At 70.7% G+C, this 109571-nt stretch carries 111 protein-coding genes (1 of these 111 running past the window's edge); 59 read left to right on the top strand and 52 right to left on the bottom strand.

From position 1 onward, the window contains the following. Positions 1–151: 151 nt before the first annotated feature. Both CQ044_RS08250 and CQ044_RS08255 read right to left on the bottom strand, forming a co-directional pair. Complete coding sequence (locus CQ044_RS08250) at positions 152–1297, bottom strand: chaplin family protein (protein ID WP_105688033.1); 1146 nt, start codon at positions 1295–1297, stop codon at positions 152–154. 83 nt (positions 1298–1380) lie between these two features. Further along, positions 1381–2445 carry a hypothetical protein gene (locus tag CQ044_RS08255; protein WP_105688034.1) on the bottom strand — a complete coding sequence of 355 codons (1065 nt, stop codon included), beginning with the start codon at positions 2443–2445 and terminating at the stop codon, positions 1381–1383. Between the two features lie 153 nt (positions 2446–2598). Here CQ044_RS08255 and CQ044_RS08265 point away from each other — a divergent pair, with 153 nt between their 5' ends. The 4 genes from CQ044_RS08265 (at position 2599) to CQ044_RS19410 (ending at position 6752) form a co-directional block, all read left to right on the top strand. After that, a complete protein-coding gene (locus tag CQ044_RS08265) occupies positions 2599–3345 on the top strand; it encodes a hypothetical protein (RefSeq protein WP_146116762.1) in 747 nt (248 codons plus the stop codon). Positions 3346–3813: 468 nt separating this feature from the next. After that, positions 3814–5205: a replicative DNA helicase gene (gene dnaB / locus CQ044_RS08270; RefSeq protein ID WP_105688159.1), complete on the top strand. Its 1392-nt coding sequence runs from the start codon at positions 3814–3816 to the stop codon at positions 5203–5205. 190 nt (positions 5206–5395) lie between these two features. Continuing rightward, entirely contained in the window at positions 5396–5974 is a 579-nt protein-coding gene (locus CQ044_RS19405; protein ID WP_146116763.1) for a hypothetical protein, read from the top strand. A gap of 454 nt (positions 5975–6428) precedes the next feature. Continuing rightward, positions 6429–6752, top strand: a complete 324-nt coding sequence (locus CQ044_RS19410) for a hypothetical protein (RefSeq protein WP_146116764.1) — start codon at positions 6429–6431, stop codon at positions 6750–6752. A gap of 137 nt (positions 6753–6889) precedes the next feature. Here the strand turns inward: CQ044_RS19410 and CQ044_RS08275 are convergent, their stop codons facing one another. Together CQ044_RS08275 and CQ044_RS08280 are read right to left on the bottom strand one after the other, a co-directional pair. Further along, the gene (locus CQ044_RS08275; RefSeq protein WP_105688037.1) at positions 6890–7249 is read right to left on the bottom strand and encodes a nuclear transport factor 2 family protein; all 360 of its coding nucleotides are present in this window, start codon (positions 7247–7249) and stop codon (positions 6890–6892) included. 66 nt (positions 7250–7315) lie between these two features. After that, complete coding sequence (locus CQ044_RS08280) at positions 7316–8050, bottom strand: SDR family oxidoreductase (protein ID WP_105688038.1); 735 nt, start codon at positions 8048–8050, stop codon at positions 7316–7318. On the opposite strand from CQ044_RS08280, the gene CQ044_RS19810 reads away from it, so the two are divergent. Beyond that, the gene (locus CQ044_RS19810; RefSeq protein ID WP_105688039.1) at positions 7970–8479 is read left to right on the top strand and encodes a DUF1801 domain-containing protein; all 510 of its coding nucleotides are present in this window, start codon (positions 7970–7972) and stop codon (positions 8477–8479) included. The two genes, CQ044_RS08280 and CQ044_RS19810, sit on opposite strands and share 81 nt — an antisense overlap. Positions 8480–8529: 50 nt before the next feature. On the opposite strand, the gene CQ044_RS08290 is transcribed toward CQ044_RS19810, so the two are convergent. The 6 genes from CQ044_RS08290 to CQ044_RS08315 form a co-directional block, all read right to left on the bottom strand. Then, complete coding sequence (locus CQ044_RS08290) at positions 8530–9000, bottom strand: hypothetical protein (protein WP_105688040.1); 471 nt, start codon at positions 8998–9000, stop codon at positions 8530–8532. Further along, a complete protein-coding gene (locus CQ044_RS19815; RefSeq protein ID WP_258133211.1) occupies positions 8997–9488 on the bottom strand; it encodes a hypothetical protein in 492 nt (163 codons plus the stop codon). The genes CQ044_RS08290 and CQ044_RS19815 overlap by 4 nt, the downstream gene beginning before the upstream one ends. Next, on the bottom strand, positions 9466–11778 hold the full coding sequence (locus CQ044_RS08300; protein ID WP_105688041.1) for a hypothetical protein: 2313 nt from the start codon (positions 11776–11778) through the stop codon (positions 9466–9468). The genes CQ044_RS19815 and CQ044_RS08300 overlap by 23 nt, the downstream gene beginning before the upstream one ends. 210 nt (positions 11779–11988) lie before the next feature. Continuing rightward, entirely contained in the window at positions 11989–12507 is a 519-nt protein-coding gene (locus CQ044_RS08305) for a LuxR C-terminal-related transcriptional regulator (protein WP_105688042.1), read from the bottom strand. A gap of 103 nt (positions 12508–12610) precedes the next feature. After that, positions 12611–13261, bottom strand: coding sequence for a DUF2461 domain-containing protein (locus CQ044_RS08310; RefSeq protein WP_105688043.1), 651 nt, complete (start codon positions 13259–13261; stop codon positions 12611–12613). Between the two features lies 1 nt (position 13262). Continuing rightward, positions 13263–13637: a TfoX/Sxy family protein gene (locus tag CQ044_RS08315; RefSeq protein ID WP_105688044.1), complete on the bottom strand. Its 375-nt coding sequence runs from the start codon at positions 13635–13637 to the stop codon at positions 13263–13265. Between the two features lie 140 nt (positions 13638–13777). Between CQ044_RS08315 and CQ044_RS08320 the strand changes: the two genes are divergently transcribed. The 6 genes from CQ044_RS08320 to CQ044_RS08345 all read left to right on the top strand — a co-directional run bounded on the left by CQ044_RS08320 (position 13778) and on the right by CQ044_RS08345 (position 17142). Continuing rightward, entirely contained in the window at positions 13778–14344 is a 567-nt protein-coding gene (locus tag CQ044_RS08320; RefSeq protein ID WP_105688045.1) for a dihydrofolate reductase family protein, read from the top strand. A gap of 83 nt (positions 14345–14427) precedes the next feature. Beyond that, a complete protein-coding gene (locus tag CQ044_RS19535) occupies positions 14428–14583 on the top strand; it encodes a hypothetical protein (RefSeq protein WP_160299665.1) in 156 nt (51 codons plus the stop codon). Positions 14584–14697: 114 nt separating this feature from the next. Further along, complete coding sequence (locus CQ044_RS08330) at positions 14698–15222, top strand: RNA polymerase sigma factor (RefSeq protein ID WP_105688047.1); 525 nt, start codon at positions 14698–14700, stop codon at positions 15220–15222. Between the two features lie 79 nt (positions 15223–15301). After that, positions 15302–15676, top strand: a complete 375-nt coding sequence (locus CQ044_RS08335; RefSeq protein WP_045270686.1) for a nuclear transport factor 2 family protein — start codon at positions 15302–15304, stop codon at positions 15674–15676. A gap of 133 nt (positions 15677–15809) precedes the next feature. Next, complete coding sequence (locus tag CQ044_RS08340; RefSeq protein WP_105688048.1) at positions 15810–16754, top strand: Dyp-type peroxidase; 945 nt, start codon at positions 15810–15812, stop codon at positions 16752–16754. Positions 16755–16767: 13 nt separating this feature from the next. Further along, complete coding sequence (locus CQ044_RS08345; protein ID WP_181158233.1) at positions 16768–17142, top strand: DUF488 domain-containing protein; 375 nt, start codon at positions 16768–16770, stop codon at positions 17140–17142. A 20-nt stretch (positions 17143–17162) separates the two neighbouring features. Here CQ044_RS08345 and CQ044_RS19540 read toward each other — a convergent pair whose 3' ends face one another. The 3 genes from CQ044_RS19540 to CQ044_RS08355 form a co-directional block, all read right to left on the bottom strand. Further along, positions 17163–17333 (bottom strand): hypothetical protein, encoded by a 171-nt coding sequence (locus CQ044_RS19540; RefSeq protein ID WP_181158234.1) that lies wholly within the window; start codon positions 17331–17333, stop codon positions 17163–17165. Positions 17334–17409: 76 nt separating this feature from the next. After that, entirely contained in the window at positions 17410–17949 is a 540-nt protein-coding gene (locus tag CQ044_RS08350) for a putative immunity protein (protein WP_105688049.1), read from the bottom strand. Next, the gene (locus tag CQ044_RS08355; protein WP_105688050.1) at positions 17946–18392 is read right to left on the bottom strand and encodes a DUF6194 family protein; all 447 of its coding nucleotides are present in this window, start codon (positions 18390–18392) and stop codon (positions 17946–17948) included. The genes CQ044_RS08350 and CQ044_RS08355 overlap by 4 nt, the downstream gene beginning before the upstream one ends. Positions 18393–18443: 51 nt before the next feature. Here CQ044_RS08355 and CQ044_RS08360 point away from each other — a divergent pair, with 51 nt between their 5' ends. From CQ044_RS08360 to CQ044_RS08370, 3 genes are all read left to right on the top strand, one after another. Beyond that, positions 18444–19196, top strand: a complete 753-nt coding sequence (locus tag CQ044_RS08360; protein WP_258133213.1) for a MerR family transcriptional regulator — start codon at positions 18444–18446, stop codon at positions 19194–19196. 97 nt (positions 19197–19293) lie between these two features. After that, positions 19294–19680: a YciI family protein gene (locus CQ044_RS08365; RefSeq protein WP_105688052.1), complete on the top strand. Its 387-nt coding sequence runs from the start codon at positions 19294–19296 to the stop codon at positions 19678–19680. 73 nt (positions 19681–19753) lie between these two features. Further along, a complete protein-coding gene (locus CQ044_RS08370) occupies positions 19754–20809 on the top strand; it encodes an RNA polymerase sigma factor (protein ID WP_105688053.1) in 1056 nt (351 codons plus the stop codon). A 42-nt stretch (positions 20810–20851) separates the two neighbouring features. On the opposite strand, the gene CQ044_RS08375 is transcribed toward CQ044_RS08370, so the two are convergent. Genes CQ044_RS08375 through CQ044_RS08385 form a run of 3 tightly spaced genes read right to left on the bottom strand, consistent with a single transcriptional unit; the run spans position 20852 to position 23040 of the window. Beyond that, positions 20852–21487: a response regulator transcription factor gene (locus CQ044_RS08375; protein ID WP_219844941.1), complete on the bottom strand. Its 636-nt coding sequence runs from the start codon at positions 21485–21487 to the stop codon at positions 20852–20854. Next, on the bottom strand, positions 21484–22593 hold the full coding sequence (locus CQ044_RS08380; protein ID WP_105688054.1) for a sensor histidine kinase: 1110 nt from the start codon (positions 22591–22593) through the stop codon (positions 21484–21486). Before CQ044_RS08380 ends, CQ044_RS08375 begins: the two co-directional genes overlap by 4 nt. A 12-nt stretch (positions 22594–22605) precedes the next feature. Continuing rightward, entirely contained in the window at positions 22606–23040 is a 435-nt protein-coding gene (locus CQ044_RS08385; RefSeq protein ID WP_146116766.1) for a hypothetical protein, read from the bottom strand. Positions 23041–23269: 229 nt separating this feature from the next. Here CQ044_RS08385 and CQ044_RS08390 point away from each other — a divergent pair, with 229 nt between their 5' ends. The 3 genes from CQ044_RS08390 (at position 23270) to CQ044_RS08400 (ending at position 25232) form a co-directional block, all read left to right on the top strand. Further along, positions 23270–23485, top strand: coding sequence for an antitoxin MazE family protein (locus tag CQ044_RS08390; protein ID WP_258133214.1), 216 nt, complete (start codon positions 23270–23272; stop codon positions 23483–23485). Further along, positions 23482–23808 carry a type II toxin-antitoxin system PemK/MazF family toxin gene (locus tag CQ044_RS08395; RefSeq protein WP_105688057.1) on the top strand — a complete coding sequence of 109 codons (327 nt, stop codon included), beginning with the start codon at positions 23482–23484 and terminating at the stop codon, positions 23806–23808. The genes CQ044_RS08390 and CQ044_RS08395 overlap by 4 nt, the downstream gene beginning before the upstream one ends. Before the next feature lie 116 nt (positions 23809–23924). Then, a complete protein-coding gene (locus tag CQ044_RS08400; protein WP_105688058.1) occupies positions 23925–25232 on the top strand; it encodes a hypothetical protein in 1308 nt (435 codons plus the stop codon). Between the two features lie 16 nt (positions 25233–25248). On the opposite strand, the gene CQ044_RS08405 is transcribed toward CQ044_RS08400, so the two are convergent. From CQ044_RS08405 to CQ044_RS08415, 3 genes are all read right to left on the bottom strand, one after another. Next, the gene (locus tag CQ044_RS08405) at positions 25249–25461 is read right to left on the bottom strand and encodes an RNA-binding S4 domain-containing protein (protein WP_045270727.1); all 213 of its coding nucleotides are present in this window, start codon (positions 25459–25461) and stop codon (positions 25249–25251) included. Continuing rightward, positions 25458–25865, bottom strand: a complete 408-nt coding sequence (locus CQ044_RS08410; RefSeq protein WP_105688059.1) for a cupin domain-containing protein — start codon at positions 25863–25865, stop codon at positions 25458–25460. Before CQ044_RS08410 ends, CQ044_RS08405 begins: the two co-directional genes overlap by 4 nt. A gap of 174 nt (positions 25866–26039) precedes the next feature. Further along, the gene (locus CQ044_RS08415) at positions 26040–27353 is read right to left on the bottom strand and encodes a serine hydrolase (RefSeq protein WP_105688060.1); all 1314 of its coding nucleotides are present in this window, start codon (positions 27351–27353) and stop codon (positions 26040–26042) included. A 255-nt stretch (positions 27354–27608) separates the two neighbouring features. On the opposite strand from CQ044_RS08415, the gene CQ044_RS08420 reads away from it, so the two are divergent. Next, positions 27609–28946, top strand: coding sequence for a serine hydrolase (locus CQ044_RS08420; protein ID WP_258133215.1), 1338 nt, complete (start codon positions 27609–27611; stop codon positions 28944–28946). A gap of 79 nt (positions 28947–29025) precedes the next feature. Here CQ044_RS08420 and CQ044_RS08425 read toward each other — a convergent pair whose 3' ends face one another. The 3 genes from CQ044_RS08425 to CQ044_RS08435 all read right to left on the bottom strand — a co-directional run bounded on the left by CQ044_RS08425 (position 29026) and on the right by CQ044_RS08435 (position 32751). Then, positions 29026–29691, bottom strand: coding sequence for a response regulator transcription factor (locus CQ044_RS08425; protein ID WP_105688061.1), 666 nt, complete (start codon positions 29689–29691; stop codon positions 29026–29028). Further along, the gene (locus tag CQ044_RS08430; RefSeq protein ID WP_105688062.1) at positions 29682–31427 is read right to left on the bottom strand and encodes a sensor histidine kinase; all 1746 of its coding nucleotides are present in this window, start codon (positions 31425–31427) and stop codon (positions 29682–29684) included. The genes CQ044_RS08425 and CQ044_RS08430 overlap by 10 nt, the downstream gene beginning before the upstream one ends. 364 nt (positions 31428–31791) lie before the next feature. After that, on the bottom strand, positions 31792–32751 hold the full coding sequence (locus CQ044_RS08435; RefSeq protein WP_105688063.1) for a J domain-containing protein: 960 nt from the start codon (positions 32749–32751) through the stop codon (positions 31792–31794). A gap of 104 nt (positions 32752–32855) precedes the next feature. On the opposite strand from CQ044_RS08435, the gene CQ044_RS19415 reads away from it, so the two are divergent. Next, complete coding sequence (locus tag CQ044_RS19415) at positions 32856–33395, top strand: VOC family protein (protein ID WP_146116767.1); 540 nt, start codon at positions 32856–32858, stop codon at positions 33393–33395. A 167-nt stretch (positions 33396–33562) separates the two neighbouring features. Here the strand turns inward: CQ044_RS19415 and CQ044_RS08445 are convergent, their stop codons facing one another. Beyond that, the gene (locus CQ044_RS08445; RefSeq protein ID WP_105688064.1) at positions 33563–34198 is read right to left on the bottom strand and encodes a TetR/AcrR family transcriptional regulator; all 636 of its coding nucleotides are present in this window, start codon (positions 34196–34198) and stop codon (positions 33563–33565) included. Positions 34199–34278: 80 nt separating this feature from the next. On the opposite strand from CQ044_RS08445, the gene CQ044_RS08450 reads away from it, so the two are divergent. Both CQ044_RS08450 and CQ044_RS08455 read left to right on the top strand, forming a co-directional pair. After that, positions 34279–35673 carry an MFS transporter gene (locus tag CQ044_RS08450; protein WP_105688065.1) on the top strand — a complete coding sequence of 465 codons (1395 nt, stop codon included), beginning with the start codon at positions 34279–34281 and terminating at the stop codon, positions 35671–35673. Continuing rightward, positions 35670–36476, top strand: coding sequence for a 2-phosphosulfolactate phosphatase (locus tag CQ044_RS08455; RefSeq protein ID WP_105688066.1), 807 nt, complete (start codon positions 35670–35672; stop codon positions 36474–36476). The genes CQ044_RS08450 and CQ044_RS08455 overlap by 4 nt, the downstream gene beginning before the upstream one ends. A 22-nt stretch (positions 36477–36498) precedes the next feature. On the opposite strand, the gene CQ044_RS08460 is transcribed toward CQ044_RS08455, so the two are convergent. Further along, positions 36499–37149, bottom strand: coding sequence for a GntR family transcriptional regulator (locus tag CQ044_RS08460; RefSeq protein ID WP_181158235.1), 651 nt, complete (start codon positions 37147–37149; stop codon positions 36499–36501). A gap of 78 nt (positions 37150–37227) precedes the next feature. Here CQ044_RS08460 and CQ044_RS08465 point away from each other — a divergent pair, with 78 nt between their 5' ends. Next, a complete protein-coding gene (locus CQ044_RS08465) occupies positions 37228–40092 on the top strand; it encodes an FAD-binding and (Fe-S)-binding domain-containing protein (RefSeq protein ID WP_105688067.1) in 2865 nt (954 codons plus the stop codon). A 130-nt stretch (positions 40093–40222) separates the two neighbouring features. On the opposite strand, the gene CQ044_RS08470 is transcribed toward CQ044_RS08465, so the two are convergent. Continuing rightward, positions 40223–42541, bottom strand: a complete 2319-nt coding sequence (locus CQ044_RS08470; RefSeq protein ID WP_105688164.1) for a hypothetical protein — start codon at positions 42539–42541, stop codon at positions 40223–40225. Positions 42542–42706: 165 nt separating this feature from the next. Between CQ044_RS08470 and CQ044_RS08475 the strand changes: the two genes are divergently transcribed. From CQ044_RS08475 to CQ044_RS08495, 5 genes are all read left to right on the top strand, one after another. Then, positions 42707–43756, top strand: a complete 1050-nt coding sequence (locus tag CQ044_RS08475; RefSeq protein WP_105688068.1) for a LacI family DNA-binding transcriptional regulator — start codon at positions 42707–42709, stop codon at positions 43754–43756. Further along, positions 43753–45357, top strand: a complete 1605-nt coding sequence (locus CQ044_RS08480; RefSeq protein WP_105688069.1) for an FAD-dependent oxidoreductase — start codon at positions 43753–43755, stop codon at positions 45355–45357. The genes CQ044_RS08475 and CQ044_RS08480 overlap by 4 nt, the downstream gene beginning before the upstream one ends. 28 nt (positions 45358–45385) lie before the next feature. Beyond that, positions 45386–46672, top strand: coding sequence for an ABC transporter substrate-binding protein (locus tag CQ044_RS08485; protein ID WP_105688070.1), 1287 nt, complete (start codon positions 45386–45388; stop codon positions 46670–46672). A 98-nt stretch (positions 46673–46770) separates the two neighbouring features. Continuing rightward, positions 46771–47643 (top strand): carbohydrate ABC transporter permease, encoded by an 873-nt coding sequence (locus CQ044_RS08490; protein WP_219844942.1) that lies wholly within the window; start codon positions 46771–46773, stop codon positions 47641–47643. Continuing rightward, entirely contained in the window at positions 47633–48544 is a 912-nt protein-coding gene (locus tag CQ044_RS08495) for a carbohydrate ABC transporter permease (protein WP_082076524.1), read from the top strand. The genes CQ044_RS08490 and CQ044_RS08495 overlap by 11 nt, the downstream gene beginning before the upstream one ends. 122 nt (positions 48545–48666) lie before the next feature. Here CQ044_RS08495 and CQ044_RS08500 read toward each other — a convergent pair whose 3' ends face one another. The 11 genes from CQ044_RS08500 to CQ044_RS08550 form a co-directional block, all read right to left on the bottom strand. After that, positions 48667–49008, bottom strand: coding sequence for a CHY zinc finger protein (locus tag CQ044_RS08500; protein WP_105688072.1), 342 nt, complete (start codon positions 49006–49008; stop codon positions 48667–48669). 26 nt (positions 49009–49034) lie between these two features. Then, positions 49035–49829 carry an ABC transporter ATP-binding protein gene (locus CQ044_RS08505; protein ID WP_105688073.1) on the bottom strand — a complete coding sequence of 265 codons (795 nt, stop codon included), beginning with the start codon at positions 49827–49829 and terminating at the stop codon, positions 49035–49037. After that, on the bottom strand, positions 49826–50878 hold the full coding sequence (locus CQ044_RS08510; RefSeq protein WP_105688074.1) for an iron chelate uptake ABC transporter family permease subunit: 1053 nt from the start codon (positions 50876–50878) through the stop codon (positions 49826–49828). The genes CQ044_RS08505 and CQ044_RS08510 overlap by 4 nt, the downstream gene beginning before the upstream one ends. Then, positions 50875–51924 (bottom strand): iron ABC transporter permease, encoded by a 1050-nt coding sequence (locus CQ044_RS08515; RefSeq protein WP_105688075.1) that lies wholly within the window; start codon positions 51922–51924, stop codon positions 50875–50877. Before CQ044_RS08515 ends, CQ044_RS08510 begins: the two co-directional genes overlap by 4 nt. Beyond that, complete coding sequence (locus CQ044_RS08520) at positions 51924–52955, bottom strand: iron-siderophore ABC transporter substrate-binding protein (RefSeq protein WP_105688076.1); 1032 nt, start codon at positions 52953–52955, stop codon at positions 51924–51926. Before CQ044_RS08520 ends, CQ044_RS08515 begins: the two co-directional genes overlap by 1 nt. Before the next feature lie 100 nt (positions 52956–53055). After that, positions 53056–53313 carry a hypothetical protein gene (locus CQ044_RS08525; protein WP_045270715.1) on the bottom strand — a complete coding sequence of 86 codons (258 nt, stop codon included), beginning with the start codon at positions 53311–53313 and terminating at the stop codon, positions 53056–53058. A gap of 274 nt (positions 53314–53587) precedes the next feature. Beyond that, positions 53588–54394 (bottom strand): prolipoprotein diacylglyceryl transferase, encoded by an 807-nt coding sequence (locus CQ044_RS08530; protein ID WP_105688077.1) that lies wholly within the window; start codon positions 54392–54394, stop codon positions 53588–53590. After that, on the bottom strand, positions 54394–54843 hold the full coding sequence (locus CQ044_RS08535) for a hypothetical protein (RefSeq protein ID WP_258133217.1): 450 nt from the start codon (positions 54841–54843) through the stop codon (positions 54394–54396). Before CQ044_RS08535 ends, CQ044_RS08530 begins: the two co-directional genes overlap by 1 nt. A 3-nt stretch (positions 54844–54846) precedes the next feature. Next, positions 54847–56544, bottom strand: coding sequence for a radical SAM protein (locus CQ044_RS08540; RefSeq protein ID WP_105688078.1), 1698 nt, complete (start codon positions 56542–56544; stop codon positions 54847–54849). A 143-nt stretch (positions 56545–56687) separates the two neighbouring features. Further along, on the bottom strand, positions 56688–59729 hold the full coding sequence (locus CQ044_RS08545; protein WP_105688079.1) for a hypothetical protein: 3042 nt from the start codon (positions 59727–59729) through the stop codon (positions 56688–56690). Positions 59730–59806: 77 nt separating this feature from the next. Further along, on the bottom strand, positions 59807–60865 hold the full coding sequence (locus CQ044_RS08550) for a hypothetical protein (RefSeq protein WP_146116768.1): 1059 nt from the start codon (positions 60863–60865) through the stop codon (positions 59807–59809). A 176-nt stretch (positions 60866–61041) separates the two neighbouring features. On the opposite strand from CQ044_RS08550, the gene CQ044_RS08555 reads away from it, so the two are divergent. From CQ044_RS08555 to CQ044_RS08580, 6 genes are all read left to right on the top strand, one after another. Beyond that, entirely contained in the window at positions 61042–61620 is a 579-nt protein-coding gene (locus CQ044_RS08555; RefSeq protein WP_105688081.1) for a hypothetical protein, read from the top strand. Between the two features lie 14 nt (positions 61621–61634). After that, positions 61635–62939, top strand: a complete 1305-nt coding sequence (locus CQ044_RS08560; RefSeq protein WP_105688082.1) for an aminotransferase class V-fold PLP-dependent enzyme — start codon at positions 61635–61637, stop codon at positions 62937–62939. Further along, on the top strand, positions 62936–63385 hold the full coding sequence (sufU, locus tag CQ044_RS08565; protein ID WP_105688083.1) for a Fe-S cluster assembly sulfur transfer protein SufU: 450 nt from the start codon (positions 62936–62938) through the stop codon (positions 63383–63385). The genes CQ044_RS08560 and sufU overlap by 4 nt, the downstream gene beginning before the upstream one ends. A gap of 107 nt (positions 63386–63492) precedes the next feature. After that, the gene (locus tag CQ044_RS08570) at positions 63493–63618 is read left to right on the top strand and encodes a hypothetical protein (RefSeq protein ID WP_258133218.1); all 126 of its coding nucleotides are present in this window, start codon (positions 63493–63495) and stop codon (positions 63616–63618) included. 197 nt (positions 63619–63815) lie between these two features. Then, on the top strand, positions 63816–64847 hold the full coding sequence (locus CQ044_RS08575) for a pyridoxal-phosphate dependent enzyme (RefSeq protein ID WP_105688084.1): 1032 nt from the start codon (positions 63816–63818) through the stop codon (positions 64845–64847). Positions 64848–64863: 16 nt separating this feature from the next. After that, a complete protein-coding gene (locus CQ044_RS08580) occupies positions 64864–66015 on the top strand; it encodes a cystathionine gamma-synthase (protein WP_105688085.1) in 1152 nt (383 codons plus the stop codon). A gap of 106 nt (positions 66016–66121) precedes the next feature. On the opposite strand, the gene CQ044_RS19420 is transcribed toward CQ044_RS08580, so the two are convergent. From CQ044_RS19420 to CQ044_RS08600, 3 genes are all read right to left on the bottom strand, one after another. Beyond that, positions 66122–66823 (bottom strand): hypothetical protein, encoded by a 702-nt coding sequence (locus CQ044_RS19420; RefSeq protein WP_146116769.1) that lies wholly within the window; start codon positions 66821–66823, stop codon positions 66122–66124. Positions 66824–67012: 189 nt separating this feature from the next. Continuing rightward, complete coding sequence (locus CQ044_RS08595) at positions 67013–67534, bottom strand: AAA family ATPase (RefSeq protein ID WP_105688087.1); 522 nt, start codon at positions 67532–67534, stop codon at positions 67013–67015. A 39-nt stretch (positions 67535–67573) separates the two neighbouring features. After that, positions 67574–68845: a hypothetical protein gene (locus CQ044_RS08600; RefSeq protein WP_105688088.1), complete on the bottom strand. Its 1272-nt coding sequence runs from the start codon at positions 68843–68845 to the stop codon at positions 67574–67576. Positions 68846–68910: 65 nt separating this feature from the next. Here CQ044_RS08600 and CQ044_RS08605 point away from each other — a divergent pair, with 65 nt between their 5' ends. From CQ044_RS08605 to CQ044_RS08620, 4 genes are all read left to right on the top strand, one after another. Continuing rightward, positions 68911–69489 (top strand): DUF1349 domain-containing protein, encoded by a 579-nt coding sequence (locus CQ044_RS08605; protein WP_105688089.1) that lies wholly within the window; start codon positions 68911–68913, stop codon positions 69487–69489. Between the two features lie 150 nt (positions 69490–69639). Next, on the top strand, positions 69640–69849 hold the full coding sequence (locus tag CQ044_RS08610; RefSeq protein ID WP_105688090.1) for a heavy-metal-associated domain-containing protein: 210 nt from the start codon (positions 69640–69642) through the stop codon (positions 69847–69849). After that, the gene (locus tag CQ044_RS08615; RefSeq protein WP_105688091.1) at positions 69849–70814 is read left to right on the top strand and encodes a heavy metal-binding domain-containing protein; all 966 of its coding nucleotides are present in this window, start codon (positions 69849–69851) and stop codon (positions 70812–70814) included. Before CQ044_RS08610 ends, CQ044_RS08615 begins: the two co-directional genes overlap by 1 nt. Positions 70815–70851: 37 nt before the next feature. Next, complete coding sequence (locus CQ044_RS08620) at positions 70852–73167, top strand: cation-translocating P-type ATPase (RefSeq protein WP_105688092.1); 2316 nt, start codon at positions 70852–70854, stop codon at positions 73165–73167. A gap of 117 nt (positions 73168–73284) precedes the next feature. On the opposite strand, the gene CQ044_RS08625 is transcribed toward CQ044_RS08620, so the two are convergent. The 3 genes from CQ044_RS08625 to CQ044_RS08635 all read right to left on the bottom strand — a co-directional run bounded on the left by CQ044_RS08625 (position 73285) and on the right by CQ044_RS08635 (position 75205). Beyond that, complete coding sequence (locus CQ044_RS08625; RefSeq protein WP_052680114.1) at positions 73285–73650, bottom strand: hypothetical protein; 366 nt, start codon at positions 73648–73650, stop codon at positions 73285–73287. Between the two features lie 122 nt (positions 73651–73772). After that, a complete protein-coding gene (locus tag CQ044_RS08630; protein WP_181158236.1) occupies positions 73773–74498 on the bottom strand; it encodes an SDR family NAD(P)-dependent oxidoreductase in 726 nt (241 codons plus the stop codon). Next, positions 74495–75205, bottom strand: a complete 711-nt coding sequence (locus tag CQ044_RS08635; RefSeq protein ID WP_105688094.1) for a hypothetical protein — start codon at positions 75203–75205, stop codon at positions 74495–74497. Before CQ044_RS08635 ends, CQ044_RS08630 begins: the two co-directional genes overlap by 4 nt. A gap of 53 nt (positions 75206–75258) precedes the next feature. On the opposite strand from CQ044_RS08635, the gene CQ044_RS08640 reads away from it, so the two are divergent. Then, a complete protein-coding gene (locus tag CQ044_RS08640) occupies positions 75259–75735 on the top strand; it encodes a MarR family winged helix-turn-helix transcriptional regulator (RefSeq protein ID WP_105688095.1) in 477 nt (158 codons plus the stop codon). 159 nt (positions 75736–75894) lie between these two features. Here the strand turns inward: CQ044_RS08640 and CQ044_RS08645 are convergent, their stop codons facing one another. Beyond that, a complete protein-coding gene (locus CQ044_RS08645) occupies positions 75895–76782 on the bottom strand; it encodes a helix-turn-helix domain-containing protein (protein ID WP_105688096.1) in 888 nt (295 codons plus the stop codon). 176 nt (positions 76783–76958) lie between these two features. Here CQ044_RS08645 and CQ044_RS08650 point away from each other — a divergent pair, with 176 nt between their 5' ends. Continuing rightward, complete coding sequence (locus CQ044_RS08650) at positions 76959–77963, top strand: aldo/keto reductase (RefSeq protein WP_105688097.1); 1005 nt, start codon at positions 76959–76961, stop codon at positions 77961–77963. A gap of 13 nt (positions 77964–77976) precedes the next feature. Here CQ044_RS08650 and CQ044_RS08655 read toward each other — a convergent pair whose 3' ends face one another. From CQ044_RS08655 to CQ044_RS19545, 3 genes are read right to left on the bottom strand one after another with little or no spacing between them, the layout of a single operon-like run. Next, on the bottom strand, positions 77977–79476 hold the full coding sequence (locus tag CQ044_RS08655; RefSeq protein ID WP_105688098.1) for a helix-turn-helix domain-containing protein: 1500 nt from the start codon (positions 79474–79476) through the stop codon (positions 77977–77979). Continuing rightward, the gene (locus tag CQ044_RS08660) at positions 79473–80555 is read right to left on the bottom strand and encodes a DUF917 domain-containing protein (protein ID WP_181158237.1); all 1083 of its coding nucleotides are present in this window, start codon (positions 80553–80555) and stop codon (positions 79473–79475) included. The genes CQ044_RS08655 and CQ044_RS08660 overlap by 4 nt, the downstream gene beginning before the upstream one ends. Continuing rightward, positions 80539–81813, bottom strand: coding sequence for a hypothetical protein (locus CQ044_RS19545; protein WP_181158238.1), 1275 nt, complete (start codon positions 81811–81813; stop codon positions 80539–80541). The genes CQ044_RS08660 and CQ044_RS19545 overlap by 17 nt, the downstream gene beginning before the upstream one ends. 181 nt (positions 81814–81994) lie before the next feature. On the opposite strand from CQ044_RS19545, the gene CQ044_RS08665 reads away from it, so the two are divergent. From CQ044_RS08665 to CQ044_RS08700, 8 genes are all read left to right on the top strand, one after another. Then, on the top strand, positions 81995–82312 hold the full coding sequence (locus CQ044_RS08665) for an antibiotic biosynthesis monooxygenase (RefSeq protein WP_105688100.1): 318 nt from the start codon (positions 81995–81997) through the stop codon (positions 82310–82312). A gap of 28 nt (positions 82313–82340) precedes the next feature. Then, entirely contained in the window at positions 82341–83375 is a 1035-nt protein-coding gene (locus tag CQ044_RS08670; protein ID WP_105688101.1) for a sugar ABC transporter substrate-binding protein, read from the top strand. Between the two features lie 4 nt (positions 83376–83379). Then, a complete protein-coding gene (locus tag CQ044_RS08675) occupies positions 83380–84906 on the top strand; it encodes a sugar ABC transporter ATP-binding protein (RefSeq protein WP_181158239.1) in 1527 nt (508 codons plus the stop codon). After that, positions 84903–85886, top strand: coding sequence for an ABC transporter permease (locus CQ044_RS08680; RefSeq protein WP_105688103.1), 984 nt, complete (start codon positions 84903–84905; stop codon positions 85884–85886). The genes CQ044_RS08675 and CQ044_RS08680 overlap by 4 nt, the downstream gene beginning before the upstream one ends. A gap of 103 nt (positions 85887–85989) precedes the next feature. Continuing rightward, complete coding sequence (locus CQ044_RS08685; protein ID WP_105688104.1) at positions 85990–88038, top strand: hydantoinase/oxoprolinase family protein; 2049 nt, start codon at positions 85990–85992, stop codon at positions 88036–88038. Position 88039: 1 nt separating this feature from the next. Beyond that, positions 88040–89746, top strand: a complete 1707-nt coding sequence (locus CQ044_RS08690; RefSeq protein ID WP_105688105.1) for a hydantoinase B/oxoprolinase family protein — start codon at positions 88040–88042, stop codon at positions 89744–89746. A 149-nt stretch (positions 89747–89895) separates the two neighbouring features. Further along, complete coding sequence (locus CQ044_RS08695) at positions 89896–91368, top strand: MATE family efflux transporter (RefSeq protein ID WP_105688106.1); 1473 nt, start codon at positions 89896–89898, stop codon at positions 91366–91368. A gap of 132 nt (positions 91369–91500) precedes the next feature. After that, entirely contained in the window at positions 91501–92406 is a 906-nt protein-coding gene (locus tag CQ044_RS08700) for a VOC family protein (protein ID WP_105688107.1), read from the top strand. A 90-nt stretch (positions 92407–92496) separates the two neighbouring features. Here CQ044_RS08700 and CQ044_RS08705 read toward each other — a convergent pair whose 3' ends face one another. Then, a complete protein-coding gene (locus tag CQ044_RS08705; RefSeq protein WP_105688108.1) occupies positions 92497–92862 on the bottom strand; it encodes a DoxX family protein in 366 nt (121 codons plus the stop codon). A gap of 116 nt (positions 92863–92978) precedes the next feature. On the opposite strand from CQ044_RS08705, the gene CQ044_RS08710 reads away from it, so the two are divergent. Beyond that, positions 92979–93404 carry a helix-turn-helix domain-containing protein gene (locus CQ044_RS08710; RefSeq protein ID WP_308736925.1) on the top strand — a complete coding sequence of 142 codons (426 nt, stop codon included), beginning with the start codon at positions 92979–92981 and terminating at the stop codon, positions 93402–93404. Positions 93405–93509: 105 nt separating this feature from the next. Here the strand turns inward: CQ044_RS08710 and CQ044_RS08715 are convergent, their stop codons facing one another. After that, complete coding sequence (locus CQ044_RS08715; RefSeq protein WP_105688109.1) at positions 93510–95255, bottom strand: AMP-binding protein; 1746 nt, start codon at positions 95253–95255, stop codon at positions 93510–93512. 150 nt (positions 95256–95405) lie between these two features. Between CQ044_RS08715 and manA the strand changes: the two genes are divergently transcribed. The 5 genes from manA (at position 95406) to CQ044_RS08740 (ending at position 100405) form a co-directional block, all read left to right on the top strand. Then, positions 95406–96566, top strand: a complete 1161-nt coding sequence (gene manA, locus CQ044_RS08720) for a mannose-6-phosphate isomerase, class I (protein WP_105688110.1) — start codon at positions 95406–95408, stop codon at positions 96564–96566. 16 nt (positions 96567–96582) lie between these two features. Continuing rightward, complete coding sequence (locus CQ044_RS08725; RefSeq protein WP_258133219.1) at positions 96583–97554, top strand: DMT family transporter; 972 nt, start codon at positions 96583–96585, stop codon at positions 97552–97554. Between the two features lie 130 nt (positions 97555–97684). Continuing rightward, positions 97685–98353, top strand: a complete 669-nt coding sequence (locus CQ044_RS08730; RefSeq protein WP_105688112.1) for an acyl-CoA synthetase — start codon at positions 97685–97687, stop codon at positions 98351–98353. Then, positions 98350–98823, top strand: a complete 474-nt coding sequence (locus CQ044_RS08735; protein WP_181158240.1) for a hypothetical protein — start codon at positions 98350–98352, stop codon at positions 98821–98823. The genes CQ044_RS08730 and CQ044_RS08735 overlap by 4 nt, the downstream gene beginning before the upstream one ends. A gap of 169 nt (positions 98824–98992) precedes the next feature. Further along, the gene (locus CQ044_RS08740) at positions 98993–100405 is read left to right on the top strand and encodes an MFS transporter (RefSeq protein WP_105688113.1); all 1413 of its coding nucleotides are present in this window, start codon (positions 98993–98995) and stop codon (positions 100403–100405) included. Between the two features lie 65 nt (positions 100406–100470). Here the strand turns inward: CQ044_RS08740 and CQ044_RS08745 are convergent, their stop codons facing one another. The 3 genes from CQ044_RS08745 to CQ044_RS08755 are packed head-to-tail and all read right to left on the bottom strand — an operon-like array spanning position 100471 to position 102798. Beyond that, a complete protein-coding gene (locus CQ044_RS08745; RefSeq protein WP_105688114.1) occupies positions 100471–100872 on the bottom strand; it encodes a DivIVA domain-containing protein in 402 nt (133 codons plus the stop codon). 4 nt (positions 100873–100876) lie between these two features. Next, entirely contained in the window at positions 100877–102253 is a 1377-nt protein-coding gene (purB, locus tag CQ044_RS08750; RefSeq protein ID WP_181158241.1) for an adenylosuccinate lyase, read from the bottom strand. A gap of 41 nt (positions 102254–102294) precedes the next feature. Further along, complete coding sequence (locus tag CQ044_RS08755) at positions 102295–102798, bottom strand: low molecular weight protein-tyrosine-phosphatase (protein ID WP_045271445.1); 504 nt, start codon at positions 102796–102798, stop codon at positions 102295–102297. Between the two features lie 173 nt (positions 102799–102971). Here CQ044_RS08755 and CQ044_RS08760 point away from each other — a divergent pair, with 173 nt between their 5' ends. Together CQ044_RS08760 and CQ044_RS08765 are read left to right on the top strand one after the other, a co-directional pair. Further along, entirely contained in the window at positions 102972–103217 is a 246-nt protein-coding gene (locus tag CQ044_RS08760) for a hypothetical protein (protein WP_105688116.1), read from the top strand. A 6-nt stretch (positions 103218–103223) separates the two neighbouring features. After that, positions 103224–104627: a hypothetical protein gene (locus CQ044_RS08765; protein WP_105688117.1), complete on the top strand. Its 1404-nt coding sequence runs from the start codon at positions 103224–103226 to the stop codon at positions 104625–104627. Positions 104628–104650: 23 nt separating this feature from the next. Here the strand turns inward: CQ044_RS08765 and CQ044_RS08770 are convergent, their stop codons facing one another. Further along, positions 104651–105055 (bottom strand): phage holin family protein, encoded by a 405-nt coding sequence (locus CQ044_RS08770; RefSeq protein WP_045271448.1) that lies wholly within the window; start codon positions 105053–105055, stop codon positions 104651–104653. Positions 105056–105181: 126 nt separating this feature from the next. Here CQ044_RS08770 and CQ044_RS08775 point away from each other — a divergent pair, with 126 nt between their 5' ends. The 4 genes from CQ044_RS08775 to CQ044_RS08790 form a co-directional block, all read left to right on the top strand. Continuing rightward, a complete protein-coding gene (locus tag CQ044_RS08775; protein ID WP_105688118.1) occupies positions 105182–106252 on the top strand; it encodes a histidinol-phosphate transaminase in 1071 nt (356 codons plus the stop codon). Positions 106253–106561: 309 nt separating this feature from the next. After that, positions 106562–107686: a thiamine pyrophosphate-dependent dehydrogenase E1 component subunit alpha gene (locus tag CQ044_RS08780; RefSeq protein WP_258133220.1), complete on the top strand. Its 1125-nt coding sequence runs from the start codon at positions 106562–106564 to the stop codon at positions 107684–107686. A gap of 106 nt (positions 107687–107792) precedes the next feature. Beyond that, on the top strand, positions 107793–108797 hold the full coding sequence (locus CQ044_RS08785; RefSeq protein ID WP_105688120.1) for an alpha-ketoacid dehydrogenase subunit beta: 1005 nt from the start codon (positions 107793–107795) through the stop codon (positions 108795–108797). Positions 108798–108927: 130 nt separating this feature from the next. Beyond that, positions 108928–109571, top strand: partial view of a dihydrolipoamide acetyltransferase family protein gene (locus CQ044_RS08790; protein ID WP_105688121.1) — the 5' end (the start) only. It continues 760 nt past the right edge of the window; 644 of the gene's 1404 nt are visible here — the first part of the coding sequence; its start codon is at positions 108928–108930; its stop codon lies beyond the right edge, outside the window.

Here is a 109571-nt window from a genome sequence, read left to right on the forward strand (position 1 = left end):
TGCGACCGTTCCGGCGCGCCCCATCGGGGGCCGTCTCCTCGGGAGACGGCCCCCTTCTTCTGCCGGCCGGCCGATGCTGGGGACGACTTTCGGCCGGCAGGGCCCGACGGTGCGGCAGCCACCCTCCTGGGGCGCGGCACCGCCGGACCGGTCAATGGACGAGTGTGCGCCGGGTGAGGATGCCGGCTCCGATCATCATGAGCAGCAGCGCCGCCAGGATCAGCGGCATCGGGGACGCCCCGCCCGTCTGGGCGAGACCGGGGCCGCTCTGCGCGGACACGAGGTTCGACACCGGGACGAACGCAGCGCCGTGGCCTCCGGGGGTGCCGGGAGTTCCGGGGGTGCCGGGGGTTCCCGGAGTGCCTGGGGTTCCTGGGGTTCCGGGCGTTCCCGGGCTGCCGGGCGTTCCCGGGGTGCCGGGGGTTGTCGTGGTGCTGGTGCCGCCCACCGCGATCGCGTTGCCGCCGATCGTGATCGGGGCCGTCACCGGAAGCACGAGCTGCGTGCCGCCGAGGAGCGACCCGATTCCCGACGTCGTCGGGCCGGAGCCACCGCCCGAGTCGCCCGTCATAGGAGCGGATCCCGTGGTGGTGGCGGTGCTGCGACCGAGGACCGCGATGGCGTTGCCGACCGCGGTGACGGGCGCGGTGACCGGTGCGGCGATCTGGGTGCCGCCCAGGATCGCGTCGTCGCCGCTGGTGCGCGGCCCGGTGCCCGCCGGAGCACTGCCACCGGATGCGGGAGCAGAGCCGCCGGCTGGTGCCGTGGTGGCGGTGCTGTCGCCGAGCACGCTGACGGCGTTGCCCGTGACCGTGATCGGCACGTTCACGGAGACCAGCGCCTGGGTGCCGGAGAGGATCCCGTCGTCGCCGCTCGTGGTCGCGGCCGGTGCCGGAGGCGTCGCGGCAGCGGGAGCAGCGGCGGGTGCCGAGGCCGTGCTGTCGGATTCCCCGAGCACGCTGATGGCGTTGTCCGCCACGGTGATCGGGATGTCCACGGGAACGACCGCCTGCGTGCCCGATCCGACGCTGTCGTCACCGGATGTCGTGGCCGATGCGGGCGCGGGAGCGGGGGCGGCGGGTGCTGCCGGGCCGCTCGCCGTCGAGACCCCGAGGACCGAGATCGCATTGCCGATCACGGTGATGGGAGCCGTGATCGGCGCGACGACTTGTGTGCCGGATCCGATCGCGTCGTCTCCTGAGGTGTTGTCGGCCGCGTTCGCGGCCGTTGCGCCGAGCAGGGTGATCCCGCCGGCGATGAGCGTGCCCCAGAGGGCATGCTTCACGAAACTGCGCATGATGCTTCTCCTGACGTCGAATCGATGGGGGAACGCGCGGGATCGCGCGTCTGCTGCTGCCGCGGAGGGCAGCCCGGATCGACTCAGTCGGGGGAGACGTCGGTGGCGAACACCGGAGATGCCGGCAAGGCGTCGTCGGCAGCGCCGCCCGCCGGCACGGAGAGCTCAGATGTGGAGGCCGGGACGGCCGAGAACGTGGCGAACCACCCCGTCGAGCCCCCGCCGGCTCCGACGGAGGATGACGAGGTTCCCGTTCCCACGGGCGTCGCCCACGGATCGGGCGCGCTCGGAGACGTCGGCGCGGACGGGGGCAATGGCGCGGAGTCCGGAGGGCCGGCCGCGCGCAGGATGTCGCGGAGCGCGCCGGAGGATCCATCGATGGTCCGCACCGGTGGCCCGGCCGCAGACTCCGCGATCGCGACCGCAGTCGGCAGCGGCGCGGTCGACGTCGGCGCGAGCGGATCCGTTCCTGACACGACGGGAGCCGACGCGCCGCCGGTCTCCGTCGGCGGAACACCGGGCGGGATCGTCGGTCTCGGGCCGCCCAGCACAGGAGCGAGGGATCCGGTGACGCGGTCGACGACACCGCTGATCTGGTCGACCAGAGCGGGGACGCCGAGCTCCGTGGTCACGTCGCTCAAGACGGGAACGGACGTGAGGGTCGCGACGACCGGGGCGGTGAGCGATGAGACGGGCGACGATGCGAGAACCGACGATACGGGGGCGAGCGCGTCCGGAACGGCGGTCGAGACCGCGCTTCTGGGATCCGTCACGACGGCCGCGACCTGAACCGGGACAGCCGGCGCGGAGGCGACGGCATCCACGAGGGACGAGCCCGCATCCTGTACGACTCCAGGTACGGCCGAGACACCATCGGACGCCGCGGGGGCGGCAGCCTGGACAGCGCTCTGCACGGGTGCGACAACCGCGTCCACCGTGGCGGCGACGGCGCTCATGGTGCCGTTGACGGTGGACGACACCGCGGAGGACGCGGTGCCCAGCAGCCCGCCGGCGCCATCGAGCGGCCCGCCCGTGTCGTCCGCGTGGGCCGGTGAGGATCCGAGGAGCACGGAGAGCGCGGCCCAGCCCAGTGCGAGGCAGGCACCGGAGAGCAGACCGACACGGAGCCGGTGAGCGGTCACGTCCACGGTCACCTCCTCCAGAACCGCAGAAACGCTGCGAACACGATGTCGCTGGCGCTGACTGTACGCCCGACCGCGGCGCACGTCCAGAGGTCTGCGGACCTCTCTCGAGACCGCGCGTCCCAGGGATCTCCCGCGTGCCGGGTTAGGCTCCGGAGCATGAGCCGCTCGATCCGCTCCTGCGTCCTCGTGGTCGCCGTCCTCCTGCTCGCGTCGGGCTGCACCGCCTTCCCCTTCGTCGCGCCGTCGTTGTCGGACGAGGTCGTCCTGAGGGTTCCGAGCGGTGAAGCGGGTGCGGTCGCCGAGCAGCTGGGGCATCGCCTCGATGTCGCCGACATCACCGAGCGCAGCATCAGCACCGCCGGCGACACGGTGACGGTCCGGTACAACCCTCCGCTGAAGGGCGGGAAGCCGTCTGCAGTGAGGCCCGAGCTCTTCCAGGCCGCGGGGGTGCTCGGCATGAGACCTGTCGTCGCGGTGGCCGCCGGCTCCTCCGCGTCGGAGTGCACGGTCGATGCCCCGAGCTGCACTGTCGAGACCGCTGAGAAGGAGACGCTCGCGCTGGGGCGGTCGTTCGTCACGAACAAGCATCTGCGCGCTGCGCAGCCCGTCGATGCGCAGGGGCAGTGGGCCGTGCAGCTCGACTTCACGAAGGACGGCGCGGCTGCGCTGAAGACGCTGACGGATGCCGTCGCCTGCCAGGACGATGCGGCGCAGGGACGGTTCGCGATCCTCGTCGACGGGAGGATCCTCACGGCTCCCGTGCTCTCGCTCGAGTGCGGGGGGTCTCTCGGGGACTCGGCGCAGATCGCCGGCGGTCTCGACCGCGATGAAGCCACCCAGTTCGCGGCGCTGCTCAGCACGCCGTTGCCGGAAGGTGTGACCGTGGTGTCCTCGAAGCCGTGAGCAGCACCGCCACCTGAGCACGTCCCTGCGCTCGTGTGCTCGGATGCGCGACGCCACACCCGCCGAATGGCCGACTTGACAAACAGGTGCGCGCGTGGATGTTGTCCCCAAGTTGTGCACATCCGACGATCTGCGACGTGAACCTTAAACACGGAGTTGAAGCAGGATTCCATCCACAGGGTGGGGAACAAGAAAAGCCCAGGTCCTAGTCGAATAAATAGTCAGAGATCGAGACCTTCCCCACAGTTATCCCCAGGTGTTCTGCACAGACACTCCAGAGTTTCCCGCAGACTCTCCACAGAGTTATCCACAGGCACTCTTGCGTGGGGAGAGGGGTGCTTCTAGCGTTATCGAGCATCCCGATGTCGGACCTTGGTGATGTGCTTTGTGTGGCGGGGGATCATCCCGCCCGGAGCGCGGATCTGACCGGGATGTGCTCGGCAGTCGGTGGAGAAGAAGGGGGCGCGCGTGTCGATCGCGGACATCGCGGAGGAGCGGCTCGGTTCAGGCCGCGGCCCCGAGCGGACCCCGCCGCACGACCTCATGGCCGAGCAGAGCACCCTCGGCGGCATGCTGCTGTCGAAGGATGCCGTCGCCGATGTGATCGAGTCGCTGCGCGGGGCCGATTTCTACATCCCCAAGCACGAGCTGATCTTCGATGCGGTGCTCTCCCTGTACTCGCACGGCGAGCCCACAGACGTCATCGCCGTCACCGACGAGCTCATCAAGACCGGCAACCTGTCGCGGGCCGGCGGGGCCGACTACCTGCACTCGCTGACCTCGATCGTGCCGACCGCCGCGAACGCCGGCTTCTACGCCGGGATCGTGTCGGAGCGCGCGATCCTGCGCAAGCTCGTCGACGCCGGCACCCGCATCGTGCAGATGGGGTACGACGGTCAGGGCGACGCCACCGACCTCGTCAACACCGCCCAGGCCGAGATCTACTCCGTCACCGGCACCGAGACCGCCGAGGACTACGTGCCGCTCACCGTGGCGGTCGATGCCGCCGTCGAGGAGATGGAGGCCGCGAGCGGTCGCGACGGATCCATGACGGGCGTGCCGACCGGATTCCGTGAGCTCGACGAGCTTACGAACGGCCTGCACGGCGGCCAGATGATCGTCGTCGCCGCCCGACCCGCGATGGGTAAGTCGACGCTCGCGCTCGACTTCGCCCGGGCGGCCTCGATCGGGCACAACCAGCCGTCCATCTTCTTCTCGCTCGAGATGGGCAAGGCGGAGATCGCCATGCGTCTGCTCAGCGCCGAGGGCGCCGTGCCCCTGCAGAACATCCGCAAGGGCACACTCGACCAGCGCGACTGGACGACCGTCGCCTCGACCCGCGGGCGCATCAACGACGCTCCGCTCTACATCGACGACAGCCCGAACATGACGCTCGTCGAGATCCGCGCGAAATGCCGCCGGCTCAAGCAGCGCGTCGGGCTGAGGATGGTCGTCATCGACTATCTGCAGCTGATGACGAGCGGCAAGAAGGTCGAGTCGCGTCAGCAGGAGGTCTCCGAGTTCTCCCGCGCCCTGAAGCTCCTCGCGAAGGAGCTGCAGGTGCCCGTGATCGCGCTCTCGCAGCTGAACCGTGGTTCCGAGCAGCGGCAGGACAAGAAGCCCGCGATCAGCGACCTCCGCGAGTCGGGCTCGATCGAGCAGGACGCCGACATGGTGATCCTGCTGCACCGCGACTCCGTCTACGACAAGGACGTGCGCCCCGGCGAGGCCGACCTCATCGTCGCCAAGCACCGTAACGGCCCCACGGCGACGATCCAGGTTGCCTTCCAGGGCCACTTCTCCCGCTTCGCCGACATGGCCAGCGACTTCCAGGGTGGTGGTGGCGGCGACTTCCACTGATCGGCGAACCTGACGGGCCCGTTCTGACAGGCATTGGCTGGACCGTAGGTTCATTTGAGCGCCTTGTGGCCACTGAATCTATCCAAGAAGTGGGTATTCCCTTTGAGTTGCCTGATGCGCTAGCTTGATCCCCGGCCGGCCTTTTGGCGGTCGTTTTCGTGGTTTCGATCCGTCGAAATAGGGGGGGCGCGTGCGCGCAACACCGACGTTTGTCGTGTCTACTCTTGTTTGCATTTTGGTAGTTGGTTCGGTCTCTGCGGCCCAAGCGGAGCCGCGGGCGAATGCTAACCAGTCGGGAACCTTGGCAACCTCCTTGGCGCCGTTGAGCGGCGTGACGACGGCGTCGGCGCTTTCACGAGCGGCTTCCAAGGGAGCCCCGGTTGTCGTCGATGATCTGACCACCCCGACATCAGTGACTCGGGCGATGCCGGATGGCTCGATGCAACTGGAGCAGTCAACCGTTCCTGTGCGGGTGCCTCGTGATGGCGGGTGGGTTGACGTGGACACCGAGCTGGAACGGGACGGTGATTGGTTCTCGCCGACCGCTTCAGTTGCGGGCGTTCGCTTCTCTTCAGGTGGCTCCGATGTCATTGCGCAGACGCAGACGACTTCCGGTGAGTGGGTGTCGGAGCGGTGGACACAAGGCACGCTGCCCACGCCGACGGTGGAGGGTGATACGGCTACGTATGCCGAGGTCCTGCCGGATGTGGATCTGAAGCTCACCGCGACTTCCAACAGTGAGGAACTTCGCTCGGCAGCGTCTTCCTAACTCGACGAGGTGACAGTCCGGAAGAATTTCTTGATAATAGTAGGTCATCGAATGCGTTGCTTTCGTACGAAAATTGGCACGCCGCGCAATGGAGCGCTATGGGCAACCTGCACTTCGCGATCTCATACTTTCAGGAGGCGGTCAAATCGAAAAACCTGACGGGAAACTATGGACTCGCAAACTGGTACGAGTTCGATGCGGGTCCGGTTGAGGGGAATTACGCGATCCAATGAACGCCTCAACCAAGATCACCCGGGGTCGATTGGTGACAAACTCGCCTCGTCTTGGAGCACTGGGAGTGCTCCTTCTCCTCACATCTATGCTCAGTGGTTGTTTTCCGATCTTTCCGACCAGGCCAGATCTTCGAGCGAACATCTCTCTGACGGTTGAGGGTCAGCACTTTGCTTTCGCGCAATGTGTCGATTCGGCATATGCTGTCGACTATGCTTCGATAATGGCCGGCCCGACGGTAGATGGAGAAAAGGAGCGCCTCCTTCTTGCAGAGTTGGAGTTGGGAAAGAGTGTGCCGCTGCCGTACGGAGAATCCGTAACAATGTCCCAATTGGGCAAGCTCATGCGACCGAGTGTTATCGACGATGTTGAAATCGCCAAGTTTGGGGAGCGAGTGTCCCTCACGCTTGCTCTAGATGGTCCTGCCGGGCGGGTGGAGATGTCGTATCTGGATGTCGATGTCGCGTCGTTGAGGCCAGGCAGGTACGTGCATGGTGACGGATCGGTGAATGACCAGGCCTGCGACGCGGGGTCGTCAACTCGCTGACAAAGGTAAGCCCGACCACCCGCAGCGGGACGTCGGATGCACGTACTCCAGCGATAGTCCGGTCATGCGGTCTGACCCGACTGGACGTGAGCCCCTGGTGCCAGAGCCGACTGCGGATCGAACGCCGCGCCGCCGTCTCAGTTTTCATGCGGTCGCGCCATATACCACTCGGTGAACTCCTCGGCTCGCCTGTCCTCATCGAGCTGGACGATCCAGAGGTTCAGATAGTCGCGTTCCGCGGGGTATTCGGTGCGGCCCTGCACGAGAAACCAGCCCGCGTCCTCCCGGAGGATGCTCCACTCGAAGGTCCATGAGCCCGGTTCATCGAGGTCTTCCAGCCACCCCGCCACGATCGCTTCTCGCCCGACGCGGGGTGCGGAGTCCGGGCTGGTGAAGTACCGGCCGTCCGCGCTGAAGAGCGCTCCGATCTGCTCCGGATCGTTGGAGCGCCATGCCGCCACATAGTCCGCTGTCCACTTCTCGCCCGCTGTCGTCATGCACCCTGCCTACCGCCGGCACGCAGGGCGGTCAAGGCGCGTGGATCCCTGCGGGACGAGCGGGCCTCACCAGCTCACGGGCCCGTGGGCGTCGATGAAGGTCCCCGTCGCGTCGGCGTCGCCGAGAGTCGCAACCCTCACGATGATCTCCGCAGCTTCTTCGGGGGTGTCGGGCGCCTGCTCTTTGTTGCCGGGGGCGAGATCGGTCTGGACCCATCCAGGGCACACCGAGGTCACCTTGATCGGGGTGTCGGCGAGTGACTTGGCCAGCACGATCGTGATCGCATTGAGCGCCGCCTTGGACGACTGATACGCGGGCACGACCATGGCGTGCCAGGGTGAATCCGGATCCGTTTGATGGGCCAAGGACCCCACGGTGCTGGAGACGTTCACGATCCGTCCGGCTGGGCTCTTGCGGATCAACGGCAGAAAGGCCTCCACGACGGCGACCGGTCCGAGGACGTTCGTGGCGTAGGTCTGCTCGAACATCGCGAGGTCGAGCACCTCCTTGGGATCCGTGTTGGTCGCCTCGGGAAGGATCCCCGCGTTGTTGACCAGCACGTCGAGATGCCCGAAGCGATCGGAGATCTCATCGGCGGCCGCTCGCACCGACGCCGGATCCGCGACATCCATCGTGAGGCTGCTCGCGGAATACCCCTCGCGGACGAGCCGATCCGCGGCCTCGGCGCCCGCGTCAGCGTTCCGGGCGGCCACGATCACATGGTCGTGGTGGCGGGCGAGCCGTCGAGCGGCAGCAAAACCGATCCCCCTGTTGGCACCGGTCACGAGCGCGATCTTCACAGTCGACGTCCTCTCCTCTGGGCTTCGCGACCGTCACGTGAGCGACCGCATCACCAACCCAATCAAGCCGTCGCAGCGAACGCTGGCGGGAATCGGACGCGGCGTCGGACCCCACAGTGTGCGGCGCGCGGCGCGCACGATCGCCGCACCGCCGTCGTCCTGGACGCGGATCCCTCCGTGTCCGAAGCGATCAAGTGGCAGGCTCCGACCTTCATCTATCGCGGCAACATCGCCTCGTTCTTCCCGAAGTCGAAGAAGACCGTGACGCTGATGTTCCACCTGGGCGCGACGATCGCGGATCCCGAAGGCCTGCTCGAAGGGGAGGGGGCGGTCTCTCGCGTAGCCCGCTTCGCGGATGCCGCGGATCTGGAGGCGAAGCGCAGCGCGCTGCAGGCGATCATCCGGGCGTGGGTCGACGACCGACGCTAGTGCGCTTCGGAGCCGGGCACGGCACGTCGCGAACCCATCCGCCGCACCGCTCAGGGCGCGACGGTCACCGTCACCGTGGACGCGAGGGCCCCGCTGGCGACGCGGAGCACGATCTCGCCCGGTCCGGTCGGCGTGAGCATGAGCGCGGCGGTCACGCCGGTCTCGTCGGTCGTCGAGACCTCGAACCGGCCGGGGAACGCGGCCGGTCCCGAGACCACGGTGAAGGTGACGTCGGCGCCGGAGATCGGCCCGCCGGCTCCGGTGACCTCGACCACGACGGATACGGCCTCGCCGTCGAACGGCACCGGTTCGTCCGGGCCGAGCAGACGGATCCCGGTCGGGGCGGGCGCCGTCGCGGTGCCCGCCCCCGAGCTCTCCGCACCCGTGGAGGGAGCCGCGCCGGCACGTGCTGAGGGCGGTGCTCCGCTCGCGCCTCCGCCCGCGGCAGAGGCTGTGCACGCGGTCGTTCCCGCCAACAGGAGCAGCGCCAGCACGCCGCCGAGCACGCGCCGCGCGATCATGCCGCCTGGAAAGTCACGTTGAGGACGATGCTCGTGCCCCCGACGCTGACGATCACCCAGAACGTGCCGTACCCGAGGATGTCCACGGGGAGGTCGGCGGACCCGCCCGCGGCGCTCGCGATGGTGATGTCGCTCCCGGAGCCGCTCCACGCCGCGACTCCCGATGCGCCGCTGAGCGTGGCCGTGACGTCCCCCGTGTAGGGGGCGCCGTTCTTGGTGAGCGCGAGTGCGAGCGCGATGCTCTGGTCGCCGGCGTCGACGCCGAACGTCACCGAATGACCGTCCTGGCTGACGTCCCCGTTGGCGACGGTCGCCGTGTAGACATCCTGTGTGGACGCGGTGGCGGCGGGTACCGCCGCCGCAAGTGCGACGACGGGGACGGACCACGCCGCGGCGGCGATGAGCCGACGTCGCGACAGCGGCGCAGCGCCCTCTCCCGCCCGGTGGACGTCGGTGCGGGCGGGGTTACTGGGCTGCGTAAGCGTCATAGGTGTACCCAAACGTGTTGGTTCCGGTCGCCGACGTGAACACCGCGGAGACGGCGCCTGTCGGGATGCTGGTCGTGTAGGACTTGAACGTCACGCTGACGCCCTTGTCGGTGGTGATGCCGCCGTACGTCTTCAGGCCGTACTTCGTCTTGAGCTGGATCGTGACGGGATCGGCGCCCGTGTTGTACGCGCGCACGTCGAGCGCCACCTTGCCGGTCACGGTTTTGGGCGTCGCATCCGTCCAGCCCGCGATCGACGCGCTCGCCTGGACGACGGAGACGGTCGGCAGCGTGGTGGACCCGGCGGAGTGGCTCGCCGTGATGACGAGCTGGCCGGCGGCCGTCGTGGTCAGCGGCGGGACGACGGCGATGCCGTCCGCGTTGGTCTTGACGGTCGCCGTCGTCGCCCCGCTGCCCGCGACGGCCGCGATCGTGCCGTTCCAGGCGAAGACGACGTTCTGACCGACGACCGGTCCGCCGCTCGCGTCGGTGAGGCGCACGCCGGAGCCCGATGCGGTCTGGCCGACGTTGAGCGTCACCGCCTGGCCGAGAGCCTGCGCGGCCGCGACTGCGGCCCCCGTCGCCGCGACGGTCACCGTTCCGGCGGTCGTGCTCGATCCGGTCAGACGGTACTCGAGCGTGCGGGCGTCCGAGCCCGGCACCGTGACGGGACCGGCGTAGGACTGCCACGTTCCGGCGCCGATGCGGTACTCCATGCCCGGGGTCGAGGGGGCGCCCTCCGTCGTCGCGGAGACCGTCACCACCCGCCCGGTGGCCGTCGCGCTGAGCAGAGGGGTGACCATGGACGCCGAGATCGTGTACTGGCCGATCGAACCGTACTCAGGCATGCCGGAGCTCGTGTCGGTCTGGGTGTAGCCGGCGGTGGTGCCGTAGCCGACGCCCTCGACCGTCAGGTAGTAGGTGCCGGGGGTGACATCGACCCGACCGGACGCGCTCATACCGCTGACGTACGACCGGCGGTTGCCGTCGTTCACGACGGGCGCCGGGTCGAAGGGCTGTCCGACGAGGGTGCCCGCAGCGTCGTAGACGCTGAGCTTCACGTCGAGCATCGGACCGTATTCCGCGACGGCGGCGCTCACGTCGAGCTTTCCGGACGTGGGCACGTCGACCCGGAAGACGTCCTTGTCCTTCACCCCGTTCGGGCCGAAGTTGCGCTCGATCACGCCCGGGACCTTGGATCCGAGCGGGAGCGCGGTGGCCGTGGCGTCGAGAGCGTTGCCGTGGTCGTCCTGCCGGAAGTCGAGCGCACCGGAGTAGTAGGTGTAGACGTCGACGTGCGCCCCGGTGCCGTCGCAGGCGCCGGCGGCGTTCGGGAGGTAGGCGTTCGGGTTGTCGCCGCACCAGCCGTCGTTCGCCTCCTGGCCGGTCGAGGTGACGGCCCAGGGCTGGGACCTGGCCCACGAGGGGCTGGTCATGGCCGCGAGGTCGTTCTGCCCGCCGTTGGTCGCATTCGGGTACTGTCCGTCCGTCCACCGGTCCATGCCGATGTTGTCGGCGTTGCCCATGATGGGCGCCCAGAAGCCGGTGTTCGGCGAGTAGTAGATGTTCGTGTTCGGGCCTTCGACGTACCCGCCTTCCGGGGCGGGCTGCACGCTGCTCCAGCCCTGGTGGCCGAGGCTGAGGGTGTGACCGACCTCGTGTGCGGCGGTCGCGGCGAGCTGACGGGCGTTGCGGGGCTCCTGGCCGACGGAGGTGGTCCAGGCGAAGTTGTCGCTGAAGTCGCCGAAGCTCTTGGAGTGGGCGACGCCGAGCGCGCCTTCGACGATGGAGAGCCCGTTGCCGCCATCCTCGCCGAGGGAGTTCGCGGTGAAGACCGCGACATCGCCGTACTCGGCGTCGGTCTCGCTCGTCTTCGCCAGCTGGTCGTCGCTCGGGCGGACGGTGGTGACGTTCACGTCGAACGGCGAGTAGTACTCGGCCATGCGCAGATACACCTCGCGGCGGAGCTCCTTCGAGTCGCCGTCGACGGCGCCGAACGCGACGGGCGTGTCGTTGCGCGCGGCGTTCTCACGGTTCTTGTTCCACGGCGAGCCGGTGAGGGTTCCGCCATCGAAGACGAGCCAGATCGTCTTCGGTGCGCCCGGCTTGCTGGAAAGGGCCTCGAAGTTCCCGTCTTCGGCGGAGGCCTGGGTGGTGGTGAACTTCGGGCCGTACGTCCCGTACAGACCGGGGCCGGTCTCGGCGAAGGCCATCGGTGCGGCGGCCGTCGCAAGCACGCTCGCCGCTGTGACCGCGACGCCGAGCCTGTAGCCAACTCGTCGAATCGACATCTGGTTCCTTTCTAGGACGTGTGTGCCCGTGCGTGGGCGGAGAGGCGCGCGAACGCGGTCGAGGGTGGTCTGCGGGTTCCGATCAGCGGCCAGCACGAGCAGCTGCGCCCCCCAGTCGGCACAGCATTGCCCAGACTACGAATCGATCGAGATCGCGCACATCACGCGGATTGGGTGAACCTGGGATGCCAGGCGGCCACTGTGACGCCGTCATGCTGTCTCGGCGTCGGGTGTCGAGAGGCGGTCCTGCCGGCGCGACCGCGCTGCACCGCGCGGCGGCGGTCCGGCCGGCGGATCCGGCGTTCTGCCGGCGAGCAGACCGCGCCGGATCGCCTCGTCGACGGCTGCTGCGCGGGAGCCGACGCTGAGCTTGCGGTAGACGGCCTTCGCCTGCGAGCTGACGGTGTTCCGAGAGACGAAGAGGTGCTCGCCGATCTGGGCCAGGGTGAGATGTGTCCGCAGGAGGGGGAGCAGCCGCAACTCCGCGGGCGTCATGCTGCCGTGGCGGGCGACGCCGGCGGGTTCCGCTCGCGTGGCGCGTCCGGCGACGACCGATGTCTCCGCGGCGGGCGCATCCCGGCCGAGACTCTCGTCGATCTCCGCGAGCAGCGAGCACGCTTCTTCGAGCTCTCCTCGTTCGATCCGTGCATGCACGACGCGGATCCGGTCTCGGACGTGGAGGAGAAGTTCCTGCAGCGCCGGTGGCGTCGCGTTCGTCTCCTTCGTCATGACACGCAGAGTAGGGGCCCAGAGATTCACACAGAGCGGGTGAGGTGTGAAGGGCGGGCCTCGGCGACGAGATTCTCTCCTCAGGCCGCGTGGCGGCGGACTCCTAGCGGCGCCCTTCCATCGCGGTCGGGCCGACGTTCTCGTCGAGCCACTGCACGAGCGGGCGGGCGGCGCGGAGCACGGCGACCACGTGGTCCACGGTCTCGGGGGAGCGCAGCCAGGGCGTCGACGGATCCCAGTGCTTCCTTGCGACCAGGTCCTTGTTCCGGAGCAGCTCGATGCGCGGATGATCCTTCGCGTATCCGCGGGGAGCGGTGGCGAGGCGATCGTGGGAGGTGACGTCGATGCCCGAAGCCTCGAGGTCGCCGATGATGGCCTCGAGCCGAGGACCCGTCGTATCGTCGGCGACCGCGGCGCGCAGGCGCGTCAGCTGGTCCGAGGCCAGCATGTGGCACCCCGCGCCCGTGCCGAATCCGCGGGCGGAGAACTCGACGTAGCCCTGGCCGAGCATGGCCCCGATCGACGTCTTGTAGGGCGACTTGTCGGCGCTGAAGCGGATGTCGCGGTTCGGTCGGAAGATCCTTCCCTCGCCGAACTCGGCGGACAGGTCGTCCAGCAGCGCCTGCATCGGCGCGAGGACCTCGGCGTCGTAGACCGCGCGGTTCCGGGTCCAGTAGTCCTTGCTGTTGTCGGCTTCGAGGCCGACGTAGAACGCACTCGCGCGCTCCGACCACCCCGGGAACGTCGCGCTCATGTCAGGCCTTCTTCCGCGGAGCAGGTGTCTTGGGCTGCTTGGCCGGGAGCCGCCCGATCTGCTCGAGCGCGGCGGAGACCCATTCCGTGGCGCGTTCCGGGTCGCTCCGCCATTCCGGCGGCAGCGCGAGATAGCCGCCCATCGGCCTCTCCGCAGGGCCGAACGGGCCTACGCCGGGAACGGCCCGCAGGGCGCCGAGCGAGTCCTCATCGACGAGGCGCACGCCGAGATCGTCGCCGAAGAGTCCGGCGAACATGTTGCCGTTCACGAAGGCGCCCAGGTTGCCGAACATCGGCTTGACCTCGACGCCGGGCGCCTCAGGGATGACGGCGCGGAAGAACTCCTTGGAGTCCTCAGACGGTCGCGGGATCTGCATGGCTCTGTTATCTCACGTTCGGCGGGAGAGCGGAACCTGCCGATCCCTTCCGCGGGTTCCGTCCCCGGCCTAGACTCCTGCGCGAAGCCTCCGCATCGCACCGGAGATCCTCGGCGCCCGGCGGAGCTGAAGGAGAAGACATGCAGAACCTGACGATCGACTTCATCTGCTCGCTCGACGGCTACGGCGCCGCGGAGGGCTGGCCGGGCCTGTGGGGGATGGGCGGTCCCGAGTACTTCGAGTGGCTCGGTTCCGCGCCGGACAAGGACTATCCGATCCTGATGGGGGCGACGACCTACCGGCTCATGTCGGCGTTCGCCGCGGGAGGGGAGGAGGGTGTCGGTGTGCTGGACGCGATTCCCAAGTACGTGTTCTCCTCGACCCTCGACGAACCGCTGGCCTGGGCGAACTCGACCCTCGTCCGCGACGACGCCGTCGACTACGTGCGCCGGCTGAAGGAGGAGTCGGACAGCCCGCTGCGCACCCTCGGCAGCATCGCCCTCTGCCGCGCCCTGCTGAACGCAGGGCTCGTCGACCGGTACCGCGTCGTGCTCTTCCCGGTGATCACCGGCGCCACGGGACAGGACCGGATCTTCGACGGCTATCCCGACGTGCGCCTCGACCTCGTCGAGTCGCGCACATTCGACGGGCGGCTGCAGCTGCTCGAGTACGTCCCGACGGTGCTCGACGGCCCGCCCGGAGTCTGAGCCCACCCGTGCGCCGGGGGACGGGGAGGAGCATCCTGGACTCAGGAGCGCACGGGACCGCGCGCGAAGGCGAGGAGGACCGCATGGGCCACGACAAGAACGACGAGCTGCGCGAGGGCCGGCAGGAGCAGGAGGAGCGCCGGCAGCATCACCGCGACGAGACCTTCGAGGAGACCGGCGGCGTCGACGACGAGGGATCGCAGGACGAGCGCCGCGAGGAGGGCCTCGACCGGCTGTGAGTCCCGGCTCTGATCGTTGAAGGGCTCGCAGACTTCCTCGCGCCCGGATCGGATCATATTCTCGTACACGGTGGCGGGAACCGGCCCGTCCGTAGACGCTCGGAGCGCAGGACGATGGTTCGTGAAGAGGGCGCGGGCAGGGCGCTGCTGGAGAGCATGATCCAAGGGGATCCTCACCGCCTCCGGCGACGGAGCCTCGCACGAGGCGTCCCACGGGACGACGCCGACGACGTCGCTCAGACCGCGCTTCTGCGTGCCTGGCGTTCGATCGAGCATCTCGAGGAGCCGACGCCGGGACGACTGTGCTCATGGCTCGACACGATCGCCCGCAACGAGGCCATCGATCTCGCCCGGCGGAGGAGGCGGCGCCCGACCGTCACGCTCGACGATTCGGTCGCGGACGAGCATGACGCACAGGACGAGACGGAGATGCGGATCATCCTGGACGGAGCGCTGGAGGCCATCCGGAGCCTGCCCCCGGCACTGCGGGACACCCTGGTGATGAGCGTCGCGGACGGACTTTCGACCCAGGAGATCGGCGATCGTCTCGGACTCACCCCGGAAGCGGTCCGCCAGCGGATACGGCGGGCGCGCAAGGCGCTCGCCGCATGCAGGAAAGCAGGCATGTCCAGCGAGTAGAAAGCCGTCTGTCACGCAGACGGACTCCCGACGTCCTTCTTCTCGAGCCCGACATCGCGGCTCAGAAGAAAGGAACACCATGATCGTCTCTTCCCTCGACCAGCTGAACACCGCGTTCGCCGACCTCTTCAACGCCCGGGACCTCGACGGCCTGATGGCACTCAACAGTGATGACGTGATCTTCGCGCCGGCGCCGGGCATGGCGCTGAGCGGCTCGGACAACGTGCGAGCGGCGCTCGAGCAGTTCCTCGCGCTGAACCTTCCGATCACGATGGCGGTGCGACATGTCTTCCAGAGCGGGAACATCGGCCTTGCGGTGGCGGACTGGGCCATCTCCGGCATCGGACCCGACGGCTCCTCCGTCGAGCTCGCAGGTACCACCGCCGATGTCGCGGTGTTCGACCCCGATCTCGGCTGGCGCTACGTCATCGACAACCCCTTCGGCACGGCCTGACCAGGCTGCGCTCAGCCGGCGGCCGACCATTCCGGGCGGCCGCCGGTGGCAGCGGCGGACATGCGCTTGATGCAGACGCATGGCCGTGACAGGCTGACCGTGCGCCGCGAACGCGCGTGGAGGGACGGATCCAGTGGTCACACAGCAGGTCGTCGCCCCGCCCGCCCGCGCCGCGCTCTTCCTCGTGCTCACGGTGCGAGAAGGGAGCGAGGAGGTCGTCCGCGACCTGCTCGCCGACCTGTCGGGGATCACCCGATCGGTGTCGTTCCGCACCCCGTCGGACCACCTGAACGCCGTACTCGGCATCGGCGCGCTGCTGTGGGACCGGATGTTCGGCGCACCCCGGCCGAAGGGGCTGCACCCGTTCGAGGCACTGCACGGCCCGCACCACGTGGCTCCCGCGACGCCGGGCGACCTGCTCCTGCATGTGCGCGCGCATCACATGGACGTGTGCTTCGAGCTGTGCCGCCAGGTCGTGGATCGCTTCCGCGGTCACGCCGACGTCGTCGACGAGACGCACGGCTTCAAGTACTTCGACGAGCGCGACCTGCTGGGCTTCGTCGACGGCACGGAGAACCCGGAGGGGGCGGCGGCCACAGCGGCGGTGCTCATCGGCGACGAGGATCCGGAGTTCGCCGGCGGCAGCTACGTCATCGTGCAGAAGTACACGCACGACCTCTCCGCGTGGGGCGAGCTGCCCGTGCACGAGCAGGAGGGGGTCATCGGGCGCAGCAAGCTCGAGGACATCGAGATGCCCGACGCGGTGAAGCCGCGGAACTCGCACGTGCATCTCAACACGATCGAGGATCCGGATGGCACACAGCGGCAGATCCTGCGCAGCAACATGCCGTTCGGAGAGCTCGGCAGCGCCCAGTTCGGCACCTACTTCATCGGCTACGCGGCGCATCCGGAGGTGATCGAGCGGATGCTGAGGAACATGTTCCTCGGCGATCCCCCCGGCAACACCGACCGGATTCTGGAGTTCTCCACCGCCCGCACCGGATCGCTCTTCTTCGTGCCCACGGTGGACTTCCTCGACGACGTGCCGCCGGCGCCGGCCGCGTCGGCCGCCCCGTGACGGGAGTCCGCCGATGACGATGGGCGACGGACCCCGCGTCCGAGTGCGCCGGATCTACGACCCGGCCGAGCCGGACGAGGGCGCCCGCGTGCTCGTGGACAGGCTGTGGCCGCGCGGGGTGAGCAAGGAGCGCGCCGATCTGCGCGAGTGGTGCAAGGACGTGGCTCCATCGACGGAGCTGCGCCGGTGGTACGGGCACGACCCCGAGAAGTTCGCCGAGTTCGCGCGCCGCTATCGCGCGGAGCTCGCGGATCCGACGCGGGCCGACGCGCTCGCCGGGCTGCGGGCGCTCCTGCGGCAGGAGCCCGTGACGCTGCTGACCGCGGCCAAGCGCTCGGACATCAGCGAGGCGACCGTGCTGCAGGAGCTGCTGCGCGGATCCGGGTGACGGGATCCGGCCGGCCTGCTCTACTTCCGGATGTCCCCGCTGTCCGGCTCCTCCTGCTGTTCGAGCGCCTCGTCGGGCTCGAACGAGGCGTCATCCGTTTCGCTGTCCTCGACCGCGGCGGCGGCCTGCGCCTTCGCCTCCGCGAGCGCCTCCGCCTCGCGCTTCTCCTCGCGTCGCTTCTCTCCGAACATCGCATCTCCTCTGCGTCCGGTGGATCCGCTGCCACCCTACGCCCGAGGCGGCCACGGAGCCGAGGACGCCTCGGGGTCAGGCCAGCGCTGCCTGGAGTGCCCGGATGATCGACCCGAGCTCTCCGGAGGCGAGCAGCCCGTGCCCGAGCGGGCCCGAGTCGTCCGTCCCTACGGGAGGGAGCCGGCACAGGGCTGTCGCCACCTCGTCGGACATCTGGCCGCGCTGCCAGGCGAGCTCGGCCGCGACCGCTGCCGACCGATCCTCGGCGGCGGCGCCGGCCGCGCGTGCGGCGTAGGCGGCGGCGCCCAGCGCGTGCGCTCCCATGTGCGCGACGCCGGCGGCCTGCGCGGCGGCGCGGGCTGCGGACACGGCACCAGCGGAGGACGCGGCGTGCGCAGCCCTGCCCGCGACGAACCGGCGACGGATCTCTCCCGCAGCATCGAGCTCGCCGCGGGAGAACGCGCGCGCCCGGGCGATCGCGTCGTGGGGGCGATCATCGTCCGGCGCCTCCGCCTCGAAGAGCGGCAGCACATGCTCGGCGCAGGTCGCGGCCCACTCCGCGACGAGCCGCCGGTCCTCCTCGGACAACGTCTGCGCGGAGAGGGCCCGGGTCATCGCCCACCCCGATCCCGGCGCTTCGTGCGGGCGCGTGCGGCCTCGTGCGCCTCGCGCAGCAGCGCGAGAACCAGCTCCGCGGTCCCGGGCCCGGGGTTGACCGCGCTCACCCATCCGGCGTCGCCGTACTGCGGGTGCCGGGCGAGGGCATCGCTCGCGGCCGGATCCTCCCCGAGTGGAAGCTCCGCGGCGCGCTCCCGGCCGACATGGATGTTGACCCGGAAGCGATCCGGTGCGTCCAGCGCGGAGGACCGGTCGTCGGGGTAGTCCTTCGTCACGATCGTGCCGTAGGGCTGGGTGCGCTCCGGCACGGCGCCGTCGGGGGCGAAGTAGAAGAACGCGTCACCCCACGCGATGTCGGGAAAAGGTCCTCCAGGCTCAGGGGTGAGGATCAGGACGCCATCGAACGTCCTGACGTGATCCACGATCTGCTGCATCTCCATCCCTCCATCGTGGGCTTGACGTGCTTATGTGGACTCATGCACCAGGAAGGCGTGGATTCATCCGAGTTGTGCGCCATCAACCCTCCAGAGGACTTTTCCACGGCGGACATCGGACGGCTGGTCGGATACTCCACGCAGCAGGTGCGCGACCTCGAGCGTCTCGGGGTGCTCCCGCCCGCGCCGCGTGCCGCCAACGGCTACCGCCGCTACGACGCCCGCCACGTGATCGCGGCCCGTGCGTATCGCGCCCTTGCCACTGCGATCGGTCCGGTCGTGGCGAGGACGGTCCTTCCGGCGCTCGCAGCCGGGCCGGTCGACGACGCGGCCGCCCGCATCGACGAGCTGCACGCCGACCTGGCCCTCGAGCGCCGCAGGGTGCACGAAGCGCTTCGCGGCCTTGACGCCGTGCTGGCGGAGGCAGGGGAGGAGTTCGACGATGGCGACGCGATGACGATCGGCGAGCTCGCCCAGGCCCTCGGCGTGCGAGCCTCCGCGCTCCGGCACTGGGAACGCGAGGAGCTCGTCCGCACGACCCGATCCGAGGGCTCCGGCCCCCGGATCTACGGCGCACTCGCGGTGACCGAGGCGCGGATCGTCGCAGCTCTCCGTGCCGGCGGGTACGGGATCCCGGCGATCCGAAGCATCCTCCAGGAGGTGCGCGCGCACGGGGACCCCGGCGACGCGCAGCGGATCCTGCAGCAGCGGCTCGCGGACCTCACTCGCCGCAGTCTCGCGCTGCTCGCCGCTTCGGGCCTGCTGCACGATCTTCTGGCGTCGACACCGGCCGACACGGGCCGGGAGTGATCCCCACCCTCCCGATCTGCGCCGTCGCGGAGGAGGATGTCGATCGGCGGATCCTTCGATCGTCACCATGATGTCGATACCTACGAAAGGACGGATCATGCGTTACACGCTTCTGCTGCAGTACCCCGAGATGAGCGCCGAGGACCTCGGGCCGGAGGTGCTCGCCGAGGGCATGCGCGCCTTCGACGTCTATGCCAAGGCCCTGGACGAGGCGGGCGTGCTGCGCAGCGCCGAGGTGCTGCACCCGTCGGCCGCCACCACGACCGTGCGCGTGCGCGACGGGCAGCCCGTCGTCCAGGACGGACCGTTCGCCGACACGAAAGAGCAGCTCGGCGGCAGCTTCGTGATCGAGGTGGACGACCTCGACGCCGCGATCGCCTGGGCCGCCAAGGCGCCGTCCGTCGAGTGGGGCGCGGTCGAGGTGCGCCCTGTCGCGACGCGCTTCGCGGACGGCGCGTGGCAGGGCGCTTCGCCGGTCCGGTAGACACGACCGGCGCGGGCGCCGATCGCCGCGACCCCCGGAGGATCCATCGGATCCGAGAACGCCAGGAGGCGACATGAGCACGGCCGAGGAGGTTCGGACCGCCGCCGAGCGCGCGGTCCGTGCCTCTTACGGTCGGCTCGTCGCGCTCCTGGCGGCCGGGACCGGAGACCTCGCGCTCGCCGAGGACTGCCTCGCCGACGCCCTCGAACGCGCCCTGCGCACCTGGCCCGATGTCGGCGTGCCGGACAACCCGGAAGGATGGCTGCTCACCGTGGCCCGCAACAGACTGCGCGACGTGTGGGGCTCCGCGGCACGCCGCACGAACGCCCCGCTCGACGACGCTCTGGGTGACGTCGATGCCGGAATGGACGTCACCGCCCTGGTGGAGCGCGCCGACGCGATCCCTGATCGGCGACTGGAACTGCTGTTCGCGTGCGCGCACCCCGCGATCGATCAGAGCATCCGCACGCCGCTCATGCTGCAGGCCGTGCTCGGCTTCGACGCCGCCGAGGTGGCGCAGGCCTTCGACGTCGAGCTCGCGGCCATGGCGCAGCGCCTCGTGCGGGCCAAGCGCAAGATCCGCGACGCGGGGATCCCCTTCACCCTTCCCGTGCGCGCCGACATGCCCGCCCGCACGACCGCGGTGCTCGAGGCGATCTACGGCGCCTATGCGCTGGACTGGCTGGACCGGCACGACGACGTGCGGACCTCGCTCGCCGATGAGGCGCGCTGGCTCGCCGTGCTCACCGCGACCCTGCTCGACACGGATCCGGAGGCGTGGGGACTTGCGGCGCTGCTCACGCTCGCGCAGTCCCGGGCGCCCGCGCGCATCGGCGATCCCTGGCCCGCACTGGACGAGCAGGATCCGGCGCTGTGGGACCGCGAGCTCATCGCGGAGGGCGAGGCGCTGCTGCACCGCGCCGCGAAGCTCAGCGGCGTCGCCGGGGGAGGAGAGCCGGGGCGGTTCCAGCTCGAGGCGGCGATCCAGTCGGTGCACTGCGACCGGGCCCGCACCGGCGCGACGGATCGCGAGGCGCTGCTGCGCCTCTACCGCGGCCTCGTGCGGATCGCCCCGACGCGCGGGGCGCGGGACGCGCTCGCGGCGGTCGAAGGACGCGCTGTGGACTAGGCGCGGCTGGTCGGAACGTCGGCGGTCGTTCCGGGGACGTCATCAGCGCGTCGTGTCCAGGAACCCCCGCCGGAACCCCTCGGCGACGGCCGAGGCCCGATCGCCGACGCCGAGCTTGGCGTAGATGCTGAGCAGGTGCGTCTTGACCGTGCCCTCGCTCACGTGCAGGCGATCTCCGGCGGCGCGGTTGGTCGCACCATCGGCGATGAGGCCCAGGATCTCGAGCTCGCGCGGCGTGAGCAGGCTCGCCTCCGGGGTGCGCACGCGCCCGACCAGGCGCGACGCCACCTCGGGCGAGAGCACCGTCCTGCCGGCCGCCGCCCCGCGGATCGCCGTCAGGAGCTCATCGCGGGAGGCGTCCTTGAGCAGGTATCCGGTGGCGCCGGCCGCGATCGCGGGGAGCACATCGGCGTCCGCGTCGAACGTCGTCAGCACCACCACCCGGCTGGGGATGCCGCGGCGGGCGAACTCCCGCAGGGCCGCGACGCCGTCCATCCGGGGCATCCGCAGATCCATGAGCACCACATCGGGCACGAGCACCTCGGCCAGCGCGATCGCCTCGGCGCCATCCGAGGCCTCGCCGACGACCTCGATGCCTTCTGCGGATCCGACCATGCCGACGATTCCGTCCCGCACGACCGGGTGATCGTCGACGACGAGCAGGGTGAGCGCGCTCACGCCGACACCTCCGCCCGCACCACGGTGCCGCGTCCGGGGCGGGCCTCGACGATGAGGCTGCCGGCGGAGGACTCCAGCCGCTCGCGCATCGCGATGAGCCCGTAGCCCCCGGATCCCGCGGCGGCGTTCTGCAGGCGCTCGACGGCGTCGAAGCCGCGGCCGTCGTCCCGCACTTCGAGGCGCACCCCGGCCAGATCCGTCCGCAGCGCGATCGTCACGCGGTGCGCCGCGGCATGCTTCTCGACGTTCGCGAGCGCCTCCTGCGCCATGCGCAGCAGCGCGACCTCGGTCTCGGTCGGCAGCGGGCGGGCCGTGCCGGTCACCGTGACCGCGGAGGGGACGCCGGTGCGCGCCGACCACGAGCGCGCGACACCGGAGAGGGCGTCGGCGAGCGAGGTCTGCTCGAGCGCGGCGGGACGCAGGGCCTGCACCGAGCGCCGCGCCTCGGCGAGCCCGTCTCGGGCCAGGGCGAGCGCGGACTCGGTGTGGCGGCGGCGGATCGCCTCGTCGGAAGCCTGCTCGGCCGCCTGCAGCTGCGTGATGATGCCGGTGAAGCCCTGGGCGAGCGTGTCGTGGATCTCGCGGGCGAGGCGCGCGCGCTCGTCCTGTACGGCGGTGCGGTGCTGGGTCTGCTCGGCCCGACGCAGGCCGAAGGACAGCCCGCACATCACGACGACGTTCAGCATGATCACCGCGATGGTCCCTGCGACGCCGGCCGGATCCGCACGGAATCCGGAGCTCTGCGCGAGGCCCGCGACGACGGCGGTCCCCGCGACCGGGAGCAGCTCCCACGGCCAGTCGACGAGCGAGTACGCGAACGAGAAGGTCGCGATCGCGAGGAACCCGAACGTGCCCTCGCGCAGCACGAGCAGGAGGTTGAGCGCGATCGCCCCGGTCAGGAACACCGCGATCGCGGCTGGTCGATCGCGCCAGCGGAACGGCAGGGTGCGCATCACGAGGACCCACAGCCCGTAGGCCGCGCAGAGCGCCAGTGTCGGGCCCAGCTGGGACCAGCGGCCCCACTGCACGGGCACCACGAACGCGACCAGCAGCCCCAGCACAACGTAAGGGGCGATCGCGAGCACGCTCCGCCAGCGCGAGTCCATCACGGCCCGACCCTACGCCGACTTCGGGAAATGAGCGCCCATGCGGGGCAGGTTCACCAGGATCGCGACCGGAAGCAGGAGCAGCCCGCAGACCGCCTGCTCGACGCGCACCCAGTCGGGGAGGAAGCCGGGGATCGAGACGATCACGACGACCGCGGCGACGATGATCGGACTCACGATCCGCAGGCGCACCCAGGCGCCGCGGGATCCGCGGGCCGCGGAGAGCGCGATCGCCAGCACGACGATCGCGCTCGCGAGCACGAGGGAGCAGCGGATCCAGATCGCGGTGTCGAAGCCGAGCCCGGTGGCGCTCGCGACGCCGAGGTAGGCGATCATGGCGGCGCTGACGGCGACGAAGGCCGCGCTGAAGAGGAGGACCGGACGGAACGCCGCGCGGCGGGCCGTCGCGAGGGTGCGGTCGGCGGTGAGGGGGAGTGTCTTGTTCATGTATCCAGCGTCCTCAGGCGCGGCGCCGCGGGGATCCACCGATCGGTCAGGGTCGAACACCGATCGGTCGGGCGAGGACGGTTCGGTCCGCACGGATCGCGTCGTCCGCTCATTGCACACCGATTGCGTGAAGCGCGGCCTCAGGGGAGCTTCGCTCGCCGACCATGGGGTCATGTCAGAGCGCACGCAGTCGAAGTCACCATTGCCCGGCACCCCGTTACATGTAACGATGAGCGACATGGGCGTCAATGAGCGGGTGGGGGAGTATCGGCGGCGAATGCGCGAGCGCGGTTTCCGTCCGATGCAGGTCTGGGTGCCCGATGTGCGCAGCGCCTCGTTCGCGGGGGAGGCGCATCGCCAGGCCGCGTTGAGCGCCGGCGCGGCATCGGCGACCGAGGATCAGGCGTTCATCGAGGCCGTGTCGGTGGAGTGGGAAGACGAATGATCCGCGGCGAGCTCTGGACGGTCGCCGGCGGTGCGTACGCGTCGAAGCCTCGGCCGGCGTTGATCATCCAGGACGACCTGTTCGCCGCCACGGCGTCCGTGACCGTGCTGCCGTTGACCGGTGCCGTGATCGATGCCCCGTTGTTGAGGGTTCGCATCCGCCCCGGCGAGCTCTCGGGCCTGACGAAGGAGAGCGACGTGATGATCGACAAGGCCACGTCCGTCCGACGGCAGAACGTCGATGCGCGGATCGGGCGGCTGTCTGCCGATCAGCTCACGGAGGTCGAGCGGCTGCTGATGGTGTACCTCGGAATGGCGCGCTGAAGTCCTGCGCCCGCGAGGCTGAGATCGTGCGCGCGCGATGTACGGCGCAATAGTCTGCTCTCAGCTCATCCGCGCGGCGCCGCCCCGACCGAGCATCTCGACGAAAGGGACGCGTCATGACGAGCGATGAGGATCCGGCGGCGCGCATCGCGCGGCTCGAAACCGAGAACGAGGCGTTGCGCAACAGTGCGGAACGGCGCTCCGCGGCATGGTGGCGCAGCGCCGGATCGGCGATCCTGATCGTGCTCGGACTCGTCCTCGGATCCGTCAGTGCCGTCACCGGCTATGTCAACGCGCTGCTCACCGACACGGATCAGTTCGTCGCGACCTTCGCGCCGCTCGCCGCGGATCCCGCCGTGCAGACGGTCCTGGTGAATGCGACGAACCAGGTGATCGACCGGCAGGTCGACATCCCCGCGCTCACGAGCGATGTGTTCGACGGCCTGCGCGCCCTGGACATGCCGCCCAAGGCCTCGGTGGCGCTGGGTCTGCTGGAGGCTCCGGTCGCCCAAGGGGCGCAGAACCTCGTGCACGGCATGGTCCAGAACGTGATCACCTCGCCCACGTTCGCGGACGTGTGGAAGCAGGCGCTGAGCGTCTCGCACACGCAGGCCCTCGCTGTGCTGCAAGGCGCCCCCGATGCCGCGCTCGCCGCGGGCTCGGACGGCGGGCTGCGGCTGCAGCTGGGCCCGATCCTCGACGGGGTCCGCACCCGCCTGCTGGCCGAGGGCGTGACGTTCGCCCAGGCCATCCCCACGACGGATCAGACGATCGTGCTCGTCCACAACGCGTCGCTGGGCAAGGCCGTCACCGTCTATGGGCTCGTGGTGACCGTCTCCACCTGGCTGCCGTGGATCGCACTGGCCCTGCTGCTCGCCGGCGTACTGGTGGCACGGCAGCGCCGACGCACGGTCCTGGCCGCCGGAATCGCCGCGACCGTGATCATGGTGCTGATGCTGGCGGCGATCGCCGTCGGGCGTGCGGTCGGGGTCGGCGCGCTCGCATCCGGCGGATCCGTCATCACGCCGGCAGCGGCCGGATCCGTGTTCGACCAGATCACGGCGCCGCTCACACAGCGCATCCTCGCCCTCGGCCTGCTCGCCCTCGTGGTGGCCCTCGTCGCATGGGTCATCGGCACCTCTCGCTCCGCGCGGGCCGTCCGCCGCGCCGGAGACAGGGTCGCCGATGCCGTGCGCCCCGGTGCTCCTCGCACGTCGGCCGAGGTCGAGCCGACCGGGCCCGCCCGTCTCGGCGACTGGATCGACCGCTCGCACCGGTGGATCCTCGTCGTGGTCGCGCTCGTCGCCGCAGCCGTCGTGCTGCTCGTGCACCCGCTCACGGCGTGGCTCGTGCTGTGGGTGCTGCTGGGCGCGCTGCTCGTCCTCGTCGCCGTGGAGCTGCTGCGCCGGCCCGCGCGGGACTGAGCCGACTGCCGGCGGATCAGGGGCGGACGCGGACCGTACGTCCGTCGTACGTCACGAGGTCGCCGTCGACGAGCTGCCGTCCGCGGCGGCGGTCCACCTCGCCGTTCACGCGCACGTACCCGTCGATGATCGCCTCCTTGGCGTCGCCGCCGGAGTCGAGCAGTCCGGCGAACTTCAGGAACTGTCCGAGCCGGATGCTCTCGCCCCCGATGGAGATGTCATCGCTCATGCGGTCCACGGGAACGTCCGCTCCTTGTCGAGTTCGCCATCGCGTCCGATCGCGGACAGACTGTCGCCGCCCCCGCGCAGGCACAGCCACTTCAGCGGGCGATCGGCATCGGCGGCGCTGTGCACGGCCCGCCAGGTCTCGGGCGCGACGCGCACCACGGTGCCCGCCTGCACGTCGACCACGTCGTCGTCGAGCGCCATCTGCCCGCGCCCCTCGAGGAACACGTAGAGCTCCTCGAAGCGGTCGTGCCGGTGCCAGAACGGCGAGCTCGCACCGGGATCCGTCGCGTTCGCCGACATCCCGAGGTACCTCGCCGCCTCCCCGTCGACGAACCTCTTCCCGGTCCCCTCCGCGACACCCCAGGTGTCGATTCCGCCGATCTCGCTCACGTCGTAGCCACTCATGCCGCCACGCTATCCCAGCGGACGGTGGGTGCGATCGACGCGCCAGGCGAGCCGACGCCTCCTCGCAGCATCCGCGCCCCCCTGTGGTGGCGTTGCTGCGAGGGGGCGCCGACGCTCAGAGGGGGCGTCGACACCAGGAGTGGGCGGCCGAGCCCGGCGATCCCGCGAACGGGCCTACTTCTTCTGCGGCGCGAACGGGGTGCCGAGCTCCTGCGCGAGGGACTGGAAGATCCGGGTCGCGGGGGAACTGCAGGGCAGATCCGTCGGGTTGTCGGTCAACGTCCTGGCATCGCTCGGGCAGTCGCCGGAGGGGATGTCGCTGTTGACCATCGTGATGATCGTGGTGTCGTCCTTGGTGCTGTAGAACATCGAGGTGTTGTAGCCGGGCAGCTCCCCGGCGTGGCCGACCCAGCCGTTCTGGCAGCCCCAGCCGATGCCGTACCCGCCGTTGCCGGGCCCGTTGAACTCGCGGAACGACGTGAGCCGCTCGATCTGGTCCTTCGCCGGCACGAGCCCCGCACCGGTCGCCTCCGCCCGTCCGAACTTCAGCAGGTCCTGCGCGCTCGAGATCAGCTCACCGGCGGTCCAGCCCCAGGAGGGGTTCCAGTTCGTCGTGTTCGCCGGGTTCTCCGGGGTGCCATGCCCGCCCTGCAGGGTGAATCCCTGCGCGTGCGGATCCGGGAACGCGGCGGATCCGGCCGGGAAGATCGTGTGCGTGAGGCCGAGCGGGGTGAGGATCTTCTCCGCCAGCACGTCCTGGAAGCTCTTGCCCGTCACCTTCTCGATCACGAAGCCCAGCAGGATCGTGTTGGTGTTCGAGTAGTCGAACGCGGTCCCGGGCGTGAAGTCCTGCGGCTTCAGGCCCAGGCCGGCCTTGAGCAGCTCCTCGGGCTTCCACACCCGGTCGGGCTCGGAGAAGAAGATCTTCTGCCAGGCGGGGTCCTTCGTGTAGCTCGTCACCGAGCTGCTCATGTCCGCGAGCATGCGGATCGTGACCTCGTCGCCGCGCGGCACGCCGTCGACGTACTTCGAGATCTTGTCGTCGAGGCTCAGCTTGCCCTCGGCCGCGAGCTGCAGGGTCAGGGTTCCGGTGAAGGGCTTCGTGATGGATCCGACGCGCTGGTAGACATCGGTCGTCATCGGGGCGCCGGTGGACGGATCCGCCACGCCGTAGGCCTTGAAGAACAGCCCCTTCGGCGACTGCACGGCCACGATGGCGCCCTTCGCGGACGTCTGGGCGAAGGCGGCCTGCGCGGTCTTGTCGATGGTCGCGGTCAGGTCTTCGGGAAGTGCCGAGGTCGGCAGATCCGCGGTTCGCGTCACGACGGCCGAGGGGTCGGCGACGCATGTCGAGACCGCGGGCACCGCGGATGACGGGGTTCCGGTGCCCGTCGAGGTGGGGCCGGTCGAGGGTTGCGCCGAGCAGCCGGCGAGGACGAGCAGGGCGGCCGCGAGCGCGATCGGCCTCGCGAGACGAGCGGTGACCATGGCGGAGCTCCTTCAGGCGGATCAGTCCTTCCCCACAGGAGACTCTGGCACCGGCGGAGTCTGCGAGGAATAGACGTAGGCCCATTCCGCCCGCCGCCGCGTCCCGGGAGACTGGTGAGCGCATGGGGATGCTCGAGGGGGGATCGGGGGTCGGATCCGCACATGCGGTGTTCCGGTGTGTGCGACGAGGAGGCTCACGATGATGGCGGAGACCGATCGCCACCTCGCTCATGAAGAGCGTCTACGGAGGTTGAGATGATGCCGTCCCCCCGCCGCACTCCGCGCGACTCCCACCGCACAGGGCGCGACCTGCGCCGCGCCCTGGCGCTCGCCGCCGTCGCCGGAGCGCTCGTCCTGGCCGGCTGCTCCGGTCCCTCCGCCGCGTCGTCGCGCACGCCCTCGCCGTCAGCGACCCCGACGGCCGCGGCGGCGGCCGCGTGCGTCGCGGATCCGGCCAAGACCGTCGCCGCGAAGCCCGGGGCGAAGACGATGTCCGCGCTGTCCGCGGAGACGGTCGCCACGCTCGACGCCGCCGCGGCCAAGGCCTTCGCCCTGGGCGCTTCCCCTGGCGCGGTCGTCGGCGTGCGCACGCCCGAGGGCACCTGGACGAAGGCCTACGGATCCGCGGATCCGGCGGCGGGCACGCCGATGCAGGTGGGCATGCACACCCGCGTCGCGTCGCTCACCAAGATGTACACCGCGACGATCGTGCTGCAGCTGGCCCATGAGGGCAAGCTCGCCCTCGCCGACACCATTGCGAAGTACGTGGACGGGATCCCGAACGGCGACAAGATCACGCTCACCCAGCTGGCCGACATGACCAGCGGCGTCGCGAGCTACACGATGAACGAGAAGCTCCTGCAGAAGTACTTCGCGGATCCGACCGCGGTCTACACGCCGGAGGAGATCATCGAGGCGGGCGTCGCCGTGTCGCCCCTGTTCCCGCCGGGGGAGAGCTTCGCGTACTCGAACACGAACACGGTGCTGCTCGGGAAGGTGATCGAGAAGGTGACGGGCCAGGACATCGGCCAGGTCATGCAGGAGCGGATCTTCGACCCGCTGCACCTGACGAACACGTCGTGGCCTGGCACTTCTGCCGCGCTCCCCGAGCCGTACGCGCACGGCTACACGCTGAACGGCAACACCGCGACCCCCGACGCGCCGACCGATTCCACGGACTGGAACCCGTCGTGGAGCTTCACCGCCGGCGAGATCATCTCCGACATCGACGACCTGCTGACGATGGGCCGCGCCCTCGGCACCGGGCAGGGGCTGGTCGACGCGAAGACGCAGACCCTGCGGCTGACGTCGTTCTCGCCGATCGGCTACGGCTTCGGGCTGAGCTGCTCGCAGGGGTGGGTCGGGCACACCGGCGACCTCTCCGGCTACAACACCTCGCTCTTCTACGACACGGCGACCGACACCACGGTCGCGGTGCAGACCAACAGCGACATCGCATCGGGCGGGTGCACGACATCGCCCACGCTCACCGACGATCCGGGCGACGCGATCTGTCAGACGCCCGCGGTGCGCCTCCTCGTCGCCCTCACCGCCGAGCTGGGGACGGCGTACACGCCGCCGCCGCGGAAGTAGGCGTCGGCCGCCCGCGAAGGGGGCTACGTTTCGTCTCGGTCGCTTCGCGTCCTCGCTCAACGGCCGGGGATGGATCCCGCTAGCGGTACTCCTCCGCCACGGACGCCAGGAAGCGCAGGACCGCGAGCACCCTGCGGTGGTCTTCCCCGTCGACGGCGAGTCCCAGGGCGGTGTAGATGTGCGAGGTGTGCTGCACGACCGCCTTCTCGGAGAGGAACAGCTCCGTCGCGATCCGCGCATTGCTGCGCCCCTCCGCCATGAGCGAGAGCACCTCGAGCTGGCGCGGGGTGAGCGATCCGACCGCCCCGCTCGCGCGGCTCGCGCGCGTGACCAGCACGGCGACGACCTCGGGATCCAGGGCCGTGCCGCCGGCGGCGACGCGGCGCAGGTCCGCGGTGAAGGTGGTGACGTCGGCGATGCGCTGCTTGAGCAGATAGCCGAAGCCGCCGCCGTTCTGATCGAGCAGCTCGGTCGCGTAACGGCGCTGCACGTACTGCGAGAGCACGACGACCGGGATCCCGGGATGCGTCTCACGGATCCGGAGAGCGGCGATCAGCCCCTCGTCGGTGTGGGTCGGAGGCATCCTGATGTCGGTGATGACCAGCTCCGGCTCGAGCAGATCCACCTGCTCGAGCAGCGCCGCGGCGTCGCCGACGGCCGCCACGACCTCGAAACCGTCCTGTGCGAGCAGATGCCGCAGGCCCTCGCGCAGCAGCACCTCGTCCTCGCCGATGATCACGCGCATGGCAGCTCCACCCTCACCTCGGTGCCGTGTCCTGGATCCGATCGCATCCGCAGGCTGCCGCCCAGGGCGTCGACGCGGTCGAGCAGGCCGTGCAGGCCCGCACCGCGGTCGACGCTCGCCCCGCCCACCCCGTTGTCACGGACGACGATGTGCAGCCGTCCCGCGTCGGCGTGCAGGGTGACGCGCACCCAGGACGCCTTCGAGTGCTTGACGGTGTTCGTCAGGGCCTCGGCGATGATGAAGTACGCGGTGTGGGCCGTGGTGGACGAGATCGCCGCATCCTCGACGTCGGTCTCGAGGGACGCCGGGATCGCCAGCCGATCGACGAGGTCCTCCGCGGCGGCCGTGAGCCCGCGTTCCGTGAGCGTGACCGGCAGCACATTGTGCACGAGGCGGCGGAGGTCGGCCGCGGCCTCGTCGATCCCGTGTCGCAGTCGCGCCGAGGCCTCGCTGGTGTCCGCGCTCGCGTCGGGGGCGTTGGCGATGGTCTGCGCGGCGAGGGCCAGCAGCACGAGCTGCACCTGGATGCCGTCGTGCAGGTCCTGCGCGATGCGCGAGCGCTCCCGGTCGGCGGTCTCGACGAGGCGGATCCGTGACTGCGTGAGCGCGTCGTTGCTCGCGAGCAGCTCTGCGGTGAGGCGCTCGCGGTCGATCGCGATCGCGAGGACGTCGCCCGCGCGTCGCACCGGCGCCGGATCCGCAGTCATCCGGGTGTCGTAGACGATCGCACCCACGAGCCGTGAGTCGACCCGGATCTCGCACCAGCCGCGGTCGGGTCCGCGCTGGGCGGGGTCGACCGGGCCGCCGCTCTCGTCGACGTACTCGTCGCGCTCCGGCGACCAGTAGACGACCCGCAGCGAGTCGTCGCCCAGCGTGCCGGCCAGCGCGCGGGCGACGGCAGGACCGCCGGCGCCGGTGATGCCGAGCCAGGCGCTCAGCGGCTCCAGTGCTCCGGTGCGGCGGAATCCGCCGAGCAGCACTCCGAGCAGGAACGCGACGGGCATGGCCGCGGAGACGATGAGCTGGATCACCCCGCCGAGCGACGGATCCCACCCGAGTGCGCCGACGATCGTGGGCGCGAAGGCGAGCAGCAGCACGGCGACGATGCCGTAGCCGAAAAGGGGCAGCAGCACGCGCCGGTGGCCGGGATCGGCGACGATGAGACGGCGGACCAGCACGATCGCGGTGAGCACCATGACGGTGATCCCGAGGGTCTTCTGCACCGCGGCGACCACCGGGATGGCGCCCTGCGCCGTCCCGGAGAGCACGACGAGGACGAGCTGGGACACGGGACAGGCCACCCAGCCCAGCACGACGGTGGTGATCGACAGCCGGCCGCGCAGGCGCCCGGACGGGAACGCGTGCAGCAGATGCATGGTCATCGCGAGCGGGCTCGTCGCGAAGATCGCGCTCAGCACTGAGAGCGCGTCGACTCCGAGGTTCACGAGCCCGGCGAGGAACAGGGCGATCCCGCCGACCACGAGCAGCAGGCCCGTGTTGTTGTGCGGGCGACGCCACCACGCGAGCAGGCCCGCGGCGACCCAGATCCAGAAGACGCCGGTGAACAGCGCGACCACCCAGAGCGTGTCGGGCGTGCGCAGCCCGATCCCGAGCTCGACCACGCCCAGCAGGAGCGCGAACGCCGCGATCATGACGAGTGCGGTGGGCAGCGGGCGCTCCGAGCCGCGGCGCGGACGCACGGCGGAAGACAGGTCGACGGTTCCCGGATCCGCCATCGCCTCTCCTCTTCGCCCCTCGCGACGCTTCGCTCTTCGCGATGTTTCGCTCTTCGCGATGCGCACACCCCATGATGTCGCGCCGCAGGGGCGGTGACCATGGGCTTGAGTCCCGTGCTGGGGCGGTGCGCCGGCTTCGACCGCGTGGTTGCGGTGTGGGCTCTGCCGTGTGGGCTCTGCCGTGTGGGCTCTGCCGTGTGGGGCTCCGGCAACGTCGAGGCCCCCTCGCAGGGTCGGCGCCCCCTCGCATGGCCGTTCGTCAGAGGGGGCGTGGATCCCCAGAGGGGGCGTCGACGGAACCCCCAGCCCCAACGCTCAGCTCACCTCGATGCCAAGCCCGCCCCGCAACCAGGCCAGCACGCGCTCAGGCGAAGCGGACGGTCTGCTGGATCCGGGTTCGCACGTCGAACAGCTCGGTGCCGCCGATCGTCCGGGATCCGGGCACACCGGACCGAAGCAGAGTGCGGAGGGCGCTGCGGCGCGCGACCACCACGGTCGTGCCGCGGATCGCGCCGAGGGGCGTGGTCGCCTGCGCCAGGTCGTCGTCGGGGAGCACCAGGATCGCCCCGCCGAAGCGCACCCGCGCCGAGCGTGCGACCGTGCGCACCTGCGTCACCAGCGCCGTGATCGGGGCGCGGGGCCCGGCCCCGGAGCTGATGACCTCACCGCCGCGGAAGCGCGCGATCTCGCCGAAGTCGGCCGACATCACGCCGTACAGCCCGGATGGTCCGAGCACGATGTGGTCGAGCGTGTCGGGGGGTGCCGGGACCGAAGCGCCCGCGCCGCCGGCACCGCCGAAGCCGGTCGGAGTGCCAGGCACCGCCACGTCGTGCCAGGCGGTGAAGCCCATGCCCAGATCGGCGACGGAGCGGGCGGTGTGCTCCTCGGCGAGGGCGTGCGCGAGGACTCGGCGCAGCTCGCGGGGAATCGTGCGCACGAACGCGGGGTCGTACGGATCCGGCACGTCCGACCCGGCCCACGCGTGCACCTGCGCGACGTAGTGACGCCGCCGGCTCGCGCCGGCCTCGCCGTAGGCCTTCGCACGCGGGCGGGTGTCGGTGCGTGCGGCCGGCGCTCGCCAGCCGTCCCACGCGACTTCGTCGTCGGAGAACCCGTGCCCGCGGTCGTAGACGGCGCGGAGCTCTGGTGTGCCGACGAGCTCCCAGGCGCGCTGCACCTGGATGAACACGGTCGCATCGCCGCCCGTATCGGGGTGCGTGCGGCGCAGCTGCAGCCGGTAGGCGCGACGAAGCTCCTCGTCGTCGATGGTCGCGACGACGCCGAGCACCTCGTACGCGGACGCGGAGAGCGGGCTGTCGAACATCGCCCTCCTCGGGTGGTCTGCGGCGGTGGAACAGCGCAGTACAGGCTATCCGGTCGATGTCGGAGGCCGCTCGTAGGCTCGGGATGACGACGAGAGGATCCCTCATGGCGATGATCGACCCCGCCACTCCGACCGGCTACACGACCGTTGCGCCCTGGGTCGTGACCGACGACACCGGCGCTCTGCTCGACTTCATCGCGGGTGCCTTCGAGGGCGAGGAGCTCGCCCGGGTGCAGACCGCGGACGGCTCGATCGGCCACGGTGAGATCCGTGTCGGTGACACCGTGGTGCTGGCCTTCGACCGGCGCCAGGACTGGCCGGTGATGCCGAGCCTGCTGCGCGTCTGGGTGGCCGACGCCGATGCCGCCTTCGCGCGGGCGCTGGACCGCGGCGCGACGATCGTGACCGAGCTCGGCGACAACGCCTTCGGGCAGCGCGGCGGGCGCGTGAAGGATCCGTTCGGCAACATCTGGTGGGTGACGGCCCAGGTCGAGGACGTGCCGGAGGAAGTCATGTGGCAACGCCTGCAGGAGCCGCGCTACGCCGAGAACATGCGGTACGCGCAGGAATCGCTCGACGCGGCGCTGACAGGGGCCGCATCGAACTGGAGCAGCGCGCCACTGCGTTCCGACGACGCCCGCTGAGCACGGCACCGCGTGGGCGGGCTGAGCGCGGCGCCCGCTGAACAGCACCGCGCGGGCGGGCTGGCTGAGCACGGCACCGCGCGCGACGGCCGCGGCACCGCGCGCAACGGCACGGCACCGCACGGGCGGAGCGCGTCCGAGCCAGGCCGGGCCGGCACGACCTCCGGTCAGGTCGTGCTGTTGAACGTCACCCACTCGTCCCAGGTGAGCGGGGTGCCGCGCTGGGCGGCGCGACCGGCGGCGATCTCACCGAGCCCGGCGAGATAGAGGTCGAGCTGGCGGAGATTGAGCTCCACGGCGCGCTCCCGTCCGACCGCCAGGTGCGGCCGGAGGTGGCTCAAGGTGATCATGATCTCTCCGGACGAGTAGTCCTCCGGCACCAGACCACGTGCCAGGTCGAGGGCGATGAGAGCCTCGAGGGCATCGCGCAGGCGGTCCGCCGCGGCGTCGATCTCCGCGGAGGTGGGCAGCAGCAGGCCGAAGGTCGTGGCGAGCGGGCTCGCCGCCTCCTCGAGGTGCCGGGTCATGAACCGCCCCACGGCGAAGGGCGGGCGCTCCCGCGCCACCTCGGTCGCGATCGTCGTCACGTCGTCCAGCGCCAGCAGGCGCAGAGCGTGAACAAGCTCGTCCTTCGAGCGATACCGACGGTAGATCGTGCCGACGCCCACCCCGGCGCGCTGCGCGATCGCCGAGGTCGGCGCGTCGAACCCTCGGGCGGCGAACACGTCGCGCGCGGCTTCCAGCACGGTGCGGTCGTTCGCACGCGCTTCGCGGGCACGGCCGCGGTCGGGGAGTCCGTCCATCCTCCTCAGGCTAGCGATCCTCGTGGCGATCGGATATCTTGATCGGAACGGAGCGCTCCGTTCCGATAGAAAGGAAGCCGATGACCGCCTCGATCCCCCTCGTCGATCTCGACGACCGTTCCCTCGCACGACGGGGCATCCTGCCCGCTCTGCTCTGCGCGGTGCTGGCGTACTCGCTCATGCAGACGCTGCTCGTCCCCGCCCTGCCGCAGCTCGCCGCGAGCCTCCGGCTGGATGCCGCGGGGAGCGGTTGGATCCTCACCTCGTATCTGCTCAGCGGCGCCGTCGCGGCACCGGTCCTCGGTGCCCTGGGTGATCGCCACGGTCATCGGCGGGTGCTGCTCGTCTCGCTCGCGACGTTCATCCTCGGCGGGATCCTGTGCGCCCTCGGCGGCGGTTTCGGCGTCTTCCTGATCGGGCGGGTGCTGCAGGGCGCTGCGACCGCGGCCTTCCCGCTCGCGCTCGCGATCGTGCGGCACCACCTTCCTGTCGAGCGCCAGCCCGCGGCGATCGGGTGGCTGAGCGGCGCTCTGGGCCTGGGGGCCGGGATCGCTCTCGTCATCGGCGGCGTGATCGCCGAAGTCTCCAGCTGGCAGTGGCTGTTCGCCGTCGGCGCGCTGCTCGGCGCCGTGGCCCTCGTCCTCGTCGCCGTGCTCGTTCCGCGGCGCTCGGCGCGCACGGCGAGTGGGTCCCGCATCGACGTCGCGGGCACCGCCCTGCTGAGCGGCGGCCTGCTCGCCCTGCTGCTCGCCGTCGCGCAGGGGGCCGCCTGGGGAGCCGTCGCCGCGGCCGCCCTGCTCGTGCTCGCGGCGGTGCTGCTCGCGACGCTCTGGGTCGTCGAGCGGCGGGTGCGCGAACCGCTCATCGATGTGCGCGTCCTGGCGCGCCCGGCGATGGTGCTGGTGAACCTGCTCACTCTGATGCTGGGCTTCATCCCGTACGCCTTCTACGTCGGGTTGCCGGCGCTGTTCCAGGCCCCGCCCGGGACGGGATTCGGGATGACGGTGGCTGCGACAGGACTGGCCATGCTGCCGGGTGCCGTGCTGGTCGTCATCGGCGGGCGGCTTGCCCCGGTGCTGCTCGGCCGGATGCCGGCGGCGGTCGTGGCGGTGATCGCCCTCGGCGCGATGGCGGGCGGCAGCATCGGCTCCGCGCTGATGGCCGGATCCCTGCCCGCGATCGTCGTGTTCTTCTCCCTGGTGGGACTCGGCAACGGTCTGGGGTTCGCGCTCGCCGCCGATCTCGTCTCGCGCATGGTCCCGCGCGACGAGATCGCGGCCGCGGTCGGCGTCAACGGCGTGCTGCGCACGATCGGCTCTGCGCTCGGTGCGCCGGTGACCATGCTCGTCATCGGGGGCGCGCGCGGAGCATCGTCGTTCACGCTGCTCTTCGCGATCGCCGCGGGCGTGTCGGTGATGGGCGCGATCGTCGGAGGAGCGATCCGGGCGCCCCGGCCGGGTACCATTCCCGGGTGAGATCCCCGATGAGCCCCGACCATCCGCTGCAGCAGGACTACGAGGTGCGCTTCGACTGGGCGCGCGAGGGCCTGCGCTCGATCGCGCAGGGGGCGGGGGTCATCGTGGTGATCGACGCGATCTCGTTCACGACGACCGTGGAGCGGGCCGTGACCGAGGGCCTCGAGGTGCAGCCGTTCCCCGGCACGCGGGTCGAGGCCGAGCGGATCTCCGCCGAGCACGGCTTCGGCGAGGCCCGTCTCGCGGGACCGCGCGGGGGACCGGGGGTGACCTTGTCGCCATCGAGCCTGACCGGCGAGAACGTCGCGGCCTTCGGTGCGACCAGGGCCGTGGTGCCGTCGTTCAACGGATCCCGGCTGTCCGCCGCCGCCGCGCGTTTCGGCGTGCCGGTCCTCGCCGCGTCGTTGCGGAACCGCTCCGCCGTCGCGCAGTGGATCCTCGACCACCAGCACGCCCTCGGGCACCGCGTGAAGGTCGCCGTGGTCGCGGGCGGCGAGGTGCGCGACGACGAGACCGTGCGGTTCTCCGTCGAGGACCTGCTCACCGCCGGCGCTGTCATCGACGCCCTCGGTGCCCTCGGCATCGACGCCTGCTCGCCCGAAGCCGCCGCGGCCTGCGCCGCCTACACGGGCCTTGCCCGGGCGACCCGCCACCTGTTCACGGCATCGTCGAGCGGCGTCGAACTGCGTGAAGAAGGGCAGGGTGCGGACGTCGAGCTGGCCGCCCATACCGACGTGTCCTCGACCGTGCCGGTGCTCGTGGACGGCGTGTACCGGGTGGCGGATCCGGGCATCCGCACCTGAACGAACCGGCGGGCCCGGCCCGTCAGGCGCCCAGCGCGTCCACCAGCCGCTCCTCGGCGGAGCCGAGGTGCTCGTGCAGGAGCCGAGAGGCGAGATCCCCGTCATGGTTGCGCACGGCGTCCAGGATCGCGCGGTGCTGGGCCGCGATGTCATGGGCGTCGAGCAGGCGTCGGCCCTGCACCTGGGCCATGCAGAGGCGCGTCTCGTCCAGCAGGGTGCGGTACATGCGGGAGGTGCGTTCGCTCTCGATCCCATCGATGAGCGCGGTGTGGAAGCGGATGTCCGGATCGACGGTCGCGGCATCCGGTCCCGGGGGCAACGCGCTGATCTCGTCGTTCGCGGCGACGGCCGCCGCGGGGATGCGCGCGTCGACCGCGAGCTCTCGCAGCGCCATGCTCTCCATGCGCGCGCGGGTGCGATAGACGTCGCGCACCATGCCCGCGTCGATCGCGGCCACACGGGCGCTGCGGTGCGCGGTCCGCACGAGCAGTCCGCTCGCGACGAGCTGCTCGATGGCCGCTTTGGCGCTCGGGCGGGCGATGCCGAACTCTGCGGACACCCAGGCCTCGGTGACCGGGGCGTCGCCGGCGAGCGTCCCGTTCAGGATCCGTGCGCGCAGCACCCGACTCGTCGCCTCGACGACGCCGACGACGTCCAGGGTGCTGTTGATCATGGCAACAGCGTAGAAGACGTGAACGCGATCGGTATGCTTGTCAGACAATCTTGATCGCGCTGTCGCGAGGAGTTCCGCATGTCCGCCACCCTGACCTCGCCACTGGACGAGGCCGCCCTCGGCCCCGGTGTCCGGGTCGCCTCGCGCACGATCGACCGTTTCGCCCGGGCGCACGACGCCTCGCACTACCTGCTCGTGCCGGACGCGGTGCTCGTCCCTCAGGACGCGGCGTCCGTCGCGCGAGTGTTCGACGCCGTGCGCGCGGCAGGGCGCACCCTGACCTTCCGCTCCGGCGGCACGAGCCTCAGCGGACAGGGCGTGACCGGCGACGTCATGGTCGACACGCGCTCGGCGTTCCGCGGCATCAGCGTGAGCGCCGACGGGAGTTCCGTCGCGGCTCAGCCCGGCGCGACCGTGCGTCAGGTGAATACACGACTGGCGCGGTTCGGGCGCAAGCTCGGTCCGGATCCGGCGAGCGAGATCGCCTGCACCATCGGCGGCGTGGTCGCGGACAACTCGAGCGGCATGGCCTGCGGCATCGTGGAGAACTCCTACCGCACGATCGAGTCGATGGTGCTGGTGCTGCCGAGCGGCACGATCCTCGATACCGCGGCACCCGATGCCCTCGCTCAGCTGCGGGACCGGGAGCCCGAGATCGCCCAGGGGCTGCAGCACTTGCGCGATCGCCTCCGCGGCGACCCCGCGCTGAGCGCCGAGGTCGCGCGACAGTTCTCGATGAAGAACACGATGGGGTACGGCCTCAACTCCCTTCTCGACTTCGATGATCCGGTGCGGATCCTGGAGCACCTCGTGATCGGATCCGAGGGGACGCTCGCGTTCGTCGCGGAGGCGCGATTCCGCACGATCCCGATCCAGCCCGCGATCTCGACCGGGCTGCTCGTCTTCGACACCCTCTCCGATGCGATGGCCGCGCTGCCAGATCTGACCGCGCTCGGGCTCGCCACGATCGAGCTCATGGATGCGGCCTCGCTGCGGGTCGCGCAGGGACTCAGCACGGTGCCGGAGGCGATCGCCGGGATCGACGTGCAGGGGCACGCGGCGCTGCTCGTCGAGGTGCACGCCGCGGATGCCGACGCGCTCGCCGAGGGCACGGCGGCGACGCTCGCGCACGTCGCCTCCCTACCGCTCACTGCACCGGCGCGGATGACCGAGGATCCTGCCGAGCGCGGCGAACTCTGGACCGTCCGCAAGGGGCTGTACACCGCGGTCGCGGGAGCCCGCCCGTCGGGCACGACGGCGCTGCTCGAGGACATCGCGGTGCCGGTCGAGCGCCTGCTCGGCGTGTGCGAGGGGCTCACTGCCCTGTTCGAGAAGCATCGCTACGAGGGCTGTGTGATCTTCGGGCATGCCAAGGACGGCAACGTGCACTTCCTCGTCAACGAGCGCTTCGACGATCCCGAGGCGCTGCGCCGCTACGAGGCCTTCACCGAGGACCTCGTCGAGCTCGTGCTCGCCCACGGAGGCACCCTCAAGGCCGAGCACGGCACGGGTCGCATCATGGCGCCGTTCGTGCGGCGGCAGTACGGCGACGTGCTGACCGACATGATGTGGGAGATCAAAGGTCACATCGACCCGGACGGGATCCTCAATCCCGGCGTCGTGCTGTCGGACGATCCGAGCTCGTACCTCGCCGACCTCAAGCTCGTGCCCAGGGTCGAGGGCGAGGTCGACCGCTGCGTCGAGTGCGGGTACTGCGAGCCGACCTGCCCCAGCAAGGACGTCACCCTCACCCCGCGGCAGCGCATCGTGCTGCGCCGCGACATGACGGCCGCCTTGCATCGCGGCGATGTCGAGGTGGCCGCCGAGATCGCGCGGGACTACGACTACGACGCCGTGCAGACCTGCGCCGTCGACGGCATGTGCGGGGTCGCGTGCCCCGTCGACATCAACACGGGAGATCTCGTGCGCCGACTGCGCGCCGAGGAGGCCGGCCGGCTCGAGCAGGGCGTGTGGAACGTCGCGGCGAAGGGCTGGGGCGTGATCACCCGTGGTGGCGGTCTGGCGCTGAACGTCGCCCAAGCGCTGCCGGCGCCCCTCGTGACCGGCGTGACCAAGGTCGCCCGCGCCGTGCTCGGCGCCGACACGGTGCCGCTGTACGACGCGCGCCTCCCCGGAGGAGGCACGCGCGCGCCGCAGGCCCAGAGCCCCGTCGATGCGCAGGCCGTGCTGTTCGGATCCTGCATCGGGACGATGTTCGGGCCCGAACCCCGGTCCCTGAGCGAGCGGAGCGAGACGAAGGGCGGCGAGGGCTCCCGGGAGGCCGTGCGGCTGCTGCTGGAGCGGGCCGGGATCTCGTACAGCGTGCCGCCGGACGCCGGCGGGCTCTGCTGCGGCACCCCGTGGAAGTCCAAGGGGCAGCTCGACGGTTACACCACGATGACCGAACGCGTCCTGCCCGCGCTGTGGCGGGCGAGCCACGAGGGCGCGCTGCCCGTGGTCTGCGACGCCGCGTCATGCACCGAGGGACTGCACGTCATGCTCGCGAAGGCCGTTGCGGAGCGCCCGGAGTACGCCGCACTGCGGATCGAGGATGCGACGACCTTCCTCGCGCGGGAGGTGCTGCCGAAGCTGACCGTGCGGGAGCGCATCGGGTCGGTCGCGGTGCACCCGACGTGCTCGACGACTCAGCTCGGCGCGAACGACGCCCTGCGTGCGCTCGCCGCGGCCGTCGCGGACGAGGTGTACGTGCCGGAGGGCTGGGGCTGCTGCGCGTTCGCGGGCGACCGCGGCATGCTGCACCCCGAGCTGACCGCGAGCGCCACCGCGGTCGAGGCGGCAGAGGTCGCCGCGGCCGCCGTCGACCACGGCGGCTTCGACGCCTACGTCTCGGCGAACCGCACCTGCGAGCTCGGCATGAGCCGCGCGACCGGTCAGCCATACCGGCACGTGGTCGAGGTGCTCGAGGAGCTGACCCGGCTCTGATCCGGGCCGGTCACGGTCGTGGTCCCGTGCCTCGCTTCCACAGGACTTCTGCAACTCCGCAGGATGATTCCGCGCGGATCATCCTGCGGAGTTGGATCCGTCCTTCAGGCGTTCGGCGCAGACGAGGCGGTCAGACCCCCAGCTGCGTGCCGCTGCAGTCGAGCCCACGATAGATGCGGGGGGCGCCGTCGAGCGTGAGGGCCACGGTTCCCGCGCCGGAGGCGAGGGCCGTCTCCTGTCCGATGCAGTCGATCCGGGTCACGCTCGTGCCCGTGGCCGGAACGACGAGCGTCGTCTTGGTCGGCCACGGATCCAGCCAGAGCTCCGGTGCGGGGAAGGTGCTCCCTGCAGGGTCGTGATCGGCGTTCAGGATGTAGCCGTCCGCGCGGTTCCACAGCACCGCGAACCCGCCGTCCGGCGCGTCGAAGAGCAGGCCCTTGTTGTGGTCGTCGGCGAAGTCGAGCCAGCGGACGAAGGTGGCGCGGTCGAGCAGCCGTGCCGCGTTCGCGTAGGCGAGCAGGGACGGCTTCGCGCTGGTGTCGCGGTTCATGAGGCCGTAGTGGTACTCGGCGTCCGCGGGGTTCGCGACCTGCGGATTGCCGAGGACGCTGTCGTGGAACTGGTACCAGCACACGCAGCGGACGCCTTCCGCCTTGGCGAGGGCGAGGCTCAGGAACACGTTCTCCGCGGCGTGCCGGTAGGTGTCGTACCACCACGCGTTGGGTTTGGTGCAGGCGTACGCCTCCGTCATCCAGATCTCCTTCGGCCCGTACTGCGCGACGAGCGCCTTGAGCCGGCGGAGGCCGCCGAGGAAGTTCCAGTACGTGCCGTTCGCGCCCGCGTCCACGGGATCCTGCGGAACGAAGTCGGGCGTGAAGTTGCCCCGGCCGGGGTGGAACGCGATCCCGTCGATGAGGTCCCAGCCGCCGGCCGCGTGGAAGTTCTGCACCCACGGCTCGTCCATGCCCGCGAGCCCGTTGTTCAGGAGCTTGAGCGACGCTCCGGTGGCGACCACGCGATCGTGGACCGGGCGCAGCGCCTTGTCGACGTACGCCTGCGCGGCGGTCCCCGTGTTGAAGGGGCGGTTCAGCTCGTTGCCGACCTCGAAGTACTCGGCACCGGCCGCCACTGCGGTCGCGGTGTTGGCGGATGCCCAGGCCGTGGCCTCCGCAGCCGTCGCGGTCAGTGATGGCTGCAGCTCGATGTTGTGCGTCATGCCGCGAGTGTCGAACGCGGACGGCGGCAGGCCGGGGCCGCCGTCGTACGCGATCCGGACCCGGTCGACCCCGATGCTCTGCCAGAGGTCGAGCACGGCGGTCGCGGAGGGGACCTGCAGCCAGGGGTAGTTGGCCATCCCGAACATGCTGTCCGCGGTCGCGGGATGGTCGCGCGGCGGGATCGCGGCGAGGTTGGTGCGGGCGAAGGCCTCTGTCCCGCCGGAGACCGCCGCGACCTCGGTGACGATGAAACCGGAACCCGGCGATGTCAGGGTGAAGCTGTGATCCAGCGTTCCCGAGGCGGGTACGACGACCGGCACCGTCTGGCTCGCGAGAACCGTCCCGTTGAAGTCGCGCGCCCACCACACCAGGTCGACAGCCCGGTCGGCCGTGGCGCCGTTCGCGACCTGCGCAGAGACCGTGAGCTGCTGTCCGGCGGAATCCCACAGCCCGAACGTCCGGTCCGTCCAGACCTCGATCCCGAGATCCTGCGCCGTGCCGATCGACGCGACCGCCGAGGGGCGCTTGTCGCTGAAGAAGAAGTCCGCCCGGCTCACGACGGTGCCGTCGGACTGGAGTGCGCCGGGCGCGTGCACCCACGTCGAGTTCGTCCAGGACTGGCGGGAGCGATCGAGGATGAGCAGGCCGTGCAGCGCGCCCCAGGCCGAGGTGTGCGCGACGCCCACCGCGTCCTCGAAGGGGATTCCTCCGCCCGTGTCCCTCTTCCATTCGGTGAGGGCGACATAGCCGTCCGGCTCGGTCGCCGAGAGGATCGCGCGGCTGAACAGGAACCCGTCGGGGATGAAGGCGCCGGATCCCGAGGCGTGCCATTCGAGTCGTACGTGCCGGGTGCTGATCGAGAAGAGACCGTAGACCGCGATCGTGCCCGCGGCGGTGGGCATCGTGTAGTCCATCCGGATCGCGGGGGTGCCGTCGGCCAGCGTCACGAGCGCGGGGGTGCCGCCCGTGGACACCTGGATGCCGGTGGCGGTGTCCTTGGTCTGGAACTTGGATCCCTGCATGCGGATCACGCCCGAGCCGTCCCTGATCGCGACGCGACCGCCGGGGCTGGCGACGATGCTCACGCCGTCCGCGCTGAGCGTCACGTCGCCCGCCGCAGCATTCGCCCGGATCGGACTCTGCGCCGCGACCAGCAGCGCTCCTGCCGCGAAGGTCGCGCCGAGGAATCCTCGGCGGGTGAACCCCGCGGTGCTTTCGTTCCCGTTCGTCATCGGATCTCCCTTGATCGTGATAATGCGCATTAGCGCCAGAACGGTCCTCAGTCTGATCCCCCGTTCGCGTCGATGTCAAGAAGGGTTGCGCTTCCTGAAGATACGCATTAGCGTCGTGGTCATGCCTTGGTGATAGGCATTATCAGACAGACGCGGAGGACCGGCATGTCGGGGAAGACGGGCAAGACGACCCAGAAGGAGATCGCGCGGATCGCCGGGGTCAGCCAGACGACGGTGTCCCTCGTGCTCAACGATCGGGACGGCACGAACGTCCGGATCCCGGAGGCGACAAGGGAGCGGGTGCGACGCGCGATCGAGCAGACGACGTATGTGGCCGATCCCGCCGCGCGGAGGCTCGCGGGACTCGACAACAAGATCCTCGGCGTCTTCACCTACGAATCCGCGCTCACCGCGGAGAGCATGGACTTCTACGGTCCGCTGCTCAACGGGATCGAGCGGGCCGCCGAGCAGCACGACTGCGACCTCCTCTTCTTCACGAGCTCGCCGGTCGAGAACGGGTCGCGTCGGCTCTTCCACCGGAACACTCGGCTGCGTCTCGCCGACGGCTGCATCCTGCTCGGCCAGCACATGGACGGCGAGGAGCTGGCCCGGCTGGTCAGCGAGGGCTTCCCCTTCGTCGCCGTCGGACGACGCGACGAGGCGGAAGGCGTGCCGTACGTCGGGATCGACTACCGCGCGCTCACCCGGGATCTGATCGCGAGGGCCGCCGAGCTGGGGCACACGACCGCTGTCTACGTGCACGGGGACAGGGACACCCCCTCGTCCCGCGACCGGCTCGCCGAGATCGAGGCGGCGGGGGAGTCCGGGCCCCTGTCCTTCCGTTCCCTGCCGGATGTCGGCGGTGACCTCGCGGCGACCGCGCGCACGATCGTCGAGAGCGGTGCCACGCTCGTGGTCGCCGAAGACGCCTTCGCCGCCGAGGATCTCGCACTCGCTCTCGAGCGTCTCGGCGTCTCTCTGCCCGGCGACATCTCGCTCGCGGCGCTCGGTGAGGTGCAGAGCCACACGATCGGCGGGCTGCGCCTGTCCGGATTCCACACCCCGCGCCAGCGGATCGCATTCGAGGCGTTGAGTCTGCTCCGCGAGCTGATCGCGGCCGCGCCCGAGTACGCGGGGACGATCGACCGGCAGCGGCTCCTCAACGGCTCCCTCGAGCTCGGCGAGACGCTCGGGGCGCGTCGGGCGGACGCATGAGGGTCCTCCGTGCGGACGTCGCCGTCATCGGAGGCGGGCTCGGGGGCATCGCCGCCGCCCTCGCCGCCCTCGGTCGCGGGAAGCGCGTGATCCTGTCGGAGGAGCATGCGTGGCTGGGCGGCCAGCTCACCTCCCAGGCGGTGCCGCCCGACGAGCACATCTGGGTCGAGCAATTCGGCGTCACCGCGCGCTACCGGGCCCTCCGCGAGGGGATCCGCGCGCACTACCGCTCCTTCTACCCGCTCACCGACGCCGCCCGCCGCGACCCCCGGCTCAATCCCGGACTCGGACGCGTGAGCCGGCTCTGCCACGAGCCCCGGGTGGCCGTCGCGGTGATCGCGCAGCAGCTGGCCCCTCACCTGTCCAGCGGTCGGCTCACGATCCTCCAGCCCTACCTGCCGACGTCGGCGGCGGTGGCCGAGCACCTCGTCTCGTCCGTGATCCTGCGCCACGCCGAGGACGGCACGGAGGTGCAGGTCGAGGCGCCGTTCATCCTCGACGCCACCGAGACCGGCGAGCTCCTCCCGCTCACCGGCACCGACTTCGTCCTCGGAGCCGAGTCACGCGCCGAGACGGGCGAGCCGAGCGCCCCGGAGGACGCGGATCCCGGCAACGTTCAATCGATCTCCTGGTGCTTCGTCTTCGACCACATCGAGGGCGCCGACTTCACGATCGAGCGACCGGCGGCCTACGACTACTGGCGCGAGTACGCCCCGGCATTCTGGGGCGACCGTCTGCTCTCGTTCACCGCGCCGCAACCGCGCACGCTCGAGCCCGAATCCCGCACCTTCCACGTGAACCCGCCCTACGGCACGAGTGCCGGGGAGGACCCGCGGCAGGATCCCGGTGACCTCGACCTGTGGGAGTTCCGCCGGATCATCGCCCGTCAGAACTTCCAGCCCGGCGCATACGAGAGCGACATCGTGGTGGCCAACTGGCCGATGCTGGACTACCTGGACGGGTCGATCATCGACGATCAGGATGCCGAGACCCATCGCGCGGCGGCCAAGGAACTGTCCCGCTCCTACCTGTACTGGCTGCAGACCGAGGCGCCGCGTCCGGACGGCGGCACTGGCTGGCCCGGGCTCCGCCCCAGGGGCGACCAGACCGGTACCACCGACGGATTCGCGCAGGCCCCGTACATCCGCGAGTCCCGGCGCATCAGGGCGATCACCACCGTGGTCGAGCAGGACATCTCGGTCTCCCACCGCGGGCACGCCGGGCCGGCGACGTTCGACGACTCCGTCGGGATCGGCATGTACCGGATCGATCTGCATCCCTCGACCGGCGGCGACAACTACATCGACGTCGAATGCGCGCCGTTCGAGATCCCGCTCGGAGCGCTCGTGCCGGTCGCGACGCGCAACCTTCTCCCCGCCGCGAAGAACATCGGCACGACCCACATCACCAACGGCGCCTACCGGCTCCATCCCGTCGAGTGGAACATCGGGGAGGCCGCGGGCGAGCTCGCGAGCTTCTGCATCGACGAATCCACGCTTCCGAGACACGTGCTCTCGGACCAGGAACTGCGACAGCGGTTCCAGAACCGGCTCGTCGAGTCGGGCATCGAACTCCATTGGCCGGAGATCCTCGGCTACTAGCGACCCCCTCCTATCAAGAAAGCCCCCCATGAACACAGCAAAGAAGCTGGTCGGCGCTGCTGCCCTGGCGACGGCCGCGATCGTCGCGATCACCGGATGCAGCGCCACCCCGAGCACCCCTGCACCCACCACCGCCGCCCCGGACAGCGTGGCTCTCCGGATGACGGTATGGACCTCGAACGAAGCGCAGCTCGCGTTGTTCGCCTCGATCGCCGACGACTACAAGGCCACGCATCCCGAGATCAGGTCGATCACCTTCGACAGCCTCCCGTTCGCCGACTACAACACGACCCTGACCACGCAGATCGCCGGCGGCAACGCTCCCGATCTCGCCTGGATGGGGGATCTGTCCAAGGATCTGATCGCCTCCGACGCCCTCCTCCCGCTCACCCCCGTGCTGAAGGAGACCAAGGGATGGGGGTATGACGACCTGCTCCCCAGCGCGACCGCGGAGTTCTCCAAGGACGGGCAGCTCTACGCGTACCCGTTCTCGAACTCGCCCTACGCGCTCTACGTCAACAAGGACCTCCTCGCCGCCGCGGGCCAGTCGCTGCCCTCCTCCGGGCTGACCTGGGACGAGGTGTCGAAGGCAGGGGCGGCCGTGAACGCGGCGACGGGGAAGGCGGGGTTCGTCATCCGCGACTTCGACTTCTCCGCGTGGAACACGCTCGCCACGGTCTGGACCGGCTGGAGGGCGAGCGCGTGGAACGCCGACGGCACGAAGTGCACCTTCGATGACAGCAAGATGGTCGACGCGTTCACCTTCCTGCACGACGCCGTCTTCAAGGACTCGGCCATGCCCGGGCCCGGGACCAAGGCCGACTTCTTCGCCGGTGACTCGGCCTTCACCGTCGCCCAGGTCTCCCGGGCCTCGCTCCTCACCGGGGACTTCGGATACGAGGTCCTCCCGCTGCCGGCCGGTCCCGCCGGCAGCTACTCGGTGATCGGACAGGCGGGCGTGGGCGTCCTGCGCACGAGTGCGCACCCGCAGGAGGCGAGCTCCTTCCTCGCCTATCTCACCGGGCCGGAGAACAGCGCCAAACTCTCGCAGTTCTTCCCGTCGGCGCGCACCTCGCTGCTGACCGGCGAGAAGCTCGCGGCGAACAACAAGAAGCTCACCGCTGAGCAGCTGCAGACCGTGGTCGTCGATCAGGTCGCCGGGGCGGTCACCCTGCCCAACCACACCAGCCCCGCCGAGATCGCGCAGAAGGGCAAGACCGCCCTGGATGCGATGTGGAAGCCGGACGCAGACGTGAAGAAGGTGCTGACGTCGGTCTGCTCCGCGATCACGCCGCTCCTCGCGGGCGGACGATGACCGCCGCAGGCACCGTCACCGGGGAGGCGCGCTCCGACGCCTCCCCGGCCTCGGCCGGACCGCGTCCCGTAGCTGCGCGCCGCAGGAGGTTCTGGACGATGCGACGCCGGGACGCGGCCGCCGGATACCTCTTCATCGCGCCGCAGGTGATCGGCGTCGTGCTCTTCGTGCTGATCCCGGTGGGCCTCGCGATCTTCTACAGCCTGAACAAGTGGAACATCTTCACCGGGCAGCTCAGCTTCGTGGGAGGGGCGAACTACGCCGCGCTCGCCGCGGATCCGCAGCTGCCGAGCGTGCTGGGCGCCACCGCGGTGTTCTCCCTCGGCGTGGTCGTGCTCAACATCGGACTCGGGCTCGGCCTGGCCGTGATGCTCAACCGCCGCTTCCGCGGGGTCACGTTCTTCCGCACCCTGTTCTTCTCCCCGGTGGTGATCTCCGTCGTCGCCTGGACCCTGGTCTGGGGGTTCCTCCTCCAGGACAACGGCGGGATCAACGCGCTGCTCGCGCAGATCGGCATCCACGGGCCGAACTGGCTGCAGGAGGGGCCGACGGCGATGGGCGCCGTCATCGTGACGCAGGTCATCCGCAGCGTCGGCGTGAACATGGTCCTGTTCCTGTCCGCGCTGCAGGGCGTGCCGGGCGAGCTGTACGAGGCCGCGCGCATCGATGGCGCCGGCAACCGCACGATCTTCACGCGCATCACCCTGCCCCTCATCTCCCCGACCCTGCTGCTCACGAGCATCATCACGATCGTCGGCGCGCTGCAGGCGTTCGCGCAGATCGCCGTGCTCACCGAGGGCGGGCCTGCGCTCTCCACGACGGTGCTCGTCTACTACGTCTTCCAGCAGGCGTTCACGTTCAACAACATCGGTTACGGCTCGACCCTCGCACTGATGCTGCTCACGTTCGTCATGCTGCTCACCGTGCTGCAGTGGCAGCTCCGAAGGAAATGGGTCTTCTATGAGCACTGAGACGCTCACCGACGCGCCCGCGAGGATCCGTGTGCAGACGTCGCCGATCGCGCGGACCCGGCCCTCCCGGGGCCGGATCCTCCGCCGGATCGTGCTCTACGTCGCGCTTGGCGTGATGGCGCTGCCGTTCGTGGTTCCGACGATCTGGATGGTCGCCTCCTCGTTCAAGCCGCTCAACCAGATCTTCGCCGCTCCGCCCTCGATCTTCACCGCATCGCCGACCTGGGATGCGTACGTGCAGGCCTTCGGCTTCCAGCCCTTCGCCCGCCAGTACGCCAACAGCGTCTACATCGCGGTGGTCGTGACGCTCATCGTGCTGCTGGTGTCGAGCCTCGCCGGCTACGCCTTCGCCCGGCTGCGATTCCCGGGGCAGAACGTGCTCTTCCTGATCGTGCTCGTGGGGCTGCTGGTGCCGGGCGAAGTGACGATCGTCCCGCTCTTCCAGATGTTCAAGAGCGTGGGACTGATCAACACCCACTGGCCGCTGATCCTCGTGACGGCCCTGGCCGCGCCCTGCGTGCTGGCGACCTTCATCATGCGGCAGTTCTTCATCGCCCTGCCCGTCGAGCTGGAGGAGGCCGCGCGGCTCGACGGACTCGGCCGCCTGGCGATCTGGTGGCGGATCTGCCTGCCGCTCGCGAAGCCGGCGCTCTCGGCCGTTGCGATCCTCACGTTCCTGGCATCCTGGAACCTCTATCTGGAGCCGACGGTGTACCTGACCTCGCCGGATCTGTTCACGCTGCCGCAGGCCCTGACGCGCTACACCGACGCATACGGCGGCGAGATGTGGAACACGCAGCTGGCCGCCGCGACCATGACCGTGGTGCCCGTGCTCGTGGTGTTCCTGATCGCGCAGCGGCAGTTCGTCGAGGGGCTGGCTCACTCGGGGCTGAAGGGCTGAAGGGCTGAAGGGCTGAGACCGGGCCGGGCCGGCCTCGTGGTCCCGTGCCTCGCTTCCACAGGACTTCTGCAACTCCGCAGGATGATTCCGTGCGGATCATCCTGCGGAGTTGGATCCGTCCTTCAGGACTCGACCGGCGCGATCTCGAAGTACAGGTCCGCGTGCAGGGCGCAGCGCGGATTGAATGAGGCGGCGCACCGCGGGCAGGCGGTCACGCCGAGGTACTCGCGGATCTCGAGCTCGTGGCCGCAGACGCCGCACAGCACGGCCTTCGCGTCCTGTTCGGCCGACGGCCACGGGCGGGACGGGTGGCCGGCGGTCTCCTCATGGCAGAGGTGGCATGGGTAGTACTCGCCGCAGCACGCGAAGCGGATCGCGACGACGTCGAGCTCGGTGCGGTAGTGCACGCAGCGGGTCTGCGCGTCGACGGGACGCCCCTTGATCTCGACGTCCTCGGCACCCATGCCACGATCCTAGGCGCGGTGTGCGATCAGCCCCGGTGCACGTCCACGGGCACGATCATCGGCGTGCCGGCGACCGGATCCGGGATCACGACGGCCTCGAGGTCGAACACCTCGCGGAGCAGCTCGACCGTGACGACGTCGCCGGGAGCGCCCTCGGCGACGATGCGGCCTTCGCGCATCGCGACGAGATGGTCGGCGTAGCGCGTCGCGAGATTGAGCTCGTGCATGACGACGACGACCTGGGTGCCCCGCTCGCGCGAGAGCCGCACGAGCAGCTGGAGCAGCTCGACCTGGTGCGCGAGATCGAGGTACGTGGTCGGCTCATCGAGCAGCAGGATGTCGGGCTCCTGCGCGAGAGCCATCGCGACCCACGCGCGCTGCCGCTGCCCGCCTGAGAGCTCGTCGATCGAGCGCTCGGCGAACTCCGCCATACCCGTCACCTGCAGCGCGTCGGCCACCACCTCGTCATCGCGGTGGTCGCGTCCGCCCAGCCAGCCGCGGTGCGGGGTGCGGCCGCGGTCGACGAGGTCGGCGACGCTGATCCCGTCGGGGGCGACCGGCGCCTGCGGCAGTAGGCCCACGATGCGGGCGACCTCCTTGGTGGGCAGGTGCGCGATCGCGGTTCCGTCGAGCAGCACGGATCCGCGGCGCGGCTTCAGCAACCGGGCCAGCGTGCGCAGCAGCGTCGACTTGCCGCAGCCGTTTCCACCGACGATCATCGTGATCCCGGATCCGGGCAGGGCCAGATCCAGCCCGTCGATGACGGGATCGCCGTCGTAGCCGACGGTCAGGTCGGTCGCTTCCAGGGTGTGCGAGCTCATGCGCGCGTGCGTCCTCTCATCAGGAGCCACAGCAGGAACGGCGCGCCGATGGCGCCGGTGATCACGCCGACCGGCAGCGCGATCGGGAACAGGTGCTGCCCGACCGCATCGCCGGCGAGCACGATGATCGCGCCGAGGAGCGTCGAGACCAGGGGCAGTGCCGCGTCGCGCCGGACCAGCTGGATGGCGATGGGGCCGGCGAGGAACGCGACGAACGAGATCGGCCCGGTCAGCGAGGTCGCCACCGCGATGAGCAGCACCGCGCACAGGATCAGCAGGATCCGGGAGCGCTGCGGGCGTGCACCGAGTGCCGTCGCGGAGTCGTCGCCGAGGCGCAGCACCGGCAGCGTGCGTGCCGCCAGCAGCGCGATCACGAGCAGCGCGAGGAGCGCGGGGGCGGTCGGCGCGAGCTGGTCCCAGAGGCTGCGGCTGAGGGATCCGGCCATCCACACGGTCGCCTGCTCCGCGGCCTTGACGTCGGAGCGGGTGAGGACGTAGCTGATCACGGCCTGCAGTGCCGCGGCGACGCCGATGCCGACGAGCACGAAGCGCAGGCCGGAGAGCCCCCGTCGGTACGCGAGCATCCAGATCAGGAGAGCGGTCACGAGACCCCCGCCGATGGCGGCCCCCGAGACCACGAGTCCGGAGGCGCCGAAGAACGAGATGGCCGTGATCGCAGCCGCGCTGGATCCCGTGCTGATGCCGATCACGTCGGGGCTCGCGAGCACGTTGCGCAGCAGCGTCTGGAACAGCATGCCGCCGAGGCCGAATGCGGCCCCCGCCAACAGCGCTCCGACCGCACGGGGCAGGCGCAGCTCGACCACGGCGAAGCTCACACCTGGCACGGTCTGGCCGGCGAGCGCGCGCAGCACGTCAGGGAGGGCGAGGGTCTTCGCGCCGAACACGAGCGCGGCGCAGAACAGCGCCAGGGTGATGACGGCGAGCCCCGCGATGAGCACCGTGTCGCGGACCGCACGGCGGCGGCGGGCGGCGCGGAGCCGGTCCGCGGGCGCGGAGGCGGCGGGACGCGCGGTGTCGAGAACGGTCACAGCCCGACCGCCTTCCGCCGGCGCAGCAGCGCGATGAAGACGGGGGCTCCGATGACGCCCGTGACGATGCCCACCTCGAGCACGCCAGGGCGGGCCAGGATCCGGCCGATCACGTCGCAGACGAGCAGGAACGTCGCTCCGGCCACCGCGGACAGCGCGACGATCCAGCGGTAGTCCGCGCCGACCAGGAAGCGCACCGCGTGCGGCACCGCGAGCCCGACGAAGCCGATGGGACCTGCGAGCGCCGTCGCGGTGCCGCACAGCAGCACCACCGCGAGCACCGCGGTGAGGCGGGAGGCCCCGACGCGGACGCCCAGTCCACGGGCGACATCGTCCCCGAGCGCGAGCGCATTCAGCCGGCCGGAGCAGGCGACCGCGAGCACGGCGCCGAGGGCGAGGAGGCCGCCCAGCTGTGCCAGCGAGGAGAACGATGCGGCGGTCAGGGATCCGACCTGCCAGAAGCGGAAGCTCTCCAGCGTCGACTGGTCGACGATGAGGATCCCCGTGATCACGGCCGTCGCGATCGCCGCGACGGCCGCACCCGCGAGGGCGAGCGTCACCGGGGTCGCACCTCCGGGGCTCGCCGCGGCCGCGCCGTAGCCGACCACGACCGCCACGGCGGCTCCGGCCAGGGCGCACCACACGATCACGAGCGGCGCCTGCCACCCGAACAGGGTCATGCCCAGCACCACGAACAGTGACGCGCCGGCGTTCACGCCGAGCAGGCCGGGATCGGCGAGGGGGTTGCGGGCCATGCCCTGCATGACGGCGCCGCCCATGCCGAGTGCTGCGCCGACGAGGAGCCCGGTGATCGTCGTGGGCACGCGCGAGAGCACCGCCGCCTGATCCGTGGATCCGTCGGGTCGCAGGAACGCGTCCCACACGGCGTCGAGCGGCACGATCCGCGCGCCGAGGGCGAGGGAGAGCGCGGCGGCGGCGATCATCGCGCCCAGGCACACGACGATCGCCCACCCCGGGCTCAGGCGCACGCGACGGCGTGCACCGGAACCCGACGTGGGCGTCGTCGGCGCGGGGGCGAGACTCATCAGGCCTTGGCTGCGGCCTCGCCGAGCATCTTCGCGTAGGTCGGCAGCGCCCACGGGATCGACAGCACGGTGGGCGCGGAGACGGCCATGAGCAGCTCCTCGTCGTTCATGAGCACGACGGAGCCCTTCTTCACGGCGGGGATCCGGCTGAGCAGCGGGTCGTTCTGCAGGGTCGACAGGTCGCCGCCCTGTACGTAGACGACCGCCACGTCGGCATCGAGCTTGTCCGCCTGCTCGGCCGAGATCGTGCCGACGAAGCCCTTCTCGTTCTTGGCGAGGTCGGTGAGGGACTTCGGGGTGGCGAAGCCGAGGTCGTTCAGGTACTTCACGCGGGTGTCGTTCGGCGTGTAGTACTGCACCTTGCCGGGATCCTTCGCGTCCACCCAGATGACCATTCCGGTCTTGCCGGTGGCGGCCGGGTACTTCGCCATCTCGGTCGCCATCGCCTTCTCGGTGTCGGCGATCAGCGTCTTCGCCTCGGCGGACTTGCCCAGCGCCGTGCCGACCATCGTGGTCGAGTCGCGCCACGACGTGCCCCACGGGGCGCCGGGGTAGGCGACGGTGGGCGCGATCTTGGTGAGCGTGTCGTACTCCTGCTTCGTGAGGCCGGAGTTCGCGCCCAGGATCAGATCCGGCGAGGTGTCGGCGATCTTCTCGTAGGGGATGCCGTCGGTCTCGTCGTGCACGGGCGGCAGCTTCGCCTTGTCGGCGACGATCGCATCCTTGGTCCACTCCAGGTAGCCGTCGCCGTCCGGGTCGCCGAAGGTCGCCGTCGGGATCGTCACGGGGATGGTGCCCAGGGCGATCGCCGCGTCGAAGCTGCCCCAGCCGATCGTCGCCACGTTCTTGGGCGCGGACTCGATGACGGTCTTGCCGTAGACGTGCTCGACGGTTGCCGGGAAGGCGCCGTCGGCGGATCCGGTCCCGGTGGCGCTGGGCGCGGACCCGGTCGAGCACGCGGTCAGGGCGAGGGCGCCGGCGGTCAGGAGGCTCAGGACGGCCGCGCCGCGGCGCAGGCGGAGGGAGGGCATGGATCTCCTCGGAGAAAAGGAACGGGTAGGTAGGTAAGCCTAACCTATGCACCTTCGGCCGCAGGAAGAGACGGCTCCAGTCCCCGCGACGCGGTGCGGGTCAGAGCCCGTTCAACATCCCCAGGCACGGTCCGATCACGACGAGCCACGCCGCCGCCGAGATGATGAGCACGCCCACGCCGATGCCCCTGGTCTTCGGCCAGATGAGCAGCACCGCGCCGAGCACCACCGGCAACACGAATGCGCCGATCGAGAACGCCGTGCCGAGATTGGCCAGGCCGAAGAACAGCAACAGGGCGAGGAGCATGGATCCGCAGCCCACCGCGGTTCCGACGCCGATCCCGGCGCCGAAGCTCAACCCGGATCGGGGCGCGGCGCCGGGCTGACCGACGTACGCGGCATAGCCCCCCGGGGCACCCGGCGCTGCGGGGTAGGGCCCCGTAGCCGGGCCGCCCGGGGGAGGGGCGGTGGGTGCCACCGGACCCGGCGGAGGGACAGGTGCGGGGGTCAGAGGCGGTGCGAGCGGCGGCACCGGTGGTGCTGGCGGCTCGGGGGGACTCGGCGGTCCCGGCACCGCGGGCGGGTGCTCCGGCGGCGTCGGCGTGCGCTCCGGATCCGGTTCGGACGGGAGGTCAGGCGTGCTGTTCACTCGGGGTCCTCCTGGGGATGAGCGGGAAGGCGCCATGTCGGGCCTTCCAGACGATGCGGGCGAGCAGGAGCGGGATGGTGACGATCAAGAAGAGCTGAGGGCGGGTCAGTCCGAGCCAGGCGACGTCGTTGCCGCGCACGAATTCGACGAAGAACCGGAAGATGCCGTAGGCGGCGATGTAGAGGGTGAGGGTCTCCCCGGCGGCGATGTCGCGGTGACGCAGCCAGAACCAGAGCAGGCAGAACGCGGCCGCATGGAACGCGATCTCGTATACGAAGCTCGGGTGCAGCGGCACTCCTGCCGGGGATCCGACCCGTGCGGCGGCGGCCGGATCCAGGACGATGCCCCAGCCCGCGCCGGTCGGGGTGCCCGGACGCTCGGTGAAGAGGCAGCCGAACCGGCCGATCGCCATGGCGATCGCCACGGCGGGGGCGAACAGGTCGCCGCTGCGGTCCCGGTATCCGACGATCTTCTTCGCGACGTGCACGCCGAGCCAGGCGCCGACCAGCGCGCTCAGGATCGACGCATTGCCGTGCGTGAGCTGCGAGACGAGGTCGCGGTTCTTCGTGAGGTCGATGTGCTGCGCCCAGGTGCCGAGACGGCTCAGGATCGCCGCGCCCACCAGGGCTCCGAGCACGAGATACGCGACGCGCGGATCCGTGACGCCCCGCCGGCGGCGTTCGATGAGGAACACGATCCCCGCCGCGCCCAGGCCCAGCGCGACGAAGAAGCCGTGCGTCTCGAGCGGCGGCGCCCACGGCCCGAGCAGATCCTGCAGCGTCGGGAACATCAGATCCGCCCGATCCAGAACATCACCCAGAACGGGGTCGCGACGGCGGCGAGCACCGCGAGCAGGGACAGGTACGCGAGCACGAGACGGGTGTCGCCGAGCTTGCACTTCGACCGCAGCAGCCCCTGTCGGCGGGCGCGGGCGTAGCCGGCGATCGCGATGAGCGCGAACCCCAGGACCGCGATCGGGCCGAGCAGGCACGCGATGAGCGCGACCGTCGTGAACACGCACAGCCGCAGCGGATCGAACGGCGGGGCGGGGGATCCGACCGCCTCGTCGTAGCGGTTCAGCCCGGACAGGTCGAGCGGGGCGGGGCCAGCGGCGGAGTCGGCGGCGTCGACTGCTCCGAACTCAGTCGATTCGGGTGCGACGGGGGCGGGGCGCGCGGGAATCGCCGTCTCCGACTGAGTTCGGAACAGGTCGCGCTGCGCATCGCCCCCCGACGACATGGCTCAGTGCCCCACCGAGAGCGGAAGTCGCGTGCGGTCGCCGGCGTCGCCGCCGGCCTCGGCCACCCGGGCTCCGGCGGATCCGGTCGCGGTCGAGATGCGCGTGCGGGAGAGCGGCGCCCAGGCCTGCACGGCGCAGAACGGAGCACACTGATGCGCCGACGTCTGCTCGTTGACAGTCGCGACATGCACGCAGCACTGCGTGAGGCGCTCCTCGATCATCGTGTTGATGTCCATGAAGGGCTTGACGGTGATGCGCTTGACGCGCTCGCCGAGGAACTGGCGCAGTCGCTTGTGCTGACCGGGCAGCGCCGCGCTGGCGAGCTTCGTGAGCGTGCCGATGCCGAGGTCGCAGCCCGTGCAGATGTCCTTCCACAGGGACCCGATCGACGGGTGCGACAGCGACGACTGCTCGCTGAGCAGGTCGAGCAGCGACTGCTTGACCGAGTCCTTGAGCTTCTGGTTGATGCCGCTGTCGGCGATCCGGTTCGCGATCAGGTCGGGGTTCAGATCGAGGAACTCCTTGAGCCTGTCGTGCCCGACGAGCTTGGTGAGCGAGTTCCAGGATCCGGAGTCGTCCTTGAGCAGGTAGCCGACCGAACAGCAGTGCGGGTGGCTGCAGGGCAGTGCGGTGAGATCCTTCCAGGTGACCTCGCCGTCGGTCTGCGGCGCCAGCCGTGCCAGCACGCCGGTGTGCGTGAGGCGGTCGTGCGGGTCGATGCCCGCCGAGCGGCCGGATCCGAACACGGGCTGGATCGTGACGCCGCCCACGTAGGGCGTCTCCATGGCCCGGCGGATCACCGCGCCGATCTCGCCGTCGTTGACGCCCAGGGCCGCGGTCATCGTGAGGGTCGTGAACACGCCTGCCTCGCTGAGGCGGGCGAGTGCGCGCTCCTTGAACCGGCGGATATCCGCGCCGCGGTGGTACGCCGATGCCTCGGCGCTCTCGCCGTCGTACTGCAAGTACACCTCGACCCGCTCGCGGTGCTTCTTGAGCGTCGCGACGAGCGCGTCGTCCTGGGCGATGCGCAGGCCGTTGGAGTTCAGCAGGATGCGCACCACGGGGCGCGCCACGAGGTGCTCCAGCAGCTGCTCGAGCCACGGGTATAGGGTCGGCTCGCCGCCGGAGAGCATGAGCACGTCGATGCGGTTGTTCTCCCGCGCCAGCCGCGCGTCGACCGAGGCGAGCACTTCTGCAAGCGGGGCGATCGCGCTCGCCGCAGGGCTGGACTCCGCGAAGCACGTGGGACAGCGCAGGTTGCAGTGGTCGGTGAGGTCCTCCAGCAGGATGCAGGTGTGCTGCGTCTGCATCTCGGGAAGTCCGTCCTCGTAGGCCGAGGGCACCGGCTTGAAGTTGCCCGCGAGGTCGGGCTCGTGCACCTTGGTCGGCGCGGTCCACTGCTCGAGGTAGGTGAGGATCTCGGCCGACTCGTCGTACATCGTGCGCTGCAGCCCGTGCTCCGGGCATCCGCGCTCCAGCCAGACCCGATCGTCCCGCACGGCCAGCCAGCCGCTCAGGCGGCGGACATCGGCGAGCGGCCGATCCGGATCCTCTTCGTGGCACGTCGGGCAGAACGCGTTGACGTAGCGATGCACGCGGTAGTCGCGCAGGGGCTGGCCGGATCCGGCGGTCTTCGCGCGGGCGGGGGCACCCGCCGCACCGGGGCCTAGGCCTGCCGGAGTCTCCACGGTGGGGGTCATGGGCTCACCCTAGCGGCCGGGTGGTGCGGCATCGGGGGAGTGATCGGGGCGTGTGGACAACCGGGTCCGGTGCTCGCGTTCGCGTGCGGGCAGCACGGGACGGAGGACCGCCCTCCGGGGAAGGCGACCCTCCGTCCTGTGGTTCAGCGACGCTCGAAGAACCTCGTCGCGGCGCCCGCAGCCAGCAGCAGCACGCCGGAGACGAGCAGGAACGGGTCGTAGAACCCGGTCTGCGCGAGCGTGCTCTGCTTCGCGGTCGAGGAAGCGCGCAGGGTGCGCGCCGCCTCATTCAGGCTGTGCGTCACGTGGGACACGACCTGGACTCCCCCGTTGCCCGGAGTGATTCCTCCGATGCCGGTACCGGTTCCGGTTCCGGGAGTGCCGGTTCCGGTTCCGGGAACGGTGGGCAGACTCGGCAGGGAGCCGGTGATCCCGCCGAGGACGCCGCCGATCACGTCGGGGAGGGATCCCGTGATCCCTCCGGCGGCGCGGGTGAGCACCGCCGGAAGGGCTCCGGTGACACCGCCGACCAGTCCGCCGATGTTGCCGACGGGCAGGGACGGCAGACCCGGGAGGGTTCCGCCGTTGCCCGGGGTGCCGCCGGTGCCGGGCAGGCCCGGGATCGAGGGCAGACCGGGGACAGCAGGCAGACCCGGCAGGCTGCCGGTGATTCCGCTGAGGATCCCGCCGAGGTTCGGCAGGCTCGGGAGGGTTCCGCCGGTGCCCGTTCCGGGGAGGCCCGGGACGGTGGGCAGGCCGGGCAGGTTGTCGGTCAGGCCGCTGAGGATCCCGCCGAGGATCCCGCCGAGGTTCGGCAGACCCGGAAGGGTTCCGCCGGTTCCCGGGGTGCCGGAGTTGCCCGTTCCCGGGAGACCAGGAACTGAGGGCAGGCCGGGCAGGTTGCCGGTGATCCCGCCGAGGTTCGGCAGACCCGGAAGGGTTCCTCCGGTTCCCGGGGTGCCGGGGTTGCCGGTTCCCGGAAGGCCCGGGACGGTGGGCAGGCCGCCGGTGATTCCGCCGAGGTTCGGCAGGGTGACGGTGGCGCGGGGTGCGGTGGTGCCGGTGGTGGGGACGGCTGCGTCGACGTAGACGTTGGTGCTGTCGGTGCCGATGCGGTCGTTCGTCGCGATTCCGTGAGGGCCGGCGGTGAGATCCCAGACGTCCTTGATTCCGAGGGCGTTCAAGTTCTTACCGACGTTGAGCCCGTCAGGGGTGGCGCCCGCGTGAACACTGCCGACCCCGGGGATCGGAACCGTGACCACACCAGGCGTGCCGACGGTGCCGGGCAGGCCCGGAACGGAAGGCAGGCCCGGAAGGCCACCGGTGATCCCACTCAGGATTCCGCCGAGGTTGCCGATGGGCAGCGACGGGAGACCCGGAAGGGTTCCCCCATTGCCCGGAAGGCCCGGCAGGCCGCCACTGATTCCGCCGAGGTTGGGCAGGGTGACGGTGGCGTGGGGTGCGGTGTTGCCGGTGGTCGGAACCGCAGCGTCGACGTTCACATTGGTGTTGTCGGTGCCGATGCGGTCCGTGGTGGACACGCCCTTGGGGCCGGCGGTGAGGTCCCAGACGTCCTTGATTCCGAGGACGTCGAGGTTCTTTCCGACGTTGAGTCCGTCAGGGGTGGCGCCGGCGTGGACACTGCCCACTCCGGGGATCGGAACGGTGATCACGCCAGGCGTGCCGCCGGTGCCGGGAAGACCCGGAACCGAAGGCAGGCCCGGCAGGTTGCTGGTCAGACCACCGAGGACTCCGCCGAGGTTCGGCAGACCCGGGACGGTGGGCAGGCCCGGCAGGTTGCTGGTCAGACCACCGAGGATCCCGCCGAGGTTCGGCAGGGCCGGCAGACCAGGCAGCGATCCGCCGCTACCCGGAGTGCCGGGGTTGCCGGTTCCCGGGAGACCCGGCACGGAAGGCAGGCCGCCACTGATTCCGCCGAGGTTCGGCAGGGTCACCGTGGCGTGCGGTGCCGTGGTGCCAGTGGTCGGGACGGCCGCATCGACGTTGACGTTCGTGCTGTCGGTGCCGATGCGGTCGTTCGTCGCGATCCCATGGGGGCCGGCGGTGAGATCCCAGACGTCCTTCACTCCGAAGACGTCGAGGTTCTTTCCGACGTTGAGCCCGTCGGGGGTGGCGCCGGCGTGGACACTGCCCACTCCAGGAACCGGGACGGTGATCAGACCAGGGGTACCAGGGGTGTCGCCGGTGCCAGGAAGACCCGGAACAGAAGGCAGGCCAGGAAGGCTGCCGGTCAGACCACCGAGGATCCCGCCGAGGTCGCCGATGGGCAATGAGGGCAGCCCCGGAATGGTTCCTCCTCCATTACCTCCGGGGGTGCCGCCGGTGCCCGGCAGCCCGGGCAGGGATCCGCCACCGGGAAGACCCGGGACGGTCGGAAGACCGCCTGCCACGTCGCCGAGCACCGGCAGGGTGACGGAGGCGTGTCCCGGCGTGGCACCGCCAGTGGGCAGCGCCGCATCGACGTAGACGTTCGTGGCGTCGGTGCCGATGCGGTCTGTGGTGGACACGCCGTCAGGGCGGGCGGTCAGATCCCAGACGTCCTTCACTCCGAGGACGTCGAGGTTCTTTCCGACGTTGAGTCCGTCAGGGGTGGCGCCCGCGTGAACGGTGCCGACCCCGGGGATCGGAACCGTGACCACGCCGGGCGTGCCGTCGGTGCCGGGGAGACCCGGAGTCGAGGGCAGACCCGGAACCGAGGGCAGGCCGGGAACGGAAGGCAGACCGGGGAGGTCTCCGGTGATCCCGCCAACGGTGTCGGTGACGCCGCCGACGGCTTCTGCGGCTCCATCGGTCGCCGTGTCGGCGATCTGGCCGATCGCGTTGGAGACGTCGGGGAGGGACGGCACCGAAAGCAGGCCCGGATCCGTGCCGCCGCCGGGAGGAACTGTTCCGCTCACGGTGCCGAGCGTGTCGCCGACGAGGTCCGACACATCCTGCGTGACCGCGGGAAGGCCGCCGGTCCCGCCGGCGCTGCCGCCCTGCGACGGATCGCAGGCGCCGGCCACGAGGTTCGTGACTGTCGTGAGAGCGCTCTTGACGACGTCGCAGCCGCAGTCGGCGCCACTGGGTGGCCCCTCTGCGGCGTTGGCCGCCGTCGCGCCGGCGAGAGTGATCCCGCCCGCGAGGAGCGTGCCCCAAAGGGCGCGCTTGACGATGCGATTCATGTTCTCTTTCCTTCTGATCTGGGGATTGCGCGCATGCGCGATGACACATGCCGTCCTGGGGGACGGCCGTGCCCCGATCAGTCGGGAGAGGAGTCGTGATCCGCGACGGGGGAGGCCGGCAGGCGATCGTCGCCCGCCGATCCGGAACGGACGGTCAGGAGACCGGCGCTCGAGGACGTCGACGAGACGGTGCCGAACAGCCGCACGTCGCCCGCGCTGCCACCCGAGGCGGAGCCGGTGCCGGGCATCCCGAGCTGGGTGACGGGGGAACCCGACGGTCGCTGCGCGGGCGCACCAGGTGCTGCCACCGAGGGCGCAGACACCACAGCCGCACCGATGGCCTCGTCTGCCTCGGGCAACGCGCTCTGCGCGTCGTCCTTGGTCGACGCGGGCGCGACGGCGGCCGGCGATGCCACAGGGCCCGGCTCAGGCAGGCCACGGACTTCCGGAACGGCGGGGCGCCCGCCAGGAGCCGTCGTCGGCGGCAGGACTGCACCGCCGGTCGCACCGCGCACGGTCTCGGTGACGGTGCCGACGGTGTCGTCGAGAGAGACGGCGATCCGAGGAAGTGCGGCGGTCACGGTGTCGAGCGTCGCGGGTACGCGGCGCAGCAGCGCATCGACGGGTGCGAGCACGGGACTCAGCGCCGGAGCGACGGTGTCCGTGGTGGTCGTGACGACATCGATCGCGGCGCCGGCGGTCTGGCTCACGCCCTGCACGATCGGGGCGATCGCACCCACGAGCGGCGCGGTCAGCGGGCCGGCGGACCCCTCGGCGTCGGGGGCGGGCGCGGTCGCAGGGCCGGCGGGGGCGACGGCCGCGGGGGCCTCAGCAGCAGGTGCGGGGGAGGGCGCGTCGACGGCGGCCGGTGCCGGGAGCACCTCGGCGACGGTGGCCTGTACCGCCGAGAGCGTGCTCTGCACGGTGGCCGGCGCCTCGGCGATCGAGCTCTGCACCGCACCGACGGTGCTCTGCAGCGTGCCGAGGATGCTCGGCGGGGACGGCGGGACGGTCTCGGCGGCCTGGGCGGATCCGGATCCGAAGGCGATCGACAGCGCCACCCAGCCGAGGGCGAGGACCCCGCCCGCGACCGCACCGGGGATGAATCCCCGTAGCGACCGCGCACGTTCCCGCATGAATACCCCCCGATATACCGGCTTACCGCACAAGCTATGCCCCGGCGGTGGATCTGTCCAGAGCCGCGTGCGGTTGTTTCACATCGCTTCACCCTCATGGTCGTGTTTCGGTCGGACAGGTCCGGGCGGGGCGGTCCCGAGAGACCCCGATGAGCGGACGTCGCTATTGTCGAGGCGTGGATCTGTCGTCGGAGCTGATGATCGTAGGTACGACCCTCCTGATCACGCTGCTCGTCGGGTTCATCGGACTCGTGATCGCCGCACTCTCCGGGCGCCACCCGAACCGCTCGAAGCGGCATCCTCACCGTGTGCGGATGCCGCGCGTCGTACCGGCCCTCGGTCTCGTTGTCATCACGATCGGCCTCTGGTTCGGACTGACTGCGGGCGAAGCGCGATACCCGCCGGGCATGCGCATCGCATCGGTCGTGCTGATGGTCGGAGGTCTCATCGCCCTTGTCGCCTATGCGTCCTGGTACCTGGAAGCTGGCCCGGATGCCATCCGATCGCGAACCGTCTTCGGGAAGACGAGATCGGTCAAGTACTCCGATATCGCCACCTACAAGTTCACCGTGCTCAACGGCCAGCGGTTCGTGTCCGTGGCTTCGTCGAACGGAGATGCTCTCAGCATCAGCACGATGAAATACGACGTCTCTCCCTTGCTGGCGGCGATCGAGTTCCGTGAGACGCGAGGGAGATGGCCGCTGTCGGGAGAGATCCCCGGACCGCCAGGATCCGCCCCGCGCACCCCGCACTGACGTAGCGTTGATACGTGAGTTCTCCTGCCCTAGATGTGGCCGCCGTCCGCGCCGACTTCCCCCTGCTCGCCGAATCCGTGAACGGGGCCCCGCTGGCGTACCTCGATTCCGCCGCGACGAGTCAGAAGCCCCGCGTCGTGCTGGACGCCGAGCGCGACTTCCTGGAGCGCTCGAACGCCGCCGTGCACCGCGGTGCGCACACGCTCGCGGCCGAGGCGACCGAGCTCTACGAAGACGCCCGCGCCGCCGTCGCCGGATTCGTGGGCGCGGACGCCGACGACCTGGTGTGGACGCACGGCGCCACCGAGGGACTGAACCTCGTCGCCTACGCGATCGGCAACGCCACGGCCGGACGAGGGTTGCCGGAGAGCGCCCGCTTCGCCCTGCAGCCGGGGGACGAGCTCGTCGTCACCGAGGCAGAGCACCACGCGAACATCGTGCCGTGGCAGGAGCTCGCGGCCCGCACGGGCGCCGTCCTGCGCGTGATCCGGATCCGCGATGACGGATCCCTCGACCTCGACCACGCGGCGGAGGTCATCGGATCCCGCACGCGCGTCGTCGCGTTCACGCACGTCTCCAACGTGCTCGGCATCGTCAACCCGGTCGCGGAGATCGTCGCCCTTGCGCAGTCGGTCGGCGCGCTCACCGTGCTCGACGCGTGCCAGTCCGCGCCGCACGTTCCGCTCGACCTGCCCGGCCTCGGCGTCGATCTCGCGGTCTTCTCCGGCCACAAGATGCAGGGTCCCTACGGGATCGGCGGGCTGTACGGACGTCGCGAGGTGCTCCAGGCGCTGCCGCCGTTCCTCACGGGCGGGTCGATGATCACCCGCGTCACGTTCGAGCGCACCGAGTTCCTGCCGCCGCCGCAGCGCTTCGAGGCCGGCACGCAGCCGGTGTCGCAGGCGATCGCGCTCGCCGCCGCCGTGCGGTACCTCGACGGTCTCGGCATGGACGCGGTGCACGCGCACGAGAAGGAACTGGAACAGCGTCTGCGTACGGGGCTCGGCGCGATCGACGGCGTACGCCTGCTCGGTGCCGCGGACGGTGCGGAGCGGGTGGCCCTGCAGTCCTTCGTGGTCGACGGGGTGCACGCTCACGATGTCGGCCAGTTCCTCGACTCCCGCGGCGTCGCCGTGCGCGTCGGGCACCACTGCGCCGCGCCCGTGCACGCGCGCCTCGGCGTGACCGCGTCGGTGCGCGCCTCGGCCGCCCTGTACAACACGGCGGACGAGGTGGACCGGATGCTCGACGCCGTCTCCGGGGTGCGCGCGTTCTTCGGCGTCTCCGGATCCGCCGAGGAACAGGAGGTGGTCGCATGAGCGGTCTCGAGGACCTGTACCAGGAGCTCATCCTGGACCACTCCAAGCGCCCGCACGGCAAAGGGCTGCTCGGCGCCGGGGACGACCCGCACACGGCCGAGTCGCACCAGCGCAACCCGATCTGCGGCGACGAGATCACCCTGCGCGCCCGCGTCTCCGACGACGGCGAGCGCATCACCGAGGTGAGCTGGGAGGGATCCGGCTGCTCGATCTCACAGGCGTCCGCCTCGATGCTCACCGAGCTCGTGATCGGCCACTCGCGGGCGGAGGCGGCGGAGCTCATCGACGGGTTCCGTGAGGCGCTGCGCTCCCGCGGCGCGATCGAGCTCGATGAGGACGTGTACGGCGACGCGGCCGCCCTGACCGGCGTCTCTCGCTACGTCGCCCGCGTCAAGTGCGCGATGCTCGGCTGGGTCGCTCTCGAGGACGCGTTGCTCCGCGCCTGAGGCGGTACCTACCTGTTTCGAAGCGCGCAAAAGACCCGATTCCGGGTCTGGATCGAGCCATTTGCGCGCTTTGAACCAGGAGAGGTCAGGCTTCGACCGCGGCGGGGATGCGCGCCGTCGACGTCGGCCCGCTGACCCGCGCGAGGGAGCTCGAGGCGATGGGGTTCCTCCAGATCATCATGGCGGCCCTCGGCAAGACCCGCTACGAGTCGGGTTTCACCCTCCTGGAGTGACCCGCCTGCCGGTTTCGAAGCGCGCGAATGACCCGATTCCGGGTCCGGATCGAGCCATTTGCGCGCTTCGAAGCCAGGGTGTTAGGTTGACACCGTGGCCCTGACCTGTCGTTGTTGTCTCTGAGCGCGATCCGCGCTCCTTCGACGACCACAGACAGCCCGCGCGCTCCGCGCGATCATCGTTCAGGACACTTCTCGTGCGCTACGCCAGCCACGTCGCCGATCTCGTCGGCGCGACGCCCCTCGTCCGTCTCTCCTCCGTCGTCGGCGCGACCGCCGACCGCGGGCCGATCCGCGCGACCGTGCTCGCCAAGGTCGAGTACTTCAACCCCGGCGGATCCGCGAAGGACCGCATCGCCCGGTCCATCGTCGACGCCGCCGAGCGCGACGGGCTGCTCCGGCCCGGCGGCACGATCGTTGAGGCCACGAGCGGCAACACCGGAGTCGGCCTGGCGCTGATCGCGCTGCAGCGCGGCTATCGCATGGTGTTCGTCGTGCCGGACAAGTTCGACGGACCCAAGGTCGCCACGCTCCGGGCCTACGGCGCCGAGGTGGTCGTCACGCCGACCTCCGTGCCCCCGGAGCACCCCGAGTCGTACTACTCCGTCGCCGCCCGGCTCGCCCGCGAGATCCCCGGGGCCTTCAACCCGAACCAGTTCGCCAATCAGAACGGTCCGCGCGGGCACTACGAATCCACCGGCCCCGAGATCTGGGCGGACACCGACGGCCGGGTCACGCATTTCGTCGCGGGCATCGGCACCGGCGGCACGATCAGCGGCACCGGGCGCTACCTCAAGGAGGTCAGCGAGGGCCGCGTGCGGGTGATCGGTGCGGATCCGGGGGGATCAATCTACTCCGGCGGTGAGATCCACTCCTACCTCGTCGAGGGCGTGGGCGAGGACTTCCTGCCGTCCACGTTCGATCCCGCGGTGGTCGACGGCTACGAGCGGATCTCCGACGCGGAGTCGTTCGCGATGACCCGTCGGCTCGCCCGTGAGGAGGGGCTGCTCGTCGGCGGTTCCAGCGGCATGGCCGTGGTGGCCGCGCTGCGCGTCGCGGAGGGCTTGGGCGAGGACGACGTGGTCGTCGTGCTGCTGCCCGACCACGGCCGCGGCTATCTGGACAAGCTCTACGACGACGGCTGGATGACCGCGCACGGCTTCGACGTGCCGGACGCCGCATCTGCAACGACCGACCAGGCCGGCCCCGCGGCCGGCGCGAACGACTGACCGGAGGGATCCGACCATGACCATCGAGACCGACAAGACCGCCACCGCCGCGATCCACGCGGGCCAGGCCGCCGACCCGTACACGGGGGCGGTGATCCCGCCGCTGCACCTGTCCACGACGTTCGTGCAGGACGGGATCGGCGGGCTCCGCCAGGGCTACGAGTACGGCCGCAGCGGCAACCCGACCCGGGATGCCCTGCAGGCGCAGCTCGCCGCGCTCGAGGGCGGCACGCACGCCTACTCCTTCGCCTCCGGCCTCGCCGCGGAGGACACCCTGCTGCGCGCGATCCTGCAGCCCGGCGACCACGTGCTGCTCGGCAACGACGTCTACGGCGGCACGTTCCGGCTCATCTCGCGGGTGCTCGGCGCCTGGGGTGTGACCGTACAGGTGGTCGACATGAGCGACACCGACGCGGTGCGGACCGCCGTGGCCGCCCAGGCGCCGCGCGTGCTGTGGGTCGAGACGCCGTCGAACCCGCTGCTGCGCATCTCGGACATCGCCGCGCTCGCCGCGATCGGGCACGAGGCCGGATCCGTGGTCGTGGTCGACAACACCTTCGCCACCCCCGCGCTCCAGCGTCCGCTCGAACTCGGCGCCGACGTGGTCGTGCACTCCACCACGAAGTACCTGGGCGGGCACTCCGACGTCGTCGGCGGAGCCGTGGTGCTGCGCGACGACGCCCTCGCGGAGAAGGTCGGCTTCCTGCAGTTCGCGGTGGGGGCGGTATCCGGCCCGTTCGACGCCTGGCTCACGACCCGCGGTATCAAGACGCTGCCGGTGCGGATGCGCCAGCACAACGAGAACGCGCAGGCCGTGGCCGAGTTCCTTGATGGGCATCCCGGCGTGGCCCGCGTCTACTACCCTGGGCTGCCCTCGCACCCGGGGCACGAGCTCGCGGCGCGGCAGATGTCGGGCTTCGCGGGCATCGTCTCGGTCGCGCTGGAATCCGGCGAAGCCGCACGCCGATTCGCCGAGTCGACGCACGTGTTCCAGCTCGCCGAGTCGCTCGGCGGCGTGGAGTCCCTCGTCAACTACCCCGACGCGATGACGCACGCCTCCGTGCGGGGCACCGAGGCGGCCGTGCCCGTCGAGGTCGTCCGCCTCTCGGTCGGTCTGGAGGACATCGCGGACCTGCTCGCGGATCTGGAGCAGGCACTGCGGGCCTGACGCGCGGGCCCGGATCCGGACGGCATCCGCGAGACACCGGATCCTGCACGAGACACCACGGCACACGTGGTTTCTCGCGCGGATCCAGGTGTCTCGCGAGCCTCGATCAGAGGCAGCGCGCGGCGCGCGCGATCCCGTCGTCGCCGGCGAAGTCGCCGATCGACGTGACGTCGTCGAACGTGGACAATGCGAGCGCCGTGTCGTCGACCGCGTAGAGGTGATCCTCGAACGTCGCGCTGTGCGGCGACAGGGCGGTGTAGAGGACCGCGATCCGGCCATCCTCCAGGTCGACGGCGATGTAGTAGCCGCCGGAGCCCGAGGACCGGGCCGCGGCGAGCTCGTCCACACCGAGTCCGCCGAAGCCGGCCGCGATGATGTCGTCGAGCCTGGGATGCACCGCGACGCACTGCGCGGCGATGCCGGCGGGGGAGGCGGCGCGGCGGGCGTCGTCGAGGAAGTCCTTCCGGTCGGCGGGGTCGTCGATCCCGTCGAGATCGTCGCGTCCGACACCCAGCCGTTTCATATCGTCGTCGTCCGGGTCCGCGTCGTCGTCCGGATCCGTGTCGTCCGGATCGGTGTCGTCATCGGCGTCCGCGTCGCCCTCGTCGTCCGGATCGTCGTCGTCATCGTCCGCGGGGGCGCCGGCGGACGAGGTCGGGGTGGGATGCGATGACGGATGGGCGCCGGAGCTCGACGGCGCCCCCGCGTGCGCGCCGGTCGTCGATGCGCAGCCGCTGAGCAGCAGCGCGAAGCCCGCCGTCAGAGCGAGCGCGAGGCCCGTCAGGGTCGGTGGTCCGGATGCTCGCATGTGATCTCCCCTGGATTCGCGAGTGCGATGCCGTTCGCCGGGTGCGCGTTCTCGGTCTCGACGGAGAACTCGGCGAAGGATCGCGATCAGGATACGGATCGGCGGCGGAACGGCCGTGTGCGCCTACGGGCATCCCCGCAGGTGCGAGTCGATGCTCCGCAGGTCGGGTCGCAGCCCGCGACCGGAGGATCAGCCGGAGACGGCGCTTCGCAGCGCTGCCAGGCGGGTCGCCGGGTCGCCCGACAGCTCCAGGATCCGGGCGGTGCCGGTGAGGTCGGGCTCGTCCGCGAGATCGAGCAGCGCGTCGGCCGTCACCTCGCGGAGCTCCGGATCCTCGTCGTCCGGCACCGCGATGCCGTCCGGCGCGAGCAGCACCAGCAGATCGACCCGCGCCATCGCCCGGGCCGTGAGGGGCGCCTCACGGCGAACCAGCTCCGCAGCGGCCCCGGAGCGGCCGAGCTCGTCGATGGCCGCGAGGTAGGCGAGGAAGTCGAGGGGTCCGCGTTCGGCGATCACGGCGCGCGGCAGCGTGGGATCGAGGAGACGCTCCGCGCTGAACCGCAGCTGGGCGACGAAGGATCCGGATCCGGGGCCGTCGTCGACGAGATCGAACGGATCGGGCAGCACGGCGAACTCGGGATGGGCGAGAGCGAAGTCCGAGATCAGGGTGCTCTTGCCGGTCGCGTGCGTGCCGGAGACGACGATGCGCATGGTCGGATTCTACGGATCCGGCCTGAGGGGTCGGGCGGCTCAGCCGGACGCGCGACCGCCGCGCGTGCGAGCCATGAGGACGTCGCGCACGACGATCGCGCGACGCATGTCGACCATGATCGGGTCGAAGAAGCGCTCTCGATAGCGCTGCTCGCTCACCGCCGAGAGCACGAACGGCAGCGAGGAGATGATCGACATCAACGCGGCCGTCTTGACGAGATTCATCGTGATCGGAAGCGTCGCGCCGCCGATCGTCAGACGGTCGACGTGCAGGGGGTGGCTGGGTGTTCCTGGTCCCACCCACAGCTCGACGATCCCGACCGGGATGGCGATGCCGCCGATGAGCACGAGCAGCGCCCACAGCATCGCGGCGAACAGCACCGCCTGCATGAGCTGGGCCACCGCCATCACGAGCATCACGTTGAAGCGCTGGACGAAGCGCAGCGGTGCCGATGATGCGGATCCGGATCCGTCGTGCGCGATCGGAGTGCCGGCGAGCAGCGCCGTGCGCTCCTCTGGCGTGAGGGTCTGGCGGATCTCGTCGATCTCGGAGGCGCACACCCGCAGGACAACGATCAGCGCGAGCGCGGCGACCACGGCGCCGATCAGGGCGATGGATCCCCAGGGCAGCGCCGAACTCATCTGCCAGACCTCGGCGGAGAAAAAGGCGAAGACGACCAGCATCAGGATCACGGGAAGCGCGATCGACGCCATGTGCCCGATCGCGGAGACGTTGCGCACCGCAAGACGGCTCCCCCAGGAGAGCAGTGCCCCGCCGCCGGCGCCCGTGACCAGCATGCAGGCGGCGACCAGGGCGAGCCCCTCGATCACCGGGGCGACCTTGGCTCCGGGCCGCATGAGATAGCCGACCACGACGAGCGCGATGAGGCACGCGGCGATCACGACCCCCGCGACCGCGGCGCCCGCCGGAGCGGAGAGCCGGCGCAGCGCCGCGCGCACGAGCCGGAAGCCCGCCCAGGCGATCACTGCGATGCCTGCCAGGAGCAGCAGCGCGATCCCCAGCAGCGCCCATTCGTCGTCCGGAAGGAGGTCCGCGGCCGCATCGATCGCGGTGACCATCACGCCCTCGAGGAGAGCCGCGGTCAGGGTGACCGCGGTCAGCAGCGGAGCGACGCGCCGGGGCAGATCCGTGAACCAGCGCCGCAGCGGCACGAAGGTCGGCAGTCCCTGCTCGCGGAACCAACGGTCCGCCGCGCGCTGGCGGGCGCGAGCGCCGACGGGCGCGACGTCCGCGGCGGTATCGGCGGTTCCTTCCGGTCTTTCGGCCGGGGGTGCGGTTCCGTCGGACATGGAGCCGACACTACCGGCACCGAAGGAGCCCGCGCGGGCGGTGGTGGTCGTCGTAGCCTGAGGTCATGACGGACATCGCCTGGTCGGACGGACGCTGGACCCACCCTCCCGCGGGGGCCGTCGAAGAGCGGGGCGACCTCGTCGTCGCGGCGGCCGAGGGCAGCGACGCCTGGCGGATCACGTCGTACGGCTTCGTGCACGACAGTGAGCATGCGCTCCTCGCGCCGTTCGCCGTGGGCACGGCCGTGGAGGTGGAGTTCACCGCGGCGTTCTCGGAGCAGTTCGATCAGGCGGGCGTCTTCGTACGTGTATCGGATGACCGCTGGGTCAAGGCGGGTGTCGAGTTCGCCGACGGACGGCCGCAGGTCGGCGCCGTCGTCACCGACGGGATGTCCGACTGGTCGCTCGCCCCGGTGCCGGAATGGGCCGACCGCCGGATCCTGGTGCGGGTGAGCCGCGGAGCTGATGCGCTCACGGTGCGCGCCGGACTCGTCGGCGCGGCGCTCCAGCTCGTGCGCGTGCTGCCGCTCCCGGCCGAGGTCTCCGCCGAGGCGGGGCCGTTCGTCTGCGCACCGACGCGAGCCGGCCTCGTCGTGCGCCTGCACGCGTGGCGCGTCGTCGAGGCGGACGGCGCCCTGCACTGATCCTGCGCCGATGCGATGCGCCGGCGTGACCTCCTGAGTCGCGGTTCTGCGTGTCGCGGCGAAGTTCTTCGACGGGTGCGGAATACCCCCAGGGGGTATATGGTTGTCGACATCGGATACCCGGACGGGGTATCGACCGAAGGAGACGACATGACCACGACCGAGTACCAGGTGACCGGGATGACCTGCGGGCACTGCGAGATGTCCGTGCGCCGCGAGGTCGGCAAGATCGCCGGCGTCGACGCCGTCGAGGTGAGCGCGGCCGACGGTTCGCTCACGATCACGGCGAGCGCACCGCTCGACGACGCGAGCGTGTTCGCAGCCGTCGACGAGGCCGGGTACCGGGCGGTTCGGGCCTGATGAACACCGCGGGACGACTGGGCCTCTACGGTGCAGGGCTCGCGGCGGCGTTCGCCGTGGCGTTCGGCGCCGCGGGACTCGTCGCCCCGCGAGAGGCCGCGGCAGAGGCTGCGAAGCATGAGCAGAGCACTCAGCAGGAGGAGAAGGGCATGAACGGGCACGACGCGCACGGCACCGCTGTACAGGAGGCTGTCGACCACGGTGCGCACACGGCGACCGAGACGACGGCGGGCGTGTCCCTCGCCTCCGACGGGTACGCGCTCGCCCCGGTCTCCGCGCCGGTCGCGGTGGGGGAGCAGGGGCGGCTGAGCTTCCGGATCCTCGACGGGTCCGGCGCCGCGGTCACGGACTACACGCCGCAGCACGAGAAGGATCTGCATCTCATCGTCGTCCGCAGCGACGGCGCGCAGTTCCGGCACGTGCACCCGACGCTCGACGCGAGCACCGGCACGTGGAGCATCCCGTGGACCTGGAGCGCTGCGGGTTCGTATCGGGTGTTCGCCGATTTCGCGGCGGCCGGTGCGGATCCGGTCACGCTCACGCGTACAGTCGACGTCGCCGGATCCTTCACGCCTGTCGTCGCCGAGACGAGCACCAGGACGAGCGTCGACGGTCTCGAGGTCGCCATCGCCGGGGATCTGGTCGCCGGATCCCCCTCGGAGCTGACCGTGACGGTCCGACGCGACGGGGCTCCCGTCACGACCCTGCAGCCGTACCTGGGCGCCTTCGGGCACCTGGTCGCGCTGCGCGAGGGCGACCTCGCCTACCTGCACGTGCACCCCGAGGGTGCGGCCCCGGCAGGCGCGGAGGCGACCTCCGGGCCCGACGTCCGCTTCGGCGCGCACGTGCCCACGGCCGGCCGCTACCTGCTCTACTTCGACTTCCAGATCGACGGATCCGTGCACACGGCGGCGTTCGTCCTGGAGGCGGCGGACGGCGCCGCGAAGGCCCCGTACCAGCACTGAACGCCAGAACACGACCCATCCGGAAGGAGACGCACCCATGAACGCGAACAGCGTGGAGCTCGAGATCGGCGGGATGACGTGCGCTTCCTGCGCGAACCGTATCGAGAAGACCCTCAACAAGCTCGACGGCGTCACGGCCACCGTGAACTACGCGACCGAGAAGGCCAGGGTCGAGCTGCCGGACGGCTTCGATCCCGCGACGCTCATCGCACAGGTCGAGGACATCGGCTACTCCGCGGTGCTCCCGGCGCCGCCCGTCGCGGAGGCGCCCTCGGAGGGCGCGGGCGCGCCGACGACGGAACCCGCCGACCCCGAGCTGAGCTCCCTGCGCACCCGGCTCCTGGTCAGCACGGTACTGGCGGTGCCCGTCATCGCGATGGCGATGATCCCCGCGCTGCAGTTCACCTCCTGGCAGTGGGCCTCGCTCGCGCTCGCCGCGCCCGTGATCGTGTGGGGTGCGTGGCCGTTCCACCGCGCCGCATGGCTGAACCTGCGCCACGGCGCCGCGACCATGGACACGCTCATCTCGATGGGCACGCTGGCCGCGTTCGGCTGGTCGCTGTACGCCCTGTTCTTCGGCACGGCCGGCATGCCAGGCATGCGGCACGAGTTCTCGTTCGCCCTCCAGGCCGGTGACGGCAGCAGCAACATCTACCTCGAGGTGGGCGCGGGGGTGACCGTGTTCATCCTGGCCGGCCGGTACTTCGAGAAGCGCTCCAAGCGGCGTGCGGGGGCGGCGCTGCGCGCGCTGCTCGAGCTCGGCGCCAAGGACGTCGCGGTGCTCCGCCCTTCGACAGGCTCAGGGACCGGTGCGGGCTCCGGGACGTCCGGCGCCGGGACCGAAGAGGTGCGGATCCCGATCGCGCAGCTCGCCGTCGGCGACGAGTTCGTGGTGCGGCCGGGAGAGAAGATCGCCACCGACGGCGTCGTCGTCGCCGGGACCTCGGCGGTCGACGCCTCGATGCTCACCGGCGAATCCGTGCCGGTCGAGGTCGGCGCCGGCGACACCGTGGCCGGCGCGACGGTCAACGCGGGCGGGCGCCTCATCGTGCGCGCCACGCGGATCGGATCCGACACGCAGCTCGCGCAGATGGCGCGTCTCGTCGAGGACGCGCAGACCGGCAAGGCCGAGGTGCAGCGCCTCGCGGACCGGATCAGCGGAGTGTTCGTGCCGATCGTGATCGCGATCGCCGTGGTGGCCCTCGGGGCCTGGCTCGGCGCGGGATTCCCCGCGACGGCGGCCTTCACCGCCGCGGTGGCCGTGCTCGTGATCGCGTGCCCGTGCGCTCTCGGCCTCGCCACCCCGACGGCGCTGCTCGTGGGCACCGGCCGCGGAGCGCAGCTCGGGATCCTGATCAAGGGCCCCGAGGTGCTGGAGTCCACCCGCAAGGTGGACACGATCGTGCTCGACAAGACCGGCACGGTGACGAGCGGCCGCATGGAGGTCACCGACGTCATCGCCGAGGACGGCACGGATCCCGCCGAGCTGCTGCGCCTGGCCGGCGCCGTCGAGAGCGCCTCCGAGCACCCGATCGCACAGGCCGTGGCCCGTGCGGCGGCCCTCGCTCAGGTCCCTGAGCGAGGAGCGCAGCCACGAGGCGAAGGGTCGGTCGTCGAGTCCTTCCAGAACATCCCGGGCCGCGGCGTGCAGGGCGTCGTCGACGGTCGTGCGGTGCTCGTGGGCCGGGAGGCCCTGCTCGCGGACTGGGCGCAGCACCTGAGCCCGCGTGTCGCGGCCGCGAAGGCCGAGGCCGAAGCCGGCGGCAAGACCGTCATCGCGGTCGGCTGGGACGGATCCGCCCGTGGCGTCGTCGTCATCGCCGACACTGTGAGGCCCACGAGCGCCGAGGCTGTCGCCGCGCTCAAGCGTCTCGGGCTCACCCCGATCCTGCTCACCGGGGACAACGAGGCGGTCGCCCGCCGGATCGCCGCGGAGGTGGGCATCGACGTGGTTATCGCCGAGGTTCTCCCCGAGGGCAAGGTCGACGTGGTCGCCCGACTGCAGGGCGAGGGACGCGTCGTGGCGATGGTGGGCGACGGCGTGAACGATGCCCCGGCGCTCGCCACGGCCGACCTCGGCATGGCGATGGGCACGGGCACCGACGTCGCGATCGAGGCGAGCGACATCACGCTCGTGCGCGGCGACCTCCGGACAGCGGCCGACGCGATCCGGCTCTCCCGCCGCACGCTCGGGACGATCAAGACGAACCTGTTCTGGGCCTTCGCGTACAACGTGGCGGCGGTCCCGATCGCCGCGCTGGGCCTGCTGAACCCCATGCTGGCCGGAGCCGCGATGGCGTTCTCGAGCGTGTTCGTGGTGGGCAACAGCCTGAGGCTGCGCCGCTTCCGCTGACCCCGCCCGCGCTGATCCGCTCCACCCGCCGCGCTGATCCGCTCCCGTCGCGAAAACCGTCGCTCTGAGCGCCGCATACCGGCACTTTTCGCGACGGGAGCGGACGACAGCCTCCGGTCAGGCGCCGTGCCAGAAGATCGCGATGCCGGCGTTCAGCACCGCGAGCGCTCCGATCGTCCAGAAGGCTCCCGCGGTCGGCCGGCCGGCCTTCTCCCGGGTGATGACGACGCCGAACGCGCCGCCGATCGCCAGGGCGACCACGAGCTTCACCCCGAGCTTGAGGTAGTCCAGGTGCACCCCGGCGGGGAAGGGGATCGCGAGGAGCAGGCCCGACGCGATCATGACCCCCAGCCCGGTGCGGAACAGGGTCGTGGTGACGTAGCGGCGGCGCACGGCCTGGGCCGCCCAGCCGCCGAGCAGCAGCGCGAAGCCCACGAGGTGCACGAGCACGAGGAATTCGCGCAGCAGGGACAGAGGATCCATGAGTGTCTCCATTCGGGTCGGATCAATCGGGTCGGATCAATCGGGTCGGATCCGGCGGAGCGGATCGGGCGCGCTGAGGGAACCCGGCGCAGCGGGCGATGACGAGGAGCAGTCCCGGGCGGTCAGGCCGCCGCGGTCTTCCCGCCGTCGACGGGCAGGACCACGCCGGTGACGAACGAGGCGGCCGGCGACGCGAGCCAGGCGATGGCCTCCGCAACCTCCTCGGGGCGTCCCATCCGCTGCATCGGCACGAACCGGCCGATGTGCTCCCGCACCTCCGCGGGCTGGGTGAGCACGTGCCCCGAGGCGATCGGGCCGGGGGCGACGGCGTTGATCCGCACGCCGCGGGCGGCCTCGTCGAGGGCCGTGGTGCGGGTGAGGCCGACGACGCCGTGCTTGGCGGCGGCGTAGGCAGACATCCCCGGCGCCCCGCCGATGCCCGCGGTGGAGGACACGTTCACCACGGCCCCGCCGTCGATGATCGTGGCGAGCTCGGCGCGCAGACACCGGGCCAGCCCCAGGAGATCCACCGCGAGCACGCGCTCCAGCTCGGCATCGTCGATCGCGCTGAGGGGGCGCGGCATGTGCGCGACGCCGAGATTGTTGACGGCGACCTGGATGCCGTCGCGGGCCTCGCGGGCGAGGAACTCTTCGAGCGCGCCCTCCTCCGAGGCATCGAATGCGCCCACCGTCACGTCGGTCCCTGCCGTCCGCAGCTGCGCGGCGAGATCCTCGAGCGGTTCCTGCCGGCGTGCCACGAGCAGCATCCGATGTCCTTCGCCGGCGAGCCGCCGTGCGACCGCCTCTCCAATCGCGCCGTTCGCGCCGACCACGATCGCGCAGCTCACGACAGGGCCTCCGTCGTGACGAGGCGCGGATCTCGGCGCGGGCGATCCCGGGGGAGGAGGAAGGCCGCGGCGATGAGCCAGGCGCCGCCGCCGAAGCGCACGACCGGCAGCAGGATCTGCAGCGGATCCAGCACGAGCGAGAGGAAGGACACCTCGCCGGCGGCGGCGATGACGAGCCCCAGGAAGGCGAGCCATCTCGGCATCAGCCGCAGGATGTACGCCGGGACCGCGACGCCGGCGATCAGCAGGCCCATGCCCACCGCATAGCCGACGCCGCCGAGACCGAAGGCGAGCCGGCCGAGCGCCGCGGTTCCGCCGGGATCGGCCGGGTCCGTTCCGGAGGCGATCGACCAGGTGACCAGGGCCGAGACGAGCAGCAGCAGCGAGGCGGCGATGCCGCCGTACAGCCCGATCACCGGGCCGGGCACCCGCACGCCGAGCCGGAGCTGCCGTGCATAGAGGGAGGCGGCGAGGATCCCGAGCGGCACGGCTGCGCCGAGCTGCAGGGTCGCCGCGATGCGGATCGGCAAGGCGTGCGCGGCGTACCAGGCCGCGACATCGGCCGCGGGCGCGAACGGCGCAGGAGCGGATCCGGTCCCCGCGAGCAGGGTGACGACGCCGGCGATCGTGAGTGCGAACGTCACGATCGCGAGCGGGCCCAGAGGTGGTCCGCCGGGCCGACGGGAGCGCTGCGAATATTCGGTCATGTACTAAACGATGCACGCTATGAATCATTCTGTCAAGCGACTATGCTGAGGTGATGGACACCCCCCGCCGACCCGAGCGCACGGGCTTCCTGCTCTCCCAGCTCGGATCCTTCGCGGCCGCGCGCTTCGCCGAACTCGTGAAGCCGGCCGGCCTCACGCCCGCGACCGCCGGCGCCCTGCGGATCCTGGCGCGCAATCCCGGACTCAGCCAGCGCGCGCTGGCCGACCGGCTCGGCGCGGTGCCCAGCCGCGTCGTGGTGCTCGTCGACGCGCTCGAGAACGCGGGGCTGGTCTCCCGTACTCGCGATCCCGACGACCGCCGGCATCACCGGCTCGATCTCACCGACGCCGGCCGCGCCGCACTACAGGGGCTGCGCGCGGCGGCCGAGCAGCAGAACGCCGACATCCTCGGGCCGCTCGATCCCGCCGAGCGCGAGGCGTTCGCCGCCCTCATCGCCCGCCTCGCTGCGGCGCACGGGATCGACCCCGACGTGCATCGGGGCTTCGGTGACCATCCGCACGCCCGCTGAGGGCGGCGCCCCGCACCCGACCGCGTCCCATATCTTGCCCCCGCCGTGTCCCACTTCCGGCTCAGAAGACCGCGGAGCGGGAGCCGAAGTCGGGACATGGGTCAGCTGCAGGAGCCGAAATCGGGACATGGTCGGTGAGGAACCCGCTGATCCCCGGGCTCAGCGCTCCGCGCGGAGCCTCTCCTCCTCGTCGGTCGCCGCCCAGCTGGCGAGCATCCGCAAGGCGTCCGCCGTTCCTGATCCGGGTTCGGCGGTGTAGACGGCCATCATCACGCCCGGGTCGGCCGACAGATCCAGTCCCTCGTACGTGAGGTCGAGGTCGCCGACGACGGGGTGGTGCAGGCGCTTGATCCCGGTGCGGTGGAACCGCACGTTGTGCGCGGCCCAGAGGGTGCGGAACTCCTCCGAGCACTCCGAGAGCTCGGTGACGATCGCTGCGAGCATCGGGTCGGCGGGATGCCGGCCGATCTCCGCGCGGACCGTCGCGACCAGGTCCTGCGCGACCTGATCCCACTCCCGGTAGAACGTGCGCGCCGCCGGATCGAGGAACGCGAAGCGCAGGCTGTTCGGGACGGCGTGCGCGAACAGCGGCGCGTACAGTGCGCGTCCCAGGCGGTTGGCGCCGAGATAGTCGAAGCCGCCGCCTCGCACGATCGCCGGTGCATCGACGATCGCGTCGAGCATCCGGAGCACACCGGGCCGGAGGGCGACCGTGCGCGGCCGCGCGACGGAACCGGCGCGGGAGGTGCGATCCGCGCCGCGGGCGAGATCGAACAGGTGCGCGGTCTCGGCCTCGTCCAGCTGCAGGGCCATCGCGATCCCGCCGAGCACCGCGTCGGAAGCGCGGGAGAGGTCGCCGCGCTCGATGCGGATGTAGTAGTCCACGCTCACGCCCGCCAGCAGCGCGACCTCCTCGCGGCGGAGCCCCGGCACTCGCCGGAACCGGCCGTAGGCGGGCAGCCCCGCCTGCTCGGGGGAGAGGCGGGCGCGGCGCGAGGTGAGGAAGTCCTGCACCTCGGCCCTGGCGTCCCTCGCGCGCTCGTCCATCCCTCGACCGTACGCGCCGTGCATCCACGGTGCCAGGCACTGGCAGTACCCGGAACATCCGGGTCTGGTGCCGGCCGCCGATCGGGAGTGCACTGGAGGAGTCCCGGAGGCGCCGGGGCGGAGGAACGCACCGGCCGCGATCGCGCGGACCGGATCCGCGACGGAAGGAGAGCCGCATGCACACGCGCACACTCGGACACGGCATCGACGGCACAGGTCTCGAGGTCTCGGCGATCGGCCTCGGCGCGATGGGCATGTCCCAGAGCTACGGACCGAACCCCGGCAGCAGGGAGGACATGATCGGCGTGCTGCGCTCGGCCCTCGATCACGGCGTGACCCTGATCGACACGGCGGAGGTCTACGGCCCCTACGTCAACGAGGAGCTCGTCGGCGAGGCGCTGGAGCCCGTGCGAGACGAGGTCGTGATCGCGACGAAGTTCGGCTGGCACATCGAGGAGGACGGCCGGTACACGGGGGTGGACAGCCGGCCCGAGCAGATCCGCCGGGTCGCGGAGGCCTCGCTCCGCCGGCTGCGCACGGACGTCATCGACCTCTTCTACCAGCACAGGGTGGATCCGGCGGTGCCGATCGAAGACGTCGCCGGGACGGTGGGCGAGCTCGTGCGCGAGGGGAAGGTGCGCCATTTCGGAATGTCCGAGGCGTCCGCGGCGACCATCCGCCGCGCGCACGCCGCGTTCCCGGTGACCGCCGTGCAGAGCGAGTACTCGCTGTGGACGCGGGATCCGGAGGCCGAAGTGCTGCCGGCGCTCGCCGAGCTCGGGATCGGCTTCGTGCCGTTCAGCCCCCTCGGCAAGGGCTTCCTCACGGGCACGGTCACGGCGGAGACCTCCTTCGCCGACGGCGACATCCGCTCCACCATCCCGCGGTACACGGCCGACAACCGTGGCGAGAACCAGCGTCTCGTCGACCACGTCGCCGCGCTCGCCACGGCCAGGGGTGCGACGCCGGGGCAGATCGCGCTGGCCTGGCTGCTCGCGCAGGAGCCGTGGATCGTGCCGATCCCCGGCACCCGGCGCACGGCCCGCATCGCCGAGAACGCCGGATCCACCGCGGTCGCCCTGTCCGCCGACGAACGTGCGGATCTCGACTCCCTGGCCTCGCGACTCGGCGTCGCCGGCGATCGCTACAACCCCGACCAGTTCTCCTACGTGGGGCGCTGACGGCGACGAGCGCTCAGTCCTCCGTCCTGCTCCTCTCCTCCGTGCGTCGCACGGCGGAGAGGAGCAGGTGCACCGGAAGGACGTCGGCGGAGTCCGACAGGTCGACGCCGAGCTCGCCGGCGCGACGCAGGCGCGACTTCAGCGTGTTGCGATGCAGCCCGAGCCGATCCGCCGCCCCCGTGAGCGAGCCCAGCGCCGAGAGGCGGGCGAGCAGGGCGTCGATCACCTGTCCCGCTGCGGGATCGGCGGAAAGGCGCGGATAGAGCGCGGCGACGAGCTGATCGGCGAGATCCGTCGGCACGAGGCGCCCGATCATCGCGGGCCTGATCCCGTCGAACTCGAGGAACGCCTCCGATGCGGGGGCATTCGGGCTCGGATCCGCGAGGCGGGCGGCGAGCCAGGCCTCGCGGACGGCGTCCCGTGCCTCGGCGCGGGAGCTGTGCCGGCGGGAGGCGCCTCCGGAGAGCGGCAGGCCGGCCGTGCGGACGAAGCCGCTCCGCACGCGATCGATCTGCGCATCGAGACTCTCGCGATCCGGTGCGGGCAGGATTCCGAACCACCCGCCGTCGAACCGGGTGAGCGGGTTCTCGCGGAAGGCGAGGTACCAGAGCTGGTGCACGAGCGCGCCGAGGCGTTCTGGATCATCGGAGCGCAGGCAGATCGCGACGAACGAGCCATCGAAGGGGAGCGGCGCAGACCCTTCCAGAGCGCCGAGCTCCGGCTCCGCGAACTCCGCGATCCCCGGCATTCCGGTCAGCGCGGTGATGGCGATGGTCGGCAGGGAGTCGCGGGTCGCGGAGACCTGCTGCTCCCGCAGCAGCGCTCTGATCGAGGGGGCGGCTTCCGCGAGCAGCTGCTCGCCGAAGCCGACCATCGGCGCCGGTAACCGGGCGACGAGGATCCCCAGGCCGCGATCGCGGGGGGACAGCCTCGTCCGCACGAGCTGCCCCGCCGGGGCCGACGAGGACTCGCCCGTCCGCTGCGGCGATCCGAACGTGGGCACGCCCGCGGACTCGATCCACACGCCCGCGCCGTCGAGCTCCTCGGAGAGCAGGGCGACGGCCTGGGACGGATCCACGGCGCCGGAGAGCCGGTCGACGACCGCGCGCACGCGCGCCATCGTCTCCGCGCGGGCCGTGCCCAGCCGGATCGCCGCGTCGATCGCGAGGCGCGTCATGTCGCGGCCGGTCGTGAGCAGGGAGACCTCGAGGCGCCGGGCGAGCTCGACGACGGAGCCGGTGAACGGCTGTTCCGGGACGATGAGGGCGCAGGCGCGGCGCTCCCATGCGTATCTCAGGGCGGCCGAGATCATCCATCCGCCGCGCGCGCCGCCGGGGGAGAGGAGTACCACCGTGTCGGGACCCACGGAGCCGATGTCCTCGAAGTCGGTGACGAGCGCGACGTCCCGGACCGGGCTCCGCTCCGAGACGAGGTGGAGCACCGTCAGTCCGTCGAGCTCGCGGGCGCCGATGAGGTCGCGCAGCTCCACGGCTCCGCGCGCGGGTGTGCTCATGCTCGGCTCCTTCTGCGGTCCGGCAGCACCGCGTGCATCGTCTCGGGTGCCGCGAGGCGCCGGCCGTCGGGCGTGTACCACTGCGCTGCGGCGGGCAGCACGACGAGATCCAGGGTGTTGCCGGCCCAGAGGTCGTCGAGGCTGGCGACCCGCCCGTCCTCGGGGTGCAGCATCGTGATGATGTCGGGGATCACCGCCTCCGGCGTGCCGTCGACCATGAGCATGAGCAGCTCGTTCTGGATCTCGAGCTGGACGAAGCGCCCCTGCGTCTCCTCGATGAGGACGACGCTCGACGGGTGATCGGGCTCGCCCGCCGGTGCGGGGCGGGAGAGTCCTGCGACGTCCGCGACGCGGGCCCGGATGATCCGGCGCACGCCTTCGGTCCGACGCAGCAGCTCGTGCTTCTCCGCGACCGGGAGCGCGGAGTCCAGGATCCTGCCGATGCGGACCATGCGCGACACGCTGCCGAGGACGCCGGTGCGGGCCAGGTCGCGAGCGGTCATCGGGTAGAGCGCGGACGCCGACCAGCCGCCGAACTCCTCCGCGAGTGCGCGGACGAGCCGCTCTGCCCTGCGCGGCTCGCGGACGCGGAGGACGGCGGACTCGCCGACGGGACCGGTGGCGGCCAGAGGGCCGGCGGGAAGGCCGGCGAGGGTGAACACCGACTGGAACAGCAGCGGGAAGACCCTGCCCATCGGATCGGCGTCCACGGTGGGCCGCCCGAGCTGCATCCCGGTCAGCAACGGCACCATGGAGTTCACGTTCGCCGCGGCGAGAGGGAAGAGGCCCTCGATCCGTCGACCGAGCTCTCGCTCCAGCAGCTCGACGCTGGTGACGAACTCGTCGCCGGCGGGGCGGAGCTCCGACAGCGGCAGCCCGTTGTTGACGAAGCCCACGGCGGCGACGAGGGCGTCGGCGTCGAGCTCGCCCACCTCGATCAGTTCCGGCCCGCCAGCGCCGGCCGACATGCGGGCGAGGATCCGGTCCTGCTGCTCGTCGCACCATTCGGGATCCGCGGCGCAGGCGAGGAAGAGCGCGCCGGTGCGGAGGTGACGGACGTCGTCAGCGTTCAGCCGCATCGTGCGCACCCTCTCCCGTCGGCTCCGTCGCCACGCCGTGCACGCGCACCGAGACCACGCGCGCATGCTCGTAGGTGGTCGCGACCAGCCTCGACTCGACGATCCGGACCGTGGAGGGGAGCGCCCCGAATGCCACGAGCCGGGCGTGCACGCGGGCCTCGGCGGCACGCAGCTCATGAGCCATCTCGGCGGCGTTCCCCGCGCTGACGACGCCCAGCGCCCAGTCCGACAGCGGGGCGACGGCGGCGCCGAGCGCGCGGAGGTCGGTATCCGCCTCGACCGCGCTCCCGTCGTCGAGCCAGTCGTCGAGCTCTGCTCCGAGGGCCTTGACCAGACGCGGGGCCGGGTTGCGTCCGTGCAGCAGGATCCTGGTCGCGGGGACGAGATGCGCGGCCTGGGTGGCGAGACGCGCGCCGTTCCAGCGCAACTGCGGGACGACCGCGGGGACGCTGTCCCTCACCGAGCCCAGGATCGGCCCCTCCCCGGTCGCCAGGACGAGATCGCCCTCGGCCAGGCCGCAGAACGCGGCTCCGCCGAGGAACTCCATCGGCTGCCCCGAGAGCGCCGAATGGACCGGTGAGGACGCGAGCCGGCTGAGCGGCACGCGCCCGCCGTCGTTGCGGGTGACCGAGAGTCTGGCCCCCGGGAACCGGCGGCCCGCGATCAGGGAGAGCGATGTCGTGAGTGCCTCGGCGTCGGCGACCATGGCGCCGTTCAGCTCGGCGGTGCGCTCCCGCGTGGCGAAGGAGTTGCTGTCGAACGTGTGCGAGAACGTGACGCTCAGGGGACCGCCGTGCTCGAGGAGGATCTCTCCCGCGGCGAGCTCATGCCCCGGATTCGCGAACGAGCCGACGCTCGTGATCACGACCCTGGAACCGGCGGGGATCCCGGCGGACGCCGCCCGGAACCCCTCCGCGTCGAAGGGCGCCAGCTCGTCGCCGAGGGTCGTGTGGCCGCCGCGCACGTGCAGGATCGGCGCCGAGCCCACATGCGGCTCGTCGGTGCGCTCGACGGGAGGACGCGGCGCGATGCGGACGACGGTGAGGGGGGCGTCGTCCGCTCTGCGCAGGACGGCGCTCAGATCGAATGCGAGGGAATCGACGGCGTCCCCCGCGGGCGTCGGGAAGCGGGTCAGCAGACGGTCGAGCGAGACCTCGATCCCGGAGGAGAGCGGGGCGGATAGCGCGGTCCGGCTGCCATCGGGATGCAGGCCGACGGCCGACAGCCGGTCGTCATACACACCGATTCCGATTCGCACGTGCTTCCCGTCGTCCTTGAGGTCCCGTTCATTCTTTTGCACAAATCGGTGAGACTGCAAGGTGCAAAACGCACCGGAGCCGCCAATGGGCAGCGGCTAACTTCATGTCAGCGCTCCCGAGATCCCGAATCATCGAGGGCGCGGAGTCACACCCGATCCTGACAACGGAGTCCAGACCCTGATGATTCGTTCCGTCCTGACCTTCCGCCCGGCGCCCGAGCACGTGGACGCCATCCTGTCCCTGTACCGCAGGGAGTCGATCCTGCAGGAGTCGCTCGACCTGACACGCGCCACCGCATCGGAGATCGCGACGGCCGTCGACGGATCCGGCGAGATCATCGTGACGGCCGTATGGCCCGACGAAGCCGCGTATCAGGAGTGGCTCGATCATCCGAACCGAGGACGCACGGCGCCGGAGCTCGCCGCGCTGCTCGGCACCGCCGTCACGGCCGGACGCCTCTACGCGATCGATCACCACGTCTCCGCACACGCTCACTGACACCCCTCACCCACGAAAGAAGACTGCAATGACGCACCTCTCACGAATCATCGCCGGCGCCGGAGTCGTCGCCCTCGGCGTCTCCCTCGCCGCCTGCAGCTCGGGCAGCGGGTCCGGCGGATCGGGCGGAGACAAGTACTCGATCGTCTTCCTCGCCTCGTCCTCGCAGAACGGCTACAACCAGGCCGTGTACGAGGGAGTGCAGAAGGAGGCGAAGGATCTCGAGAAGAAGCTCGGGATCACGATCACCACCAAGATCCAGGACGGTCAGTTCGACGCCAACACCCAGCTCTCCCAGCTGCAGAACGCCGGCACGACGGGACAGGCGAGCGGCATCATCGTGGTGCCTCAGGACGGGCCGGGCCTCGCCGCCGCGTTCCCGCTCGGCAACGACGTGCCCGTGGTGTCGGTGCTGAACCCGATCGGCCCCGACATCGACAAGATGGCCCCGCAGATCGACGGCGTGGTGTCGACGGTGGCGTCGTCCCCGTCGGAGGGCGCGGCCAGGCAGGCGCAGACCGTCGTCGACTACTGCAAGAACATCGACCCCTGCAAGATCGGCCTCGTCGCCGGACTGCTGAACTCCCCGCTCGACGTCGCGCGCATCGCCGCATGGAACAAGGTGCTCGGGCAATCCCCGAACATCAAGATCGTGGGGACGGTCGAGGGCGCCTATGACCGCGACAAGTCGCTCACGGCGGTCTCCAACCTGCTGCAGGCGAACAAGGACATCAACGGGATCCTGAGCAACGCGGACCAGCAGACCCAGGGCGCGCAGATCGCGCTCGAGAATGCGGGCATCGATCCGTCGAAGATCTTCCTCACCGGCGGCGGCGGGACGACCGAGGCCGTCAAGGCCGTCCGCGACGGCAAGTGGACGAACGACTACCTGAACTACCCGGTGAGCATGGGCAAGGCCGCGCTCGAGCAGCTCGTCAACAAGCTGCGCGGCGAGAAGGTCCAGTCGGTCGTCGATGCGGACACCCTGGTCAAGATCGGGCCGATGGCCACCAAGAAGGATCTCGACGCGGTGCCGGACTTCACCGGCGAGTGGAACGGCTAGACGGATGACCGGGCCGACAGGCTCCGTGCTCGTCGAACTGCGCGGCGTGGAGAAGCGCTTCGGGGCGACCCATGCCCTCGACGCGGTCTCGCTCGACGTGCGCGCCGGAGAGATCCACGCGTTCGTCGGTGAGAACGGCGCGGGCAAATCGACACTCGGCAAGGTGATCGCCGGCATCTACTCCGCCGATCAGGGCGAGGTCCTCATTGACGGCGCCCCCGTCGAAAGATGGAACCCCGGGATCGCGCAGCGGCGCGGGATCGCCATGATCGCTCAGGAGCTCGCGCTCGTGCCCGACCTCACCGTGGCGCAGAACGTGTTCCTCGGCGCCGAGCAGCACTGGCTCGGGGTCGAACGGCGCAACCTGGACGCACGGTTCGCGGCGCTCGACGCCGAGGTCGGCTTCGGGCTCGACCCTCACGCCAGGGTGCGGGACCTGAGGATCGCCGACAAGCAGAAGGTGGAGATCCTCCGCTCGCTGGCTCGGGACGCGAGGGTCATCGTGATGGACGAGCCGACCTCGTCGCTGACCGCGCACGAGATGACCCAGCTCGAGGACCTGATGCGGACGCTCCGGGACCGCGGATGCTGCGTCATCTACGTCTCGCACTTCCTCGACTCCGTGCTCGGCGTCGCGGATCGGATCACCGTGATGCGGGACGGCCGACGGATCGAGACCTTCGATGCGTCCGCCGTCCGCAAGCACGATCTGGTGACGTCGATGCTGGGGCGCGAGATGGATCAGGCGTATCCGGATCGCCCTGCCGCTCCGGGTCCTGATGCACCGGTTCTTCTCGACGTGCGGCATCTGCGCACCGACACGGGCGTCGAGGATATGAGCTTCACGGTCCGCGCCGGTGAGATCGTCGGACTGCTCGGCCTCGTCGGCAGCGGGCGCACCGAATGCCTCCGCGCCGTCTTCGGGCTCGACGCGATCGTGGAGGGGGAGGTCCGCTTCGGCGACCTCGACTGGTCTGGGCGCTCGCCGAAGCAGTCGATCGATGCCGGCCTGGTGCTGGTCTCCGAGGACCGGCACAAGGACGGGCTCGTGCTCCAGCGCTCCGTGCGCGAGAACATCGCGCTCGCGAGCCTCGGCGCGCGCGCCCGCGGCGGCGTCATCGACGGTCGCCGGGAGCGCTCCGTCGCCGAAGAGCTCTCCCGCGCTCTGGAGATCCGGCCGCTCGACACCGAACTCCCGGTCGGCTGGTTCTCCGGAGGGAATCAGCAGAAGGCCCTGCTCGGCAAGGCGCTGGCGGCAGGGCCGAAGGCGATCATCCTCGACGAGCCCACCCGAGGCGTGGACGTGGGCGCCAAGCGCACCATCTACGAGCTGATCGCCCGGCTCGCCGAGGAGGGGATCGCCGTGCTGCTGATCTCCTCGGAGCACGAGGAGATCATGGAGCTCGCCCACCGGGCCTATCTCGTCTCCGATGGCCGTACGTTCGCGGAGATCGTCCCCGCGCAGACCACCGTGGAGGACGTGCTGTTCCGGCTCTTCCACGTGACCCCCGGAGAGGAGGCGGCAGCATGAGCGAGGCCGTCAACACCACGGCGACGCAGACGCGCGCCCGCAGGAAGTTCTCGATGACCGAGCTCGCGATCGAGTACGCGGTGCTGCTCCTGCTCGCGGCGATCCTGATCGCGCTCGCGATCCTGTCGCCGTCGTTCTTCACCTTCGGCAACATCGTCAACATCCTGAATCAGAACACCCCGCTCGTCATCATCGCGGCGGCCGGGACGTTCGTGATCATCTCGGGCAACTTCGATCTTTCGACCGGCGCCATCTACGGCGTGGCGGGCGTCGTCTCGGCGTGGCTCGCGGTGTCGACGGGCAATGTCTGGCTCGCACTGCTCGCGGCGCCGCTGATCGGCCTCGTGCTCGGGGCGTTCAACGGCGTCGTGATCACGAAGCTCCGCGTCCATTCGTTCCTCGCGACGCTCGCCTCGTCGATGATCTTCACCACCATCGCGGTGCTGATCACCGGCGGCAGCCTGATCACGGTGACGACGCCCGGTTTCACCGCGCTCGGCCGCAACCGGGTCGGCGGGATCTTCATCGCGGTCTTCGTGATGATCGTGGTCGTCGCCCTCCTGTGGTTCGTGCTCTCGCGCACGGTGTTCGGCCGCCACGTCTATGCGATCGGCGGCAACCCGGAGGCGGCGGAGCTCTCCGGCGTCCAGGTCACGAGGACGCGCATCGTCGTGTTCGTGCTGAGCGGCCTCGCGGCGGGAGCGGCGGCGGCGATCGGCGTCTCCCGGATCTCCTCCGGTCAGCCGCTCGCCGGTGCCGGGCTGGAGCTGAGCGCGATCGCGGCGGTGATCCTCGGAGGCACCAGCATCTACGGCGGCATCGGCGCCGTCTGGCGCTCGGTGGCCGGCGTGTTCCTCATCGCCCTCATCGGCAACGGCTTCGACCTGCTCAACCTCAATCCCCAGCTCAAAGACATGGTGACCGGCTTCATCATCCTCGCCGCCGTCGGCCTCTCGGCCGCCGGGCGCAGGAAGCGCTGACCCGCACGTCCATCCGGGAACCCTGTCCGGTGGCGATCCGGTCGCCACCGGGCTCCGCGGGCTGCCCGAAAACTCCTCGAACCCCTCGAAAGGAACCCCTTTCATGCCTGAAAACATCCGCATCGCCGTCGACGTCGGCGGGACGTTCACCGACGTAGTGAAGCTCGTCCCGGAGACCGGAGAGCTGCGCTTCGAGAAGGTGCCGACCACTCCCGCCGAACCCACGGCCGGAGTCCTCGCCGCCTTCGACAAGGCGGAGGCCGATCCGGCGCAGGTCTCGATGTTCAACCACGGCAGCACGCTCGGACTCAACTCGCTGCTGACCCGCACCGGTGCCAGGATCGCGACCATCGCGACGCGCGGCTTCCGGGACGTCTACCTGCTCGGCCGCACCGACCGCCGGGTGATGTACGACATCGGCTATCAGAAGCCGGAGCCGCTGCTGGAGCGCTTCGACACCTTCGAGGTGACGGAGCGCAGCATGTTCGACGGCTCGGTCGCGGTGGCGCTGGACGAGGACGACGCGCGGGAGATCGCACGCGAGATCGGCCGCAGGGGCTACGACGCGGTCGCCGTGGCGTTCCTGCACGCCTACGCCAACCCGTCGCACGAGCTCCGGATGCGCGAGATCCTCGCGGAGGAGGCGCCGGAGCTCGAGATCACCATCTCGCACGAGCTCTCGCGCGAGTACCGGGAGTACGAGCGCACCAGCACGGCCGTGCTCGACGCCTACATCAAGCCGATCATGCGCGGCTATCTGCGCGCTCTCGAGGGCGAGCTCGAGCGCCGTGGATTCGGCGGACGCTTCCTCATGTCGCGCTCCGGCGGCGGCGCGATGACGGCCTCGGCCGCGCGGGAGCAGCCGGTGAACCTCATCCTGTCCGGACCCGCCGGCGGAGTCGTGGGAGCGGCGGCCTTCTCGAAGCTCATCGGGCGGCCCAACCTCATCACGATCGACATGGGAGGGACGAGCCTCGACGCCTCCCTCGTGCAGGACGGAAGCCCTGTGCTGTACCACGGCGCCGAGTTCGAGGGGCTGCCGATCAACACGCCTTCGCTCTACATCCACACGATCGGCGCCGGCGGCGGATCCCTCGGCTACCTGGACGACGGCGGCGCGCTGCAGGTGGGGCCGAAGAGCGCGGGCGCGATGCCGGGCCCGGCCGCGTACGGCAGGGGCGGCACCGAGCCGACGTTCACCGACGCGGCGCTCGCGATCGGCTACCTCGGCACCGACACCCCTCTCGGCGGCGAGCTCACGCTCGACCGCGAGAAGTCCCTCGAGGCCCTCGCCCCGATCGCGGAGGCTCTCGAGCTGACGGTCACGCAGCTCGCACGGGGCATGGTGCGGATCTCGAACACCAAGATCATGGGCGCCGTGCGGGCGATCACGATCGAACTCGGGCACGATCCCAAGGACTTCGCGCTGCTCTCCTTCGGCGGAGGCGGCGGCCTCGTCGCGGTCGACGTGGCCAGGGATCTCGGGATCCCCGAGGTGATCGTGCCTCCGGGGCAGGGCGCGTTCTCCGCGCTCGGCATGCTGATGGCGGACGTGCAGCACGATTACTCGCGCACGAGTCTCCAGGCCCTGCACGAGCTGGACGCCTCCGTGGCCGACGCGCTCTACGCCGGCATGGAGAGCGAGGCGAGGGAGACGCTGCGCGCCGAGGGATTCGACGACGACCGGATGGTCTTCCACCGGGTCGTGGCCGTCCGCTACTCGGGGCAGGAGCATGCGGTCACCGTCACCTATCCCGAGGACGGATCCGATCCTCGCGAAGCGATCCGCTCCGAGTTCAACCGTCTGCACGAGCGCCAGTACGGCCACGTCATGGACGATCCCATCGAGACCACGACCCTGCGGCTGAGCGCCCTCGGCGTCGTCGACAAGCCCGACCTGCCGCACGTCGCGCGCCGGTCCGCCGGGGCCGGTCCGGTGGTCCGCACGCGCACGGTGGTGCTCGACGGCGACGAGACCGCGGAGTACGCGCTGATCGCCCGCGAGGAGCTCCTGGCGGGAGACGCGATCGAAGGGCCGGCCGTCATCACCGAGCACACCGCGACGACCGTCCTGCACGCCGGCGACCGGCTCGAGGTCGGCGACTACGGCGAACTCGTCATCTCGATCCAGTACGCACAGAAGGGAGCGTGACATGGCCGACGCCATCACGACGGAGATCATCAGGCACGGTCTGCTGGCCGCGGCGGAGGAGGTCGCGCGCAACCTGTGCCGCACCGCCTACAACACCGTGGTCTACGAGATCCACGACTACGGCATCGGGATCCACGATGCGCTCGGCGACGTCGTCGCCGACGCGCCCGGCATCGCAGTGTTCACGCGCGGGAACGATGCGGGCATCAAGCACTCGATGGAGTTCCTCGGCGTGGACGCGATGGAGCCCGGCGACATCTTCATCCTCAACTTCCCGTACTGGTCGAGTGCGCACACCCTCGATCCGCTGGTGTTCGCACCGATCCACGTGGACGACGTGCTCATCGGCTTCGCCTCCTGCCGTGTGCACATCACGGACCTGAACCAGAAGGATCCGGGCTACGTGCTCGACTCGACGGATCGCTCGCAGGAGGGCCTCATGCTGCCGGCCTCGAAGCTCTATCGCCGAGGCGAGCGCAACGACGACGTGTTCAACATCATCCGGTTCAACAGCCGGATGCCGAAGCACACGATCGGGGACATCCAGGCCCAGGTGTCCGCCTGCGTGACGGGCGTGCGCCGGACGCAGGAGATCGCGGCGCGATACGGCGTCGACACCCTCACCGAGGCGATGCGGACGATCAACGATCACGGCGAGAAGCTCGCCAGGCTCGGACTGGCGAAGCTCCCGAAGGGCACCTGGAGCGCCATCGACTTCGTCGACGACGACGGGATCAACAAGGACGATCTCGTCAAGCTCCAGTGCACGGTCACGGTCACCGACGAGGAGATGGTGGTCGACTGGACCGGCAGCGCGGAGAACGTCGAGGGTCCGATCAATCTCCCGCCGGGCCAGACCGAGGCGCTGTCCAGCCTCATCTTCAAGGCGCTCACGACCCCCGACACCCCGGTGGTCGCGGGCAACTTCGCACCGCTGCGGGTCGTCACCGTGCCGGGGTCGGTCATGCACGCGGTGTCGCCGATGCCGACCTTCACGCTCTGGACCGGCCTGCTGGCAGGTGAAGTGATCCTGAAGGCGCTGGCGCAGGGGATGCCGGAGCTCGTTCCAGCCTGCTCCGGCGGCGACGTCTGCTCGATGATGGGCCTGGGCACGAACCCGCGCACCGGTGAGCCGTGGCAGGAAGCCACGAACGAGGCGGTCGGCTTCGGAGGCACCGCGGTGCACGACGGCGAGGACGGCATCATGCACCTTTCAGAGCCCGGCTGCCGCAACAACCCGGTCGAGGTGCTGGAGGCCAAGTCGTCGATGATCATCGACCACTACGGGTACCGCACCGACACCGGCGGCGCGGGACGGCACCGCGGCGGCGTCGGGGTGAGCAGGTCGTATCGCTTCACGGCTCCGGCCACGGGCATCTGCCTCGTCTACAAGACCAAGACGGATCCCTGGTCGATCGGCGGCGGTGGGGAGGGCCAGCCGAATCGGGTCGTCCTGAACCCCGGTACGCCCCGGGAGGTCGTGCAGGGCGGGAGCTACAACCGCCTCGACGCCGGTGACGTGCTCGTCAACCAGACCGGCGGGGGCGGCGGCTACGGTCACCCCTTCGACCGCGACCCTTCGGCCGTCGCGCGCGATGTGCGCAACGGCTTCGTCTCCTCGCAGTCGGCGCGGCAGGACTACGGCGTCGTGGTGACGGCCGAGTTCGGCATCGACCACGCGGCGACCGCGGCGATCCGGGGCAGCTAGATCCCGGCCCGGCAGGGGGCGGCCGACGCTGATCGGTCGTCCCCTGCGGCCAGGTGCGGGAAGAAAGATCCGATGATTGGATCGACATGGTCGAATCGATTCGATAGGATTGCTCGGTTCCGCTCACCTCCGTCCCCCGAAGAGCACTCATGGCCACGCCCCTCACCACCGGCCGCCCCTGGCGCGTCATCCTTGCCTTTGCCGTCCCCCTGCTGATCGGCAACGTCGTCCAGCAGCTCTACCAGTTCGCCGACGCGATCGTCGTCGGTCGCCACCTCGGCGTCGATTCGCTCGCGGCCGTCGGCGCCACGGGCAGCCTGATCTTCCTGCTGATCGGCTTCGCCTGGGGGCTCAGCAGCGGTTTCGCGATCCCGACCGCGCAGTCGTTCGGCGCGGGGGACCACGCTGCGGTGCGCCGGTCCGTCGCCACGGGCACGCTGCTGACGGCCGCCACGAGCATCATCATCTCGGTCGGCGCCCCGCTCGTGACCGCGCCGCTGCTCGCCCTGCTGCAGACGCCGGAGGTGCTCATGCCGGAGGCGACCGTGTTCACGCAGGTCACCTTCATCGGCGGCAGCACCGTGATGTTCTTCAACTACCTCTCTGCGGTGATCCGCGCGATCGGCGACTCCCGCACTCCGCTCGTGTTCCTCACCATCTCGTGCGCGCTGAACATCGTGCTCGTGATCCTCATGGTGGGCACCTTCGAGTGGGGCGTGGCGGGAGCCGCCTGGGCGACCGTCGTCGCGCAGGGCGTCTCGGTCGTGCTGTGCCTCGTGTACGTGTGGCGCAAGCTCCCGGTGCTGCACGTACACCGCGCCGACTGGAGGGTGACCCGCGACGACATCGTCCAGCACCTGCGCCTCGGTCTCCCGATGGGGTTCCAGGCCTCGATCATCGCGATCGGCACGATCACCGTGCAGGTCGCGCTCAACGTGCTCGGGCCTGACGCCGTGGCCGCCTACACGACCGCCTCCCGCGTGGACAGCATCGCGGTCGCCTTCCTCTCCTCGATCGGCCTCGCCGCCTCGATGTACGCCGCGCAGAACCTGGGCGGACGCCGCCCGGACCGGATCCGCCGGGGCGTCACGCAGGCGATCTGGATGGCCGTCATCACGGCGGTCGTGCTCGGCGCCCTGCTGGTGCTGTTCGGATCGTCGATGGTGCGCGTGTTCATCGGCGACGGATCCGACGAGGTCGTGCGCCTCGCCGCCCTCATGCTGCTGATCAACGGCCTCAGCTACAGCGCGCTCGGCGTGCTGTTCGTGCTGCGCGGCGTGCTGCAGGGCCTCGGTCACACGCTCATCCCGACGGTCACCGGCGTGATCGAGCTGGTGATGCGCGTGGCCGCGGCCGTCGTGCTCGGCGCCCTCATCGGCTACCCCGGCGTCGCGCTGAGCAATCCGCTCGCGTGGCTGGGCGCCGCCGCCCTCCTCATCCCCGCCTACGTGAAGGCGCACCGCGCTCTCGCACGCATGCCCGTGGATCCGATCGAGGTCACCCCGACCACGGCGATCCCCGTGGTCGGGCCCACCGACGGGTCCATGGTCGTCGACGCGGTCATCACGGCGCCGGTGCCCGTGATCGCGGCGAGGTCGCGCCTCAAGGCCGGACGCCGCTGAGCCCCGCCCCGCCCCGCCCCGCCCCGGGTGCGGCCCGTGGCGGGTGACGAATCTCTGTCCGGTGCTTGCGGTGGTGGCGCCGGGGCGCGCACCCTGGACTCCGGGGGGACATCGGCGCGCGAGGAGCTTCCCATGACCCAGCGGATCATTCCGAACATCTGGTGCGACCACAATGCCGAGGAGGTCGGGGCCTTCTACGCCTCGGTGTTCGACCGCACCACGTCTGAGGTCGTCGCGCGCTATCCCGACGAGGGGCTGCCCGAGTTCCAGAGAGCGTTCGCGGGGCAGCCGCTCACGGTCGACGTCACGATCGACGGCTACCGGATCACGCTCATCAACGCGGGCGCCGAGTTCGCGCCGACGTCGGCGATCTCGTTCGTCGTCTGCGTGGATCCGCGCGGGTTCGGCGGGGACGAGCACGCCGCGCGGGGCTGGATCAACCGCGTCTGGACCCGCCTCGGCGAGGAGGGGCGCGTGCTCATGGACATCGGCGAGTACCGGTTCAGCGGTCTGTACGGCTGGATCGAGGACCGGTACGGGGTGAGCTGGCAGTTGAAGCTGATGGACGCCGCGGCCGAGCCGGAGCCGCCGATCATTCCGATGCTGGTGTTCGGCGGACCGCTGCAGAACAGGGCGGAGGAGGCGATCGCGTTCTACGGGGCGCTGCTGCCGCCGTCGGGGATCGTCCGCCAGACGGAGCATCCGGTCACGGCGCCTCCGCGCGTCGACGAGCCGATCACCTACTCGGAGTTCCTGCTCGCGGGGCAGCGTTTCGCGGCATTCGACTCACCGGTCGACCGTGACCACCCGTTCACGCCGGGGATCTCCCTGCAGGTCGACTGCGACGGGCAGGAGGAGATCGACCGGCTCTGGGACGCCCTCAGCGTGGTCCCGGAGGCCGAGCAGTGCGGTTGGCTCGTCGACCGCTTCGGGCTGAGCTGGCAGATCGTCCCGGCGAACATGGCCGAGCTCATGCAGCGCCCGAACGCCTACGAGCATCTGATGCAGATGGGCCGCCTCATCATCGCCGACTTCTGACGGCTCCTTCTCCGTTTCACAGCGCGCACTTGGCTGCATTCCGGGCCGATATGCAGCCATTCGCGCGCTGTGAAACCGGATCCGGCCGCGTCAGCGAAGGGCGAGGAAGCCCAGGACGGTGCTGACGACAGCCAGTGCGGCGAGGACGATCGCCGGGGTGGCCGGCTCGTTGCGCCGCAGGTGCACGACGACGGCGCCGAGCATGATGACGGCGAGACCGGTGCCGGCGAGGGGCGTGAGGATCGGGGCGATCCCGGTCGCGAGCGGCAGGATCAGACCGACGGCGCCGATGACCTCGAGCGCGGCGATCGCCTTGACCGAACCCGCCGAGAAGTCGTCGGTCCACGCCATCCCGCGCGCGGCGAGCACCGGCTTCGGGGTGATCAGCTTCATGCCGCCGCCGCCCAGCATGGCCAGGGTGAGCAGCGCGTTGACGATCCAGAGGGCGATCAGCATGAGGTTCCTTCTTGTTATCGATCGTCACCTTGTTACGATCAGTAAGTAAAGGATGGGGCATGGTGGAGACGCGTACAAAAGGAACATCGGTGTCACCGGCGCACAGCGGGAGAACCGTGACCGATCCGGCCCCGCCCGCGGCGCCCCCCTCCCCGGCCGGCCTCGCCGAGTACGAGCGCTCCTGCGAGGGGCACCCCGGTGGTCCGGAGGCGGGCCGGATGATCCGCGAGGTGCTCGACCGCGTCGGCGACAAGTGGTCCCTGCTCGTGGTCGCGACGCTCGGCGGCGACGTCATGCGGTTCAGCGACCTGCTGCGTCATATCCCGGGGATCTCGCAGCGCATGCTCACGCTGACGCTGCGCCAGCTCGAGCGCGACGGACTCGTGATCCGCACCGCCTACGCCGAGGTGCCGCCGCGCGTCGAGTACCGGCTCACGGCTCTCGGCAGCACCTTCGTGGAGATCGCGCACACGATCGCGCAGTGGGCGATCGCGAACCACGCCACGATCGAACAGTCCCGCGCCGACTACGACGCGCGCTGATCTCGGCCCTGCTTCAGGCGCTCAGGTCGCAGAAATTGCCGCTTCGGACGGCCCACAACGACAGAAATCGCGAACTGAACGAGCCAACGAGCAGCCAGGCATCGTTCAGCGGTGGTCGCGGTCGTGGTGCTGGCCCGACTCGTCGCCGCTCGAGACGCGCTCGGCCTCGCGAGCGCGCAGGTCCACGCGGCGGATCTTGCCCGAGATCGTCTTGGGCAGCTCCGGGACGAACTCGATGATGCGCACCCACAGATGCGGGGAGAGCTGGCCGCGCGCGTGGGCGAAGATCGAGCCGGCGGTCGCGACGAGGTCGTCGTGCGCCGAGGCGGTCAGCAGCACATAGGCCTTCGGCACGGCGAGACGGGTCGCATCAGGGCTCGGCACGACGGCCGCCTCCATGACGTCGGGGTGCTCCAGGAGCACCGACTCGAGCTCGAACGGCGAGATCTTGTAATCGGAGGCCTTGAACACGTCGTCCGCGCGCCCGACGTAGGTCAGGTACCCCTCGGCGTCGCGCGTCGCGATGTCGCCCGTGTGGTGGAACCCTCCCTCGCGGGAACGAGCGGTGGCCTCGGGGTCCGCGTAGTACCCCGCCATCAGCCCGAGCGGACTCTCCGCGAGGTCCAGGCAGATCTCGCCCTCGGCGATGCCTGCGGCGTCGCCGTCGACGCGTGCGCCGGTGACCGGATCCACGAGCACCACCGGATAGCCCGGCAGCGGACGGCCCATGGATCCGTCCTTTACGACCTGGCCCGGCGAGTTTCCCACGCACGCGGTCATCTCGGTCTGCCCGAAGCCGTCGCGGATCGTGCCGCCCCACGCCTGGCGCACCCGGCCGATGACCTCCGGATTGAGCGGTTCGCCGGCGCCGACGAGCTCGCGCGGCGGGTGCGGGAGCCGGCCCAGATCGGCCTGGATCAGCATGCGCCACACCGTCGGCGGGGCGCAGAACGTCGTGACGCGGTGCGTCTCCATGACCTCCATGAGGGTGTTCGCATCGAAGCGGTCGTAGTTGTAGACGAACACGGTGGCCTCGGCGAGGAACGGCGAGTAGAAGCTCGACCAGGCGTGCTTGGCCCAGCCCGGCGAGGAGATGTTCAGGTGCACGTCGTCCTCGCGCACGCCCAGCCACCACATGGTCGACAGGTGCCCGACCGGATACGACACGTGCGTGTGCTGAACGAGCTTGGGCCGGCTGGTCGTGCCGGAGGTGAAATAGAGCAGGCTGGTGTCGCCGGCGGGAGTCGGGCCCTCGGGCTCGAACTCATCCGAGGCGTCGTTCGATCCGGCGAAGTCGTGCCAGCCCTCCGGTGCGGCGGCGCCCGCGCTCTCCGGCACTGCGATCCGCAGGAGCGAGGCCGGCAGCTCCGCCACGCGGTCGGTGAGCGCACCGAGCGTGACGACACCGCGCGCCTCGCCCTTCTCCGCGCGATAGGCGAGGTCCGCGGGGGAGAGCAGCGTCGAGGTCGGGATCGCGACCGCTCCGACCTTGGCGAGGCCGAGCATCGTCTCCCACAGATCGATCGTGTTGCCGAGCATCACGATCACGTGGTCGCCGCGGCGGATCCCGAGCCCGTGCAGCCAGTTCGCGACCTGGTTCGAGCGCCGCGCGAGCTCGCCGTACGACCAGCTGCGACTGGAGAGGTCGGCCGAGACGATCTGCACCGCGGGCCGATTCGGCGTCTCGCCGGCCACCACGTCGAACCACTCCAGGGCGAAGTTGAACTCGCGGAGCTCGGGCCAGCGGAACGCGTTGCGGGCGCCGGCGTAGTCGGTGGCGTGCGCGAGCAGCAGGTCGCGGGCGGCACGGATCGCGGAGGTCGCCGCGGTCGCGGCACGGGGCTGGCTCATGGAGCCATCTTGGTCCGTCTCGGTTCGAAGCGCGAGAAACGCGGATCCGGGGCCCGGAATACAGCCATTCGCGCGCTTCGAAACGGCGGGAACCGACCGGCCGGGGGCCTTACGCTGGCAGGGATCCCCTCCAACCCTGAACGGAGCCGCATGAGCGCGCACAAGAACGAGCTCTTCGTCCAGATCGGCAACGAGCCGCGCGACTACGCCTGGGGCAGGGTCGACGGCGTCGCCGGAGTCCTGGGCACCGCAGGCACCGGCGGTCCCGAGGCCGAGCTGTGGCTGGGCGCGCACCCCGGCTCGCCGGCCCGGACGGCGGACGGGACCCCCTGGCCCACGCTCCTCGACTGGGAGCGGCAGAGCGGGGCGAAGCTGCCCTTCCTGCTCAAGATCCTCGTGTCGGGCGGTCCGCTCTCGCTGCAGGCGCACCCGACGCCGGCGCAGGCGGAGGCCGGATTCGCCGACGAGAACCTGCGCGGCGTCCCGCTCACGGCTGCGCACCGCAACTACAAGGATCCGTACGCCAAGCCCGAGCTGATCGTCGCCCTCGAGGACGGCTTCGAGGCGCTGTGCGGGTTCCGCCCCGTCGCCGAGATCCTGGCCGACGTCGACGCGCTCGCCGCACGCGCCGGATCCGATTCCCTCGCCCCCTGGCGCGAAGAGCTGAGCGGGCCGGACGGGCTGCGCGCCGGGTTCTCCTGGCTGCTCGCCGGCGGTGCGGGCGTGGACCTCGCCGTCGCCGCACTGGTGGCCGCCGCGTCCGGCGACGAGCGCTTCGAGCTGCTCACGCGTCTCGCCGAGACGTACCCCGGCGACCCCGGGATCGCGGTCGCACTCATGCTGCGCCACGTCACGCTCGCCGCGGGGGAGTCGCTCTGGCTGCCGGCGGGCAACATCCACGCGTATCTGCGCGGGGCCGGCGTCGAGCTCATGGGGCCGAGCGACAACGTGCTGCGCGGCGGGCTCACCCCCAAGCACGTCGACACCGCAGAGCTGCAGCGGGTGCTGACGTTCACCGCGTCGGAGGACGACCACCTGGTGCCCGTCGCGGTCGACGAGAATGTGCAGAGCTACCGTCCGCGCATCCACGCCTCGGGCGCCGACGTGCCGTTCGAGCTGCTCGCGATCACCGGCGACGCGACGATCGCGCTCGCCGGTCCGTCGATCGCGATCACGACGGACGGATCCTTCATGCTGTCCTCCGACGGCGCGGCGGCCGACATCCCACGCGGCGCCGCCGTGTTCGCCACCCGCGCGGCGGACGTGCAGGTCGCCGGATCCGGACGGCTCTGGATCGCGACCGCCGGCTGACGCGTAGCGTATGACTGTGAACCAGACCGCCTCCCGTCGCGTCCTGGGGCTGTCCGTCCAGGAGTGGGCCCTCGTCGGGATCACGGTCATCTGGGGCGGCACCTTCCTCGTCGTGCACACCGCGATGCAGCACTCGGGGCCCTGGTTCTTCGTCGGGTTCCGGTTCCTCGCCGCGGGGCTGTTCGCCGCGGCGATCTTCTGGCGCTCGCTGCGAGGCATGACGTGGCGCGAGATCGGCGCCGGCGCGGCCATCGGCGCCGCGATCTACGGCGGCTACGGTCTGCAGACCGCGGGACTGCAGACGATCGACTCCAGCACCAGCGCGTTCATGACCGCGTTCTACGTGCCGCTCGTGCCCCTGCTGCAGTGGCTCGTGCTGCGCAAGCCGCCGCGCGCGCTGACCCTCGCCGGCGCGGGCCTCGCCTTCGTCGGGCTGCTGCTGGTCGCCGGCATCGGATCCCGCGGGGTCCATCTCGGCGAGGGCGAGATCCTCACGCTCATCAGCACCCTGCCGATCGCGGGCGAGATCATCCTGATCAGCCTCTTCGGCAGACGATTCGACGTGGGCCGGCTGACCGTCGTGCAGCTGCTCACCGCATCGCTCCTCGGCTTCGCGACCATGCCCGCCGTCGGCGAGAGCATCCCCGCCTTCGACCCGGTCTGGCTGATCGCCGGCCTCGGCATGGGCCTGGCGAGCGGCCTGATCCAGCTCACCATGAACTGGGCGCAGCGCTCCGTCTCCGCGACGCGCGCCACCATCATCTATACCGGCGAACCCGTGTGGGCGGGCGTGGTCGGGCGCATCGCGGGGGAGCGAATCCCGCCGCTCGCCATCCTGGGAGCGGCCCTCATCATCGCGGGCACCCTGCTCAGCGAACTGCAGCCGCGGCGGAAGAACGGCCGCACGGTCGAAGACCCGGATCCCGAGCCGCGGTCCGACGATCCCGATTCGGATGCGTCGGAGCTCAGCTCCCGAGCGGGCGCCTAGGATCCCGCGCGTAGACTGGCGGAGTCCGCCCATCTACCGGGGCGGCCGTAGAACCCGTCGAAGCGGTTGCTGAGGCTCGGTCCCTGAGGCCGCTCGAAGGGCTCGAAGCACAGGGACCCGAGGATCCGTCATGCCCGCCACACGCACGTTCCAGCTGCGCCACGTGCAGCTCGCGCGCGCCGCCCTCGCCGCGGTCGCGGCGCTCATGATCACCTTCTCCGCGAACCACTCCGCGTTCGTGGGGCTGGCGGTGTTCAGCGGGTTCGCCCTGGTCACCGCGCTGATCCACATTCTCGCGGCCTGGCTCGTCGCGCCTTCGGGGTGGCGCTGGCCGTATGTGCTGCTCGCGGCCATCGCGATCCTCACCGGCATGGCCAGCAGCATCCCGGCCTGGCGCACCACGCCGATGTTCTTCGTCGTGGTGATCGCGTGGGGCGCACTCGGCGGACTCGTCGAGCTCCTCGCCGGGATCCGCGCCCGCCGCCAGGCCCGCGCCGGGACCGCGCCGGCCGTGGTCGCCGACGGCGCCCGCGATGCGATCCTGATCGGATCCCTGGGGCTCGCCCTCGCCGTCGGCCTGCTGTGCGTGCCGACGACCTATGCCCTGAACTACTCCATCGCCGAGGCCGGCTTGTTCACGCTGACCGGGATCACCCTGGCCGTCGGGATCTTCGGCGCCTACGCCGCCATCGTCGCGGTCTTCCTCGGCATCGCCGGGCTCAGCCCCCGCGCCCGCGCCACTGGTGCGGGCACCGACACCGCCGGCCGGGCGCCGGCCGAGAACGAAGGATCCGCATGACCGAGAAGACCAGGCGCAGGGATCTGTTCCGACCGTTGCAGCTGGTCGGCCTGTCGCTGCTGTGCGGCCTCTTCGCCGGTGTCGTGACGCTGATCGCCACGGGCGCGTTCACCGACAAGGTGATGCGCATGGTCGACAAGGGCACCTACGGCGCCATCCCGCCGTGGAACCTCGCGTTCATCGTGACGGGCGGGATCTTCATCGCCGCCCTGCTGATCCTGTCGATCCTGATCCTGGCCGTCGACCCGTCGGACTTCACGAAGCCGCACGACCGTCCGGTGCTGTACGACGACGCCGCCGAGTCCGCGGACGCCGCGGTCGCCGGAGCGGCGGGAGCCGCCGCTGCGGCCGACGGGTCTGCGGCCGCCGCGGCCGGTGCCGAGACGACCGCAGCCGACGAGTCCGCCGACCCTTCGAACGGCGATGGCCACGACGACGCACCCGCATCCGGGACGCCCTCCGCGTCCTGACGGGCAACTCTGAAGGATCCTTGCATCTCCGCAGGACAGGATCCGAGGATCCGTCCTCAGAAGTTGCCGATGTCCTTCAGAAGCGGGCGCCCATCGGCCGGATCCCCGTCCCGCCGCACGCGGGCTCGGGAATAGCCCGCGCTCCGCACGGCTTGTCACGAGGGTGAGCATGACGATCGACCGCGCAACGGTGGGCTTCCGTTCCGAGCGCGGTCCTGTGCTGCTCTCGCTCATGCTCGCGATGGGCCTCATCGCGATGGATGCGACGATCCTCGCCACTGCCGTGCCGAGCGTGGTGCGCGACCTCGGCAGCTACCAGCAGTTCCCCTGGCTGTTCTCGGTCTACCTGCTCGCGCAGGCGGTGAGCGTGCCGATCTACTCCAAGCTCGCGGACACGGTCGGTCGCAAGCCGATCGTGCTGATCGGAATCGCGTTGTTCCTCCTCGGATCCATCCTGTGCGGACTCGCGTGGAGCATGCCGTCGCTCATCCTGTTCCGGCTGCTGCAGGGCCTGGGCGCGGGAGCCGTGGGCCCGATGGTCGCGACCATCGTCGGCGACATCTACACGCTGTCCGAGAGGGCGGTCGTGCAGGGGTACATCGCGAGCGTCTGGGCACTGTCCTCGGTGGTGGGGCCCGCGCTGGGCGGGGTGTTCGCCCAGTTCGATGCCTGGCGCCTGATCTTCTTCATCAACATCCCGCTGTGCCTGATCGCGGCCTGGATGCTGCTGCGGCACTTCCACGAGCAGATCGAGAAGCGCCGGCATCGGATCGACTACGCGGGCGCGGTGCTGCTGACGATCGGTCTCACCGCGATCATCGTCGGCGTGCTCGAGGGCGGGAACGCCTGGGCCTGGCAGTCGGTGCCGAGTCTCGCCTGCTTCGTCGGCGGGGCCATCGCCCTCGTCGCGTTCGCGCTCGTGGAGCGCCGCGCCGCCGAGCCGATCATCGACCTGCGGCTGATCTCGGGCCGCCTCATCCTCACCACGACCCTCGCGTCGCTCGCGATCGGCGCACTGCTGACGGGCATCACGAGCTTCGCGCCGGCCTATCTGCAGGGCGCGATCGCCGTGCCGCCGCTGCTCGCGGGGCTCGCCGTGGCGGCGCTCACGCTGGGGTGGCCGCTCTCGGCGGCGAATGCGGGACGACTGTACCTGCGGCACGGGTTCCGATTCACCGCGCTGCTCGGGGCGTCGATCGCGACGCTCGGCGCGATCGGGCTCGCGCTCATCGGGCCGTATCCGAACGCGTACGCCCTCGCCGCGGTCGCTTTCGTGATCGGCTTCGGCCTGGGATGGACGGCGGCGCCCACTCTCATCGTCGCGCAGGCGTCGGTCGGCTGGGGCGAGCGCGGCGCGGTGACCGGCATGAACACGTTCGCGCGTTCGGCGGGCAGCGCCGTGGGCGTGGCCGTGTTCGGCGCGATCTCGAACGCCGTCATGGCTTCGGGCGGCGGATCCGGGGATCCGGCCACCGTCGTGCGCGCCTCGACCTGGGTGTTCATCGCGGCGGCCGTGACCGCGGCGCTCGTGCTGGTCGCCGTCTTCGCGATGCCGAAGGACCGCGCGGGCGACCACGGCTGAGGCCTTCCAGCCGGATCCCGTTCGCGGCCCGCGAGCGGTTCCCGGCCCGCGAGCGGTGCTCGGCGTCAGCTCTTGCCGAGCATCCGCATCGCGATCATCGCCGCGGTCGCCACGACCGCCAGCACGCCGATGCCGCGGATCCCGAGGACGAGCCAGCGCGGGCGATCGCCGGGGAGCGGCGCGCTCGACGCCGCTGCGGAAGGGCCGGCGTACGCGCGGAGCCGATCCGCGACCGCGTCCAGCAGCTCGTCAACGGCATCCGCGTCGTAGCCCTCGCCGGTGAGCGGGACGTCCGTGAACTGCGCGAGCACGACCGATTCCGCAGAGAGGCGGCCCGGACGGCCCTCCTCCCAGGAGCGCAGGGTCGCGACGCACTCGTCGAGGAAGTCGTCGACCTCGTCGATCGCGTAGCGCGCGCCCGCTCGGCGGCGCGCGAGACGGGCGGCCGAGAGACCGGCGCTGTCCATGCCGCTACTTCGCGAGCGTCTCCGCGAGGCCCACGTAGGTCGCCGGGGTCAGGGTCAGCAGGCGCTGCTTCGCGGCATCGCCGATCTCCAGGCCCTGAACGAACTCGGCGAGCTCGGCGGCGCCCACGCGGTGGCCGCGGGTGAGCTCCTTCAGCATCGCGTACGGGTCCTGGATCGTGGAGCGCCCCGCGACGACCTCCGCGCGGATCGCCGTCTGGATCGCCTCCCCGAGCACCTCCCAGTTCGTGTCGAGGTCGGCGAGCAGGACGTCGCGCGAGAGCGAGATCTCGTTGAGGCCGCGGCGCAGGTTGTCCAGGGCGAGCAGGGAGTGCCCGAACGCGACGCCGATGTTGCGCTGCGTCGTCGAGTCGGTGAGGTCGCGCTGCAGACGGCTCGTGACCAGCGTCTGCGACAGGGATCCGAGCAGGGCCCCTGCGAGCTCGAGGTTCGCCTCGGCGTTCTCGAAGCGGATCGGGTTGATCTTGTGCGGCATGGTCGAGGATCCGGTCGCGCCCGCGACGGGGATCTGGGCGAAGTAGCCGAGCGAGATGTAGGTCCAGATGTCGGTCGCGAGGTTGTGCAGGATCCCGCCCGCGTGACGGACGTGGTCGTACAGCTCGACCTGCCAGTCGTGCGACTCGATCTGCGTGGTGAGGATGTTGAAGTCGATCCCGAGGCCCTCGATGTACTCGCGGGCGATGCGGGGCCAGTCGGCGTCGGGCTCGGCGGCGAGGTGCGCCGACCACGTGCCGGTCGCGCCGGAGAACTTCGCGAGGTACTCGGATCCCTCGATCCGCTTGACCACGCGCTCCAGGCGCCACGCGAAGACGGCGATCTCCTTGCCCATGGTCGAGGGCGTCGCGGGCTGGCCGTGCGTGCGCGACAGCATCGCGGCGTCGGCGTGCTCGATCGCGAGCTCGCGGAGCTTGGCGATCACGTCCTGCAGGGCGGGCAGCCACACGCGCTCGACGGCGCGCTTGACGGTCAGCGCGTAGGAGGCGGAGTTGATGTCCTCGCTCGTGCAGGCGAAGTGCGTGAGTTCGGCGATCGCGTCCAGGCCCAGGGCCGACAGGCGGTCGCGGACGAGGTACTCCACGGCCTTCACGTCGTGGCGGGTCACCGCCTCCTTCTCGGCGAGCCAGTCGATCTCGGCCTGGCCGAAGTCGAGGTAGAGGCCCCGCAGGCGCTCCTTGTCCGCGTCGGCGAGGGGTGCGGTGCCGAAGAGCGAGCGATCGGTGAGCGCGATCAGCCACTCCACCTCGACCTCGACGCGGGCGCGGTTGAGCCCGGCCTCGGAGAGGTAGTCGGCGAGAGGGGCGACCGCGGCGCGGTAGCGCCCGTCGAGCGGGCTGAGGGGCTGCACGGGAAGCGAGGCGGTCACGGGGGTCCTCCGGGAAGAGTCGTGGATCCGGACCGCCTGTGTCACGGACGTGACGGTCGGATGGCGGGTTCGAGCTGACGGAAGAGGCCGTGGCTCGCGCTCTCGATCATACCGAGCACCTCATCGAACACCCGGGCGTCGGCGTAGTAGGGGTCCGGCACGTCCAGCACGGTCGGGTTGTGCTCGAACGAGAGCAGCAGGGTCACCTTGCCCTCCTCCGACTCGTCGCGCGCCCACTGCTTCAGGATCCGCTCGTGCGTGCGATCCAGGGCCACGACGAGGTCGCTCCCGGTGAAGGACTCGTAGGTGAACTGGCGCGCGCGGTGCTTGGTCCCGTCGTAGCCGCGGCGGGCGAGGGCGTCGATCGTGCGGCTGTCGGCCTGCTCGCCCACGTGCCAGTCGCCCGTGCCGGCGCTCGTCGAGACGATCCGGTCGCCGAGTCCCTGCTTCGCCGCGATGTCGCGGAAGACCACCTCCGCCATCGGGGACCGGCAGATGTTCCCCGTGCATACGAAGATGACGCGGAACGGATCCGACTCGGTCATCCCTCCATTGTGCCGCACCGGATCCGCCGACCCGTGCGCGGATTCCCGCCGCGGTGCCGGATGGCGTGATGCGCGGCGCGGTTCGTCCTCCACACGCAGGGGCCTGCTCGCGGTGCGCACGGGTTGCGCGACGCGGCCTCCGCGGTGCTCCGGGGACGGGCAGGCTGGCGGCCATGATCACCTTCGCCCCGGACGCCGCACCGGGATCCTGGCAGCTCGCCGAGGCTCTGCTCCGTTGCGAGAGCGCCCGCGAGCGCATCGAGGCGGCCGTCGTCGCGCTGCGTGCGATCGAGGCGGACTGCGGATGGCGCTCGAGGAGCGCCGATTTCCTGCAGCGGGAGCTGGAGGCCCAGCGACAGGCGCTCGGGGTGGCGGGGGAGTCGCTGCCGTCCATCGAAACGGCGCTGCAGGCGGGGTGAGCGCGGATGGCCGATGACGTCGAGATCACGCATGGCGGCATGATCGCGGTCGATCCGGATCGGCTGCGGTCGGCGGCAGGCCGGGTGCGGACCGAGGCGGAGGAGGTCGCATGCGCGCGGCAGGATCTGCTCGCGATCCCGGGTCTCGTCGACGACGTCCCGCTCGCCCGCGGGTTCCCCGCGCTGTGGTCGGCGGTGGCCCGACTGCAGAACGTCGAGGACGCGCTGGAGCGGCTCGCCGTCGGGGTCGGCACGATGGCCGACGTGTACGAGCTGGCCGATCTGCGCGCACGGCAGGCCATGCTCGGCGCGGGCGACGTCGCGGCCGCTCGGGATATCCGCCGCCGCGAGGAGCGGCTTCTGGCCGGTGACGCGAGGCTGTCCGCTCTCGACGAGCGACTGCAGGAGAGCTGGCGGCGGGGCGTCGCCGAGGGCTTCACTCCGGGGGGCGAGCAGGGGTCGCTGCCCGGGACGGCCGGCGATGCGCTGCTGCTCGGGCCCAGCCCCGCGCTGTTCCTGCTCCAGAGCGTGCTCGGGTGGAACGCGCGGGTGCAGGCGGAGGGCGCGCAGCGCCTCATCACCTCCGTCGCGGCCGAGAACGGCGTGGTGCGCCCGGCGCCGCTCGCGCCCGCACCCGGGCTCGTCCTGATGGCGGATGCGCGAAGCCCGGCGGGTGTCAGACCCCGGGTGGGGGATGTGGTGATCGACCGCGGCCCCGTCGCCACGATCCCGGCCGGACCCTCGACCCTCGCCGGGGCGGTGTCGCGCATCCCCTTCGGGCGTTCGTCTCAGGTGCGGGTCGAGACCTATCGGATGGGCGACGGCGCGCAGCGCTTCGTGGCCTACATCGACGGCACCCGTGGCCGGTCCGCGGAGGAGCCGTGGTCGTTCGCCTCGAATCTGCAGATGTACTCCGAGCACGCCGAAGCCGACTCCTACAGGGCCGTCGTCGAGGCGCTGCGCGATGCCGGCGCCGGCGCGGACACCCCGGTGGACCTGGTGGGGTACTCGCAGGGCGGGATGATCGCCGGCCTGCTCGCGCAGTCCGGCGAGTTCGACGTGCAGGGCGTCGTCACCGTGGGATCCCCGATCGAACCGGTCCTGCCGAACGACGTGCTGAGCGTCGCCGTCCGGCATACCGACGATCCGGTCGCCGGCCTCGCGGGCGGCGGCAGCCCGAACGGCACCGGCTCGCCGGACAGCCTGGTCATCCGTCGCACGGTCGCTCCCGGCCACGGGACGGATCCGCAGATCCCGGCGCACCTGCTCGACGGGTACGCGGAGACCGTGCGTCGCGCCGAGGCTTCGGGGGACGAGCGGATGACGAGGATCGCCGAGCACTTCGCGGTGCTCGACACCGCGACGTCGATGACGGCGACCGACTACACCGCCCGACGGATCACGGGATGAGGAGGATCACCCGCGCCGCGGTGTTAGCGATCGCGGTCGCGCTGACGCTGCGGGCGCAGGATCGCGTTGAAGACCGCGTTGATCACGGCGATGAGGAAGGCGGCGACGATCGTCCAGCCGAAGCCGCCGAGCGCCAGGCCCCAGCCCCAGAAGCCGGTGATCCAGGCGGTGAGCCAGAGCAGGAATCCGTTGATCACGAGCGAGATGAGCCCGAGCGTGAGGATGTACAGCGGGATCGCCACGATCTTCACCACGGTGCCGACGATCGTGTTCACGATCGCGAAGACGGCGCCGATCGCGAGCAGCGTGACGAGCAGCGGGACCATGCCGCCCGGCGGATAGGGGGTGACCGAGACCTCCAGGACCGTGATCAGGCTCACGACCCAGATAGCGAAGGCGTTCACGATGACGCGGATCAGGAACCTCATGATGCCGATTGTCGCATCCGCACCCGGGATCCGCCCAGGAATCCTCCCGGGCCTTCCGCGACGGCAGAGCGGTGGTCGTGCCCGCCCGGCCGGAACAGCCCGGGGCGCCGGATCTAGACTCGACGCGTGAGCGAAGAGATCCTGCCCCGCATCCGTGAAGAGATCGCGGCCCTTCCGCCGTACCGCCAGGGCAAGCAGGCCGGTGCCGACGCGTTCAAGCTGTCCAGCAACGAGAACCCGTTCGACCCGCTGCCCTCGGTCCTCGCCGCGCTCTCCGACGCGACGCCGATGAACCGCTACCCCGACGCGACCGCGGGTGCGCTGCGCGCGCGCCTCGGCGAGCGCTACGGCGTCGCGCCCGATGCGGTGCACGTCGCCTCCGGCAGCGTCGCGATCCTGTACCAGCTCGTGCTGGCCGCGGCGACCGTCGGCGACGAGGTCGTCTACGCCTGGCGCTCCTTCGAGGCCTACCCCGGACTGCCGCTCGTGGCCGGGGCGACCGGGGTGCAGGTGCCGCTCACCGCCGACGCCCGTCACGACCTCGACGCGATGGCCGCCGCGATCACCGAGCGCACCCGCGTGGTGATCGTGTGCACGCCCAACAACCCGACGGGTCCGATCGTCACGAGCGCCGAGTTCGCGGCGTTCGTAGAGAAGGTGCCGCAGGACGTGCTGATCGTGCTCGACGAGGCCTACGCCGAGTTCGTCACCGCACCCGACGCCGTCGACGGCCTGGCCGAGCGCATCTTCGAGGCGCACCCCAACGTCGTCGTGCTGCGCACGTTCTCCAAGGCGTACGGGCTCGCGGGCCTGCGCGTCGGCTATGCGATCGGCCACCCGCGCGTGCTGGATGCGGCCCGCACGACCGCGATCCCGCTGTCGGTCACCGCGGCCGCCGAGCGCGCCGCGATCGCCAGCCTCGACGCCGAGGACGAGCTGCGCGCCCGCGTCGCTGTGATCGTCGAGCGCCGCGCGGAACTGGTCGAGGGCCTGCGCGCACAGGGCTGGGACGTCCCGGACGCCCAGGGCAACTTCGTCTGTCTCCCCACCGGAGAGGCGACCGTCGACGTCGCCGCCGCGTTCGAGGAGGCCGGTCTCATCGTGCGCGCCTTCCCCGGCGACGGGATCCGCATCTCGGTCGGCGAGGCGGAGTCGCTGCCCCGCGTGCTCGCCGTCGCCGCCGCACAACGAGCCTGACGCCTCGCGCGCCCGCCGGCCGGTGCGTCCGGCACGGATGCACGGCGCGGCCACGGATGCAGGACCGATCGGGCGGATCCGTCGTGCATCCGTGCCGGGATCCTGCATCCGTCGCACGGCAGGTCCGTCGTGGGCCCGTTCCGATGCAAGGCGTCCCACGCAAAAAGCTAGGGGGACCTGGCATTAATACGTGGGACACCTGGATATCCGCGCACCCGCATGCGTCCGTGGGGATCGTCACAGCGGGCCGGTGATCGTTTGTGCGCACCCTCCACTGCGAAGGCGGAAACCTCGGTTAGCGTAGACAAGGTGACTGACGCCGATATCCCCACCGTCCGCGTCCTCGATGCCGACGGCCGCTTCATCCCGAGCCCCGCCGCGGAGGAGTATCTGCCCCTCATCGAGGCTCTGCCCGACGGCGACCTCGAGCAGTTCTACCGGGACATGGTCGTGATCCGCGCGATCGACACCCAGGCCACGAACCTGCAGCGCCAGGGCCAGCTCGCCCTGTGGCCGCCGAGCCGCGGGCAGGAGGCCGCCCAGGTCGGATCCGCCCGCGCCGCCCGTCCGCAGGACACGCTCTTCCCCTCCTACCGCGAACACGCGGTCACCCGCATCCGCGGCGTGGATCCGATCGACATCATCAAGCTCATGCGCGGGACCTCGAACGGGGGCTGGGATCCGACGGATCCCCGCAACGGCAACACCCGCATCTACACGCTCGTGCTCGGCTCGCAGACCCTGCACGCGACGGGCCTGGCGATGGGGCTCGTCTTCGATGGCAAGTGCGGATCCGGCGACGTCGACCGCGACCAGGCCGTGATGGTCTACTACGGTGACGGCGCCTCCAGCCAGGGCGATGTGCACGAGGCCATGGTGTTCGCCGCGAGCTACCAGACCCCGGAGGTGTTCTTCCTGCAGAACAACCACTGGGCGATCTCGGTGCCGGTGAAGACCCAGTCCCGCGTTCCGCTCGTCCAGCGCGGTGCCGGCTACGGGATCGAGTCGGTCCGCGTCGACGGCAACGACGTGCTCGCGAGCTGGGCGGTGACCCGCCGCGCGCTCGACGAGGCGCGCACGGGCGGCGGGCCGCGCGCGATCGAGGCCGTCACGTACCGGATGGGCGCGCACACCACGAGCGACGACCCCACGAAGTACCGGGGCAGCGACGAGGAGCAGGAGTGGTCGCTGCGGGATCCGATCGTCCGCATGCGCGCGTTCCTGGAGAACAGGGGAGCTGCCGGCTCGGTCTTCGCCGATGCCGACGCCGAGGCCGCGGACGCCGCCGAGGATCTGCGCGTGCGCACCCCCGAGGTCGCCTCGCCGACCGCCGAGGCGATCTTCGACCACGTCTACAGCGATCCGCATCCGCTCATGGCGGAACAGAAGGCATGGCAGGCGCGGTACGAGGCGTCGTTCGGAGCCGGCGCATGATCGCCCGCGCCTCGGAATCGAGGATGAATCGCACTCCGCAGGAGATTCAGGACGGATCCGTCCTTCGATCCTGCGATCGTCCTGCACACGTGAAGGGATCCCGCGCATGACCACGGTGGACACGACCAGGACCGGCATCGAGACGATGCCCTTCAGCAAGGCCCTGAACGCAGGCCTGCGCAAGGCGATGGAGGACGACCCGCGCGTCATCCTCATGGGCGAGGACATCGGCCCCCTCGGCGGGGTGTTCCGCATCACCGAGCACCTGCAGCGCGACTTCGGGCCGCAGCGGGTGCTGGACACGCCTCTCGCCGAGTCGGGCATCGTCGGCACCGCGATCGGCCTCGCGATGGGCGGGTTCCGCCCCGTGATCGAGATCCAGTTCGACGGCTTCGTCTTCCCCGCCTTCGACCAGATCACCACGCAGCTCGCGAAGATCACGGCCCGCCATGACGGTCGGGTCTCGATGCCGATCGTGATCCGGATCCCCTACGGCGGACACATCGGCGCGGTCGAGCACCACCAGGAGAGCCCGGAGACGTACTTCGCGCATACCCCTGGCCTGCGCGTGATCTCGCCGTCGACCCCGAACGACGCGTACTGGATGATCCAGGAGGCGATCTCGTCGAACGACCCCGTGATCTTCCTCGAGCCGAAGAGCCGGTACTGGCCCAAGGGCGAGGTCGACCTGTCGGCCCCGGCGCTCCCGATGCACGCCTCGCGGGTCGTGCGCCGTGGATCCGACGTCACGCTGGTCGGGCACGGTGCGATGGTGTCGACGCTGCTGCAGGCCGCCGCGCTCGCCGAGGCCGAGGGCACGAGCTGCGAGGTCGTGGACCTGCGCTCGCTGTCGCCGGTCGACTACGGGCCCCTCCTCGACTCGGTGCGCTCCACGGGCCGCATGGTCTATGCGCAGGAGTCGCCGGGCTTCGTGAGCCTGGGCAGCGAGATCGCGGCGACCGTCATGGAGCGCGCGTTCTACGCGCTCGAGGCGCCCGTGCTGCGCGTCTCGGGCTACGACGCCCCGTTCCCGCCCGCGAAGCTCGAGAGCACCTACCTGCCGGATCCGGACCGGATCCTCGAGGCCGTCGACCGGTCTCTCGCCTACTGATGTCTTGTCCGGTCGTCGAGCGTCCTTCGTCTCGCTCCGCTCGCTCAGGAACCGGAGCCGTGTCGGTTCCTGAGCGAGGAGCGCAGCGACGAGACGAAGGACGCCGCCGCCGTGTGAAAGGATCCCGACCATGAGCACCCAGACCTTCACCCTCCCTGACGTCGGGGAGGGCCTGACCGAGGCTGAGATCGTCACGTGGCGGGTCGCCCCGGGCGATGCCGTCGCGGTCGATGACGTGATCTGCGAGATCGAGACCGCCAAGTCGCTCGTCGAGCTGCCCTCGCCGCACGCCGGCACGGTCGGCGAGATCCTCGTGTCCGAGGGGAAGACGATCGACGTCGGCACCCCGATCATCACCTTCGTGACGAGCGCGGCCGAGCCGGCCGCCCCGGCTGCGACGCCCGAGGCTCCGGCCGCGGAGGAGGGATCCGGATCCGTCCTCGTCGGGTACGGCTCCGGTGCGGAGGCCACCTCGCGTCGTCGTCGCCCCGCCGAGCGCCCTGTACGCTCCACGGTCGGAGTGATCGCGAAGCCGCCGATCCGCAAGCTCGCGCGCGACCTCGGCGTCGACCTCACCCAGGTCGCCCCGACCGGCGCGGACGGCGAGGTCACCCGCGACGACGTGATGCGCCACGCCGAGCAGGCGAGCGTGTTCCGCAACATCCAGACCCCGGAGTGGGGCGACGTGCGCGAGGAGAAGCTTCCGGTCCCTGAGCGAGCGTCCTTCGTCTCGCCTTCGGCTCGCTCAGGAACCGGCGAAGGGCCGGTGGGCCT

The sequence above is a fragment of the Microbacterium sp. MYb64 genome, from assembly GCF_002979495.1.
Classification (GTDB): domain Bacteria; phylum Actinomycetota; class Actinomycetes; order Actinomycetales; family Microbacteriaceae; genus Microbacterium; species Microbacterium azadirachtae_A.

What these genes read in the sequence shown, in the direction of transcription:
- CQ044_RS08635 (WP_105688094.1), bottom strand. Translation starts at nt 75,205, where the DNA reads ATGACCGAATATTCGCAGCGCTCCCGTCGGCCCGGCGGACCACCTCTG.
- CQ044_RS08520 (WP_105688076.1), bottom strand. Translation starts at nt 52,955, where the DNA reads ATGCCCTCCCTCCGCCTGCGCCGCGGCGCGGCCGTCCTGAGCCTCCTG.
- CQ044_RS08315 (WP_105688044.1), bottom strand. Translation starts at nt 13,637, where the DNA reads ATGCAGATCCCGCGACCGTCTGAGGACTCCAAGGAGTTCTTCCGCGCC.
- CQ044_RS08310 (WP_105688043.1), bottom strand. Translation starts at nt 13,261, where the DNA reads ATGAGCGCGACGTTCCCGGGGTGGTCGGAGCGCGCGAGTGCGTTCTAC.
- CQ044_RS08460 (WP_181158235.1), bottom strand. Translation starts at nt 37,149, where the DNA reads ATGATCAACAGCACCCTGGACGTCGTCGGCGTCGTCGAGGCGACGAGT.
- CQ044_RS08395 (WP_105688057.1), top strand. Translation starts at nt 23,482, where the DNA reads ATGATCCGCGGCGAGCTCTGGACGGTCGCCGGCGGTGCGTACGCGTCG.
- CQ044_RS08615 (WP_105688091.1), top strand. Translation starts at nt 69,849, where the DNA reads ATGAACACCGCGGGACGACTGGGCCTCTACGGTGCAGGGCTCGCGGCG.
- CQ044_RS08550 (WP_146116768.1), bottom strand. Translation starts at nt 60,865, where the DNA reads ATGCGGGAACGTGCGCGGTCGCTACGGGGATTCATCCCCGGTGCGGTC.
- CQ044_RS19415 (WP_146116767.1), top strand. Translation starts at nt 32,856, where the DNA reads ATGGCGATGATCGACCCCGCCACTCCGACCGGCTACACGACCGTTGCG.
- CQ044_RS08275 (WP_105688037.1), bottom strand. Translation starts at nt 7,249, where the DNA reads ATGACGACAGCGGGCGAGAAGTGGACAGCGGACTATGTGGCGGCATGG.
- CQ044_RS08470 (WP_105688164.1), bottom strand. Translation starts at nt 42,541, where the DNA reads ATGACGAACGGGAACGAAAGCACCGCGGGGTTCACCCGCCGAGGATTC.
- CQ044_RS08355 (WP_105688050.1), bottom strand. Translation starts at nt 18,392, where the DNA reads ATGGAGATGCAGCAGATCGTGGATCACGTCAGGACGTTCGATGGCGTC.
- CQ044_RS08730 (WP_105688112.1), top strand. Translation starts at nt 97,685, where the DNA reads ATGCCCGCCACACGCACGTTCCAGCTGCGCCACGTGCAGCTCGCGCGC.
- CQ044_RS08625 (WP_052680114.1), bottom strand. Translation starts at nt 73,650, where the DNA reads ATGGATCCTCTGTCCCTGCTGCGCGAATTCCTCGTGCTCGTGCACCTC.
- CQ044_RS08665 (WP_105688100.1), top strand. Translation starts at nt 81,995, where the DNA reads ATGATTCGTTCCGTCCTGACCTTCCGCCCGGCGCCCGAGCACGTGGAC.
- CQ044_RS08365 (WP_105688052.1), top strand. Translation starts at nt 19,294, where the DNA reads ATGCGTTACACGCTTCTGCTGCAGTACCCCGAGATGAGCGCCGAGGAC.
- CQ044_RS08435 (WP_105688063.1), bottom strand. Translation starts at nt 32,751, where the DNA reads ATGTTCGACAGCCCGCTCTCCGCGTCCGCGTACGAGGTGCTCGGCGTC.
- CQ044_RS19420 (WP_146116769.1), bottom strand. Translation starts at nt 66,823, where the DNA reads ATGCGAGCATCCGGACCACCGACCCTGACGGGCCTCGCGCTCGCTCTG.
- CQ044_RS08305 (WP_105688042.1), bottom strand. Translation starts at nt 12,507, where the DNA reads ATGACGAAGGAGACGAACGCGACGCCACCGGCGCTGCAGGAACTTCTC.
- CQ044_RS08445 (WP_105688064.1), bottom strand. Translation starts at nt 34,198, where the DNA reads ATGGACGGACTCCCCGACCGCGGCCGTGCCCGCGAAGCGCGTGCGAAC.
- CQ044_RS08420 (WP_258133215.1), top strand. Translation starts at nt 27,609, where the DNA reads ATGATGCCGTCCCCCCGCCGCACTCCGCGCGACTCCCACCGCACAGGG.
- CQ044_RS08495 (WP_082076524.1), top strand. Translation starts at nt 47,633, where the DNA reads ATGAGCACTGAGACGCTCACCGACGCGCCCGCGAGGATCCGTGTGCAG.
- CQ044_RS08540 (WP_105688078.1), bottom strand. Translation starts at nt 56,544, where the DNA reads ATGACCCCCACCGTGGAGACTCCGGCAGGCCTAGGCCCCGGTGCGGCG.
- CQ044_RS08660 (WP_181158237.1), bottom strand. Translation starts at nt 80,555, where the DNA reads ATGCGGCTGAACGCTGACGACGTCCGTCACCTCCGCACCGGCGCGCTC.
- CQ044_RS08450 (WP_105688065.1), top strand. Translation starts at nt 34,279, where the DNA reads ATGACCGCCTCGATCCCCCTCGTCGATCTCGACGACCGTTCCCTCGCA.
- CQ044_RS08650 (WP_105688097.1), top strand. Translation starts at nt 76,959, where the DNA reads ATGCACACGCGCACACTCGGACACGGCATCGACGGCACAGGTCTCGAG.
- CQ044_RS08760 (WP_105688116.1), top strand. Translation starts at nt 102,972, where the DNA reads ATGATCACCTTCGCCCCGGACGCCGCACCGGGATCCTGGCAGCTCGCC.
- CQ044_RS08480 (WP_105688069.1), top strand. Translation starts at nt 43,753, where the DNA reads ATGAGGGTCCTCCGTGCGGACGTCGCCGTCATCGGAGGCGGGCTCGGG.
- CQ044_RS08370 (WP_105688053.1), top strand. Translation starts at nt 19,754, where the DNA reads ATGAGCACGGCCGAGGAGGTTCGGACCGCCGCCGAGCGCGCGGTCCGT.
- CQ044_RS08545 (WP_105688079.1), bottom strand. Translation starts at nt 59,729, where the DNA reads ATGAATCGCATCGTCAAGCGCGCCCTTTGGGGCACGCTCCTCGCGGGC.
- CQ044_RS08490 (WP_219844942.1), top strand. Translation starts at nt 46,771, where the DNA reads ATGCGACGCCGGGACGCGGCCGCCGGATACCTCTTCATCGCGCCGCAG.
- CQ044_RS08515 (WP_105688075.1), bottom strand. Translation starts at nt 51,924, where the DNA reads ATGAGTCTCGCCCCCGCGCCGACGACGCCCACGTCGGGTTCCGGTGCA.
- CQ044_RS08475 (WP_105688068.1), top strand. Translation starts at nt 42,707, where the DNA reads ATGTCGGGGAAGACGGGCAAGACGACCCAGAAGGAGATCGCGCGGATC.
- CQ044_RS08610 (WP_105688090.1), top strand. Translation starts at nt 69,640, where the DNA reads ATGACCACGACCGAGTACCAGGTGACCGGGATGACCTGCGGGCACTGC.
- CQ044_RS08330 (WP_105688047.1), top strand. Translation starts at nt 14,698, where the DNA reads ATGGTTCGTGAAGAGGGCGCGGGCAGGGCGCTGCTGGAGAGCATGATC.
- CQ044_RS08735 (WP_181158240.1), top strand. Translation starts at nt 98,350, where the DNA reads ATGACCGAGAAGACCAGGCGCAGGGATCTGTTCCGACCGTTGCAGCTG.
- CQ044_RS08600 (WP_105688088.1), bottom strand. Translation starts at nt 68,845, where the DNA reads ATGTCCGACGGAACCGCACCCCCGGCCGAAAGACCGGAAGGAACCGCC.
- CQ044_RS08675 (WP_181158239.1), top strand. Translation starts at nt 83,380, where the DNA reads ATGACCGGGCCGACAGGCTCCGTGCTCGTCGAACTGCGCGGCGTGGAG.
- CQ044_RS08770 (WP_045271448.1), bottom strand. Translation starts at nt 105,055, where the DNA reads ATGAGGTTCCTGATCCGCGTCATCGTGAACGCCTTCGCTATCTGGGTC.
- CQ044_RS08290 (WP_105688040.1), bottom strand. Translation starts at nt 9,000, where the DNA reads ATGATCGCGCGGCGCGTGCTCGGCGGCGTGCTGGCGCTGCTCCTGTTG.
- CQ044_RS08655 (WP_105688098.1), bottom strand. Translation starts at nt 79,476, where the DNA reads ATGAGCACACCCGCGCGCGGAGCCGTGGAGCTGCGCGACCTCATCGGC.
- CQ044_RS08465 (WP_105688067.1), top strand. Translation starts at nt 37,228, where the DNA reads ATGTCCGCCACCCTGACCTCGCCACTGGACGAGGCCGCCCTCGGCCCC.
- CQ044_RS08500 (WP_105688072.1), bottom strand. Translation starts at nt 49,008, where the DNA reads ATGGGTGCCGAGGACGTCGAGATCAAGGGGCGTCCCGTCGACGCGCAG.
- CQ044_RS08645 (WP_105688096.1), bottom strand. Translation starts at nt 76,782, where the DNA reads ATGGACGAGCGCGCGAGGGACGCCAGGGCCGAGGTGCAGGACTTCCTC.
- CQ044_RS08680 (WP_105688103.1), top strand. Translation starts at nt 84,903, where the DNA reads ATGAGCGAGGCCGTCAACACCACGGCGACGCAGACGCGCGCCCGCAGG.
- manA (WP_105688110.1), top strand. Translation starts at nt 95,406, where the DNA reads ATGAGCGCGCACAAGAACGAGCTCTTCGTCCAGATCGGCAACGAGCCG.
- CQ044_RS08485 (WP_105688070.1), top strand. Translation starts at nt 45,386, where the DNA reads ATGAACACAGCAAAGAAGCTGGTCGGCGCTGCTGCCCTGGCGACGGCC.
- CQ044_RS08580 (WP_105688085.1), top strand. Translation starts at nt 64,864, where the DNA reads ATGACCATCGAGACCGACAAGACCGCCACCGCCGCGATCCACGCGGGC.
- CQ044_RS08755 (WP_045271445.1), bottom strand. Translation starts at nt 102,798, where the DNA reads ATGACCGAGTCGGATCCGTTCCGCGTCATCTTCGTATGCACGGGGAAC.
- CQ044_RS08350 (WP_105688049.1), bottom strand. Translation starts at nt 17,949, where the DNA reads ATGACCCGGGCCCTCTCCGCGCAGACGTTGTCCGAGGAGGACCGGCGG.
- CQ044_RS08640 (WP_105688095.1), top strand. Translation starts at nt 75,259, where the DNA reads ATGGACACCCCCCGCCGACCCGAGCGCACGGGCTTCCTGCTCTCCCAG.
- CQ044_RS08345 (WP_181158233.1), top strand. Translation starts at nt 16,768, where the DNA reads ATGACGATGGGCGACGGACCCCGCGTCCGAGTGCGCCGGATCTACGAC.
- CQ044_RS08385 (WP_146116766.1), bottom strand. Translation starts at nt 23,040, where the DNA reads ATGAACAAGACACTCCCCCTCACCGCCGACCGCACCCTCGCGACGGCC.
- CQ044_RS08685 (WP_105688104.1), top strand. Translation starts at nt 85,990, where the DNA reads ATGCCTGAAAACATCCGCATCGCCGTCGACGTCGGCGGGACGTTCACC.
- CQ044_RS08785 (WP_105688120.1), top strand. Translation starts at nt 107,793, where the DNA reads ATGACCACGGTGGACACGACCAGGACCGGCATCGAGACGATGCCCTTC.
- CQ044_RS08535 (WP_258133217.1), bottom strand. Translation starts at nt 54,843, where the DNA reads ATGTCGTCGGGGGGCGATGCGCAGCGCGACCTGTTCCGAACTCAGTCG.
- CQ044_RS08765 (WP_105688117.1), top strand. Translation starts at nt 103,224, where the DNA reads ATGGCCGATGACGTCGAGATCACGCATGGCGGCATGATCGCGGTCGAT.
- CQ044_RS08410 (WP_105688059.1), bottom strand. Translation starts at nt 25,865, where the DNA reads ATGAGTGGCTACGACGTGAGCGAGATCGGCGGAATCGACACCTGGGGT.
- CQ044_RS08570 (WP_258133218.1), top strand. Translation starts at nt 63,493, where the DNA reads ATGCGCGCCGTCGACGTCGGCCCGCTGACCCGCGCGAGGGAGCTCGAG.
- CQ044_RS08530 (WP_105688077.1), bottom strand. Translation starts at nt 54,394, where the DNA reads ATGTTCCCGACGCTGCAGGATCTGCTCGGGCCGTGGGCGCCGCCGCTC.
- CQ044_RS08425 (WP_105688061.1), bottom strand. Translation starts at nt 29,691, where the DNA reads ATGCGCGTGATCATCGGCGAGGACGAGGTGCTGCTGCGCGAGGGCCTG.
- CQ044_RS08380 (WP_105688054.1), bottom strand. Translation starts at nt 22,593, where the DNA reads ATGGACTCGCGCTGGCGGAGCGTGCTCGCGATCGCCCCTTACGTTGTG.
- CQ044_RS08700 (WP_105688107.1), top strand. Translation starts at nt 91,501, where the DNA reads ATGACCCAGCGGATCATTCCGAACATCTGGTGCGACCACAATGCCGAG.
- CQ044_RS19535 (WP_160299665.1), top strand. Translation starts at nt 14,428, where the DNA reads ATGGGCCACGACAAGAACGACGAGCTGCGCGAGGGCCGGCAGGAGCAG.
- CQ044_RS08705 (WP_105688108.1), bottom strand. Translation starts at nt 92,862, where the DNA reads ATGCTGATCGCCCTCTGGATCGTCAACGCGCTGCTCACCCTGGCCATG.
- CQ044_RS08265 (WP_146116762.1), top strand. Translation starts at nt 2,599, where the DNA reads ATGAGCCGCTCGATCCGCTCCTGCGTCCTCGTGGTCGCCGTCCTCCTG.
- CQ044_RS08335 (WP_045270686.1), top strand. Translation starts at nt 15,302, where the DNA reads ATGATCGTCTCTTCCCTCGACCAGCTGAACACCGCGTTCGCCGACCTC.
- CQ044_RS08740 (WP_105688113.1), top strand. Translation starts at nt 98,993, where the DNA reads ATGACGATCGACCGCGCAACGGTGGGCTTCCGTTCCGAGCGCGGTCCT.
- CQ044_RS08690 (WP_105688105.1), top strand. Translation starts at nt 88,040, where the DNA reads ATGGCCGACGCCATCACGACGGAGATCATCAGGCACGGTCTGCTGGCC.
- CQ044_RS08430 (WP_105688062.1), bottom strand. Translation starts at nt 31,427, where the DNA reads ATGGCGGATCCGGGAACCGTCGACCTGTCTTCCGCCGTGCGTCCGCGC.
- CQ044_RS08670 (WP_105688101.1), top strand. Translation starts at nt 82,341, where the DNA reads ATGACGCACCTCTCACGAATCATCGCCGGCGCCGGAGTCGTCGCCCTC.
- CQ044_RS08320 (WP_105688045.1), top strand. Translation starts at nt 13,778, where the DNA reads ATGCAGAACCTGACGATCGACTTCATCTGCTCGCTCGACGGCTACGGC.
- CQ044_RS08250 (WP_105688033.1), bottom strand. Translation starts at nt 1,297, where the DNA reads ATGCGCAGTTTCGTGAAGCATGCCCTCTGGGGCACGCTCATCGCCGGC.
- CQ044_RS19810 (WP_105688039.1), top strand. Translation starts at nt 7,970, where the DNA reads ATGGTCGTGGTGGCGGGCGAGCCGTCGAGCGGCAGCAAAACCGATCCC.
- CQ044_RS08595 (WP_105688087.1), bottom strand. Translation starts at nt 67,534, where the DNA reads ATGCGCATCGTCGTCTCCGGCACGCACGCGACCGGCAAGAGCACCCTG.
- CQ044_RS08400 (WP_105688058.1), top strand. Translation starts at nt 23,925, where the DNA reads ATGACGAGCGATGAGGATCCGGCGGCGCGCATCGCGCGGCTCGAAACC.
- CQ044_RS08605 (WP_105688089.1), top strand. Translation starts at nt 68,911, where the DNA reads ATGACGGACATCGCCTGGTCGGACGGACGCTGGACCCACCCTCCCGCG.
- CQ044_RS19410 (WP_146116764.1), top strand. Translation starts at nt 6,429, where the DNA reads ATGGCCGGCCCGACGGTAGATGGAGAAAAGGAGCGCCTCCTTCTTGCA.
- CQ044_RS19540 (WP_181158234.1), bottom strand. Translation starts at nt 17,333, where the DNA reads ATGTTCGGAGAGAAGCGACGCGAGGAGAAGCGCGAGGCGGAGGCGCTC.
- CQ044_RS19815 (WP_258133211.1), bottom strand. Translation starts at nt 9,488, where the DNA reads ATGACGCTTACGCAGCCCAGTAACCCCGCCCGCACCGACGTCCACCGG.
- CQ044_RS08505 (WP_105688073.1), bottom strand. Translation starts at nt 49,829, where the DNA reads ATGAGCTCGCACACCCTGGAAGCGACCGACCTGACCGTCGGCTACGAC.
- CQ044_RS08620 (WP_105688092.1), top strand. Translation starts at nt 70,852, where the DNA reads ATGAACGCGAACAGCGTGGAGCTCGAGATCGGCGGGATGACGTGCGCT.
- CQ044_RS08405 (WP_045270727.1), bottom strand. Translation starts at nt 25,461, where the DNA reads ATGAGCGATGACATCTCCATCGGGGGCGAGAGCATCCGGCTCGGACAG.
- CQ044_RS08745 (WP_105688114.1), bottom strand. Translation starts at nt 100,872, where the DNA reads ATGGACAGCGCCGGTCTCTCGGCCGCCCGTCTCGCGCGCCGCCGAGCG.
- CQ044_RS08300 (WP_105688041.1), bottom strand. Translation starts at nt 11,778, where the DNA reads ATGTCGATTCGACGAGTTGGCTACAGGCTCGGCGTCGCGGTCACAGCG.
- sufU (WP_105688083.1), top strand. Translation starts at nt 62,936, where the DNA reads ATGAGCGGTCTCGAGGACCTGTACCAGGAGCTCATCCTGGACCACTCC.
- CQ044_RS08390 (WP_258133214.1), top strand. Translation starts at nt 23,270, where the DNA reads ATGAGCGACATGGGCGTCAATGAGCGGGTGGGGGAGTATCGGCGGCGA.
- CQ044_RS08715 (WP_105688109.1), bottom strand. Translation starts at nt 95,255, where the DNA reads ATGAGCCAGCCCCGTGCCGCGACCGCGGCGACCTCCGCGATCCGTGCC.
- CQ044_RS08695 (WP_105688106.1), top strand. Translation starts at nt 89,896, where the DNA reads ATGGCCACGCCCCTCACCACCGGCCGCCCCTGGCGCGTCATCCTTGCC.
- CQ044_RS08415 (WP_105688060.1), bottom strand. Translation starts at nt 27,353, where the DNA reads ATGGTCACCGCTCGTCTCGCGAGGCCGATCGCGCTCGCGGCCGCCCTG.